At 69.3% G+C, this 115,343-nt stretch carries 94 protein-coding genes and 1 riboswitch (1 of these 95 running past the window's edge); of the genes, 43 read left to right on the top strand and 51 right to left on the bottom strand.

Translation table 11 applies throughout. The features are described 5' to 3' along the window. Window positions 1-1,106: the 3' portion of a sensor histidine kinase gene (locus BJ988_RS00470; RefSeq protein WP_179656173.1), read on the top strand. The gene continues 61 nt to the left of window position 1, outside the view; the window shows 1,106 of its 1,167 coding nt (coding positions 62-1,167); the start codon falls outside the window, past its left edge; its stop codon occupies window positions 1,104-1,106. Beyond that, window positions 1,106-1,771, top strand: coding sequence for a response regulator transcription factor (locus BJ988_RS00465; protein WP_179656172.1), 666 nt, complete (start codon window positions 1,106-1,108; stop codon window positions 1,769-1,771). Before BJ988_RS00470 ends, BJ988_RS00465 begins: the two co-directional genes overlap by 1 nt. A 68-nt stretch (window positions 1,772-1,839) precedes the next feature. Here the strand turns inward: BJ988_RS00465 and BJ988_RS00460 are convergent, their stop codons facing one another. Continuing rightward, window positions 1,840-2,709 carry a hypothetical protein gene (locus BJ988_RS00460; protein WP_179656171.1) on the bottom strand — a complete coding sequence of 290 codons (870 nt, stop codon included), beginning with the start codon at window positions 2,707-2,709 and terminating at the stop codon, window positions 1,840-1,842. Between the two features lie 136 nt (window positions 2,710-2,845). On the opposite strand from BJ988_RS00460, the gene BJ988_RS00455 reads away from it, so the two are divergent. Then, window positions 2,846-6,223 carry a pyruvate carboxylase gene (locus BJ988_RS00455; RefSeq protein ID WP_179656170.1) on the top strand — a complete coding sequence of 1,126 codons (3,378 nt, stop codon included), beginning with the start codon at window positions 2,846-2,848 and terminating at the stop codon, window positions 6,221-6,223. Between the two features lie 118 nt (window positions 6,224-6,341). On the opposite strand, the gene erm is transcribed toward BJ988_RS00455, so the two are convergent. From erm to BJ988_RS00440, 3 genes are all read right to left on the bottom strand, one after another. Next, entirely contained in the window at window positions 6,342-7,103 is a 762-nt protein-coding gene (gene erm, locus BJ988_RS00450; protein WP_179656169.1) for a 23S ribosomal RNA methyltransferase Erm, read from the bottom strand. A gap of 258 nt (window positions 7,104-7,361) precedes the next feature. Beyond that, a complete protein-coding gene (locus BJ988_RS00445) occupies window positions 7,362-8,762 on the bottom strand; it encodes an NAD(P)H-quinone dehydrogenase (RefSeq protein WP_218860478.1) in 1,401 nt (466 codons plus the stop codon). Between the two features lie 36 nt (window positions 8,763-8,798). Next, window positions 8,799-9,344 carry a DinB family protein gene (locus tag BJ988_RS00440; protein WP_179656167.1) on the bottom strand — a complete coding sequence of 182 codons (546 nt, stop codon included), beginning with the start codon at window positions 9,342-9,344 and terminating at the stop codon, window positions 8,799-8,801. Between the two features lie 120 nt (window positions 9,345-9,464). On the opposite strand from BJ988_RS00440, the gene BJ988_RS00435 reads away from it, so the two are divergent. Then, window positions 9,465-9,998, top strand: a complete 534-nt coding sequence (locus BJ988_RS00435) for a TetR/AcrR family transcriptional regulator (protein WP_179656166.1) — start codon at window positions 9,465-9,467, stop codon at window positions 9,996-9,998. An 82-nt stretch (window positions 9,999-10,080) separates the two neighbouring features. Here BJ988_RS00435 and lpdA read toward each other — a convergent pair whose 3' ends face one another. Next, window positions 10,081-11,481 carry a dihydrolipoyl dehydrogenase gene (gene lpdA, locus BJ988_RS00430; protein ID WP_179656165.1) on the bottom strand — a complete coding sequence of 467 codons (1,401 nt, stop codon included), beginning with the start codon at window positions 11,479-11,481 and terminating at the stop codon, window positions 10,081-10,083. A gap of 73 nt (window positions 11,482-11,554) precedes the next feature. Here lpdA and BJ988_RS00425 point away from each other — a divergent pair, with 73 nt between their 5' ends. The 3 genes from BJ988_RS00425 to BJ988_RS00415 are packed head-to-tail and all read left to right on the top strand — an operon-like array spanning window position 11,555 to window position 14,540. Next, complete coding sequence (locus BJ988_RS00425; RefSeq protein WP_179656164.1) at window positions 11,555-12,007, top strand: gamma-glutamylcyclotransferase; 453 nt, start codon at window positions 11,555-11,557, stop codon at window positions 12,005-12,007. Between the two features lie 48 nt (window positions 12,008-12,055). Next, complete coding sequence (locus tag BJ988_RS00420; RefSeq protein ID WP_179656163.1) at window positions 12,056-12,853, top strand: purine-nucleoside phosphorylase; 798 nt, start codon at window positions 12,056-12,058, stop codon at window positions 12,851-12,853. A gap of 34 nt (window positions 12,854-12,887) precedes the next feature. Continuing rightward, window positions 12,888-14,540, top strand: a complete 1,653-nt coding sequence (locus BJ988_RS00415) for a phospho-sugar mutase (RefSeq protein ID WP_179656162.1) — start codon at window positions 12,888-12,890, stop codon at window positions 14,538-14,540. A gap of 109 nt (window positions 14,541-14,649) precedes the next feature. Here BJ988_RS00415 and BJ988_RS00410 read toward each other — a convergent pair whose 3' ends face one another. Continuing rightward, entirely contained in the window at window positions 14,650-15,216 is a 567-nt protein-coding gene (locus BJ988_RS00410; RefSeq protein WP_179656161.1) for a hypothetical protein, read from the bottom strand. Between the two features lie 32 nt (window positions 15,217-15,248). On the opposite strand from BJ988_RS00410, the gene deoC reads away from it, so the two are divergent. Together deoC and BJ988_RS00400 are read left to right on the top strand one after the other, a co-directional pair. Further along, on the top strand, window positions 15,249-15,920 hold the full coding sequence (deoC, locus tag BJ988_RS00405) for a deoxyribose-phosphate aldolase (RefSeq protein WP_179656160.1): 672 nt from the start codon (window positions 15,249-15,251) through the stop codon (window positions 15,918-15,920). Between the two features lie 30 nt (window positions 15,921-15,950). Then, a complete protein-coding gene (locus BJ988_RS00400) occupies window positions 15,951-16,562 on the top strand; it encodes an ATP-binding protein (protein ID WP_179656159.1) in 612 nt (203 codons plus the stop codon). Here BJ988_RS00400 and BJ988_RS00395 read toward each other — a convergent pair. Further along, window positions 16,537-17,616: an adenosine deaminase gene (locus BJ988_RS00395; RefSeq protein ID WP_179656158.1), complete on the bottom strand. Its 1,080-nt coding sequence runs from the start codon at window positions 17,614-17,616 to the stop codon at window positions 16,537-16,539. The two genes, BJ988_RS00400 and BJ988_RS00395, sit on opposite strands and share 26 nt — an antisense overlap. A 36-nt stretch (window positions 17,617-17,652) precedes the next feature. On the opposite strand from BJ988_RS00395, the gene BJ988_RS00390 reads away from it, so the two are divergent. Next, window positions 17,653-18,108, top strand: a complete 456-nt coding sequence (locus tag BJ988_RS00390; protein ID WP_179656157.1) for a MaoC/PaaZ C-terminal domain-containing protein — start codon at window positions 17,653-17,655, stop codon at window positions 18,106-18,108. A 149-nt stretch (window positions 18,109-18,257) separates the two neighbouring features. Here BJ988_RS00390 and BJ988_RS00385 read toward each other — a convergent pair whose 3' ends face one another. The 5 genes from BJ988_RS00385 to BJ988_RS00365 form a co-directional block, all read right to left on the bottom strand. Continuing rightward, on the bottom strand, window positions 18,258-19,301 hold the full coding sequence (locus tag BJ988_RS00385; protein ID WP_179656156.1) for a S66 family peptidase: 1,044 nt from the start codon (window positions 19,299-19,301) through the stop codon (window positions 18,258-18,260). Window positions 19,302-19,780: 479 nt separating this feature from the next. Next, window positions 19,781-21,064 carry a thymidine phosphorylase gene (locus BJ988_RS00380; protein WP_179656155.1) on the bottom strand — a complete coding sequence of 428 codons (1,284 nt, stop codon included), beginning with the start codon at window positions 21,062-21,064 and terminating at the stop codon, window positions 19,781-19,783. A 139-nt stretch (window positions 21,065-21,203) separates the two neighbouring features. Continuing rightward, complete coding sequence (locus BJ988_RS00375) at window positions 21,204-21,821, bottom strand: hypothetical protein (RefSeq protein ID WP_179656154.1); 618 nt, start codon at window positions 21,819-21,821, stop codon at window positions 21,204-21,206. Between the two features lie 17 nt (window positions 21,822-21,838). Next, on the bottom strand, window positions 21,839-22,474 hold the full coding sequence (locus BJ988_RS00370; RefSeq protein ID WP_179656153.1) for a hypothetical protein: 636 nt from the start codon (window positions 22,472-22,474) through the stop codon (window positions 21,839-21,841). Window positions 22,475-22,537: 63 nt separating this feature from the next. After that, window positions 22,538-22,951 (bottom strand): cytidine deaminase, encoded by a 414-nt coding sequence (locus BJ988_RS00365; RefSeq protein ID WP_179656152.1) that lies wholly within the window; start codon window positions 22,949-22,951, stop codon window positions 22,538-22,540. 180 nt (window positions 22,952-23,131) lie between these two features. On the opposite strand from BJ988_RS00365, the gene BJ988_RS00360 reads away from it, so the two are divergent. The 4 genes from BJ988_RS00360 to BJ988_RS00345 all read left to right on the top strand — a co-directional run bounded on the left by BJ988_RS00360 (window position 23,132) and on the right by BJ988_RS00345 (window position 28,517). Then, window positions 23,132-24,220, top strand: a complete 1,089-nt coding sequence (locus BJ988_RS00360; RefSeq protein WP_179656151.1) for a BMP family ABC transporter substrate-binding protein — start codon at window positions 23,132-23,134, stop codon at window positions 24,218-24,220. A 130-nt stretch (window positions 24,221-24,350) separates the two neighbouring features. Beyond that, complete coding sequence (locus BJ988_RS00355; protein WP_179656150.1) at window positions 24,351-25,865, top strand: ABC transporter ATP-binding protein; 1,515 nt, start codon at window positions 24,351-24,353, stop codon at window positions 25,863-25,865. Between the two features lie 76 nt (window positions 25,866-25,941). Then, complete coding sequence (locus BJ988_RS00350; protein WP_179656149.1) at window positions 25,942-27,228, top strand: ABC transporter permease; 1,287 nt, start codon at window positions 25,942-25,944, stop codon at window positions 27,226-27,228. Between the two features lie 5 nt (window positions 27,229-27,233). After that, entirely contained in the window at window positions 27,234-28,517 is a 1,284-nt protein-coding gene (locus BJ988_RS00345) for an ABC transporter permease subunit (protein ID WP_179656148.1), read from the top strand. A 76-nt stretch (window positions 28,518-28,593) separates the two neighbouring features. Here BJ988_RS00345 and BJ988_RS00340 read toward each other — a convergent pair whose 3' ends face one another. The 5 genes from BJ988_RS00340 to BJ988_RS00320 form a co-directional block, all read right to left on the bottom strand. Then, window positions 28,594-29,790 (bottom strand): amidohydrolase, encoded by a 1,197-nt coding sequence (locus tag BJ988_RS00340; protein ID WP_179656147.1) that lies wholly within the window; start codon window positions 29,788-29,790, stop codon window positions 28,594-28,596. A gap of 12 nt (window positions 29,791-29,802) precedes the next feature. Beyond that, window positions 29,803-30,801 carry a methylmalonyl Co-A mutase-associated GTPase MeaB gene (meaB, locus tag BJ988_RS00335; protein ID WP_425490773.1) on the bottom strand — a complete coding sequence of 333 codons (999 nt, stop codon included), beginning with the start codon at window positions 30,799-30,801 and terminating at the stop codon, window positions 29,803-29,805. Between the two features lie 4 nt (window positions 30,802-30,805). Beyond that, window positions 30,806-32,503, bottom strand: coding sequence for a protein kinase domain-containing protein (locus tag BJ988_RS00330; protein ID WP_179656145.1), 1,698 nt, complete (start codon window positions 32,501-32,503; stop codon window positions 30,806-30,808). Window positions 32,504-32,645: 142 nt separating this feature from the next. Then, entirely contained in the window at window positions 32,646-34,832 is a 2,187-nt protein-coding gene (gene scpA, locus BJ988_RS00325) for a methylmalonyl-CoA mutase (RefSeq protein ID WP_179656144.1), read from the bottom strand. Beyond that, window positions 34,829-36,628, bottom strand: a complete 1,800-nt coding sequence (locus tag BJ988_RS00320; RefSeq protein WP_179656143.1) for a methylmalonyl-CoA mutase family protein — start codon at window positions 36,626-36,628, stop codon at window positions 34,829-34,831. Before BJ988_RS00320 ends, scpA begins: the two co-directional genes overlap by 4 nt. 89 nt (window positions 36,629-36,717) lie before the next feature. Here BJ988_RS00320 and BJ988_RS00315 point away from each other — a divergent pair, with 89 nt between their 5' ends. Next, window positions 36,718-37,146 (top strand): hypothetical protein, encoded by a 429-nt coding sequence (locus tag BJ988_RS00315; protein ID WP_179656142.1) that lies wholly within the window; start codon window positions 36,718-36,720, stop codon window positions 37,144-37,146. Here BJ988_RS00315 and BJ988_RS00310 read toward each other — a convergent pair. From BJ988_RS00310 to BJ988_RS00285, 6 genes are all read right to left on the bottom strand, one after another. Then, window positions 37,143-37,478 (bottom strand): DUF1707 SHOCT-like domain-containing protein, encoded by a 336-nt coding sequence (locus tag BJ988_RS00310; RefSeq protein WP_179656141.1) that lies wholly within the window; start codon window positions 37,476-37,478, stop codon window positions 37,143-37,145. The genes BJ988_RS00315 and BJ988_RS00310 overlap by 4 nt on opposite strands. Further along, window positions 37,478-39,022, bottom strand: coding sequence for a sulfatase-like hydrolase/transferase (locus BJ988_RS00305; protein WP_179656140.1), 1,545 nt, complete (start codon window positions 39,020-39,022; stop codon window positions 37,478-37,480). The genes BJ988_RS00310 and BJ988_RS00305 overlap by 1 nt, the downstream gene beginning before the upstream one ends. A gap of 40 nt (window positions 39,023-39,062) precedes the next feature. Continuing rightward, the gene (locus tag BJ988_RS00300; RefSeq protein ID WP_179656139.1) at window positions 39,063-39,821 is read right to left on the bottom strand and encodes a GntR family transcriptional regulator; all 759 of its coding nucleotides are present in this window, start codon (window positions 39,819-39,821) and stop codon (window positions 39,063-39,065) included. Between the two features lie 4 nt (window positions 39,822-39,825). Then, window positions 39,826-41,148 carry a HupE/UreJ family protein gene (locus tag BJ988_RS00295; protein WP_179656138.1) on the bottom strand — a complete coding sequence of 441 codons (1,323 nt, stop codon included), beginning with the start codon at window positions 41,146-41,148 and terminating at the stop codon, window positions 39,826-39,828. 67 nt (window positions 41,149-41,215) lie between these two features. Then, window positions 41,216-43,615: a hypothetical protein gene (locus BJ988_RS00290; protein WP_179656137.1), complete on the bottom strand. Its 2,400-nt coding sequence runs from the start codon at window positions 43,613-43,615 to the stop codon at window positions 41,216-41,218. Window positions 43,616-43,813: 198 nt separating this feature from the next. Beyond that, window positions 43,814-45,403, bottom strand: coding sequence for a sulfatase-like hydrolase/transferase (locus BJ988_RS00285; protein ID WP_343051368.1), 1,590 nt, complete (start codon window positions 45,401-45,403; stop codon window positions 43,814-43,816). A gap of 135 nt (window positions 45,404-45,538) precedes the next feature. Here BJ988_RS00285 and BJ988_RS00280 point away from each other — a divergent pair, with 135 nt between their 5' ends. The 4 genes from BJ988_RS00280 to BJ988_RS00265 all read left to right on the top strand — a co-directional run bounded on the left by BJ988_RS00280 (window position 45,539) and on the right by BJ988_RS00265 (window position 50,278). Then, window positions 45,539-46,642 (top strand): glycosyltransferase, encoded by a 1,104-nt coding sequence (locus tag BJ988_RS00280; RefSeq protein ID WP_179656136.1) that lies wholly within the window; start codon window positions 45,539-45,541, stop codon window positions 46,640-46,642. 108 nt (window positions 46,643-46,750) lie between these two features. Then, entirely contained in the window at window positions 46,751-47,470 is a 720-nt protein-coding gene (locus BJ988_RS00275; RefSeq protein WP_179656135.1) for a succinate dehydrogenase/fumarate reductase transmembrane subunit, read from the top strand. Window positions 47,471-47,483: 13 nt separating this feature from the next. Further along, window positions 47,484-49,538 (top strand): fumarate reductase/succinate dehydrogenase flavoprotein subunit, encoded by a 2,055-nt coding sequence (locus tag BJ988_RS00270; RefSeq protein WP_179656134.1) that lies wholly within the window; start codon window positions 47,484-47,486, stop codon window positions 49,536-49,538. Next, window positions 49,538-50,278: a succinate dehydrogenase/fumarate reductase iron-sulfur subunit gene (locus BJ988_RS00265; RefSeq protein ID WP_179656133.1), complete on the top strand. Its 741-nt coding sequence runs from the start codon at window positions 49,538-49,540 to the stop codon at window positions 50,276-50,278. The genes BJ988_RS00270 and BJ988_RS00265 overlap by 1 nt, the downstream gene beginning before the upstream one ends. A gap of 139 nt (window positions 50,279-50,417) precedes the next feature. Here BJ988_RS00265 and BJ988_RS00260 read toward each other — a convergent pair whose 3' ends face one another. Further along, window positions 50,418-50,846: an organic hydroperoxide resistance protein gene (locus tag BJ988_RS00260; protein ID WP_218860476.1), complete on the bottom strand. Its 429-nt coding sequence runs from the start codon at window positions 50,844-50,846 to the stop codon at window positions 50,418-50,420. A 36-nt stretch (window positions 50,847-50,882) separates the two neighbouring features. Between BJ988_RS00260 and BJ988_RS00255 the strand changes: the two genes are divergently transcribed. Beyond that, a complete protein-coding gene (locus tag BJ988_RS00255) occupies window positions 50,883-51,344 on the top strand; it encodes a MarR family winged helix-turn-helix transcriptional regulator (protein WP_179656131.1) in 462 nt (153 codons plus the stop codon). A gap of 8 nt (window positions 51,345-51,352) precedes the next feature. Here BJ988_RS00255 and BJ988_RS00250 read toward each other — a convergent pair whose 3' ends face one another. From BJ988_RS00250 to trpS, 4 genes are read right to left on the bottom strand one after another with little or no spacing between them, the layout of a single operon-like run. Continuing rightward, on the bottom strand, window positions 51,353-51,577 hold the full coding sequence (locus BJ988_RS00250; protein WP_141791899.1) for an SCO4848 family membrane protein: 225 nt from the start codon (window positions 51,575-51,577) through the stop codon (window positions 51,353-51,355). Then, window positions 51,558-52,460: a YihY/virulence factor BrkB family protein gene (locus BJ988_RS00245; protein WP_179656130.1), complete on the bottom strand. Its 903-nt coding sequence runs from the start codon at window positions 52,458-52,460 to the stop codon at window positions 51,558-51,560. Before BJ988_RS00245 ends, BJ988_RS00250 begins: the two co-directional genes overlap by 20 nt. 51 nt (window positions 52,461-52,511) lie before the next feature. Further along, entirely contained in the window at window positions 52,512-53,036 is a 525-nt protein-coding gene (locus tag BJ988_RS00240; RefSeq protein ID WP_179656129.1) for a 2'-5' RNA ligase family protein, read from the bottom strand. A gap of 12 nt (window positions 53,037-53,048) precedes the next feature. Continuing rightward, a complete protein-coding gene (gene trpS, locus BJ988_RS00235) occupies window positions 53,049-54,086 on the bottom strand; it encodes a tryptophan--tRNA ligase (RefSeq protein ID WP_179656128.1) in 1,038 nt (345 codons plus the stop codon). Window positions 54,087-54,551: 465 nt separating this feature from the next. On the opposite strand from trpS, the gene ggpS reads away from it, so the two are divergent. After that, complete coding sequence (ggpS, locus tag BJ988_RS00230) at window positions 54,552-56,807, top strand: glucosylglycerol-phosphate synthase (RefSeq protein ID WP_179656127.1); 2,256 nt, start codon at window positions 54,552-54,554, stop codon at window positions 56,805-56,807. A gap of 3 nt (window positions 56,808-56,810) precedes the next feature. Here the strand turns inward: ggpS and BJ988_RS00225 are convergent, their stop codons facing one another. Further along, window positions 56,811-58,013 (bottom strand): MFS transporter, encoded by a 1,203-nt coding sequence (locus BJ988_RS00225; RefSeq protein WP_179656126.1) that lies wholly within the window; start codon window positions 58,011-58,013, stop codon window positions 56,811-56,813. A 130-nt stretch (window positions 58,014-58,143) separates the two neighbouring features. Between BJ988_RS00225 and BJ988_RS00220 the strand changes: the two genes are divergently transcribed. After that, window positions 58,144-58,356, top strand: coding sequence for a helix-turn-helix domain-containing protein (locus BJ988_RS00220; protein WP_179656125.1), 213 nt, complete (start codon window positions 58,144-58,146; stop codon window positions 58,354-58,356). Next, on the top strand, window positions 58,356-58,895 hold the full coding sequence (locus BJ988_RS31210; protein ID WP_179656124.1) for a Clp protease N-terminal domain-containing protein: 540 nt from the start codon (window positions 58,356-58,358) through the stop codon (window positions 58,893-58,895). The genes BJ988_RS00220 and BJ988_RS31210 overlap by 1 nt, the downstream gene beginning before the upstream one ends. A gap of 97 nt (window positions 58,896-58,992) precedes the next feature. Here BJ988_RS31210 and BJ988_RS00210 read toward each other — a convergent pair whose 3' ends face one another. Further along, window positions 58,993-62,553, bottom strand: coding sequence for an ATP-binding cassette domain-containing protein (locus BJ988_RS00210; RefSeq protein ID WP_179656123.1), 3,561 nt, complete (start codon window positions 62,551-62,553; stop codon window positions 58,993-58,995). A gap of 195 nt (window positions 62,554-62,748) precedes the next feature. Further along, entirely contained in the window at window positions 62,749-64,941 is a 2,193-nt protein-coding gene (locus BJ988_RS00205; RefSeq protein WP_179656122.1) for an NADP-dependent isocitrate dehydrogenase, read from the bottom strand. A 291-nt stretch (window positions 64,942-65,232) separates the two neighbouring features. Here BJ988_RS00205 and BJ988_RS00200 point away from each other — a divergent pair, with 291 nt between their 5' ends. After that, the gene (locus BJ988_RS00200) at window positions 65,233-66,330 is read left to right on the top strand and encodes an MIP/aquaporin family protein (protein ID WP_218860474.1); all 1,098 of its coding nucleotides are present in this window, start codon (window positions 65,233-65,235) and stop codon (window positions 66,328-66,330) included. A 63-nt stretch (window positions 66,331-66,393) separates the two neighbouring features. On the opposite strand, the gene BJ988_RS00195 is transcribed toward BJ988_RS00200, so the two are convergent. From BJ988_RS00195 to BJ988_RS00175, 5 genes are all read right to left on the bottom strand, one after another. Next, the gene (locus BJ988_RS00195; protein WP_343051366.1) at window positions 66,394-66,765 is read right to left on the bottom strand and encodes a DUF3017 domain-containing protein; all 372 of its coding nucleotides are present in this window, start codon (window positions 66,763-66,765) and stop codon (window positions 66,394-66,396) included. Window positions 66,766-66,767: 2 nt separating this feature from the next. Next, window positions 66,768-67,619: a bifunctional methylenetetrahydrofolate dehydrogenase/methenyltetrahydrofolate cyclohydrolase gene (locus tag BJ988_RS00190; protein WP_179656121.1), complete on the bottom strand. Its 852-nt coding sequence runs from the start codon at window positions 67,617-67,619 to the stop codon at window positions 66,768-66,770. A gap of 180 nt (window positions 67,620-67,799) precedes the next feature. Further along, the gene (gene purH / locus BJ988_RS00185) at window positions 67,800-69,392 is read right to left on the bottom strand and encodes a bifunctional phosphoribosylaminoimidazolecarboxamide formyltransferase/IMP cyclohydrolase (RefSeq protein ID WP_179656120.1); all 1,593 of its coding nucleotides are present in this window, start codon (window positions 69,390-69,392) and stop codon (window positions 67,800-67,802) included. 17 nt (window positions 69,393-69,409) lie between these two features. After that, window positions 69,410-69,487, bottom strand: a riboswitch (ZMP/ZTP riboswitch). Between the two features lie 10 nt (window positions 69,488-69,497). Beyond that, window positions 69,498-70,109, bottom strand: a complete 612-nt coding sequence (gene purN / locus BJ988_RS00180) for a phosphoribosylglycinamide formyltransferase (protein WP_179656119.1) — start codon at window positions 70,107-70,109, stop codon at window positions 69,498-69,500. Between the two features lie 10 nt (window positions 70,110-70,119). After that, window positions 70,120-71,382 (bottom strand): cell division protein PerM, encoded by a 1,263-nt coding sequence (locus tag BJ988_RS00175; RefSeq protein WP_179656118.1) that lies wholly within the window; start codon window positions 71,380-71,382, stop codon window positions 70,120-70,122. Between the two features lie 156 nt (window positions 71,383-71,538). Here BJ988_RS00175 and BJ988_RS00170 point away from each other — a divergent pair, with 156 nt between their 5' ends. From BJ988_RS00170 to BJ988_RS00145, 6 genes are all read left to right on the top strand, one after another. Next, the gene (locus tag BJ988_RS00170; protein WP_179656117.1) at window positions 71,539-73,371 is read left to right on the top strand and encodes a SigE family RNA polymerase sigma factor; all 1,833 of its coding nucleotides are present in this window, start codon (window positions 71,539-71,541) and stop codon (window positions 73,369-73,371) included. 125 nt (window positions 73,372-73,496) lie between these two features. After that, window positions 73,497-74,000, top strand: a complete 504-nt coding sequence (locus BJ988_RS00165) for a SigE family RNA polymerase sigma factor (RefSeq protein ID WP_179656116.1) — start codon at window positions 73,497-73,499, stop codon at window positions 73,998-74,000. A gap of 1 nt (window position 74,001) precedes the next feature. Beyond that, window positions 74,002-75,543: a hypothetical protein gene (locus tag BJ988_RS00160; RefSeq protein ID WP_179656115.1), complete on the top strand. Its 1,542-nt coding sequence runs from the start codon at window positions 74,002-74,004 to the stop codon at window positions 75,541-75,543. A gap of 98 nt (window positions 75,544-75,641) precedes the next feature. After that, window positions 75,642-76,145 carry a SigE family RNA polymerase sigma factor gene (locus BJ988_RS00155; protein WP_179656114.1) on the top strand — a complete coding sequence of 168 codons (504 nt, stop codon included), beginning with the start codon at window positions 75,642-75,644 and terminating at the stop codon, window positions 76,143-76,145. A 1-nt stretch (window position 76,146) separates the two neighbouring features. Further along, the gene (locus BJ988_RS00150; RefSeq protein ID WP_179656113.1) at window positions 76,147-77,643 is read left to right on the top strand and encodes a hypothetical protein; all 1,497 of its coding nucleotides are present in this window, start codon (window positions 76,147-76,149) and stop codon (window positions 77,641-77,643) included. 113 nt (window positions 77,644-77,756) lie between these two features. Beyond that, the gene (locus BJ988_RS00145; protein ID WP_179656112.1) at window positions 77,757-79,133 is read left to right on the top strand and encodes a cation:dicarboxylate symporter family transporter; all 1,377 of its coding nucleotides are present in this window, start codon (window positions 77,757-77,759) and stop codon (window positions 79,131-79,133) included. A 63-nt stretch (window positions 79,134-79,196) separates the two neighbouring features. On the opposite strand, the gene BJ988_RS00140 is transcribed toward BJ988_RS00145, so the two are convergent. Then, the gene (locus BJ988_RS00140; RefSeq protein ID WP_179656111.1) at window positions 79,197-79,793 is read right to left on the bottom strand and encodes an NADPH-dependent FMN reductase; all 597 of its coding nucleotides are present in this window, start codon (window positions 79,791-79,793) and stop codon (window positions 79,197-79,199) included. A gap of 103 nt (window positions 79,794-79,896) precedes the next feature. Between BJ988_RS00140 and BJ988_RS00135 the strand changes: the two genes are divergently transcribed. Then, window positions 79,897-80,733, top strand: coding sequence for a helix-turn-helix transcriptional regulator (locus tag BJ988_RS00135; protein ID WP_179656110.1), 837 nt, complete (start codon window positions 79,897-79,899; stop codon window positions 80,731-80,733). A 25-nt stretch (window positions 80,734-80,758) separates the two neighbouring features. On the opposite strand, the gene BJ988_RS00130 is transcribed toward BJ988_RS00135, so the two are convergent. The 3 genes from BJ988_RS00130 to sucC form a co-directional block, all read right to left on the bottom strand. Then, on the bottom strand, window positions 80,759-81,541 hold the full coding sequence (locus BJ988_RS00130) for a LysM peptidoglycan-binding domain-containing protein (RefSeq protein ID WP_179656109.1): 783 nt from the start codon (window positions 81,539-81,541) through the stop codon (window positions 80,759-80,761). A 116-nt stretch (window positions 81,542-81,657) separates the two neighbouring features. Continuing rightward, a complete protein-coding gene (gene sucD / locus BJ988_RS00125; RefSeq protein ID WP_179656108.1) occupies window positions 81,658-82,554 on the bottom strand; it encodes a succinate--CoA ligase subunit alpha in 897 nt (298 codons plus the stop codon). Window positions 82,555-82,571: 17 nt separating this feature from the next. Continuing rightward, window positions 82,572-83,735, bottom strand: coding sequence for an ADP-forming succinate--CoA ligase subunit beta (gene sucC, locus BJ988_RS00120; protein ID WP_179656107.1), 1,164 nt, complete (start codon window positions 83,733-83,735; stop codon window positions 82,572-82,574). Window positions 83,736-84,246: 511 nt separating this feature from the next. On the opposite strand from sucC, the gene BJ988_RS30060 reads away from it, so the two are divergent. Continuing rightward, window positions 84,247-86,298: a M23 family metallopeptidase gene (locus BJ988_RS30060; RefSeq protein ID WP_218860470.1), complete on the top strand. Its 2,052-nt coding sequence runs from the start codon at window positions 84,247-84,249 to the stop codon at window positions 86,296-86,298. 62 nt (window positions 86,299-86,360) lie between these two features. Here BJ988_RS30060 and pcrA read toward each other — a convergent pair whose 3' ends face one another. Together pcrA and BJ988_RS00105 are read right to left on the bottom strand one after the other, a co-directional pair. Beyond that, window positions 86,361-88,820, bottom strand: coding sequence for a DNA helicase PcrA (gene pcrA / locus BJ988_RS00110; protein ID WP_179656106.1), 2,460 nt, complete (start codon window positions 88,818-88,820; stop codon window positions 86,361-86,363). Window positions 88,821-88,881: 61 nt separating this feature from the next. Next, window positions 88,882-89,244 (bottom strand): hypothetical protein, encoded by a 363-nt coding sequence (locus tag BJ988_RS00105; RefSeq protein ID WP_179656105.1) that lies wholly within the window; start codon window positions 89,242-89,244, stop codon window positions 88,882-88,884. Between the two features lie 171 nt (window positions 89,245-89,415). On the opposite strand from BJ988_RS00105, the gene BJ988_RS00100 reads away from it, so the two are divergent. After that, window positions 89,416-91,686, top strand: coding sequence for a SulP family inorganic anion transporter (locus BJ988_RS00100; protein WP_179656104.1), 2,271 nt, complete (start codon window positions 89,416-89,418; stop codon window positions 91,684-91,686). Between the two features lie 4 nt (window positions 91,687-91,690). Here BJ988_RS00100 and BJ988_RS00095 read toward each other — a convergent pair whose 3' ends face one another. Further along, window positions 91,691-92,338 (bottom strand): LuxR C-terminal-related transcriptional regulator, encoded by a 648-nt coding sequence (locus BJ988_RS00095; protein WP_179656103.1) that lies wholly within the window; start codon window positions 92,336-92,338, stop codon window positions 91,691-91,693. Then, a complete protein-coding gene (locus BJ988_RS00090; RefSeq protein ID WP_218860468.1) occupies window positions 92,331-93,653 on the bottom strand; it encodes an ATP-binding protein in 1,323 nt (440 codons plus the stop codon). The genes BJ988_RS00095 and BJ988_RS00090 overlap by 8 nt, the downstream gene beginning before the upstream one ends. Window positions 93,654-93,776: 123 nt before the next feature. Between BJ988_RS00090 and BJ988_RS00085 the strand changes: the two genes are divergently transcribed. Together BJ988_RS00085 and BJ988_RS00080 are read left to right on the top strand one after the other, a co-directional pair. Further along, entirely contained in the window at window positions 93,777-95,102 is a 1,326-nt protein-coding gene (locus BJ988_RS00085) for a PspC domain-containing protein (RefSeq protein WP_179656101.1), read from the top strand. Further along, window positions 95,099-95,353 carry a hypothetical protein gene (locus BJ988_RS00080; protein ID WP_179656100.1) on the top strand — a complete coding sequence of 85 codons (255 nt, stop codon included), beginning with the start codon at window positions 95,099-95,101 and terminating at the stop codon, window positions 95,351-95,353. The genes BJ988_RS00085 and BJ988_RS00080 overlap by 4 nt, the downstream gene beginning before the upstream one ends. Here the strand turns inward: BJ988_RS00080 and BJ988_RS00075 are convergent. The 4 genes from BJ988_RS00075 to BJ988_RS00060 all read right to left on the bottom strand — a co-directional run bounded on the left by BJ988_RS00075 (window position 95,342) and on the right by BJ988_RS00060 (window position 99,829). Beyond that, entirely contained in the window at window positions 95,342-95,959 is a 618-nt protein-coding gene (locus BJ988_RS00075) for a TetR/AcrR family transcriptional regulator (protein ID WP_179656099.1), read from the bottom strand. The genes BJ988_RS00080 and BJ988_RS00075 overlap by 12 nt on opposite strands. A gap of 28 nt (window positions 95,960-95,987) precedes the next feature. Then, entirely contained in the window at window positions 95,988-96,866 is an 879-nt protein-coding gene (locus tag BJ988_RS00070; RefSeq protein ID WP_179656098.1) for a glycerophosphodiester phosphodiesterase family protein, read from the bottom strand. Window positions 96,867-97,289: 423 nt separating this feature from the next. Next, window positions 97,290-98,648 carry an HNH endonuclease signature motif containing protein gene (locus BJ988_RS00065; protein WP_179656097.1) on the bottom strand — a complete coding sequence of 453 codons (1,359 nt, stop codon included), beginning with the start codon at window positions 98,646-98,648 and terminating at the stop codon, window positions 97,290-97,292. A 455-nt stretch (window positions 98,649-99,103) separates the two neighbouring features. Continuing rightward, entirely contained in the window at window positions 99,104-99,829 is a 726-nt protein-coding gene (locus BJ988_RS00060; RefSeq protein ID WP_246321375.1) for an acyltransferase, read from the bottom strand. A gap of 80 nt (window positions 99,830-99,909) precedes the next feature. Between BJ988_RS00060 and BJ988_RS00055 the strand changes: the two genes are divergently transcribed. Together BJ988_RS00055 and BJ988_RS00050 are read left to right on the top strand one after the other, a co-directional pair. Beyond that, the gene (locus BJ988_RS00055; RefSeq protein WP_343051363.1) at window positions 99,910-101,649 is read left to right on the top strand and encodes an ABC transporter ATP-binding protein; all 1,740 of its coding nucleotides are present in this window, start codon (window positions 99,910-99,912) and stop codon (window positions 101,647-101,649) included. Next, window positions 101,646-103,382, top strand: coding sequence for an ABC transporter transmembrane domain-containing protein (locus BJ988_RS00050; protein ID WP_179656094.1), 1,737 nt, complete (start codon window positions 101,646-101,648; stop codon window positions 103,380-103,382). Before BJ988_RS00055 ends, BJ988_RS00050 begins: the two co-directional genes overlap by 4 nt. Before the next feature lie 15 nt (window positions 103,383-103,397). On the opposite strand, the gene BJ988_RS00045 is transcribed toward BJ988_RS00050, so the two are convergent. The 3 genes from BJ988_RS00045 to fgd form a co-directional block, all read right to left on the bottom strand. Continuing rightward, window positions 103,398-104,180, bottom strand: a complete 783-nt coding sequence (locus BJ988_RS00045; protein WP_179656093.1) for an SDR family oxidoreductase — start codon at window positions 104,178-104,180, stop codon at window positions 103,398-103,400. 108 nt (window positions 104,181-104,288) lie between these two features. Next, entirely contained in the window at window positions 104,289-105,263 is a 975-nt protein-coding gene (locus tag BJ988_RS00040; RefSeq protein WP_179656092.1) for an RNA polymerase subunit sigma-70, read from the bottom strand. Window positions 105,264-105,436: 173 nt separating this feature from the next. After that, window positions 105,437-106,441, bottom strand: a complete 1,005-nt coding sequence (gene fgd, locus BJ988_RS00035; protein ID WP_179656091.1) for a glucose-6-phosphate dehydrogenase (coenzyme-F420) — start codon at window positions 106,439-106,441, stop codon at window positions 105,437-105,439. Window positions 106,442-106,464: 23 nt separating this feature from the next. Here fgd and BJ988_RS00030 point away from each other — a divergent pair, with 23 nt between their 5' ends. The 6 genes from BJ988_RS00030 to BJ988_RS00005 form a co-directional block, all read left to right on the top strand. Next, window positions 106,465-107,505, top strand: coding sequence for an LLM class F420-dependent oxidoreductase (locus BJ988_RS00030; protein ID WP_179656090.1), 1,041 nt, complete (start codon window positions 106,465-106,467; stop codon window positions 107,503-107,505). Window positions 107,506-108,076: 571 nt separating this feature from the next. Continuing rightward, on the top strand, window positions 108,077-109,252 hold the full coding sequence (locus BJ988_RS00025) for a hypothetical protein (protein ID WP_179656089.1): 1,176 nt from the start codon (window positions 108,077-108,079) through the stop codon (window positions 109,250-109,252). Window positions 109,253-109,378: 126 nt separating this feature from the next. Continuing rightward, a complete protein-coding gene (locus BJ988_RS00020; RefSeq protein WP_179656088.1) occupies window positions 109,379-111,643 on the top strand; it encodes a serine/threonine protein kinase in 2,265 nt (754 codons plus the stop codon). 36 nt (window positions 111,644-111,679) lie between these two features. Further along, window positions 111,680-114,328: a bifunctional FO biosynthesis protein CofGH gene (locus tag BJ988_RS00015; RefSeq protein ID WP_179656087.1), complete on the top strand. Its 2,649-nt coding sequence runs from the start codon at window positions 111,680-111,682 to the stop codon at window positions 114,326-114,328. Between the two features lie 41 nt (window positions 114,329-114,369). Beyond that, window positions 114,370-114,909 carry a DUF1697 domain-containing protein gene (locus BJ988_RS00010; RefSeq protein WP_179656086.1) on the top strand — a complete coding sequence of 180 codons (540 nt, stop codon included), beginning with the start codon at window positions 114,370-114,372 and terminating at the stop codon, window positions 114,907-114,909. 95 nt (window positions 114,910-115,004) lie between these two features. Further along, on the top strand, window positions 115,005-115,343 hold a 339-nt coding region (locus BJ988_RS00005; protein ID WP_179656085.1), incomplete at its 3' end, for a hypothetical protein.

Genomic DNA, 115,343 nt, shown 5'->3' with positions numbered 1-115,343 from the left:
GACTGGCGACCCTCGCACAGATGGCGCCGTCCCTGCTGGCGGCGATGCCCGCGCTGTCCCAGGTGGACCGCCCCTGGCTGACCGGGGTGACCTGGATTTTCGCGACCGTCATGCTCGTCGTCATAGCCGCGGTGACGGTGGTGACGCAGCGGCCGCCGGGAGTGGCGTACGCCGTGCTGGACGTCGCGGTGGCCGTGACGCTGCTGGTCGTCGGCCTGTGGACGGTCCCGGTGGAGCTGCGTACGGGCACCTGGGTGGGGTTCCAGCTGGGCTACGCGCTGTGCGTGTCCTGCTCGCTGCCGGCCGTACGCTCGCGGTGGCTGTGGATGTTCCTGCTCGTCTCGCTGGCGGCCGCCGAGGCGGTCTACATCGCGCCGACCGTGGACGATCTGGCCGACCTCACCGGCGCGGTGAGCACGTGCCTGACCCTGCTCGTCCTCGGCCCGCTGGCCTGGTTCGGCTGCCAGACGATCGTGCGGATCGGGACCGAGGCCGATGAGGCGCGGCGCTTCGCCGCTGCAGCGGCCAAGGCCGAGGAGGAGCGCCGTGCCCGGCTCGCGATCCACAACGGCACCGCGATGATGCGACTGCTGGTGGAGACCGACGCCGCCGACGGCCACGGCGCGCTGCGCTCACAGGCCGAGGTCGAGCTCAACCGGATGCGTGCCTATCTGAGCGGCCAGACCCCGCCGCCGGCGAGCGAGGCGACCAACCTCGCCGCGGTGGTCACCGCCCTCGGCGCGGAGTTCGACGACCTCCCGATCACGGTCGTCGCCGACCTCGCCCAAGACGTCGCTCTCCCGCGAACCCTCGCCGACGACCTTGCGGCCGCACTGCGCAGCCTGCTCCTCAACGTACGTCAGCACGCTCGGGCGAACCGGGTCGTCCTGCACGCCGCCGAGGACGAAGCCGGCGCCGGCTGGGAGGTCACCCTCCACGACGACGGGATCGGCTTCGACCCCTCGGTGACGGCGTACGGGGTCGGCCTTCGGGAGGTGGTCGTCGCACAGCTCGCGCGCTCAGGCGTCGACGTCGAGATCAGCAGCATCCCCGACCTGGGCACGACCGTCACCCTCGCCCAGGCTGCCGCCATGGAGGTGTCGTGATGACCGCCGTGACCTCCGGGCCACGCTTCAGCCATGTGGACGACGCGACCGCGATGCGAGCCTCGCTGAGCCTGCTCCTGCCCGAGCTGAGGTTCGTGTCCAGCCACGAGAGCGTCGAGGACCTGCTGACCGCGCGGCCGGAGGCCGACGTGGTGATCCTCGATCTCCACCTCGCCAACACCGGCCAGCCCGACGCCTCCCAGGGCACCACCGCGATCCGGCGGATCGTCGAGGCCGGCTACCGGGTCTGCATCTACTCCCAGGAGGAGCGCCGCTTCGTGCTCGCCGCCTGTCTGGCCGCTGGGGCGACCGGAGTCGTCTCGAAGGCGGCCTCGCTGGCCGAGGCGGAGGCGGCGTTCCGCGCCGTCGCCGCCGGAGAGCCGGTGATCCCCCCGGGCATCACCGGTCTCATCGAGGTCCTCGTACGCCGCCGCAGCATCACCGTCCTCACCCCGCGGCAACGCGAGGTGCTCGCCCATCGCGCCCGCGGCCTGACGTACGCCGAGATGAGCCGGTCGATGTATCTGTCCGAGTCGACCTTGCGCGGCTACTGGATGGAGCTGGCGCAGCTGGTCTCGGAGTATCTGCGCGAGACCTCGCCGGGTGACATCGAGCATGCCCTCGGGCTGCGCCCGGGGGACCTGCTCGACCTCTGGCCAGGGTGAGACCTGGTGGCGTCCTGACTAGCTGCTGATCCCGCTCCACTTCCAGCTGCCGTCGGTGCCGACGCGGGTCACGGACGAGAAGGTGGTACTGTGCCCGACGCCGTTGCTCTGGCGCATGCGCACCGCCTTTCGGTGGTCGGGTTGACCAGCACGATGTCCTTGGCCGCGACCATGCCGTCGGCGTCGAAGCAGTTGTGCACCGACATGTAGCGCCAGCCCGCCCCGAGGCTGCGGACGACGTACTTCTTCGCGCCCGCCGGACGGTCCGAGGGCACGACGATCTGCTCGAGCTTGCTGGTGCTCGGGTTGATCGAGTAGAGCAGGTCGTACTTCACACCGTTGTGGGTCGTCCAGACGCCCGCGACGGTCGTCGTGCTCGGCAACGTGACCGGCAGGTTCGTGACCGTGCCGAGGCGAGTGCCCGCGGTGGTGAAGGACAGCTTGGTCTGCTGCACGACACCGGAGGTCGTGACGCTGTAGACCTCTCTCGTCGGGCCGCTGACGACCTTCTTGGGGCTCCAGCCGGTCACCGTGGTGCCGTTGGTGCGGTAGAGCGGCGCGGCCTTCGTCTCGCTCAGCACGGACTGCCCGTTGGTCCCGCCGATGGTCACGGTGCGGCCGGTGCCGTCGGTGCTGGGCACGATGTAGCTGGTCCTCCAGCTGGTCTGATCGCCCGACCCGCCGATCTCGATCCACGCCCGTGGCGACCAGGCGACGGTGGCGGCGCTGCGGTAGTTGCTGGTCACCGTGCTGTTCTTGATGCCGCGCTTGCGGATGTAGCCGCCGGCCTTGCCGTTGATCGAGCCGGTGCAGTTCACGGTCCCGGCCGCGGCGGCCGGCGAGCCCGCCGCCCCGATCGCGGTGAGCGATCCGGCCAGCAGGGCCGTGCCTGCGATGGCGACCAGGGCTGAACGACGCTGTCGAGTCATGAGCTTCATGCCACTGAGGGTATGGTCCGCGAGCCGTCGGCGGTCCCAACGAATCCGCACAGTTCTCGGCACTCAGGCGTCCATCAACTGGGCGGTAACGTCCCATAACCTGGACGACCCTCCTCGGATGGGTAGCGTGGCCGCCATGTTCACGAAGGTGTTGGTTGCCAACCGCGGCGAGATCGCGATCCGAGCTTTCCGCGCAGGCTATGAGCTCGGGGCCAAGACGGTCGCCGTCTTTCCCTACGAGGACCGGGGCTCAGAGCACCGGCTGAAGGCCGACGAGGCCTACCAGATCGGAGAGCTCGGTCATCCGATCCGGGCCTATCTCGATCCCGACGCGATCGTCGAGGTCGCCAAGCAGAGCGGCGCGGACGCCATCTACCCGGGCTACGGGTTCCTCTCCGAGAACCCGGCGTTGGCCGAGGCCTGCGCCCGGGCGGGGATCACCTTCGTCGGGCCGTCGGCGGAGGTCCTCACGCTCACCGGCAACAAGGCCACCGCCATCGCGGCGGCGAAGGCTGCCGGCGTACCGACTCTGCAGTCGGTCGAGCCGTCCACCGACGTAGACGCACTCGTCTCCGCCGCTTCCGCCCTGCCCTACCCGCTCTTCGTCAAGGCGGTCGCCGGCGGCGGCGGTCGCGGCATGCGGCGGGTCGACTCGCCCGACAAGCTCCGCGAGGCGGTCGAGACCTGTATGCGTGAGGGCGAGGCCGCCTTCGGCGACCCCACCGTCTTCATCGAGCAGGCCGTGGTCGAGCCACGGCACATCGAGGTGCAGATCCTCGCCGACGGCGAGGGCAACGTGATCCACCTCTTCGAACGCGACTGCTCGGTGCAGCGCCGCCACCAGAAGGTCGTCGAGATCGCTCCTGCGCCGAATCTCGACCCTGAGCTGCGCGAACGCATGTGCGCGGACGCCGTGCGCTTCGCCAAGGAGATCGGCTACTCCTGCGCCGGCACCGTGGAGTTCCTGCTCGACCAGCACGGCAACTACGTGTTCATCGAGATGAACCCGCGTATCCAGGTCGAGCACACCGTGACCGAGGAGGTCACCGACGTCGACCTGGTCCGCTCCCAGATGCGGATCGCCGCCGGCGAGACCCTGGCCGACCTGGGGCTCACCCAGGACGCCGTGCAGCTGCGCGGCGCGGCGATGCAGTGCCGGATCACCACCGAGGACCCCGCCAACAACTTCCGCCCCGACACGGGCATGATCACCACCTACCGCTCCCCCGGCGGCGCCGGCATCCGCGTCGACGGTGGCACGATCTATGCCGGGGCCGAGGTCTCGCCCCACTTCGACTCGATGCTCGCCAAGCTGACCTGCCGTGGGCGTACGTTCGAGGACGCCGTGACCCGGGCGCGCCGGGCGGTGGCGGAGTTCCGGATCCGCGGGGTCGCGACCAACATCCCGTTCCTGCAGGCGCTGCTCGACGACCAGGACTTCATCGCCGGGTCGATCACGACCTCGTTCATCGAGACCCATCCGCAGCTGCTGACCGCGCGGGCCTCCGGCGACCGAGGCACCAAGCTGCTCACCTATCTCGCCGACGTCACCGTCAACCAGCCGCACGGCGCCGCGCCGGTCTCGCTCCACCCGGTCGAGAAGCTGCCGAAGCTGGACCTCTCCGAGGCTCCGCCGACCGGATCTCGCGACCTTCTGCGCGAGCTCGGGCCCGAGGGCTTCGCCGCCGCACTGCGAGCCCAGGAGCCGGTCGCGGTCACCGACACCACCTTCCGCGACGCCCACCAGTCGCTGCTGGCAACCCGGGTCCGCACCACCGACCTGCTCGGTGTCGCCGGCCATGTCGCCCGGCTGACGCCGCAGCTGTGGTCGCTGGAGGCATGGGGTGGGGCGACGTACGACGTGGCTCTCCGTTTCCTCTCCGAGGACCCGTGGGAGCGGCTCGCGCAGCTGCGTGAGGCGATCCCGAACGTCAACCTGCAGATGCTGCTGCGCGGTCGCAACACGGTGGGCTACACGCCCTACCCGACCGAGGTCACCGACGCGTTCGTCTCCGAGGCCGCCGAGACCGGGATCGACGTCTTCCGGATCTTCGACGCGCTCAACGACGTCTCCCAGATGCGACCGGCGATCGACGCGGTGCGCGCGACCGGGACGTCCATCGCGGAGGTGGCGCTCTGCTACACCGGCGACCTCTCCTCGCCCGACGAGAAGCTCTACACGCTCGACTACTACCTGCGGCTGGCCGAGGAGATCGTCTCAGCCGGGGCACACGTGCTCGCGATCAAGGACATGGCCGGGCTGCTGCGGGCGCCCGCCGCTCGCACCCTGGTGACCGCGCTCCGCTCGCGGTTCGACGTGCCGGTGCACCTGCACACCCACGACACCGCCGGTGGGCAGCTGGCCACGCTGACGGCCGCGATCGAGGCCGGGGTCGACGCCGTCGACGCGGCCTGTGCGTCCATGGCCGGGACCACCTCGCAGCCCCCGCTCTCCTCCTTGGTGGCGGCGACCGACCACACGCCGCGCGCCACGGGTCTGTCGCTGGCGGCGGTCAACTCGCTGGAGCCCTACTGGGAGGCCGTACGCCGCGTCTACGCGCCCTTCGAGTCCGGGCTGCCCGCGCCGACCGGCCGGGTCTACCGCCACGAGATCCCGGGCGGCCAGCTCTCCAACCTGCGCCAGCAGGCGATCGCGCTCGGGCTGGGCGAGAAGTTCGAGCAGATCGAGGACATGTACGCCGCGGCCAACCAGATCCTCGGCCGCGTCCCCAAGGTCACCCCGTCCTCGAAGGTCATCGGCGACCTGGCGCTCTCGCTCGTGGCGGCCGGGGCGGATCCGGCCGCGTTCGAGGCCGACCCGGCGTCGTACGACATCCCGGCCTCGGTCATCGGCTTCCTCAACGGGGAGCTCGGCGACCCGCCGGGAGGCTGGCCCGAGCCGTTCCGGGGCAAGGCGATCGCGGGACGCACATGGAAGGAGTCGTCGCCGACCCTGTCGGCCGAGGACGCCGCCGGGCTGGCCTCCGACCGGCGCGGGACGCTCAACCGGCTGCTCTTCCCGGGACCGACGAAGGAGTTCACCGAGGCCCGCTCGAAGTGGGGCGACGTGTCGGTGATCTCGACCCTCGACTACCTCTACGGCATGCGCGAGGGCGAGGAGCACATCGTCGAGCTCTCCGAGGGCAAGACGGTGATCTTCGGGCTCACCGCCGTCTCCGAGCCCGACGAGCGCGGCATCCGCACCGTCATGGCGACGATCAACGGCCACCTGCGCCCGATCGAGGTCCGTGACCGCTCGGTCGCCGCCGAGGTCGCCGCCGCGGAGAAGGCCGACCCGGCTGTTCCCGGCCAGGTCGCGGCACCGTTCCAAGGCGTCGTCACCATCGCGGTCGAGACCGGCGAGTCGGTCAAGGCCGGCGACACTGTCGCCACCATCGAGGCGATGAAGATGGAGGCCGCCATCACCGCACCTGTCGACGGCACCGTCTCCCGCCTCGCCTTCTCCGGCACCCAGTCCGTCGACGGCGGCGACCTGGTCCTCGTGCTCGACTGAGCCGAGACGTCAGCCCCGTCGGCCGAGACGTCACTTCGGTCGGCCGAGATGGCAGCGATATGCCGTCTCGGCCGACGCGAGTGACGTCTCGACCTGCGTATGTGACGTCTCGGCGAGGCTAGGCCCGGGCCGCGTACGCCTCGACCCAGTCCTCCGCACGCAGGTCTCGCGGCAGCACCGGGGCCTGGGTGCGTCGGCGCCGCCGCGCGATCTCGCCGGCAAGCGCAACGGGGACGCCGTTGCGGCGCAGGATCTCGGCGACTCCGCGGCCCCGGCTGCTGAAGACCGTGGCCACCCACGACTGGAAGTCGCGGAGGTCCGAGTCGGGCAGCAACGGCTCCCGGCGACGGTCGATGAGCAGCAGTCCGCCGTCGACGTTGGGCCGCGGGCGGAACGCGGTCGACGGGACCTGGCGGTCGAGGGTGAAGGTGAACCACGGCCACCACTGCGCGGTGAGCTGGGTGGTGCCGCCGACGCCCGCGCGCTTGCGGGCGACCTCCCACTGGGTGAGGAGCACGGCGTGGCGCCAGGTCGCCGACGCGAGCAGGTGACGCAGGATCGGCGTGGTCAGGTGGAACGGGACGTTGGAGACGACGACGGCGTCCTGCGGTGGCGCATGGCGCAGGATGTCGCCTTCGGAGATGCACACGTGCGTCCCGATCCGGCGGCGCAGGTCGGCCGCTCGACGGGAGTCGATCTCGACCCCCACCAGCGGCCGTCCCAGGTCCGCCAGAGCCAGTGTGACCGCACCGTTGCCGGTGCCCCACTCCACCAGCGGACCCTGCCGCTGCGAGACGAGATAAACGATCCGGTCGAGTACCGACCGGTCGGTGAGAAAGTTCTGGCCGAGCTCGTGCCGGCCAGGGCGTACGTCGGACATGGATGCTCCTCGTGACAGAAGGAGCCGGGCGGCATGCGGGTAGCACTCGGAGCCGCCCGGCAGGGTTGCCAGGTGGCGGCGCGAATGCGACGAGTGCTTCGGTGGGATCCGCGCCGTCAGCGGCGGCGGATCCGAACGATCATCGTCATGCAGCAGTTACCCATGGCGCTCACGCTAGCGAAGCCGCTGCGCTGCTCGCACGCCGTTTTCGAGTGCCATCTCGGCCGACGTGAGTGACGTCTCGGCCGACGTACGTGACTACTCGACGTGGTGGAGGCGGCGGGCGACCTCGGCGGTGGAGCCGGAGATCGACGGGTAGACGGTAAAGGTGTTGGCGATCTGGTCAACGGTCAGCCCGGTCGAGACGGCGAGCGCGATCGGGTGGATGAGCTCGGAGGCGCGGGGGCCGACGACGACTCCGCCGATGACGACGCCGGTGCCGGGGCGGGAGATGAGCTTGACGAAACCGTCGGAGATGCCCTGCATCTTGGCCCGCGGGTTGCCCTTGAGGTCGAGGCGCAGGGTCTCGGCGACGACCTCGCCGGAGTCGACCTGGGCCTGCGAATACCCGACCGTGGCGATCTCGGGCGAGGTGAAGACGTTGGCCGCGACCTCCTTGAGGTCCATCGGAATGACGGCGTCACCGAGGAAGTGGCGCATCGCGATCCGGCCGGCCATGGCGGCCGTCGAGGCGAGCATGAAGCCGCCGGTGCAGTCACCGGCGGCGTACACGCCGTAGGCGGAGGTGCGCGACACCTTGTCGGTGCGGATGAAGCCGCCCTCGTCGAGCTCGATGCCGGCCTCCTCCAGGCCGAGGCCCTCGGTGTTGGGGATCGAGCCGAGCGCGAGGATGCAGTGGCTGCCGGTGACCTCGCGACCGTCGGTCAGCTTCACGGTGACGACGTCGCCGGAGCGGGTCACCGACTCCATCCGCGACTTGCTGAGGATGTTCATGCCCTGACGCTCGAGTACGTCCTGGAGGACGGTCGCCGCATCCGCGTCCTCGCCTGGGAGGACCCGATCGCGCGAGGAGACCAGGGTGACCTGCGAGCCGAGGTTGAGGTAGGCGCCGGCGAACTCGACACCCGTGACACCCGAGCCCACGACGATCATGTGGGAGGGCAGATCGTCGAGATCGTAGACCTGCTCCCAGGTCAGGATCCGCTCGCCGTCGGGCTGCGCGGTGGGCAGCACCCGCGGCCGGGCGCCGGTGGCGATCAGGACCGCGTCGTTCTCGATGGCCTCCTCGCCGCCGTCCTCGACCCGGGTCGCGACCACCTGCCGCTTGTCGGCGTCGATGCGCCCGGTGCCCTTGACGATCCGGATCCCACGACGGCTCAGCCGGCTCTCGATGTCGCTCGACTGCGCGAGCGCGAGGGCCTTGACGCGCTTGTTGACCAGCTCGAGGTCGGCGTAGAGCTCGGTGGCCGGGTCGCCCTGGTGATCGCGGAAGTGGATGCCCAGGTCGCGGGCGAGCGTCATGTCCGACATCAGCTCGGCGGTGGCGATCAGGGTCTTGCTGGGCACGCAGTCGGTGAGCACCGAACTGCCGCCGAGGCCGTCACGGTCGACGACCGTCACCTCCGCGCCGAGCTGCTGCGCGACCAGCGCCGCCTCGTATCCGCCTGGACCCCCACCAATGATCGTCACCCGCGCCATGGGCCGCATTCTTCCACGCCCCCTGGAGCGGCAGAGTCAGCCCATCGTCTTCTGACCGTCGATGGTCTCCCGGATGATGTCGGCGTGGCCGGCGTGCTGGGTGGTCTCGGCCAGGATGTGGGTGAGGGCGCGACGGTTGGACCAGCGCTCGCCGGCCTCGAACCACGGGGCCTCGGGAAGCGGGTGGTCCGCGTCCAGGTCGGCGGTCCGCACCAGCTCGTCGGTGGCAGCAGCGATCTCCTCGTACGCATCGAGGACACCCGCCAGCGTCTCGTCCTCGGCGAGCACGAAGTCGGCGGCGAACTCCGCGTACTTCTCGGGGGTGATCTCCTGCGCAACCGTCCCACGCACGATGAAGTCGGCCCAGCCTCGCTCGACGGCAGCGACATGCTTGATCAGCCCGCCGAGGGTGAGCACGGACGCGGTCGGGGCGAGCCGGGCCTGCTCGTCGGTGAGGTCGCGGACGGTGTAGCGCAGGAAGCGACGGTGGTTGGCCAGCGTCTCGAGCAGGTCGGCCCGCTCCCGGCTCAGCGTGGCGGTCTCGGTGACGGTCTCGGTGGCGGTCGCGGCGGTTGCGGTCATGATTCGGACTCCTTGGTGGTGTTTCTCGCTGACACCAGCAACGCTATGCGGCATTCAGGTCAGAAACTGTCCTCATTGGCCAGGATCCGGCAGAAGATCCCCAGCGATTAACCTGCACGCATGACGAGCCCCGCCAACCCGACCCGAAGCGACGCGGTCCGCAACCGGGACCTCCTGGTCGCCGCTGCGCGCGAGATCCTCGCCGAGCAGGGTCTCGACGCTCCGATGTCTGCCGTCGCCAAGCGCGCCGGCGTCGGCCAGGGCACCCTCTACCGCCACTTCCCCGACCGGCTCACCCTGGCGACGGCCGTGCTGGAGGAGAACGTGCGCGACATCGAGCAGGTCGCGACCCGCCCCGACGCGACGCTGGCCGACGTGCTCGGTGTCGTCACCTGGCAGATGATCCACTCGACCGCCTTCGTCGGCATCGTGCGCCTCAGCGGCGAGGAGATCTCGCAGGGCCTGGCCGACCGGGTACGCACCGTCATCGACGGGCTCCCGAACGGGAGCCGCACCACCGACGACATCATGCTCGCCCTCGCGATGGTCTCCGGCGGGGTGCACGGGCCCACCCCGGAGGCCCGCGAGGCCGCCGCCCGCCGGGCCTGGGCCCTGCTCGGGATCGAGATCGGCCCGGTCACGCCCGGTCGCTAGCTGATCGACACTGACTGCCCCGGACATGCGAAGAGGCCCGGAGCCACGCGACGTACGCGGGCTCCGGGCCTCTTGCCTGAGGTCACAGGTTGATCATGTGTCCCGCGATGCCCTCGATGGCTTCCTTCATCGCCTCCGAGAGCGTCGGGTGGGCGAAGACGTTGCGCGCGACCTCGTCGGCGGTGAGGTCCCACTGCTGGGCGAGCGTCAGCGCGGGCAGCAGCTCGGTGACCTCGGGGCCGATCATGTGGGCGCCGAGGATCTCGTTGTGCTCGGCGTCGGCGACGATCTTCACGAAGCCGACACCCTCAGCCATGCCGCGGGCCTTGCCGTTGGCGGAGAACGGGAAGGAGGAGGTCTTGACGTCGTAGCCCTTCTCCTTGGCCTGCGCCTCGGAGTAGCCGAACGACGCGATCTGCGGCTGGCAGAACGTCGCGCGCGGGATCATGTCGAAGTTGATCTCCATGGTCTCGGCGTCCGCGATGGTCTCCGCGGCCACGACACCCATCGCCTCGGCGGTGTGGGCGAGCATCAGCTTGCCGGTGCAGTCACCGATGGCGTAGATGCCCTCGACGTTGGTGCGGCCACGGGCGTCGACCGCGATCGCGCCCCGGTCTGTGAGCTCGACGCCGGCCTTGTCGAGGCCGAAGCCCTCGACCCGCGGCGCGAACCCGAAGGCCGCCAGGAACTTGTCGGCCTCGAGCACCTGCTCCTCGCCACCGGCGGCCGGAGCCACCTTGACCTTCACACCCGAGCCGGTGTCCTCGGCGCTCTTGACCGCGGTCGAGAGCATCACGTTGACGCCGAGCTTCTTGTACTGGCGCAGCAGCTCCTTGGACACGTCGGCGTCCTCGGTCGGCACCATCCGGTCGAGGAACTCGACGATCGTGACGTCCACGCCGAAGTTCTTCAGCACGTAGGCGAACTCGACGCCGATCGCGCCCGAGCCGCCGATGATGATCGAGCTCGGCAGCTCCTCGGTGAGGATCTGCTCCTCGTAGGTCACGATGTTCTGCCCGTTGGGCACGACACCCGGGACCGAGCGGACGGTCGCGCCGGTGCCGATGATGAGGTTGTCGAAGGTGTAGTCGGTCGAGGCGCCGTCCTTGCCCTTGACGGCGATCGCCTTCGGCCCGGTGAGGGTGCCCCAGCCGTCGATCTCGGTGATCTTGTTCTTCTTCATCAGGTAGTGCACGCCCTTGGCGCTCGCGTCGGCGACGCCGCGGCTGCGCTTCCAGGTCGCACCGAAGTCCATGGTCGCGTCACCCGAGATCCCGAAGGTCTTCTTCTCGTGGGTGATGATGTGCGCGATCTCGGCGTTGCGCAGCAGCGCCTTGGACGGGATGCACCCGACGTTGAGGCAGACGCCGCCCCAGTACTTGTCTTCGACGACGGCGACGGACTTGCCGAGCTGAGCGGCACGGATGGCGGCGACGTAGCCACCGGGGCCAGCGCCGAGGACGAGAACATCAAAGTGGGTCACGCATCCAAGGGTAGACCGCGGATAACACACAGATCCCAGTCGGGCCAGCGACTGAGCGGTAACCTCGTGTTCCGTGACTCTCTATGCGGCCTATGGCGTCAACCTCGACCCTGCGCTGATGAGCGAGCGCTGCCCCCATTCACCGCTGCGGACCACCGGCTGGCTCAGCGGATGGCGGCTCACCTTCGGCGGCGAGGACAACGCCATGGGCGAGGGGCCGATGGTCACCATCGTCCAGGATCCGTTCGAGCAGGTCTTCGTCGCCGTCTACGACGTCGTGGACCAGGACATGGAGGCGCTGGAGAAGTGGGAGCTGGCCGACATCGGCCTCTACTTCAAGGCCAAGGTGCGGATCTCCGCCCTCGCCGAGGACCTGCTCTGCGAGGCCTATGTGCTCGACACGTACGAGGGTGGGATCCCGGATGCCCGCTACCTGGGCGCGCTGGCCGATGCCGCCGAGGCGGCCGGGGCGCCGGACGACTACGTGCACGCGCTGCGTACGAGGCCCTGCCGGTCCAACGACTGAGGCTCCTCCGGCGGTCGAGCTCGTCGGGACCAGGTCTAAACTCAGCGAGTGACCACCCCTTACGAACTCGCCAAGGAAGCCGCCGCCGCGCTCGCTGAGAAGACCGGCGTCGAGAAGCACGACATCGCGCTGGTGCTGGGCTCGGGCTGGCTGCCCGCCGCCGACGCGCTCGGGGAGGACTACACCGAGATCTCGACCACCGACCTGCCCGGCTTCAGCGCCGCCGCGGTCGCCGGTCACAGCGGCAAGATCCGCTCCATCCGGGCGGCCAACGGCCGCAACCTGCTCCTCTTCCTCAGCCGCACCCACTTCTACGAGGGCAAGGGTGTCGCCGCGGTCGTGCACCCGGTCCGCACCGCCGCGGCAGCGGGCTGCTCGACCATGGTGCTCACCAACGGCTGCGGCGGCCTCAACCCGTCCTGGTCCCCCGGCACTCCGGTCCTGATCAAGGACCACATCAACCTCACCGCGTCCTCGCCGCTGGTGGGCGCGAACTTCGTCGACCTCACCGACCTCTACTCGGCGCGTCTGCGTGACTTGGCCAAGCAGGTCGACTCCTCCCTGGACGAGGGCGTGTACGTCCAGTTCACCGGCCCCCACTACGAGACCCCCGCCGAGGTGAAGATGGCCGGAATCCTCGGCGGCGACCTGGTCGGCATGTCGACCACGCTCGAGGCGATCGCGGCTCGCGAGGCCGGGATGGAGATCCTCGGGATCTCGCTGGTCACCAACCTGGCCGCCGGCATCTCCGACCAGCCGCTGAACCACGCCGAGGTCCTCGAGGCCGGCCGCAACGCCGCCACCCGGATGGGCGCGCTTCTCAGCGACCTGGTGCCCAAGATCTGAGCCTCCGGGCGGATGATGACCTAGGGTCGGATCCATGATCCCCACCGACCAGTCCGCGCTCGTGGTCAAGGCACGGGAATGGCTCGCCGGCGACCCCGACGAGCAGACCCGAGCCGAGCTCGAGAGCCTGCTGACCTCCACCGACCCGGGTGCTGTCGCCGAGCTGGCCGACAGGTTCTCGGGCACGCTCCAGTTCGGCACCGCCGGACTTCGAGGAGCGCTCGGGGCCGGGCCCAACCGGATGAACCGGGTGGTCGTCATCAAGGCCGCCGCGGGACTGGCCCGTTACCTGCTCGCCACCGGCGCGCAGGGGCCGGTGGTGATCGGCTACGACGCCCGGCACAACTCCGACGTCTTCGCCCTCGACACCGCCGAGGTGATGACCGGAGCGGGTCTCCACGCGCTGGTGATGCCGCGTTCGCTGCCGACGCCGGTCCTGGCGTACGCCGTCAAGGCCCTCGACGCGAGCGCCGGGGTGATGGTGACGGCCAGCCACAACCCGCCGCAGGACAACGGCTACAAGGTCTACCTCGGCGACGGCGCGCAGATCGTGCCGCCGGCAGATGCCGAGATCGCCAAGCGGATCGCGGCCGTCGACAAGGTCACCTCGGTCACCCGAGGCGCCCCTGGGCGCACGATCAGCGAGGACCTGGTCGACAGCTATCTCGACACGGTCGTCGGGCTGCTCGACGAAGGCGGTGCTCGCGACCTCACGACCGTCTACACGCCGCTGCACGGTGTCGGCGGCGACCTGGTGCAGCTGGCGATGAAGTTCGCCGGCTTCCCCACGCCCCACGTCGTCAAGGAGCAGGAGCGGCCCGACCCCGAGTTCCCGACCGTCGCCTTCCCCAACCCCGAGGAGCCCGGCGCGATGGACCGGGCGATCGCGCTGGCGAGCAAGAAGGGCGTCGACCTGGTCATCGCCAACGACCCGGACGCCGACCGCTGCGCAGCCGCGATCCCGGTGGCCGGCAAGAAGTGGCGGATGCTGACCGGTGACGAGGTCGGCGCGCTGCTGGCGACCCATCTGATCCGCAAGGGCGTCACCGGGACGTACGCCGCCTCGATCGTCTCCTCGTCCCTGCTCGGGAAGATCGCTGCGGCCGCCGGGCAGCCGTACGCCGAGACGCTCACCGGCTTCAAGTGGATCTCGCGCGCGCCCGGCCTCGCCTTCGGCTACGAGGAGGCGTTGGGCTACTGCGTCGATCCCGAGCATGTCCGCGACAAGGACGGCATCTCGGCGCTGCTGCTCCTGTGCGAGCTGGCGGCGTCGCTGAAGGCGGAGGGGCGCGACCTGGCCGACCTGCTCGACGAGCTCTCGGTCACGCACGGCCTGCACGCGACCTCACAGCTCTCCATCCGGCTCGAGGACCCGGCTCAGATCGTCGCCGGGATGCAGCGACTCCGCGACCGCCCCGTCACCGCGCTCGCCGGGTCCGCAGTACTGCAGATCGACGATCTTGCTCTCGGCGAGGGCGGGCTGCCGCCGACCGACGGGATCCGCTACCAGCTGGCCGGTGGGTCACGTGTGATCGTGCGACCCAGCGGCACCGAGCCCAAGATCAAGTGCTACCTCGAGGTCGTGCAGCCGGTCGTCGATGCCTCCGCGCTGGGACAGGCGCGGGCCGGCGCCGAGATCGCGCTCGGAGCGCTCAAGGTCGACATCCGCGCCGCCCTCGGTCTCTAGCACCCTGCCTACTCGCAACGGGCCGGGCGGTCTGGCCGGGTAGTCCAGGGAGTTTCCGTCGGTTACTCCTGAGTAGACCGACGGAAACTCCCTGGACTACCCCGATCGCTCAAAGCACGAGCAGGACCACGAAGGTGACGGCCACCGCGGCGGTGGCCGCGATCAGTGGCCAGTCCCAGCTGCGGCGTACGTCCTCGGCGAGGGCGAACTGCTCGTCGGAGTCCTTCTTGATCCGGCGCCGGTCGCGCGCGTCCTGGGCCAGCGAGTTGAGCCGCTCCTCGATGAAGTCGGCGTGGTTGCTCAGCGGCTTGTGGTCCCGCTTCTTCTTGACCGCCTCGCGCAGCGGACGGCCGACCGCACCACTGACGTAGGTGCGGCCGCCCGCGTAGGCGCCGAGGGTGCGGCCGACCGAGACGCTCTCCAGCGCGGCCATCGGGAAACGCACGGTCGAGAAGAGGTGGTGCAGGACGAAGTCGCCCTTGCTCACCCCGACCCTCGTGCGGATGAACGCGGCGTACGCCACCAGCGCGAAGAGCAGCCCGGCAGCCGTCGTCTCGGGGTGCCAGCCGGTGACCGCGTCGATCACGATCACCGCGAGCGCGGCCCCCATCGAGAGGAGACCCCATACGGTGCTGCTGGAGTTGCGGAACCACTCCTCGGGCTGATCGTCATTCACGGCGCACACCTTAGCCCTCGTATGCTGAACCAGTGCCTAACGCCTCTGACATCGCGAAGCTGATCGACCACACCCTCCTCAAGCCCGAGGCGACCCGCGCCGACGTCGAGGCGCTGATCCTGGAGGCCGCCGAGCTCGGCACCTACTCGGTGTGCGTCTCGCCGTCGATGCTTCCGGTCAACGCGCCGGCCGAGCTCAAGGTCGCCGTCGTGTGCGGCTTCCCCAGCGGCAAGCACATCTCCTCGGTCAAGGCCGCCGAGGCCGCTGCCGCGGTCGAGGCCGGCGCCGACGAGGTCGACATGGTCATCGATGTCGGGGCTGCGAAGGAGAAGCGCTACACCGATGTCGAGGCCGACATCGCCGCGGTCCGCGCGGCCGTCCCCGCCCCCACCGTGCTCAAGGTGATCATCGAATCCGCGGCGCTCGAGGACGACGAGATCGCGGGCGTGTGCCAGGCCGCCGTGCGCGCCGAGGCCGACTTCGTGAAGACGTCCACCGGCTTCCACCCCGCCGGCGGTGCCAGCGTCCACGCCGTCGAGCTGATGCGCAAGACCGTCGGTCCCGACGTCGGGGTCAAGGCCTCGGGCGGCGTACGCACCATGGAGCAGGCCGAGCAGATGATCGCCGCCGGAGCGTCCAGGCTCGGGGTCTCGGGCTCGCGCGCGCTGCTCGCCGGGGCGCCGGGGTCGGCCGCCGGCTACTGACTTCGGCCCGGGACAGTGGAGAATGCCCCGGTGCGTGCTCAGGTCATCGTCCTCGCCGGCCCCTCGGGCGCCGGGAAGTCCCGCCTAGCCGAGCGGCTGGGCCTGCCGGTCCTCCGGTTGGACGACTTCTACAAGGACGGCTCCGACCCCTCGCTCCCGCGGATCACCGAGGGCCCCAACGCGGGCCTGGTCGACTGGGACCACCCCGACTCCTGGCTTCCAGATGACGCGGTGAAGACGCTCGCCGAGCTCTGCGAGACCGGCACCGCGGACGTGCCGGTCTACGACATCGCCCACGACGGCCGCACCGGCTGGCAGACCCTGACCCTCGGCGACGAACCGTTCTTCGTCGCCGAGGGCATCTTCGCCCAGGACATCGTGGCCGACTGCCGCACCGCGGGGCTGCTGGCCGCCGCGTACTGCGTCACCCAGTCGCCGACGGTGACCTTCTGGCGCCGCCTCACCCGCGATCTCCGCGAACACCGCAAACCCCCGTTCGTGCTGGTCAAGCGGGGCCTGGCGCTGATGCGCGCGCAGCCGCAGGTGGTCGCGGACGCGGTCGCCAAGGGCTGCACCGCGGTCTATCCGAAGCACGGCTACGTCGCGATCCGGCGGCTCACAGCGCTGCGTACGCGTCCTTGATCTCGTGGATCAGGTCGACCCGCTCGTCGTAGGGGATGAACGCGGACTTCATCGCGTTGGTCGTCAGCCGCTGGAGCTCGGGAAGGCCCCAGTCGAAGGCCTCGACGATGCCGGTCATCTCCGATGTCATCGAGGTGCGTGACATCAGCCGGTTGTCGGTGTTGATGGTGACCCGGAACCCGAGGTCGTAGAGCAGGCCGATCGGGTGCTCGGCGATCGACTTCGCAGCCCCGGTCTGCACGTTGGAGCGCGGGCAGAGCTCGAGCGGGATCCGCCGGTCCCGAACGTACGCAGCGAGCCTGCCGAGCCTCGGCGCCTCGCCCTCCTCGACGGTGATGTCATCGACGATGCGTACGCCGTGACCGAGCCGGTCGCACCCGCACGGGTGCACGGCCTCCCAGATCGACGGCAGCCCGAAGCCTTCGCCGGCGTGGATGGTGAAGCGCATGTTGTCGGCGGCGAGCTGCTCGAACGCTGCCAGGAACCGGCTCGGCGGGAAGCCCTTCTCCGGCCCGGCGATGTCGAACCCGGCCACCCCGCGGTCGCGCCAGGTCACTGCGAGCTCGGCGATCTCGGCGGCGCGAGCGGCCTGGCGCATGGCGGTGAGGAGCTGGCGTACGACGATCTTCCGGCCCGTGGTCGCGACCGCCGCCATACCCTCGTCGAACCCGGCCTGGACGGCCGAGACGACCTCGTCCAGCTCGTGGCCGTTGGCCACGTGGAGCTCCGGCGCCCAGCGGACCTCGGCATAGACGACCCCGTCCTCGGCCAGGTCCTCGACACACTCGCGGGCCACCCGGGTCAGTGCGGGCAGCGTCTGCAGCACCGCCAGCGTGTGCGCGAAGGTGTCGAGGTAGCGCTCCAGCGACCCGGAGTCGGCGCTGGTGACGAACCATTCTTCCAGCGCGACCGGGTCGTCCTGAGTGCCCTCCGGGAGCTGGTGACCCACCTCGGCGGCGAGCTCGACGATCGTGGAGGGGCGTAGACCGCCGTCGAGGTGGTCGTGGAGCAGCACCTTCGGGGCGGCCTTGATCTGCATGTCGGACGGTTTCATGGGCCCATTGTTCCGCATCAGGCTAGATTCCGGGCTGTGCGCACATTCACCTCTCTCGAAGAAGTCTCCGCCGCCGCCGGTTCCGAGATCGGCACCGGAGAATGGCTCCAGGTCGACCAGGACCGCGTCAACGCGTTCGCCGACGCCACCGGTGACCACCAGTGGATCCACGTGGACGAGTCACGGGCCAAGGAGGGTCCGTTCGGGGGCACCATCGCCCACGGCTACCTCACGCTGTCCCTGCTCCCCTACCTCGGTGTGAGCGTCTACTCGCTGGAGACGCCCGGCGCGAAGCTCAACTACGGCCTCAACAAGGTCCGGTTCCCCACCCCGGTCCTGGTCGGCTCCCGCGTCCGCGCGGCCGTCGCCTTCGGTGAGGTCACCGAGCTCCCCACCGGTCTCCAGCTCGTCGTCAAGACCACCGTCGAGATCGAGGGCGCCGAGAAGCCCGCGTGCGTCGCGGAGTCCGTCGTCCTCCTCCTCGAGTCCTAACGCTGGTCGAAGGCCACTTCGTTCAGACCTCGGAGCCACTAGGCGGAGGCGTGTCGAGACCAACACAGTCGTATTCGAGCGCCGCTGGCACCGTGTTGGTCTCGACACGCTCGGCCGCAGGCGGCCTCCCGGCTCGACCAACGGCCGGCTCAGGAGTAGTCGGCCCACAGTCGCTGGGTCGTGCCGTCGACGGTCATCTCGCCGCCGTACGGCACGATCCACTGCGGCCGGGTGTGCCCGAACGGCGGGCCCACGACGACCATCGCGTCGGGGTTGTAGCGGGCGACGGTCTCGATCGCCGCGTCGCGCTGCTCGGCCCGCTTCGCGGCGCGCTCCTCCGCGCTGGGACGGCGTTCGAAGTCAGAGGTCGGCGGGCGCCCGACGACGACCGCGTCGACCGCCTCGAGCAGCCCGCGCTCACCTAGCGCGCGTGCGATCCACCCGAACTCGTGAGCCGGAATGAGCTCCTCGGAGGTCTCCAAGAGGAGTACGCCGCCCGCCAGCACCTCCGGGTCGGTCGGGAAGCGTCCGGCGGTCAGCACCCACTGGAGGATCTCGATGCAGCCGCCCCAGGTGCGGCCGGTGATCTTCCGTTCGGGGCCCGCCCAGGTCCAGGGCTCGGTCGCCTCACGCTCACCGTATTCGGTCAGCGCACGCGGGTCCTGCCAGTCGTGCCCGATGTCCTCGGACTCGCCCGGCTCGGTGATCTCCAGGCTGCCGCCGGTGAGGAGGGCGGCCTTGAGCGAGGCCTCGTGGATCGGGTCGAGCCCCGGCCCCGGTCCGAGGTGGACCTGGGTCGAGCCGCCGTGGAACGCGGCGACGCCGTTGGTCCACAGCCAGTTGAGCAGGTTGGTGTTGTCGCTGTAGCCGAGGAAGGGCTTCGGGTCGGCTCTCAGGAGGTCGGCGTCGAGATGCGAGATCACGGTGATCTGGTCCTCGCCCCCGATGGTCGCCAGCACCGCCCGGATCTCCGGGTCGGCGAACGCCGCGTTCACGTCCGCCGCGCGCTCCTGCGCCGTCGCGCCCAGCTTTCGGGTCGTCGGATACTCCACGGGCACCAACCCGGTCACCTCGGCCAGCCGCGCCATCGCCTGCTCGTGGATCGCCGGCGCCACCCCGGGCGCAGCGAACGAGGGTGACAGCACGGCGACCTTGTCGCCCGCGACGGCCTTGGGTGGCTTGACGATCTTCATGGCCGAAGTCTGGCTGCGCGCGGGCCTGCGATGCGAATGGTTATCCACCCGCTGCTGGGGCGGGCAGCACTTTCCTACCTAGGTGGGGAAGTGCGGCCGCGTCTGCGCGACTCGCGGAGCACTTTCCCACCTAGGTGGGGGAGGTGTCGCCGCGTTCCGGCAGGACGCGGAGCAGTTGCCTGCCCAAGCGGAGAGGTGCTACCGACACCACCCGGCGGAACAGTTTCCCGCCGCGGCGCGAAACTGCAGCCACCCCGACTCACGCTGCCGAGCACTTCCCCACCCGAGTGGGAAAGTGCTCGGTCGCTCCGGCATAACCGGCAGAGCACTCCCCCGCCCAGGCGGAAAGGTGCCACCGTTCCAGCAGCACCCACAGAGCAACTCCCCGCCCAAGCGGGAAGTGTCACCGCCTACACCCCGCAGAACACTTCCCCGCCACGGCGGGGAAGTGCCACCTCCCCGACAGCAAGAAAGCTCCGTCAGCCGATCCGGTCGAGGATCAGCGGCGTCGCCTCGTACGCCGCCCCGTCCCCGATCTCGTAGCCACCCTCGAGCGCCGCGAGCGCCCGGTCGAACCGCTCCGGCGTGTCGGTGTGGAGCGTGAACAGTGGCGCGCCTGCGGTCACCTCGTCGCCAGGGCGAGCGTGCCAGGTGACCCCGGCCCCGGCCTGGACCCGGTCCTCCTTGCGCGCCCGCCCCGCGCCGAGCCGCCACGCTGCGAGCCCGACGGCCATCGCGTCGAGCCGGGTCAGCACACCGGCGGTCGGTGCGGTGACCACGTGGGTTTCTCGCGCGACCGGCAGCGGTGCCGACGGGTCGCCGCCCTGGGCGGAGATCATCGCCCGCCAGGCGTCCATGGCCTTGCCGGAGGCGAGCAGGTCGGCCGGGTCCGGGCCGGAGACACCGGCTGCGGCGAGCATCTCCCGGGCCAGCGCGACGGTGAGCTCGACGATGTCGGCAGGGCCGCCGCCGGCGAGGACCTCGACGGACTCCGCGACCTCGATCGCGTTGCCCGCGGTCAGGCCGAGCGGCGTGGCCATGTCGGTCACGAGCGCGACCGTGTTGACGCCTGCATCGGTGCCGAGGTCGACCATGGTGCGCGCCAGCTCCTGCGCGGACGGCAGCGTCTTCATGAACGCCCCGGCCCCGACCTTGACGTCGAGCACCAGCGCACCGGTGCCCTCGGCGATCTTCTTGGACATGATCGAGGAGGCGATCAGCGGGATCGCCTCGACGGTGCCGGTGACGTCGCGCAGCGCGTAGAGCTTGCGGTCGGCCGGAGCGAGCCCTTCACCGGCCGCGCAGATCACCGCGCCGACCGACCCGAGCTGGGCCATCATCTCCTCGTTGGACAGCGAGGCCCGCCAACCGGGGATCGACTCGAGCTTGTCGAGCGTGCCACCGGTGTGGCCGAGCCCGCGACCGGACAGCTGCGGGACCGCGACGCCGCACGCGGCGACCAGCGGCGCGAGCGGCAGCGTGATCTTGTCGCCCACGCCGCCGGTGGAGTGCTTGTCGGCGGTCGGCCGGTCCAGGGAGGAGAACGACATCCGCTCCCCCGAGGCGATCATCGCGGCCGTCCACCGCGCGATCTCGCGCCGCGACATCCCGTTGAGCAGGATGGCCATGTTGAGGGCCGACATCTGCTCCTCGGCCACGTCGCCGGCCGTGTAGGCCTTGATCATCCAGTCGATCTGCGAGTCGCTCAGCTCGCCACCGTCGCGCTTGGCGAGGATCACCTCGACCGCATCATGTTCCGCCATGCGGACAGCGTAAGGCGAGGGACCCGCAGGTTCCCACCGGACGACCCCCCTGGCCCAAGACCGGCCGGAGAAGTGGTCATTCCGGGGCCGTCACCACCACTCCCGACGGCCCGAAGTGACCACTTCGATCATCGGCGGTTCACGGTCGCAACGCGTCGACGACCTCGACCCCGAGCTCCTCGAGCCCGTCGACATCGACACCGGCTCGGAGGATCGTCACCTGCAGGTACGCGCTGCCCCCGACGTGCTCCACCCGGTTGTGAACCGTGCCCGCACCCGCCGCAGCTTCGACGCTGTCGTCCTCACCGCTGCGAACCTCGGTGGCGGCACACCACTTGTCAGGAACCTCGTCGTAGCTTCCCTCAGGGATGCCAGGGGCCTGCGGAACCGTGGTGAACATCTTGAGCCCACCGCAACGCATTGAGACGAAGCGCTCCGGGTCCTCCTCCATCCGTTCGGCAGGCCCGGTTCCACCGATCGTGATGAGACTGATGAGGACCGAGGTCTCCCCGGTCGAGGTGGTGCCTCGGAACGAGCACATCGAAGTGCTGTCCGCCGAGTCCGTACGTCGAACGTCACCGACCTGGCTGAGCTCCGGCGGAATCACGCCGGACACGTTCGAGCAGATGTCGGCGGGAACGGCTCCCGCGTCGTTCTCGTCCGTCCCGAGCAGCGCGATCGCGCCACCGACCACCCCCGCGACCACAGCCAGTGCGACCGCGGTCCCGCCGAGCAACGGAAGCACCACCCGTGACATTGCCGAACCCCTGGATGTCATGACAGCTCGCTCTCCGCCGCGTCGAGGATCTCGACCAGGCGTACGTCGAGACGGGGATGCTCGCTCCGGTCGGGATCCACCGTGATGCTGAGCGAGTCCGCGAGCATCCGCCCGGCCCAAGCGGTGCCGCTCCCGGGCTTCACCGAGACGCAGGTGCGCTCGTCCATGACGCCACCACCCGGTAGCTGCTCGCCCGGCAGCGTCACCACGCCACCCGCCCGCTGACCGTCATGGCAGTCCCGTACCCAGTCGATGAGGGGATTGAGGTTGCGCAGCTCGATCTCGAAGCTCGCCTCACGGCTGTGTCCGTACTCGTCGGAGTCGGGGTTCGCCTCGGTGAGGGTGCAGCTGCCCCCGTAGTCCAGACCGAAGGTGTCCCCGGAGAGATCGTCACCGACGTAGTCCATGCCGAGCCTCTCGGCGATCCGGTAGCAGTAGTTCTCGCCGGCCAGCGCCGCGACGTTCGGCCGCTCGTCGTCACTGCCGGCCGCGCCCACGATCACGAAGATCCCGGCCCCGATCACGCCGAGGACCAGGCCGCCGGTGATCCCGACCGCGAACCAGGCCCACCGCCCCGGTCCGGACGACCGCTGCGGCGCAGGCGGCGGAGGGGCGGGCGCTGCGTACGTCATCGTGATCTCCGATGTGTGGCTGCCCGAACCTGGGCCGCACGGTTTGGTGACGCTAGGGGTTGATTAGGCGAGGTCCTCGGGACCGAAGGCGTCGGGGAGGACCTCGGACATCGGCTTCACACCCGAGACGGTCATCAGCAGCAGCTCCGGTCCGCCGTTCTCCCACAGCAGCTGGCGGCAGCGGCCGCACGGCATGATGACCTCGCCGGACCCGTTGACGCAGACGACGTGGGTGAGCGAGCCGCCTCCGGTCATGTGCAAAGAGGAGACCAGTCCACACTCCGCACACAGCGTCACGCCGTAGCCCGCGTTCTCCACGTTGCACCCTTGCAGCAGACGCCCGTCGTCTGCATAGCCGGCGACTCCGACGGGATAGTTGGAGTAGGGCGCGTACGCATGTTTTGCGGCGTCGACGGCGTGCGCACGCAGTCCTTCCCAGTCAAAGCCGTCTGCGGCGTACGTCTGTTTCTCGGTCATGGTCCGACCTTAGAGGCTGTCCAGATAACCGAATGCAACGTAGGAGGCTTAGGCTTCGCCGAGATCAAAAGTTGGTAACCGTTCACGTAATCCCTGGAATTGCTCGGTCATAGGGGAGAGCGTTCGGACCATGAACGTCCTTTGCGCCGCATTTCGCGGAGCAACGACCTGGAGGCACCAGTGAAGAACAACATCAAGAAGGCCGCCGCCGGCGGTTTCGTCGCGGTCCTGACCACAGCCGCGCTCGCCGCGTGTGGAGAGGCGCCGGCCGAGCGCGCCGGGGAGGGGAAGAGCGACTACCTTCCCTGCATCGTCTCCGACGAGGGCGGCTTCGACGACAAGTCGTTCAACCAGCTCAGCTACGAGGGCATCAAGGCGGCGGCCGACGAGCTGGGCACGAAGCCGAAGCCTGTCGAGTCCAACAGCCCCAACGACTACACCTCCAACCTGGAGAGCCTGGTCGGGCAGGGCTGCGACACCATCGTGACCGTCGGTTTCGCGCTGTCCGCCGCGACCATCGAGTCCGCCAAGGCCAACCCCGAGACCGAGTACGTCCTGATCGACGACGCGGCCGACGCCGACTTCGACGGCAAGACCGACGCCGAGAACATCAAGCCGATCCTCTACGACACCGCGCAGGCCGCGTTCCTGGCCGGCTACGTCGCCGCCGACTACACCAAGACCGGCGTCGTTGGCACCTACGGCGGCCAGCCCTTCCCGACCGTGACGATCTTCATGGACGGCTTCAAGCAGGGCGTGGAGTACTACGCGAAGACGAAGAAGAAGGACGTCAAGGTCGTCGGCTACGAGGGTGGCGAGAAGGGTTCGTTCACCGGTGAGTTCGTCGCCAACGAGAAGGCCACCAACACCGCCCGCCAGATCATTCAGCAGGACGCCGACGTGATCCTGCCGGTCGGCGGCCCGATCTACCAGGGCGCGCTCACCGCGATCGAGGACTCCGGCAAGGAGGTCGCCCTGATCGGTGTCGACGCCGACTTCTACGAGACCGACCCGAAGACCCAGGACGTCGTGCTCACCTCGATCCTGAAGAACATGAAGACCTCCACCACGGACGTCGTCAAGGCCGCCGGTGAGGACGAGTTCGACGCGACGCCGTACGTCGGCACCCTCGAGAACGACGGGGTCGGCCTGGCGCCGTTCCACAACTTCGAGTCGAAGGTCTCCGACACCCTTCCGGCCGAGATCGAGGAAGTCACCGCCGGGATCAAGGACGGCTCGATCAAGGTCAACTCCTACCTGGCGAAGTAACCCCCTCCGGGGTCTGAAACGAAGTGGCCCCCGCTCGTCGGGGTCCACCACGGCGAGGGGGCCGGCGAACCCGGCCCCCTCACCACGTACCTCTGGAATCTCTCCATCCCTGCAAGGAATGATCCGTGCCATGAGACTCGCGCTTCGCGACATCACCAAGCGCTTCGGCTCCCTGGTCGCCAACGACCACATCTCTCTGACCGTCGAGCCAGGTGAGATCCACTGCCTCCTCGGCGAGAACGGCGCGGGCAAGTCCACGCTGATGAACGTGCTCTACGGCCTCTACCAGGCCGACGAGGGCGAGATCCTCATCGACGACGAGCCGCAGCGTTTCAAGGGCCCCGGCGACGCGATGGCCGCCGGCATCGGCATGGTGCACCAGCACTTCATGCTCATCCCGGTCTTCACCGTCGCCGAGAACGTCATGCTCGGCCACGAGGCGACCGGTTTCGCCGGCAAGCTCGACCTCGACGCCGCCCGCAAGCTGGTCCGGGACATCTCCGAGCGCTTCGGGTTCGAGGTGGACCCCGACGCGCTCGTCGAGGACCTCCCCGTGGGCGTGCAGCAGCGCGTCGAGATCATCAAGGCCCTCTCCCGCGACGCCGAGGTGCTCGTCTTCGACGAGCCGACCGCCGTGCTGACGCCGCAGGAGACCGACGAGCTGATGGCGATCATGCGCCAGCTCAAGGAGTCCGGCACCGGCATCGTGTTCATCACCCACAAGCTCCGCGAGGTGCGGGAGGTGGCCGACCGGATCACGGTCATCCGGCGTGGCACGGTGGTCGGCGAGGCCTCCCCCGAGGCCTCCAACGCCGAGCTCGCGGCCCTGATGGTCGGCCGCCCGGTCGAGCTCAAGGTGCACAAGGAGCCGGCCGAGCCGGGCGAGCGCGCGCTGGTCGTCTCCGACCTCGTGGTCGCCGACGAGGACGGCCACGTCCACGTCGACGGCATCAGCTTCCACATCGACGCCGGCGAGATCCTTGCGGTGGCCGGCGTCCAGGGCAACGGCCAGACCGAGCTCACCGAGGCGATCGTCGGCCTGGCTCCTCACGTCGAGGGCTCGATCAACCTCGACGGCCGTGAGATCGTGGGCCGCTCGGTGCGCAAGGCCCTCGAGGCGGGCATCGGGTTCATCCCCGAGGACCGCCAGGTCGACGGCCTGGTCAGCAACTTCACCATCGCCGAGAACCTCATGCTCAACCGCAGCTATGACAAGCCCTTCGTCTCCCGCGGCTCGCTGAACCTCAAGAAGCTCGACACCTTCGCCAAGGAGAAGCTGGCGGAGTACGACGTACGCGCCCCCGGGGTCTCGACCCTGGCCGGGCAGCTCTCCGGTGGCAACCAGCAGAAGGTAGTCGTCGCTCGGGAGCTCTCCCGGGACCTGCGGCTTCTCGTCGCCTCCCAGCCGACTCGCGGCGTCGACGTCGGGTCGATCGAGTTCATCCACAAGCAGATCGTGGCGGCACGGGACTCGGGTGTCCCCGTGCTCGTCGTCTCCTCCGAGCTCGACGAGATCTCCGCTCTCGCCGACCGGATCATGGTCCTCTACCGCGGGCGGATCGTCGGCATCGTCCCCGCCGACACCTCCCGCGACAACCTTGGCCTGATGATGGCCGGCGAGACTCCTGAAGGGATTGAGTCATGAGCGAGCGCCAGCGAGCGACAACAAGCGTCAGGCCGTCGCTTCCGTATTCTTCGATCTGCCCAACGGAGGCGGCGGCATGAGTGAAAAGGGGCCGGAGCACCAGCCGGCCGACGAGCCTGCTGAGTCGACGCATGTGTCCACCGACGATCGCGTCGGTGAGGGCACCCAGGACTCGGCCTCCGACGCCGACCGGGTGCCCGAGGCGAGCCGTTGGCACCTGGCGCTGCGAGAGATCACCACCGGCAACGCGCTCGTCGCGGTGCTCTCGGTGCTGCTGGCGATGTTCTTCGGGTCGCTGATGATCCTCTTCACCGACGAGGACGTCCGCTACGGTCTCTCCTACTTCTTCGCCCGCCCCTCCGACACGTTCTTCTACGCGTGGGAGGCCATCTCCGGGGCGTACGTCTCGCTGTGGCGGGGTGCGGTCTTCAACGACCTGGGCGGCACGTTCGTCCAGCAGATCAAGCCGATCACCGAGACGCTGAAGTTCGCTGCGCCGCTGACCCTGGCCGGGCTCGGCATCGGCCTGACCTTCCGCGCCGGGCTCTTCAACATCGGTGGCCGCGGACAGATGCTGCTCGGCGGCGCCGCGGCTGCGTTCGTGGCGGTCAAGCTCGACCTGCCGATGATCGTGCACCTGCCGCTGGCGATCCTCGTCGGTGCGCTGGTCGCCGCTCTGTGGGGCGGTATCGCCGGCATCCTGAAGGCTCTCACCGGGGCCCACGAGGTGATCGTCACGATCATGCTCAACTACGTCGGCTACTACCTGGTCTTCTATGCGCTGACCCGCGAGTCGCTGCTTCAGGCGCCTGGCTCGGCCAACCCGAAGTCCGCACCGATGCCGGAGTCGGCGGTCCTGCCGGACCTGCTCGGGCCCCAGTTCAACCTGCACGCAGGGTTCCTGCTCGCGGTCCTGGCGACGTTCCTGGTCTGGTGGATCCTCAACCGTTCCTCGCTCGGATACCGGTTCCGCGCCGTGGGTGAGAACCCCGCGGCGGCGAAGGCGGCCGGCATCAACGTCGGCGTCGCCTACGCCAGCGCTTTCATGATCTCGGGCGCTCTGGTCGGCCTGGCCGGTGTCAACCAGGTGCTCGGCTCGGTGACCGACGGAGCGACCAGCGGCCTCGACGCCGCGATCGGCTTCGACGCGATCACCGTCGCGCTGCTGGGACGGTCTCGTCCGTTCGGCATCCTGGCCGCCGGAGTCCTCTTCGGCGCGTTCAAGTCGGGCGGCTTCTTCATGCAGGCCTCCGAAGGCATCCCGGTCGACATCGTCTTGGTGGTGCAGTCGCTGATCGTGCTGTTCCTCGCCGCGCCACCACTGGTGAAGGCGATCTTCCGACTCCCCACGAAGGAGGCCTGAGCACTGTGTCTGCTGTCGATCTTCCGGTCCAGGCCGACGCCAAGGGCGTCGCCGAACGCATCCCCGGCCTGTGGAAGCCGCCGATCGTCATGAGCGTGTTCACGATCCTGGTGGCGCTCCTCGTCCTGGTGAGCCCTCGCGAGGGTGACTCCACCTTCCGGTGGAGCCGCGAAGGCGACTGGTTCGCCATCCCGGACGTCTCGCTCCCCGCCAACGGCATCGTCTGGGCCGCTGTGCTGTTGTGCCTGCTCTGCACGGCGTTCGCCGCCTGGCGGTCCTACTCCAGGCTCAAGACTCCCCTGGTCGTGATCGCTGCCTTCGCGGTGTTCGCGGTGAGCGGCTTCCTGGCCTGGGCGGTCGCGGGCAAGACCCTTCCCGTGGTCGGTCTGCTCGCCGGCGCGCTCGCGCTGGCGGTGCCTCTGGTGTTCGGTGCGCTGGGCGGCGTAGTCGGTGAGCGCGCGGGCGTGGTCAACATCGCCATCGACGGGCAGCTGCTCTTCGGCGCCTTCGGCGCGGCGATCACCGCCTCGATCACCGGGTCGCCGTGGGCGGGACTGGTCGCGGCGATGGTCGCCGGCATGCTCGTCGCGCTGCTGCTCGGTCTCTTCGCGATCACCTACTGGGTGGAGCAGGTCATCGTGGGCGTCGTCCTCAACGTGCTGGTGATCGGGTTCACCAGCTTCATGTTCTCCCAGGTCCTCTCCGGGAACGCCGGCGCGCTCAACAACCCTCCGCACTTCCCGCGCCTGGAGATCCCGCTGCTGTCCGGCATCCCGGTCCTCGGCCCGATCTTCTTCCGCCAGACCGTGCTGGTCTACGTGATGTACGCCGCGGTCTTCCTGGTCGCCTGGGCGCTCTACCGCTCCAAGTGGGGCCTGCGCGTCCGTGCGGTCGGCGAGCACCCGAAGGCCGCCGACACCGTCGGCATCGACGTGATCGCCACTCGCTATCGGACGGTGCTGCTGGCCGGCGCGATCGTGGGCATCGGCGGGGCGACGTACACGCTCGTCTCGGTGCCGTCCTTCGGTCGCGAGATGACCGGCGGTGCGGGCTATATCGCCTTGGCTGCGGTCATCTTCGGCAAGTGGGACCCGATCAAGGCCACCCTGGCGGCGCTGCTCTTCGGCTTCGCGTCCAACGTCGAGTCGGTGCTCTCGGTCATCGGCTCGCCGGTGCCGTCGCAGTTCATGCTGATGCTGCCGTACGTGGTGACGATCTTCGCCGTCGCCGGCCTGGTCGGGCACTCACGTGCACCTGCCGCCGACGGCGTGCCATATCGAAAAGGCTGACCCGCCGAATACTGCACGTGTGGGCGACGAAAACTCCCGTTTCGTCGCCCACAGGTGATTTCTCGGCTCGCCGTTCCTACCGATTCGGCGGGGCGAGGGCGCGATGGGCGGCGGCGGCCAGGACCTTGGCGCCGACACCGACCGCGCGCTCGTCGATCCGCAGGTCGCCCTGGTGGAGGTCGTAGGTGGGGCCGCCGGGAGTGCGTACGCCGAGGCGGAACATCGACCCCGGGACCTGCTCCTGATACCAGCCGAAGTCCTCGCCACCGAGGCTCTGCGCGGAGACGACCGCGCCCCGCTCGCCGAGGAGGTCGCTGACCGTGTCGACGAGGATCTGGTGGGACTCCTCGTCGTTGCTCACCGGCGGGACGCCTCGTGTGTAGTCGACCGCAGCCGTCACGCCGTAGGGGGCGATGATCTCCGCGACGACCTCGCGCACCACGTGCTCGACCTCGCTCCAGGCGTCGCTGTCGAGGATCCGCACCGTTCCTCCGACAGAGCCGTGGGCGGGGATCACGTTGTGGGCCAGGCCGGCCGAGACCTTGCCCCACACCACGCTGATGCCGGCTCGGGGGTCCATCCGCCGGCTCAGGATCACAGGTAGCTCGGTGGTCACCTTGGCGAGCGCGAAGACCAGGTCACCGGTCAGGTGCGGACGCGAGGTGTGACCGCCGGTGCCGCTGAGATGCACATCGATCACGTCGGACGCGCTGGTCAGCGACCCGGAACGGAGCCCGACGCGCCCGACGTCCACGGTCGGGTCGCAGTGCAGCGCGAAGATCCGCTCCACGTCGTCGAGCGCACCCAGGCTCATCAGGTGAAGCGCACCGCCGGGCATGACCTCCTCGGCGGGCTGGAACAGCAGGCGTACGCCCCCGGGCAACGGTGACTCCCGGTGCAGGTCGGCCAGCGCCAGACCGGCGCCGAGCAGGGCTGTGGTGTGCACGTCGTGGCCGCAGGCGTGGGCGACCCCGGGGACGGTGCTCGTCCAGACGTCGGTGGTGACGTCGTCGACGGGCAGGGCGTCCATGTCGCCGCGCAGCGCGACGACCTTCGAGTCCGTCCCGTCCCCGCCCAGGTCGGCGATCAGCCCGGTCGTGGACGGCCGGTCGACCTGCCAACCGGCCTTCTCCAGCCGCTCGACGATCAGCTCGGTGGTGCGATGCTCCTGCCAGGAGAGCTCCGGGTGCGCGTGGATGTCGCGGCGCAGGTCGATCAGCTCGGCGTCGTAGGCATCGACTCGCTCGGCGAGGAAGGCAGCAGGCTCCAGCATGGTCCTGTCAGACTAATCCCTGTCGTAGGCGGCGAGGATCCGGTCCGCGGCGACGGTCGCCGGAAGCTCCCCGGAGAGCACCTCGGCACGCACCTGGTCGCGGATCGCCTTGACGCCTTCGGAGTGCTTGAGCCGCTGGTCGAGCTCGTCGCGGACGAGCGCCCAGGTGAAGTCGAGCTGCTGCTCGGCGCGCTTGGTGTGCAGGCCGTCCTCGCCGAGGTGCTCGCGATGGGCCATCACCTGCTCCCAGACCGAGTCGACCCCCGCGTCGTGCAGCGCCGAGGCGGTGACCACCGGAGGCGCCCACTCCTCGCGCGAGCGCACCAGCCGGAGCGCGCCGGCGAGCTCGCGCGCGGCCGCACGCGCCTCCTGGGCACGGTTGGGGTCATCGGGGTCCGCCTTGTTGACCGCGATCACGTCGGCGATCTCCAGGATGCCCTTCTTGATGCCCTGCAGCTGGTCGCCGGTGCGCGCGATGGTGAGGAACAGGAACGTGTCCACCATCCCCGCGACCGTCACCTCGGACTGACCGACGCCGACCGTCTCGACCAGCACCACGTCGTACCCGGCAGCCTCCAGCACCGCCATCGCCTGCACGGTCGCCCGGGCGACGCCGCCGAGCGTCCCGGCGGACGGCGAGGGCCGGATGAAGGCGTTGGGGTCCACCGAGAGTCGCTGCATACGCGTCTTGTCGCCCAGGACGGAGCCGCCGGTGCGTACCGAGGACGGGTCGACCGCCAGCACCCCGACCTTGAGGCCGTTGGCGGTCAGCCGGCTGCCGAGCGCCTCGATGAAGGTCGACTTGCCGACCCCCGGCACCCCCGAGATCCCGACCCGCACGGTGTCGCCCGCCGGGAGCTTGGTGAGCAGCTCGCGGGCGATGTCGCGGTGCTGCGGCTTGGTCGACTCCACCAAGGTGATCGCTCGTGACACCGCCGCCCGCTTGCCGTCGCTGATGCCGTCGAGAAGGTCTTGTACGTCGGGCCCTGGCATGGCCAGCACCCTAGCCAATCGGTCAGCGAGCGTCTCGCAGGACGTCGCGGACGGCACCGGGCAGCTGGTCCGCCCGCCCGTCGTCGAGGGGCATCCACGAGACGCCCACCTGCAGCGCGAACCAGGCGGCGGCCGCGGCGAGGATCGCCAGGGCGATGACGGCGACGATCCAACGCTGGGGTGGCGAGGACGCGACGCGGACGATCGGGCCGACGGTGTCACGGACCCGTTGCGAGGCGAGCCAGGCCGCGGACATGAAGGTCATCGCGGCGGCGTAGAGCGCGGCCGTCGGCGGCAGCCCGAGGACGTAGCAGCCCAACCCGACGGCAGCCGCGATCACCCCCGTCAACGCAGTCAGCACCACGGTTCCCGGGATGGCACGCACCAGGTCCCACGGTGAGCGGACGAGGGCCCACATCCCGTCGTACCACTTGCGCCCACGCGCCTCGCGGCGCTTCGACAGCTGGTCGGCGGCCAGCGACACGGCTCGCACCAGCCAGACCCCGGCGCAGAGCAGGGCCACACCCAAGAACGGGTACGCAGCCACGACCCCGGCGAGGATCGCGGCGAGCGCGACGAGGACCAGGAAGTGCCTCGGACCCGGCCAGCGTCTGAGGTTCTTGTGCTTGCTGGGCGGGCTCCACCCCGACTCGGGCTGCGGCGCCGGTGGCGGCGACTGCGGATCGAACCGGCGCACGACGACGGGCTCGGCCGGCGCATCCGTGGCGGTCACCGCGGTCGGCGGCACCTCCTCCACCTCGGTCAGGGCATCACCGGCGGCGGCCGGGTCGACCAGCGTCGCCTTCGGCTGCACGGCGTCCACCGGCGCGGCGGCCAGCGGCATCGTCACCGGCAGGACCTTGGTGACCGCCGCGGCGTCGCCACCTCCGGACCACGCCACCTCAGGCTCCATCAGCCACTCGCGCAGCTCCTCGAGGCCGGGTCGGTCCGCGGGATCGGTCGCCAGCGCCGCCGCCAGGACCTCGCGCATCGACCCCTCGACTCCGTCGAGATCGTGCTGGCCGCGGCGTACGCGATCCAGGACCGCCATCGAGGGACCGGTGCCGAACGGGGGTCTGCCTAGCAGCGCATAGGCCGTGGTGGCCGCCCACGAGTGCACATCGCTGGCAGCCGTCGCCGGCACCCCTTCCAGGATCTCCGGCGCCAGATATCCCGGCGTGCCGACCAGCCAGCCGGTCAGCGTGATCTTGGGATCGTCGGCGACCCGGGCCAGCCCGAAGTCGATGAGCACCGGCGTACGCCCCTCCATCACGACGTTGGAAGGCTTTACGTCACGGTGCAGCACGTCGGCGTCGTGGCAGGCCGCGACCCCGGCGGCCAGGCAGCGCGCCAGCCAGAACCGGTCCTCACCGCGGATCGGACCGTCGTCCTTGATCCGGTCGTGGAGGGTCGGCCCCGGCACGTAGCGGGTGGCGACGTAGGGATGGTCCCCATAGGGGTCGGCGTCGAGGATCTCCGCGACCCAGGGGCTGTGCACCTGCCCCAGCGACCGGACCTCGCGCTCCAGCCGGGCGCGAGTCTCCTCGTCTCCGACGACATGCGTACGCAGCACCTTCAGCGCCACCCGCTCGCCGGTCTCCTCGTGGCGAGCCAGATGGACGACGCCCATGCCGCCCTCACCGAGCTTGCTGAGGATCTCGTAGGCCCCGACCCTCATCAGCCCGTCCCCGTATGCCCACCCGGGGCGTAGGTCCGTCACACCTTTGAGGCTAGACGAGCCCGACGCCCCTGGCGTGGACATATTCGGGTACCCGCTGGTCGAGCCGCGAGCGTCAGCGAGCGTGTCGAGACCAACACAGCCCGCTGTCGCGCTCGATGGGACCGTGTTGGTCTCGAGGCCGTCAGTGATCGAGCTGCTCGCGCAGGCGTCCGAGCAGGTCGATGGCGGAGTCGGCGATCACCGTGCCCGGGAGGAAGACCGCGGCCGCGCCCATCTGCTCGAGCGTGGCCACGTCGTCGGGCGGGATGACCCCGCCGATGACGATCATGATGTCCGGGCGACCCTGCTCCTCCAGCGCCGCCTTCAGCGCAGGGAGCAGCGCGAGGTGACCGGCAGCCAGCGACGAGACCCCGACGATGTGTACGTCGGCGTCGACCGCCTGCTGCGCGACCTCCTCGGGCGTGGAGAACAGCGGGCCCACATCGACGTCGAAGCCGAGGTCGGCAAAGGCCGTGACCACGACCTTCTGGCCACGGTCGTGGCCGTCCTGGCCCATCTTCGCGACCAGGATCCGCGGACGGCGACCCTCGGCCTCCTCGAAGTCCTTGGTCGCCTCCAGCACCTCGGTGACCTTCGAGTCACCCGACGTCGTCGCCTCGTCCCGATACACACCGGAGATGGTACGGATGACGGCTTGGTGCCGTCCCCACGCCTTCTCCATCGCGTCGGAGATCTCGCCGACGGTCGCCTTGGCCCGAGCCGCGTCGACGGCCAGCTTGAGCAGGTTGCCGTCCAGGTTGCCGGTGCCGCTGGGCTCGCTCGTCGCACCGGCCGCGTTCGTGATGGCCTCCAGGCTGCGGCGTACGTCCTCGTCGTTGCGCTCCGCACGGAGACGCTCGAGCTTGGCGAGCTGCTGCTTGTAGACCTGGTCGTTGTCGACCTTGAGCACGTCGAGCCGGTCCTCGGAGGCGAGCCGGAAGGTGTTGACGCCGATCAGCTTCTGGGCACCGGAGTCGAGACGCGCCTGGGTGCGAGCCGCGGCCTCCTCGATGCGCATCTTCGGGATGCCCTGCTCGATCGCCTTGGCCATCCCACCGGCCGCCTCGGCCTCCTGGATGTGGGCCCAGGCCCGCTCGGCGAGGTCGTGGGTGAGCTTCTCGACGTAGTAGGAGCCGCCCCACGGGTCGATGATCTCGGTGGTGCCGGACTCCTGCTGCAGCAGCAGCTGGGTGTTGCGGGCGATGCGGGCGGAGAAGTCGGTCGGCAGCGCGATCGCCTCGTCCAGCGCGTTCGTGTGCAGCGACTGGGTGTGCCCCTGGGTCGCGGCCATCGCCTCGATCGCGGTGCGGCCGACGTTGTTGAAGACGTCCTGGGCGGTCAGCGACCATCCGGAGGTCTGCGAGTGGGTCCGCAGCGATAGCGACTTCGGGTTGGACGGGTCGAACTGCGAGACCAGACGGGACCACAGCGCGCGGGCCGCGCGCATCTTGGCGACCTCCATGAAGAAGTTCATCCCGATCGCCCAGAAGAAGCTCAGCCGAGGCGCGAAGGCGTCGACGTCGAGCCCGGCGGCGAGACCGGTCCGCAGGTATTCGACCCCGTCGGCCAGCGTGTAGGCGAGCTCGAGGTCGGCCGTCGCACCGGCCTCCTGCATGTGGTAGCCGGAGATCGAGATCGAGTTGAACCGGGGCATCTTGGCGGCGGTGTAGGAGAAGATGTCGCCGATGATCCGCATCGACGCCGCCGGCGGGTAGATGTAGGTGTTGCGGACCATGAACTCCTTGAGGATGTCGTTCTGGATGGTCCCGGCCAGCTGCTCCGGCTTCACCCCCTGCTCCTCGGCGGCGGCGATGTAGAGCGCCAGCACCGGCAGCACCGCACCGTTCATCGTCATCGAGACGGACATCTCGTCGAGCGGGATGCCGTCGAAGAGCGTGCGCGTGTCGTAGATCGAGTCGATCGCCACGCCCGCCATGCCGACGTCGCCGCGCACCCGCGGGTGGTCGGAGTCGTAGCCGCGGTGGGTGGCGAGGTCGAAGGCGACCGAGAGGCCCTTCTGGCCGGCGGCCAGGTTGCGGCGGTAGAACGCGTTGGACTCCTCAGCGGTCGAGAACCCGGCGTATTGCCGGATCGTCCACGGCTGCGTCGTGTACATCGTCGGATAGGGCCCGCGCAGGAACGGGCTCAGCCCCGGGAAGGTGTCGAGCGCGTCGAGCCCGTCGAGATCCGCAGGTCCGTACGCCGGCTGGATCTCGATGCCCTCGGGGCTCAGCCACGGCGTCCCACCGGAGGTCGAGCCTGTCGAGACCTCCTCGGGCGCGGAGTCGCCCAGAAGGGGGATGCCCTTGAAGGAGCTGGGAATCGTCATGAGAGCTTCTCCCTCGTAGCGGTCAGGAAGGCGAGCGCGTCGACGCCCATCGAGGCGGCGTCGTCCACCTCGGCGTCGACGGCGTCGGGCTTCCCGGCGATGATCACGTGCGTGGCACCCGCCTCACGGAGGGCTGCGATCGCGTCTGCACCCCATGCGGCGTACGTCTTGTCCGACCCGGCCAGGCAGACGACCGGCGGTGCGCCGGCCGAGCGGTACTTCCCGGTGAGCTCCTCGGCGTCGCTGGTCGCGCCGGCGACCTCGACGCCGATGCCGCCGGCGGCGAGCAGGTTGGTCGCGAAGGTCGCCCGGGCGGTGTGCTGGGCGACCGTGCCGATGGTGGCGAGGAAGACCTTGCCGGTGGCCGGGGCGTCGCGCAGAGCCTCGAAGGAGGCGCCGTAGCGCACGGCCCGGTCGTTCAGCGGGTCAGCGGGCCGCTCGGGGAGCGTCTCGGCGAGGTTGGGGAACTCCGTGAGCCCGGTGATCGGCCGCTTGCGCCGCGCGATCGCCTTCTCCCGCTCGGCCGCGACCGCGGCGACACGGTCGCGGAAGGGCGAGAAGTCGTGGCCGCCGACGGCGTTGGCCCCGGTCCACTCCTCCTCGAGCTGGATGAACGCCTCCCAGCCCGCGGCGGCCATGTCGGCGGTCAGCTTCTCGACGGCGAAGGAGCCACCGGCCGGGTCCGCGACGGCCGCGACGTGGGACTCGTCGATCAGCAGGTGGGACACGTTGCGGGCGATCCGGCGCCCGAACCCGTCCGGTACGCCGTTGGCGGAGTCGAAGGGCAGCACGGTCACCGCGTCGGCCCCGCCGACACCGGCGGCGAAGGCGGCGACGGTGCCGCGCAGCATGTTCACGTAGGGGTCGTACTTCGACAGCATCGGCCGCGAGCTCACCGCGTGGACACGCATCTCCACGCCCTCGCACCCGGAGAGCTCGAGCACGCGGGACCAGAGCTGGCGGGCGGCTCGAAGCTTGGCGATCGTGGGGAACTGCTCGTCGGTCGCGGCGTAGCGGAACTCGATCAGCGCAGCCGCCACGGCGGGCGAGAATCCCGCCTCGGTCAGCGCGCGCAGATACGCGACGCCCACCGCGATCGACCAGCCGAGCTCCTGGACGTCGGAGGCGCCGATGTCATGGGCGGCGGTGGCGTCGACCACGATCGCGCGCACCCCGATCCCCTGGGCCAGCCGAGCGAGGTCGACCAGCTCGGCAAAGGCCTCGTCGGGCGCCAGCGGCAGGTCGCGCAGCAGCGCACCCATCGGGTCAGCACCCAGGTTGGTCGCGGCGTGCAGGCCGGTGCCACGCTCGGCGATCAGGGCGAGCAGGCCCTGTGCGACCTTGACCGCGCCGATCGGCGCGTCGAGCACGATCGGCGCCAGGTCGAGGAGCACCTTGTCGAGGAGCACGGCGAGGTCGGTGGTCTCGTCGGCGGCGACCCACAGTGAGGAGACCCCACCGTCCAGGTCGACCAGGGCGGCCTCGTTGGCCGACTTCGCGTCGACCCCGGAGAGCCCAGAGAGCCCGGAGACGAGGGAGCGGATGTCCCAGGGGCCGGAGCGTGCGGGACGGGCCACGTCGGCGAAGGACGTGTCCGGCAGCCCGAGCGGGGCGATCCGGAGTCCGTCGAGCGAGGTGCGGGTCAGCTTGTCCCAGACGAGGGAGTCGGCGTCGTCGGACGTCAGCCGACCGCTCTTGCGGAGGACAGCAGCGGTCGCCGCCTCCCACTCTTCCTGGGAATGGGCGTCTGCCGGCTGGGCGAGGCGCAACGAGTCGTCGCGAACGGCGTCGTTCATGGATCGAACCTTAGGCCGACGGAGTGGCGGTGACCACAAAGTGTGAGGTTTACAACCGCTAACTGAGACGCGGCACTAGTTTGACCGCCGTGAAGGTACGCACTCCTGGCGGACAGGTCTACCGAGTCACCCGACGCTGGGTCCCATGGCAGCGGAAGTCACGCCAACTGAGTCTCGACGGATTCGACGTCCCCAGCCCGCCCTCAGGCGACGATCCGATCAGCGCGATCCTCATGGTGCTCTGGCTCGTCATCGCGCTGCCGCTCCTCGTCGTTGCCGTCATTGTAATGCTCCTGACCGGCATCGAGCTCCTCCTCCTGCTCGCCGTCCTCCCCTTCGCCATCGGCGCCCGGGTGGTCTTCGGCCGCCACTGGACCATCGAGGTGCGCCGCGGCTTCACCCCGATCCACGAGGAGAGCGCCGGCAGCTGGACCGCCAGCGGCGTACGCATCAAGGAGCTGGCGCGGGAGATCGAGTCGGGCAGCGTCCCCGCGGACACTCTCGCCAGGCAGTCCTAGTCCCGCCAGGGGCGCAGCAGCGGCAGACCCGTGTAGACCAACACCCACAGGGGCCAGAAGAACCCTCGGCCGGTGAGGTGCCAGACCACGACGGCGATCGCGCCGCTGACCAGAAACACCAGCAGATCGCGTACGGCGCGGAGCGCCTCCCGACCAGGCGGAGCCGGACCCTCGCCCAGATCGTCCACCACCGCGGCGAGCTCACCGGCCCGGACCGCACCCCACACCGCCGCAGCCCGCGACTCCAGCTCGGGCGCATCGAGCCGCCCGGCGGCGTACGCCTCCACGAGCCGCACCCGGGCGGCCTCCCGCTCCAGATCACCGACCCGCATCACAGCCGCTCCAGGTCGAGCGCCCGCCCGGCGGCGTACAGGTCCTTCGGGCAGGTCGACCCGGCGCAGGCCTGGTAGCGGTCGGCCAGCTTCGCGAGGGCCTTCACGGTCGCCCCGGATGCCGGGTCCGAGGCGAGGTTGTGCTGCTCATAGGGGTCCGAGGAGCGGTCGTAGACCTCGACCTGACCGGTGTGCAGGCGGGCGTAGGTCCAGGAGCCGACCCGGATCCCGGACCAGAGCCTGCGGCTGCCGTCGGTCACCCGCCAGCCGCCGACCGGGACCGCGCGCACCTGCTCGGGCGCGCGCAGCCACGGCATGATGTCGATCCCATCCGGCGCCCGAGGCGGCCGAGCCCCGGCCGCCGCCAGCAGGGTCGCGGCGAGATCCGGATTGGTGACCGGGGTCCGCACCGTCCGGCCGCGAGGCACCCCGGGGCCGCTCATCAGCACCGGGATCCGCAGCGACTCGTCGTAGTGCCAGAGCTTGCCGTTGAGGTTGTGGTAGCCGTTGGAGAAGCCGTTGTCGGAGGTGAAGACGACCAGCGTTCGCTTCAGCTCGCCGCTCTTCCGGAGCGATCCGATCAGCGAGGCGATGTTGCGGTCCAGGCTGCGGATGGCCTCGAGGCGTCGCTGGTAGGCGATCCGGAGCGCGTCCTTCTTCTGCTGGTCGAACCGCCCGCGCGCCGGCGAGCCCTTCGCATATCCGGAGGTGTCGTCGGGAAACAGGTTGGGCCGCGACGGGATCGGCACGTTGTCGTAGACACCACGATCCTGCTGGTCGGGCACAGTCACAGAGAGCGCGGCATCGGTGCCGGGGTAGACCTGCTTCGGATCGTCGGGACCGCTGGGTGCCCCATGGTGCGGCGCGACGTAGTTCACCCACGCGAACCAGGGCTTTCGGCTCGCGCGCCCGGCCGCGATCCCGGCTTTCGCGTGCTCGGTGATGACGGTCGAGGAGTAGCCCTTCGATTTGATGATCTCGCCGTTGACGTTGAACTTCGGCGAGCGGAAGTTGTAGGTCGACGGGTCCACGGTCGCGCGCCACTGGTCCCATCCGGGCGGTAGGTCGCCGCGGGTCTCACCCTCGCCGTAGCCGTTGAGGTACTTCCCCGCCAGGATCGTCGAGTAGCCCGCCTCCTGCAGCGAGGTGGCCACCGTCCGGGAGTCGTCGAAGGCTCGATATCCCCCGTGCGGCCCCTCGATCGTGCGCGCACCGTGGTTGTGGGCGTACTGCCCGGTCAGCAGCGACGCCCGCGCCGGCACGCAGATCGGCGTCGGCGCGATCCCCTCGGAGAAGGAGACTCCGGTCCGCTCGACCAGCTTCCGCACCTGCGGCAGGTGGTCCATGTCCAGATAGGAGAGGTCGTCGACCGTGACCATCAGCAGGTTCGGCTTCTCCACGGGCCGCTCGAGACCAGGCGTACGCGTCGGGGCGGCCGCCACGGCGGCCGGCTCGTGCACCAGGCCGGTCACCGCGAGGGCGCTCATCGCGGCCGTCGCCACAGCGGCCCGCCTGCGGCGGGTGAACAGGTTGCCGACCGGCATGACCAAACACTCCAAAGTAATATGAGTTATTTAGTCTACTTTAACCCGAGGACGTCACCAGCGACAGGGACACGACATCGGGAAGGTAACGATCGTCGCTGTACTCGAAGGAGCGACCGTCGGCGAATCGCGCGGTGCGGACGACTCGCAGCAGCGGACTCCCCCGCGATACGCCGAGCAGCCGACCGTCCATGGCCGTTGCCGCGAAGGCCTCGATCCGGTGCTCGGCGTGCCCGAGACAGACACCGAGCCGACCCTCGACGACATCGGCGATCGAGGGAGCATCGGCGGACAAGGACTCGATGGTCGCGGTGAGCCACCCTGGAAACACGGTGTGCTCGACCATGGCGGGCGACCCGTCGAGGGAACGCACACGTACGACCCGCAGCACCGGGCTGCCCGGCCGTTCGCCGAGCTCACGCGCCTCCAAGGACGTGGCACGACCCCGTGCCACGTCTACGAATCGGCCTCCCGGTCTCAGCCCGGACGCCACGGCCCACTGGGCGAACGAACGCACTCCGAGGCTCTGCAGACGCGTGACCGCGTGCGCATGCCAGCGCTGGCCATGGTGTGAGACCAGATGGCTGTCGCTCTCCAGGCGCGTGAGCGCGCGTTCCACGGTGCCGCGCGCGACCCCGAACTCCCGTGCCAGGCAGGACACCGTCGGAAGCGGCTTGCCGGGCGGGTATTCACCGGCGCGGATTCGCTCCTCCAGCGTGGCGGCGACCGCGTGGTAGCGACACGAAGGGCCCACCACCGCGCTGGCGGACCGCTGTCGTACCAGGCCCGTCTCGCCCATCAGGTCACCCGAATCCGAGGAGTCGTTGGACGAACCAGAACAGACCGACGAGGGCGACACCTGCGGCGGCGACGATGCCGAGCCACCGTCCGACCGCCGGCTGCCGATGCCGCAGGACCAGGAGCACCGGGAAGACCAGCGCGATGATCACGAGCTGCACGACCTCGATGCCGAGGTTGAAGACGAGCAGCGAGCCCAACAGCCCCCACGAGAACGGCTCGTCGATCCCGAAGGCGCCAGCGAAGCCCAAGCCGTGGATCAGGCCGAAACCGAAGACCACGGCGAGCCTGACCCTCTCCCCCGAGTCCAACGATCTCAGCAGACCAGGCGACCTCGGCTCGACCTCCGTCGAGAGCCGCGTGGGCGCCACCACGGTCGTGGCACCCCCGACCGGGCCGGTCGAGACGACGGGCACGTCGCCGTTGTCCGCGGGTCGGTCGCGAGACCCGGCGACGTCATCGCCGTTGTCGCGCCACGAGCGCCACACATGCCAGGCCGCCACCGCCGCGATCGACAGCGCGATCACGGGTTCGACGATCGAGGCCGGGATCGTCACCAGGCTGAGGCTCGCCAGGATGAAGGTCACCGAGTGAGCCGCCGTGAAGGCGGTTGCGGTCAGCAGGATGTCGCGCGGACGGCGGGAGCCGACGATCAGCGCGACGAGGAACAGGATGTGGTCGATGCCGAAGAGCAGGTGCTCGGCACCGAGGACGAAGAAGTCGAGCAGCCGGGTCGGCGTCGCCTCGTCGGTGGAGAAGCTCGGGTCCTCGACGGTGAGGACCGTGTTGCCTGCGGCCTCCGGCAGCGAGTAGTCGAGGATCGTCTCAGTGCTCCCCACGAAGCCTTCCGACTCCGGGAACAGCTCGCTGGCGATCTCGTACACCGCGTCGCTCGACACCTGGGGGCACGCGTGGTCGAGCGTGACGACGATGTGGGGCACACCGTCGCGCTCGGTGGCCCGGAGCTCGTCACCCACGGTCGGCGTGCAGGCCTGACCGTCGACAGAGATGCGGAAGCGGTCGCCAAGGTATCCCAGGACGGCGTCCCGGTGCTCCCCGATCAGCCCGATGTCAGCTCCGGAGGTCGGGAAGGCGGCCTTGGCCTGGCTCTCCAGCTCCGGGTCGCCCTCCGCCTTCGCCACCGACCTGACGAGGAGGACGTACTCCATCTCGAGCTCGGTGCTGAGAACGCCATCGGTGGGCTGGGTCAGCTCGGCGTAGACCGTCGAGGTGAAGCCGTGCGCGGAAGCCGGGAGCACGAGCAGGAACGGCGCGAGCGTCGCGAGCACGGCCGCGGCGAGAAGACGTACGCAGGGAGGAGCAATCATGAGGATCCTCGATCACGAGCGGGGGAAGGAGGCTCACCCGGCGAGCGCCGGGCGAGCCTCCCGCGGGTCAGTTGAGGATCGGCTCGGTGTCGAGTCGAACGTGGTCGATGGCCCAGTACCAGTCGTTCATGGCGTTGAAGAGCCGGAAGTCGACCTTCATCGAGGTCGCTCCGGCCGGCACGTCGACGGGCAGGTTGACGGTCTTGTTCCCCTGACTGAGATCGGGCGTGTTGGCCGCCGTCCAGTGGACCAGCCGCACCCTCTGACCGGTGTCGAACTCGACGGTGACCTCGGCCTCCTGCGGCTCCTCCTCGCGGTAGTGGTTGTCCCAGGCGAGGTAGACGCGCGAGGTCCCGGCCGGGATCGGCGCGCTGGGCGTGGTGAGCGTCGAGTCGAAGCGGCCACGGCTCTCCGGGTCGTTCACGTCGTCCCACTCGTCGGGGTCGGCCACCGCCACGACGTTGCGGCCCAGGGTGAAGCCGCTGCGGTCCTGGTCGTCACCGTTCTGCCAGAACGCCTTGGTCATCAGCGACCAGCCGTTCATCTCCCTGGTGCCGGTCGGCATGTCCGGGGAGTTGGTGATCGTCCAGCCCGCGGGCGTGGTCTTGGTCCAACCGAGGACGTTCGCGTTAGCCGGCATGTTGTGCTCGACGCCCGGCTGCAGCTGCGAGGCCACCGACTCGAAGTCCTGGTAGACGAGGTAGTCGGCAGGGTCGACCGGAGGCGGCGGCGGAGCTGTCTTGAAGGTGCTCGAGATCGCCGCCCCCGGCTTGCCCCAGGTGTTGTACGGGGTGACGCGCACCTCGTACTCCGTGTTGCCCTTCAGGTCCCGGACGGCGTGGCCGCGGGTTGCCGGCAGCGGGAGGATGTAGAAGCCGGACCACTGCTTGAAGTCGGCGACGGTCGCGCCGGTGGCCTTCTCGGTCACCTGATAGCGGTAGAGATGGACGATGTCCTGTACGTCGTTGGCCGCCGGCTTCGCCTGCGGGAAGGACACCTGGGCGGTGTCCTCCTTGACGTCGGAGACGGTCACGGCAGCGCCCGCGGGCCACTTCGGGCCGGCGGTCTCAGCGGCGCGGCGGTCGGTGTAGGGGAAGTTGCGCTGCGGGTTCTTGATCGCTTCCTCGACGTCCCACTTCCAGGTCTGGTCGATCCATCGGCCGGCCTGCAGGTCGTAGTTCTTGACGGTGACGACGCTTCCGGCGACCTCGACGACCGAGGTCTGCGCGTTGTTGCCCGCGTCGTTCGGCGTGGTGTCGTTGTCGACGCCGCTCTCCATCTCGAAGTAGGCCAACGGTGGCGCGTTCACCGTCGTGAAGCCCCCGTCCTGCCAGATCGAGGTGGAGATGTTGTTGGGCGTGTGGATGTGTCCGCCCCAGACGACGGCCTGGGGGAAGTCGTCGAAGACCGACTCGAAGGTGTCGCCGCAGCCCTCCGACAGCCCCGCTCCGTACCACTCGTTCGAGACGTAGTGCGTGCACTTGAGGGGGTGGTGCACGAGCACGAACACCGGACGGTCGGGGTGCTCGGCGGTGTTGGCGGCCAGACGGGTGTGCAGCCAGTCGCGTGCGTAGGCATAGTCGCCGGTGCTGCGCTGGGTCGGCCGTCCGGTCTCCTCGTCGAGCTCGCCGGAGCCGGGTGAGACCGTGATGAAGTGGTAGCCGTTGATCACGTAGTCGGCGTTGGGCCGCTGACCACCGGTCGCCTGGGTGAACAGGTCGTAGCCAGTCATACCCGAGCCGATGTCGTGGTTGCCCAGCGCCGCCACGAGGGAGATGTCGTCCTTGCCGTCACCGTTCTCGTCGAGACGGCGGTCCAGCACCTCCTTCAGACCGGCGTACTCACCCGCGGTGGCGTTGTTCGTCAGGTCGCCGACGAACAGCGACGCGTCGAGGTCCTGCTCGTGGTAGAGGTCGAAGGCCTTGTCCAGGTCGCGCCACTCGTTGTGGATGTCGCCGAGGGAGCCGAAGGTCACCTGCGGCTGGTTGTCGTTGGCGGCGCGTCGCGCAGCGGCGGCGCGGGCCTTCTCGACCTCGGCGTCGTCGCCGGCCACGACCTCGAACTCCTCGAAGTCGACGGTGCCGTCGTCACCGACGGCCGAGTAGTTGATCTTGTAGTCGCCGGCGATCTGAGGAGTGAACTCGTAGACCGGTGCGCTCTTGCTGCCGGTCGGAGAGATCTCGGCAGTCACGCCGTCCGGCGAGGCTACCGACACGGCGTAGTCACCGGTACGGAACGAGCTGCTCTCCTGGGTCGGCACCGGCTCGGGGATGCGGAAGCTCTCGCCGACCGCCGCCTTGGGTCTCACGGCGTCCTGCAACCGCACCTGTTCGGCGAGCAGCGTGAAGGCCGGACCGTCTGCCTCGGCTCGTTCCTGGGCGACGACGGTGCTGCCACCCGCGATCGCAACAGTCGCGAGGGCGCCGGCGACAAGCCGCGCACCCCACGATCGTCTGATGGGAATCATCGTTCTCCTCGTCTCGGACTGAGCCCCGGTCGGGCACCGGGCACTTGTCTGGACAAGTCCATCGGAGCGAGGTGGCGTACGGCTGTCCGACTGGAGCCTGAATCTGCGGCCGGCAGGTGAAATATCCGTGACGCGATGCGGCAAACCGCCATGGTTGCCACATCGGAGGCCTTCGGACGCGGCTCGGGGGCGCGGCGCCTACAGACCGGCGAGATCGAGCGGGCGGTCGGCCGCGTACATCTTCTTGGGGCAGCCGTCCCCGGAGCAGTCGCGATACTTGTCGGCCAGGCCCGCGAGGCGCGAGAGTGTCTTGGCGTGGGCCGGATCATCGGCGAGGTTGTTCATCTCATAGGGGTCGGCCACCCGGTCATAGAGCTCGATGCCGCCGCTGTTGAGCTCGACGTAGGTCCACCGGCCCACGCGCACGCCGGACCAGAGCCGCGAGGTCCCGTCGGAGGTCGGCCATGCCTCGATCGGGATGACGCGGGTCTGCTCGGGCGCACTCAGCCACGGGAGGATGTCGATGCCGTCGGGCTCGTGCGGGTCGTCGGCACCGGCCGCCGCGAGCAGCGTCGTGGCGATGTCGGGATTCGTGAGCGGCGTCCCCACCTCACGCCCCTTGGGCACCCCCGGCCCCCTCATCAGCACCGGGATCCCGAGGGTCTCCTGGTAGTACCAGAGCTTGCCGTTGAAGTTGTGGTAGCCGCTCGAGAACCCGTTGTCGGAGGTGAAGACGACCAGCGTCCGCGCCAGCTCATCGCTCGTCTTCAAACCCTCGAGGAGAGAGGCGATGTTGCGGTCCAGGCTGCGCGCCGCCTCGATCCGCCGCTGATAGGAGATCCGGTAGGCGTCCTTCTCGATCTGGGTCGGTCGCTTCCGCGACGGCGAGCCCTTGGGGAACTCCCGACGGTCCTCCGGAAACAGGTTGGGCTGCGGCGGGATCGGCTTGTCGGCGTACACGTCTCGGTCCTGCTCGTCCGGGACGGGAACACCGACCGAGCCCTTGGTGCCCGGGAAGCGCTGCTTGGGGTCGCCCTTCTCCGTCGGACCACCGATGTGCGGCGCGACATAGTTGACCCACTGGAACCACGGCTTCACCTGGCCCTCCGGGTCGACCCCTGCTCGGGCATCTCTCTTCTTGGCGTCCTTCAGCGCGGCTTGAGCCTGCTGGGTGATGACGGTGGTCGAGTAACCCTTCGGCTTGACCAGGCGTCCGTTGACGTTGAACTTCGTGCCCAGGTAGTTGTAGGTCGACGGGTCGACGGTCGCACGCCACTCGTCCCACCCCGGGGGTACGTCGCGCCGGGTCCCGTCCTGGCCGTACTCGTTGAGGTACTTCCCGGTGAACAGCGTGGTGTAGCCCGCATCCTGCAGCGAGGTGGCCAGGGTCTCGGAGTCGTCGAAGGACGGGTAGCCGCCGTCGGGACCGTGGATGGTGTGGGCGCCGTGGTTGTGGGCGTACTGCCCCGAGAGCAGCGAGGCTCGGGCCGGCACGCAGATGGGCGTCGGCGCGACCGCGTCGGTGAAGGTCACCCCGCTCTCGCCGACCAGCCGCTGCACGCTCGGCAGGTAGTCCATGTCGATGGAGGAGAGGTCGTCGACCGTGATCATCAGCAGGTTGGGCTTCTCGACCGGCATCTCGAAGGCCGGGGTCTTGGTCGAGGCCTGCCCAGCGACACGCTCGGCGGACGGCTTCTGCGTCGGCGCCTCACCGCAGCCCGTGATCCCCACGAGCCCGGCAACCGCGAGCGCAGCCGAGAATGTCCGGATCCGTCTGGATACCGCCACTGATAGTCCTCATCACCCTGGTCGTCGTCGCTGGGCCCGACCGGCCACCCGTAAAGCCTGCCACTATGCCGATGGTTCATCCCAGATCAACGCACGTGTCGCGCTCTCGCCACCCCGGAGCAGGACGCTGGTGGCATGAAGATGGCACTGGTCACCGAGAGCTTCTTTCCCACCATCGATGGTGTCACGACCACGGTGAAGGCCATCGCCGACCACATGATCGAGTCGGGCCACGAGGTGCGATTCATCGCGCCCGGCCCAGGCCTGCCGGTCTACCGCAACAGCCGTGTCGTCCGGGTCTCGCCGATCGCCAAGACGGGCCGTCAGGTACGCGACGCACTGGAGTCCTTCGAGCCGGACGTCGTGGTCAGCTTCGATCCGGGGCGCCTGGGCCGCAAGGCACTCTCGTCCCCGAGCGCGGCCGCTGCGACCACGCTGGTCGTCCAGCAGTCCCCCGTCTCCCCCAAGGCGGCGCTCACCTGGAACACCTCCATCGCCGCGTACGCCGACGAGATCTTTGTCACAAGCGAGTGGCTGCGCCGCGTGCTCGCCGCGATCGACGTCCGTGCCGAGATCTGGGAGCCCGGGGTCGACACGGCCGCCTTCTCCCCCAGCCTGCGCGACGACTGGCTGCACCGCCGGTGGTCCAAGGCGAAGTCCCGCCCCACCCCGCTGGTCGTGGTCGGCTACGCCGGCAACCTGGCCAGGAGCCACGGCGTACGCCGCCTCGCCGAGCTGACCACCGTGCCCGGAATCCGCCTGGTGATCATCGGGGACGGACCGCAGCGCGGATGGCTCAAGCAGCGCATCCCGCAGGCGAAGCTGACCGGACCTCTGGGCACCGGTGACATGGCCGTCGCGCTCGCCTCGCTCGACGTACTCGTCCACCCGGGCGAGGAGGAGGGTTGCGGTCACATCCTGCGAGAGGCCGCGGCTAGCGCCATCCCGGTGATCGCTCCGCGCGCCGGCGCGGCCGCCGAGATCGTCCAGCACATGGAGACCGGAGTGCTCTACGACCCGGCGCGCAGCCGCGAGCTCGCCGACGCGGTCGCCTCGGTGGTCTCCGACCCGCGTCGACGTCTGCTCGGCGACCGTGGTCGCGAGCTGGTCGCGACGCGCCCCTGGAGCGACGCCGTCGACGAGTTGCGGACCCGGCTTGTCTCGCTCGATGCGGCCCGCTCCTCACGACCTCACGCCACAGCGGCGAAGAATGCCCGGCCGCCTGTTAGGCTTGCCTAACTCAGCACGGCGATACTCGCCAGTAACCTCCCCCGCCCCGGCAGAGACTGAAATGTCACATACTCCCTGCGTACAAGTTCGGGTAGCGGGAGTAGTAGCGTGCGTGCCGTGGCAACCACGACTCTGATCAAAGGCGCGCGGTCGACGCGCTCGACGATCGCCCTGAAGCTCCTTATGGCGGCCAGCGGCATCGTCTTCATCCTGTTTGTGCTCCTACACATGTACGGCAACCTCAAAGCCTTCAGTGGCGAGCTGGCCTACAACGAGTATGCCGAGCACCTGCGTACGTTCGGGGAGCCGATGCTGCCTTACGGCGGCCTCCTCTGGATCCTGCGAGTGGTGCTGCTGGCGTCGCTGGTGGCTCACGTCGGTGCGGCGGTAGCGCTCTCGATGCGTGCCCACGCGCAGCGGCCGGTGAAGTACGCGGTGAAGAAGAACAAGGCTTCGTCGCTCTCCTCGCGCACCATGCGCTGGGGCGGCGTGGCCCTGCTCCTCTTCGTCGTCTGGCACCTGCTCCAGTTCACCATCGTGAAGATCAACGTGGGCGAGGGCGGACAGGCTGCGGACGTCACGGAGAACCCGTACCGACTGCTGACCGCGGCGTTCCAGCCCGAGCAGTGGTGGATGGTCCTCATCTACATGTTCGCGATGCTCGCGCTCGCCTTCCACCTGCACCACGGCACCTTCAGCGCCATCCAGACGCTCGGGTTCACCAACACCGCTGAGTCGCGTGCCAGGGCCCGCGTCGCCGGCTGGGTCGTCGCGATCGTGGTCGCCGGCGGCTTCTCGCTGGTCCCCCTGTTCACCGTCTTCGGCGTCATCTCGTAAGGACATCTGACACATGGCTGCTGGAACCCACTACCTGCCCGGCCTCACCCCGACCAACGAGGCACCGGTCCAGAAATCCGACGACGCCGCGGGCTACTACGTGCTCGGCGAGAAGCTCGTCGACCCGAAGACGCCCACCGGGCCGATCGCGGACCGTTGGACGACCCGCAAGTTCGAGAACCGGCTCGTCAACCCGGCCAACCGGCGCAAGCTCGACGTCATCATCGTCGGCACCGGACTCGCGGGCGGCGCCGCTGCCGCCACGCTCGGCGAAGCCGGCTACAACGTGAAGTCCTTCTGCTACCAAGACTCCCCGCGTCGTGCTCACTCGATCGCCGCGCAGGGCGGTATCAACGCCTCGAAGAACTACAAGTCCGACGGCGACTCCGACTACCGGCTCTTCTACGACACGGTCAAGGGCGGCGACTACCGCTCGCGCGAGTCGAACGTCTACCGCCTCGCCGAGGTCTCGACCAACATCATCGACCAGTGCGTGGCGCAGGGCGTCCCCTTCGCCCGCGAGTACGGCGGCCTGCTGGACAACCGCTCCTTCGGTGGCGTCCAGGTCTCGCGTACCTTCTATGCACGCGGTCAGACCGGCCAGCAGCTGCTGCTCGGCGCCTACCAGGCCATGGAGCGCCAGGTCGCTGCCGGCACCGTCGAGCAGTTCACCCGCCACGAGATGCTCGACGTGATCATCGTCGACGACCGTGCCCGCGGCATCGTGGCCCGCAACATGGTCACCGGCGAGATCGAGACCCACCTGGCCGACGCGGTCGTGCTGGCCACCGGCGGCTACGGCAACGTCTTCTACCTCTCGACCAACGCGATGGGGTCGAACGTCATGGCCGCATGGCGTGCGCACCGCAAGGGCGCCTACATGGCCAACCCCTGCTACACGCAGATCCACCCGACCTGCATCCCGGTCACCGGCGCGCACCAGTCGAAGCTGACCCTGATGTCGGAGTCGCTGCGTAACGACGGCCGCATCTGGGTCCCGAAGAACGCCGAGGACTGCACCAAGGACCCGCGCAACATCCCCGAGGCCGACCGCGACTACTTCCTGGAGCGGATCTACCCGGCGTTCGGCAACCTGGTCCCCCGCGACATCGCCTCGCGTGCCGCGAAGTACATGTGCGACGAGGGCCGCGGCGTCGGCCCGGAGGTCGAGGAGACCCAGCCCGACGGCTCCGTGAAGAAGTTCCGCCGCGGCGTCTACCTCGATCTCGGTGCCGCGATCGAGCGCCTCGGCAAGGACAAGATCGAGGAGAAGTACGACAACCTCCTCGACATGTACGAGCGGATCACCGGCGAGAACCCCTACGAGGTGCCGATGCGGATCTACCCCGCCGTGCACTACGTCATGGGTGGCCTCTGGGTCGACTACGAGCTCCAGACCAGCGTCACCGGCCTGTTCTGCACCGGCGAGGCGAACTTCTCCGACCACGGCGCGAACCGCCTCGGTGCCTCGGCGCTGATGCAGGGTCTCGCCGACGGCTACTTCGTGCTGCCGAACACCATCACCGACTACCTCGCCGACGGGCCGTTCGACAAGATCGACGAGTCCCACCCGGCTGTGGTGGAGGCTCTCGACGGGGTCACGTCCCGGGTCGAGAAGCTGATGAGCATCAACGGTGAGCGCTCCGTGGAGTCCATCCACAAGGAGCTCGGTCAGATCATGTGGGAATACTGCGGGATGGACCGCCGCGAGGAGGGCCTGAAGACGGCCATCGGCCTGATCCGAGAGCTCAAGAAGGAGTTCTGGACCAACGTCAAGGTCCTCGGCTCCGCCGAGTCGCTCAACCAGGACCTCGAGAAGGCCAACCGCGTCGCGGACTTCATCGAGCTCGGTGAGCTCATGTGCATCGACGCGCTCAACCGCCGCGAGTCCTGCGGCGGCCACTTCCGCGGCGAGTCCCAGACGGACGAGGGCGAGGCCATGCGTCACGACGACGAGTTCGCCTACGTCGCGGCCTGGGAGTTCGGTGGCGAGGACGGCGCCCCGATCCTCCACAAGGAAGACCTGATCTACACCGCCATCGAGATGAAGCAGAGGTCGTACAAGTAATGAAGCTGACGCTCAAGATCTGGCGGCAGGCCAACGCGTCCGACAAGGGTGCGATCAAGACGTACGAGCTGGACGGCGTCTCGCAGGACATGTCCTTCCTCGAGATGCTCGACCTGCTCAACGAGCAGCTCCTGCACAACGACGAGGAGCCGGTCGCGTTCGACTCCGACTGTCGCGAGGGCATCTGCGGCACGTGCTCGCTGATGATCAACGGCGAGGCGCACGGCCCGGAGGTCACCACGACCTGCCAGCTGCACATGCGCTCGTTCAAGGACGGCGACACGATCACCATCGAGCCGTGGCGCGCCTCGTCGTTCCCGATCGTCAGGGACCTGATCGTCGACCGCTCCGCGTTCGACCGGATCATCCAGAACGGCGGCTACATCTCGGCCAACACCGGCTCGGCCCCCGAGGCCAACTCGGTGCCGGCACCGCGCGACAAGGCCATGCGGGCGTTCAACACGGCCACCTGCATCGGCTGCGGCGCGTGCGTCGCCGCCTGCCCCAACGGCTCCGCCTCGCTGTTCCTCGGCGCGAAGATCACCCACCTCGGTGAGCTGCCGCAGGGCCAGCCGGAGCGCTACTCCCGCGTGCAGACCATGCTGGCCCAGCACGACGCCGAGGGCTTCGGTGGCTGCACCAACATCGGTGAGTGCGCCTCCGCCTGCCCCAAGGAGATCCCGCTCGACGTGATCTCGCAGCTCAACAAGGATCTGCGCAACTCGATGATCCTCGGCTGACCGTCTGGTCCCCAGATAGCGGAAGGGCCGCTCTCCCACGGGAGAGCGGCCCTTCTGCCATGCCGAGACGTCACGCCCGTCGGCCGAGACGTCACAGCCGTGCCATCTCGGCCGACGTAAGTGACGCCTCGGCAGGACTTCAGGCGACGGTGAGCTCGACCTCGATGTTGCCGCGGGTGGCGTTGGAGTAGGGGCAGACCTGGTGGGCCTGCTCGGCGAGCTGCTGAGCGGTCTCGGCATCGGTGCCGGGGATGGTCACCTCGAGCTGGACAGCGAGGCCGAAGCCGCCCTGGCCGTTGTCGCCGATGCTCACGTCGGCGACGACCTCGGAGTCGGTCATGTCGACCTTGGCCTTGCCGGCGACCAGCTTGAGGGCGGAGTGGAAGCAGGCGGCGTACCCAGCGGCGAAGAGCTGCTCGGGGTTGGTGGCGCCGCCGGCGCCACCCATCTCCTTGGGGATGCGGACGTCGGCGTCGATGAGGCCGTCGGTGGACTGGACATGGCCGTTGCGGGCGTCGCCGGTGCTGACTGCGGAAGCGGTGTAGATCGGTGTCATGTGCACAACCATATTGTGCACAACTTAATAGCGCAAGGGGGTAGACTCATGAATGTGTCCGGACGTACCTATCCGCAGCTCGCACTCGACCTGCAGCTCTGCTTTCCCCTGTACGCAGCGACCCGAGCCGTCACGAAGCGCTACGCGACGCTGCTCGAGGGGACGGGGCTCACCTATCCGCAGTATCTGGTGATGCTGGTGCTCTGGGATGGCGAGGAGCCGCTCTCGGTCACCTCCCTCGGCCAGCGCCTGCGGCTCGACTCCGGCACCCTGACGCCGCTGCTCAAGCGCCTCGAGGCCGCCGGTCAGGTGCGACGCGAACGCGACCCCGGCGACGAGCGTCGTGTGCTGGTCAGCCTGACCGAGGACGGCCGGGCTCTGGAGGAGCAGGTCTCCGGCGTCCCTCAGCAGCTCGGCGCATCGATGGGGATCACCCGTGACGAGGCGCTCGCGCTGCGCGACCAGCTCACCGAGCTGGTCGACCACCTCGACACGGCCGAGTCCGCCTGAGGATAGATCTATCCCCTGGTCAGCAGCCGCTGCACGCCCAGCTTGATCAGCAGGCCACCGAGGAGGACGTCGACCACCACGAGCACCGCGTGGGCGATGTAGTAGGGCTTGGGACGGGTCTGCTCCGGGTCCTTGGCGGTCTTGACGAGGTTGCGGCCGAAGTTGGTCCAGATCGCGATCGTCCAGATCCCGATCACCAGGAGGAGCGCGCCGTCAGTCTTCTCGAGCTTCATGATCCGACTCTCTCACGTCGGCGGGAGTCGCCCCGACATGGGCGAAGCAGGCGGCGTAGAGGATCACCATCGAGGTGTAGTGGATCCAGACCACGAGGATGAGGGCGATGCCGAAGGCCTGGAAGGCCGGCTGCCCCTGGGTCGCGTTCAGCAGGAGGGTCGAGGCCTGCTTGAGGATCTCGAAGCCGATCGCGCCGAGCAGCGCACCTGCCCACAGGGCTCGCTTCGGGGTGTCCTTCTGGGGCGCGAGGTGGAACATCGAGAAGAAGAGCAGGGTGTTGGCGGCCAGGCCGAGCACCAGGGTGAGCAGCACGATCAGCCAGCCGAAGCCTTCGTCGAGGCCGATCCACTCCAAGACGTTGACCGAGAAGGTCCGGATGAGGCCGGTGGCCGCGACCGCGACCAGCAGGATCAGGCCGAGCACGACCAGCGCGACCAGGTCACGTGCCTTCGCCGCCAGGAAGCCCGGCTGCTCCTCGTCCGGCACCATGAAGACCGCCTCCAGCGCTTTGCGGAGGCCGTCGACGAAGCCGAGCCCGGCGTAGAGCAGACCGAAGACACCGATGATCCCGACGGTGCCGGCGGCGCTCTCGATGTCGGCGATCTTCAGCTGCCCGGCACCGTCGCCGACGAGCCCAGGCAGGACTTGGTCGATCGCCTCGACCAGATCGCTCTCGGCACCGGCGTACACCTTGGCGATCTGTCCCACGGCGAAGAACGCGAGCGCCAGGATCGGGAAGGTCGACAAGAAGCCGAAGTAGGTCATGGCCCCGGCCTGCTGGGCCGCTCCGACCTCACCGTAGTGCTCCTGCGTACGCAGCACCCGGTCCAGTGCCGGAAAGCGCTCGCGTAGCTCGGCGATCTTCGCCTTGATCTTCTCCATGAGTACCCCCGAGGTCCCATCCGTTGATCGTGGGCGGGAAGCGAGCCCGCCTCAGCCGGTAAGTGCTGCTCTCAGTGCGAACTCCCGAGTCGGGCGCCAGCCGTCCGCGTCGTCGTGCACGTAGAGGTGGAACTCCTCGACCGTCCACTCGCACTCGAAGTCGGCCAGCTCACCGAAAGCCTTGTCGAGGCTAGCGTCGGGAAGGTCGTGAGCGATCGTGACATGCGGGTGATAGGGAAACGTGAGCTTCTGATCGAGCGGCCCCTGCCGGACGGTGTTGGCCAGCTGCTCACAGCCCGAGATGCCCTGCACCACGGCGACGAACACCACCGGCGAGACCGGCCGGAAGGTGCCGGTGCCGCGCAGGTGCACGCCGAACGGCGCGACTCTCGCAGCGGCGGACTCGAGGTGGCTCTCGACGTCCAGCAGGAGATCGTCGTGGATCTCCGTCGGCGGCACAAGCGTGATGTGCGTCGGGATCATGGTTGCCGTCGCGTCCCCGAGAGACGTCCGGTAGTCCTGGAGCTGGCTTGCCCATGGCTCCGGGATAGCGATGGCAACACCGATGGTGCGCATGCGCCGACCTTACTAGCCGAGCGGCGTCGCGGGGGCCACAAGACCAACCCGCTCGTAGACGTCGGCCAGAGTCCTGCGGGCGACCACGCCTGCCTTCTCCGCACCCTGCGCCAGGATGCCGTCGAGATAGGCCCGGTCCTCGAGGATCTGATGCGTCTTCTCCCGGAACGGCGTGACGTAGTCGACGACGACCTCGGCGAGATCCTTCTTCAGGTCGCCGTAGCCCTTGCCGGCGTACTTGCCGACCAGGGTCTCGATGTCGGTCCCGGTCAGCGCGGAGTAGATCCGAAGCAGGTTGGAGACGCCCGGCTTGGACTCCTCGTCGAAGCGGATCTCCATCTCCGAGTCGGTGACCGCGGAGCGGATCTTCTTCGCCGAGGCCTTCGGGTCGTCGAGCATGTCGATCAGTCCGCTCGGGCTCGACGCCGACTTGGACATCTTGATCGCCGGGTCCTGGAGGTCGTAGATCTTCGCGACCTCCTTGAGGATGTAGGGCTCGGGCAGCCGGAATGTCTTCTTGTAGCGGCTGTTGAACCGCTGCGCGAGGTCCCGGGTCAGCTCGAGGTGCTGCCGCTGGTCCTCGCCCACAGGGACGTACGCCGGGCGGTAGAGCAGGATGTCGGCGGCCATCAGCATGGGGTAGGAGAAGAGGCCGACGGAAGCGGCACCTTCACCACCCTTGGCGGACTTGTCCTTGAACTGAGTCATCCTCCGGGCCTCGCCGAAGGAGGTGATGCACTGCATCACCCAGCCGAGCTGGGCGTGCTCAGGAATGTGGGACTGGACGAAGATGGCGGACCGCTCCGGGTCGACACCGGCGGCCAGGAGCTGGGCGGCAGCCCGCCGCGTACGCTCCCGGAGCACCTTCGGGTCCTGCTCGACGGTGATCGCGTGCAGGTCTGCGATGAAGAAGAACGGCTCGTGCTCCTCCTGCAGCGTCACCCACTGCCGGACCGCACCGAGATAGTTGCCGAGGTGGTAGGAGTCCGCGGTCGGCTGGATGCCGGAGAGGACCCTGGGCCTGGTCGTAGGAGCGGTGCTGCCGGTCATGTGCGCATTCTGTCAGCCACCCGCCGAAAGGCTCGAAATGGTGGGAGGAAGTGTATCGAGGACCGATCTGTACGAACTGTGGATCCTGCCCGCGGCACCGATCTGCGTGCCGGCCATGGGCCTCGGCGCCCCCCGTGATCAACGTCGAGGACCATGGTCGCCCGCAGTCTTGAAGGCCGCGGGCAGGATCCGCATGACTCATCAACGACAGATCCTCGATGGGGTTATCGAACAGATCCAGCCAATTATTACGAGTTTGTGGACCTCTTGAGGGCCTCTACTCAGCCGGATTCGATGGCCCGTCAATTCCCCGTTCCCGCCGTGACACCATCCCCTGTTAACGTGTTGGGTCGACCCGCGGATCCTCCAAGGGGTCCGCAGCCTCGGGCCAGCTGCCGAATCGGCCTCGAGGCCAGGCGACCCTCGAGGAGACTTGTGAACCCCACGTCCGCTGCCAATGCACGCATGCTGCTTGCGACCGACCTGGATGGAACCTTCCTAGCCGGCGACCCCGAGGCGAAGGTCAAGCTGTATCAAACGTTGAGCCGCCGCGAGGACGTACTTCTGTCTTTCGTCACCGGTCGAGGACTCGAGTCGGTGCTGCCGTTGCTGGCCGACCCGACCATCCCGACGCCCGACTTCATCATCTGCGATGTCGGGGCCACCATCGTGACCGGACACGACCTGCTCGCCGTCGAGCCCATCCAGCAGGAGATCGCCGCCAAGTGGCCCGGTGAGCTCACCGTGCTCGAGAAGATCGGCGACCGCCCCGGACTGGTGCGCCAGAACGTGCCCCAGGACCGCCGGGTCTCCTACTTCTGCGACCCCGAGGCGGTCACCGACGACCTCGCGCCGCTGGTCGCACAGATCGGCTGCGACCTGCTCTACTCCGCCAGCCACTATCTCGACGTGCTCCCCGGTGGGATCAACAAGGGACACACCGTCACGAAGCTCGTCGAGCACCTCGGCATCTCCAAGGACCGCGTCCTGGTCGCGGGCGACACCCTCAACGACCTGGCGATGTACGACATCGGGTTCCCGGGGGTCTGCGTCGGCGAGGCCGAGGACCTGCTCCTGGAGGCCACCCGCGGCAAGGAGCGTACGTTCCACGCCACTGCCCCCGGCACCGGCGGGATCCTGCAGGCGATCAGCCATTTCAACCTGCTCGACGACGAGCACATCTTCGACCCGGAGAACGACGCCGACGACCCGGGCAAGTCCGACCTCGTCATGGTCTACCACCGCCTCCCCTATGACGAGGTCATCGAGGACGGGGAGGTCAAGCGCCGGCGGCCGAAGTCGCCCAACGGCATCATCCCGACGCTGTTGTCCTTCTTCACCGAACGGACCGGATCCTGGGTCGCCTGGTCGATCGACGACCCCAAGCGCGAGAAGTTCGCCACCCACACCGTGGTCGACCCCAAGCTCTATCCGGGCCTGGTGGCCTCCCGCCTGCCGCTGTCGAAGAAGGACGTCGACGTCTTCTACAAGCGCTTCTCCAAAGAGGCGTTCTGGCCGCTGCTGCACACCTTCTGGGAGCGCGCGAAGTTCAAGGAGGAGGACTGGCAGGTCTACTGCCGGGTGAACCGGGCCTTCGCCGAGCAGGCGGCGGCCGAGGCGGCGTACGGGGGCATCGTCTGGATCCACGACTACAACCTGTGGATGGTCCCGGCCTACCTGCGCGAGATGCGGCCGGACGTGAAGATCGCCTTCCTGCACCACACCCACTTCCCCGGCGCGGACGTGTTCAACGTGGTGCCGTGGCGCCGCGAGATCATCGGCTCGCTGCTGCAGTGCGACTACATCTCGTTCCACATCCCCCGCCAGGTCGAGAACTTCGTCGACGTGGCCCGCGGTGTAGCGCCGGTCGAAGTGATCGAGACGGAGGACTGTGCTCCCCGCTTCCGGACGTACGGCTTCGCGCTGGGTCTCGACGTCATGCCGTCGGTCATCGACGTCGGTGGACGGCGGGTGCACCTGGGTGCCAACCCGGTCAGCGTCGACACCAAGCGGATCGAGGACACCCTGGCCTCCTCGGCAGTGCAGACCTCGATCGCTCGGGTGAAGGACGAGTTCGAGGGGCAGCGGATCGCGCTGGCCGTCTCGCGGCTCGACTACACCAAGGGCGTGCTCCAGCAGCTCGAGGCCTTCGAACGGGCGCTGGTCGAGGACCCGTCGTTGCTGGGCGAGCTGTCCCTTGTGCTGGTCTGCGTGCCTGCGGCCGGCGAGATGACCGTCTACAAGACGCTGCAGAATCAGATCGAGCAGGCCGTCGGGCGGATCAACGGCCAGTTCTCGCGGATGGGCTGGATGCCGGTCCACTTCTACTTCCGGCCGATCCCGTTCGAGGAGCTGCTGGCCTACTACGCCAACGCCGACGTCATGTGGATCACCCCGCTGCGCGACGGTCTCAACCTGGTCGCGAAGGAGTACGTCTCCGTCCAAGGCCTCCTCGGCACGAGCGGCACCCTGGTGCTCTCCGAGTTCGCCGGGGCGGCCGCCGAGCTGCGCGGCGCGGTGCTGACCAACCCCCACGACGTCTCCGACATGGTCCGGGTCTTCCTGCAGGCGGTCGACATGGACGAGGCCGAGGCCAAGGACCGGATGCGCGGGCTGTGGGACACCGTGCGCCACCACGACTCCAAGGCCTGGGCAGACGGGTTCCTCGCAGCGGTCGAGAAGGCCACCGCCACCGATCCTGGTGACGAGGTCGAGCTCTAGCCTCTAGGCCCGGCGCCGGTGGATGCTGGTGCTCCACAGCAGCACCAGCATCCCGGCCACGGCCAGGCCGGCGCCGACCAGCGGAGCCTCGCGGGCGCTCCAGACGTCGAGCGCCACGCCGCCGGCGAAGGCGCCGAGCGCGTTGGCGATGTTGAGGCTCGCGTGGTTCATCGCGGCGCCGAGGGTCACCGCGTCGTCGGCGACGTCCATCAGGCGCACCTGCAGGTTGATCACCAGCACCGAGGCGATCGCCGTCGTCAGGAAGGCGACCGGCGCGAGCCACCACCCGGCCGGAGCGACCGCCCAGAAGAGCGTCAGCACCGCCACCATGCCGAGGCTGCTGGCGAGCAGCGAGCCCATCACCGACCATCGCGCCAGCTCGCCCGCGACCCAGGTGCCGACGACCATCCCAAGGCCGAAGGCGAAGACGAACCACGGCACCGCCCCCGCCGCGAGCCCGGCCGTGCCGGTGACGATCGGGGCGATGTAGGAGTAGGCCGCGAACATGCCGCCGAACCCGATCGCGCCGGCGAGCATCGTCAGCCAGACCTGCTTGTTCATGAAGAACCGGGTCGCCTCGCTGCGACCGGTCGCGTTCGGGTCACCCGGGAAGTGCGGCACCGAGAGCTGCACCAGGACCACGGTCAGCAGCGCGAGGCCTGCTGCGGCTGCGTACGGTGCCCGCCAGCCGGCGGTCTGTCCGAGCCAGGTCGCGAACGGAACACCGATCACGTTGGCGACCGAGAGACCCAGCATCACCAGGGCGACCGCCCGGCCGCGGTGCTTCGGTGCGGCCATGGACGTCGCGACGATGGTGGCGACGCCGAAGTAGGCACCGTGCGGCAGGCCGTCCAGGAACCTCGCGACCAGAAGCATCTGATAGTCGACGGCTACGGCGCTGAGCACGTTGAACAGCGCGTACGCCGCCATCAGCGACAGCAGCAGCCCCTTGCGCGGAAGGTGAGCGACGAAGAACGAGAGGATCGGTACGCCGACCACCACCCCGACCGCGTAGGCGCTGATCAGGTGGCCGGCCGTGGAGGTGCCGACGCCGACGCCCTCGGCGATCTCGGGCAGCACGCCCATGGTGACGAACTCGGTCGTGCCGATCGCGAACCCGCCCATCGCGAGAGCGAGCATGGCGACCACAAACCGGACCGGGGTCACAGGTCTCACGGCGGTCTCGGGGCTGGCGGTGTCGGTCACTACTGCTTAACCTTCGGCGATTTGAGGGCTATTCCACGAATCGGTGTGACGCGGGCCCCGTCGCCGCCGGTCACGGCGGACTTCGTCAACTCCAGTTGACACGCTCTGACTGTCAACCTATATTGACAACATGACGGATGCCAAAGATCTTGCCGAGTCGGCCGCGAGCGCCGACCCGAGCACAGGCCTACGTGCCGCGCTCGCACTACGCCGCCTCGCCGACTCGCTGGAGCGGCTACAGGTGGTGAACGCCCGCCGACAGGGGTGGGCCTGGCAGGAGATCGCCGATGCGCTGGAGGTCAGCCGGCAGGCGGTCCACAAGAAGTACGCGAAGGAGATGTGATGTTCGAGAGGTTCACCAGACCAGCCCGCGACGCGGTGACTGCAGCACAGACCTACGCCGCCGAGCTCGGTCATGAGCGCATCGGCGACGACCACCTGCTGCTGGCGATCGGCGCCGGCGCCGGGTCGACGTCCGCCCGCGCGCTCGTAGACTGCGGGGTCGACCCAGCTGCATTGCGGGCGGAGGTCGAGCGGGCCCACGGGCGTCTCGGGAACGACGACGCCGACGCGTTGTCCACGCTCGGGATCGACCTGAACGAGGTGCGCTCCAAGGTGGAGGAGGTCTTCGGCGCCGGCGCCCTGGACAGCGGGAAGCCACGCCGCCGCCTCGGTGGCCACATCCCCTTCACCAAGGAGGCGAAGAAGGTCCTCGAGCTCTCGCTGCGCGAGGCGATCAGGCTCGAGGACCGCACGATCGGCACCGAGCACATCCTGCTCGGCATCCTCCGGGCGGAGGGAGAAGGGCATGCTGCACTACGGGCGCTCGGCGTGGATGCTGCTGCGCTGCGCCGCACGCTCGAGCGCGACGAGGCCGCCTGAAGCCGAGGCGTCACCCCCGCGAACCGAGGCGTCACGTACGTCGTTCGAGTGGGCACCGAAGTGCCCACTCGAACGACGGGGGTGACGCTTCGGCAGGTCAGCCGGCCAGGTGGGACCACGCCGGGGACAGCTCGGCCCACGGACCCACGGCAGCGACCTCGCCGTTCACCATGACGACGACGCGGTCGGCCTGAGCTAGAGCCGCCCGCTTCGAGGTGGCTCCAATGACCGTGGTGTGCCGGTCGCGGAGCGCCCGCCAGAGCTCGATCTCGGTGGCCGCGTCGAGCGCGCTGGAGACGTCGTCGGCCAGGAGCAGCTCGGTCTCGGCGGCCAGCGCCCGTGCCAGGGCGAGGCGCTGGACCTGTCCCCCGGAGAGGCGTACGCCGCGGTGACCGACGATCGCGTGGGCGCCGCCCGCCTCCTTGACGTCGAGCTCGAGCCGCGCGTCGGCGACCGGGTTGTCGAACGGCCGGTCGTGGCCCAGGCGGATGTTGTCGGAGAAGGTGCCGGAGAGCACCCGCGGCACCTGAGCGACGTACGCGACCTGGCCAGGCCTCAGGAAGGACTGGGGGTCCTCGACCAGCTCGTCGTTCCACCGGATCGTGCCGGTGTGCTCGATGAGACCGGCCATCGACGCCAGCAGGGACGACTTGCCGGAGCCGACCTGTCCCACGAGCAGCACCAGCTCGCCGCGCGAGATGGTGAGCGAGACGTCCGAGACACCGATGGTGCCATCGTCGTGGACCGCCGACAGGGCCGAGAGCTCCACAGACTGGAGCGGAACCCGCTCGACCGGCTTCGGGGTCGGAGCCTCACCGGAGACCAGGTCGACGCCCGGGGGCAGCTCCATCAGGTCACGGCCGCCGGAGAAGCGGCTCGTCTCCTTCTGCCACGCCCGGGTGCCGGGAGCCTCGGTGACGACCATGCCGGCCACCCGGCCGAACCAGTCGAAGCCCGAGACCGCGTTGGCCACCAGCAGCGCAGTGGCCAGACCCCAGCCGCCGCCGAAGTAGATCGCCCAGGCAGCCACGACGCCGCACTGCACCATGAGCGCAGGCACGCCGTCGAGGAACGCCTGCACCCGGTGCTCCTTCACCGCCGCCTCGACCCTCCCTGCGTCCACGTGCTGCAGGTGAGCGTGGACCTGCGGGGTGGCCGCGGCCAGCTTCACGGTGCGCACGGACTCCAGCGCGGAGACCACTGCGCGGCCGAACCGGGCGCGAGCAGCGGAGGAGGCCGAGGCCGAGCGGCCCGCGATCGGTCGACCGACCGCGGAGGCCAGCGCGGAGGCGATCATGACGACCAGGAGCACGGCGCCGGCCAGCGCGGTGCCGGCGAGCAAAGCGGTGATCGTCGCGATCACGAGGCCGTTGACGAAGTCGACCCAGCGGTCGGCGTAGCGGGCGTACCGGTCCGCGTCCATCGACCGCGCGACGACCTCACCCGGCGGGGTGCGCGTCAGACGGTGCTGGCTGGTCTGGCCGTAGAGGACGGCCATCCGCGCCCGCAGCATGACCTCGATCCACCAGCGTGGGTAGCGGTAGAAGGCGTCGGCGAGCATCAGCGGTGCGGCCAGCAGGCTGACCACCAGCAGCCCCGACATCACTGTCGGAGTGCCGCCGTCCTGCAGCGACTCGACGATCAGGCCCCACAGAAGCCCGGTGAAGGCACCCTGCGCGCCGGTCATCGAGGCGAACAGGAAGAGCAGCGCACCCGCGACACCCCACTCGGGGCGGATGAACAGTGCGTGCAGGATCCCTCGGGCGAGCGACGGCCCGTTGCCGACGTCGGCGATCTCCGGCGGCGCGCCTGAGCGGCGCTTGCCGCCCACGTTTCCCTGCGCGACGTGGTCGAGGGTCGAGTGGTCGACCGGCTTGGTTTCAGGAGAGGGCGAGTCGTGGTGATCGGTGCGGCTGGCTTCGAGCAGGTCGTGGAACGGACCCGGCGCGGTCGCCAACGAGGCCCGCAGCCCGTGCTGGATCACCCGGCCGTGGTCGAGCACGGCGACGTGAGGCGCCCGCTCGATCGTGGAGAGCCGGTGGGCGATCAGGATGCCCGTACGCCCCGTCAGCAACCGGTCTGCGGCCGCGACGACCCGACGCTCGGTGAGCGGGTCCATCCGTGCGGTCGCCTCGTCGAGGACGACGACGCGCACGTCGCGCACCAGCAGCCGGGCGAAGGCGACCAGCTGCTCCTCCCCCGCCGACAGCGACGTGCCACCGGGGCCGAGCAGGGTGTCGAGGCCGTCCGGAAGACCCGCGACCCACTCGGAGAGCCCGAGCCGGGCGACCGCCCGCTCGATGTCCTCGCGCGGACGCAGGTCGTCGAAGAGAGAGATGTTCTCGGCGAGCGTGCCGGCCAGGATCTCCGTACGCTGCGTCACGACGCCCACGGAGGCCCGCAGCTGCTGCAGATCGAGATCGCGCACGTCCACGCCGCCCAGGAAGACCGAGCCGCGCGGCGGCTCGACTGCTCGGGAGAGCAGCGAGGCGAGCGTCGACTTGCCGGAGCCGGTGCGGCCGACCAGGGCGATGGTGTCGCCCGCGGGCACCGTGAGCGAGATGCCCTGGAGAGCGAAGGTGCCCTCGGCGTAGGAGAAGGTCAGGTCGCGCAGGTCGACCTCCAGCGCTCCCCCGTCGGGCACCGGCGCCCCGCCTTCGGGCTCCGGCTCGGAGGCCATCATCTGGCGCAGCCGGATGACCGCACCCAGACCTGCCTGGATGTCGGGGAGGTGGTTGGCGAGCATCGCGATCTGGCCGACGAAGGTGCTCGTGACCAGGAACAACGTCACCAGCGCGCTGATCCCGAGCCGGTCGTTCGCAGCGAGCGCCACCCCGGCGAGACCGATCCCGGCCAGCAGGGAGTGCAGCAGGATGCCGGCGCGCCGGCCGACCTTCGCCTCGACCGTGACCACGGCACGGAACTTCTCGTGGACGATGGCCGAGAGCCTCGCGACCCGGCCGACCACGTGCTCCTGGCCCAGGCTCGTACGCAGGTCGTCCCGCCCGGCGATGCCCTCCTCGAGCGCGGCGGCATGATCGGTCCAGGAAGCCTCCTCGATGACCTTGAGCCGGGAGATCTCGCCCAGCAGGCGGCGGATGACGAACCAGGTCACCGCCGCGAGCAACGGGAACAGGAACGCCGCCGGCCACCAGGTGAAGCTGGCCACGATCCACATCGGCAGCGCCGCGAAGATCGAGCGGAACAGCATCCAGAACTGCCAGCGCAGCAGGTTGCCGACTTCGTGGGAGTCGTCGTCGACGCGGTCGAGGATCTCCCCGACAGCCTGCTCGCTCAGCTCGGAGAGCGGCTGTCGCATGGCAGCCTGGAGAACGTCCTCACGCAGCTTGCCCTCGACCCGGTCGGCGACCCCGACCCAGCCGATCTTCGCCGTCGAGTCGATCAGCGAGGCGCCGATCACGCACAGCGCCAGCCACCCGACCAGGCTGGCGGTCGGGTTCTCGGCCAGCCGGCCGGCCACGACGGTGCCGATCGACTGGGCGACCATTGCGACCGCGAGGGCGATCAGCGCTGCAAGCGTCACCGGCCCTTTGAGGCGTCGCCAGTCGACCTGCCGGCTCGGGTCGGCAGGGCTGGCGGGGACTCCGAGAGCCGTGCCCGAGGTGGGCGCGGGCGGAGTCGAGAGCGTCGCAGTCATCAGAGGATCACGGTATTCGTGACCACCGACACTTACCTAAAGGTTTTCCGCCGTTCACCGACGATGAACACACCGCTGACCTGCATCTATAGGAATCAGAAGAATGTTTTGGAGAGCAAGGTCACCCCTGCCGGGAAGGTGTCCGGACGCACGTCGGCCCAGCACGGAGTCCGTGCCGGGCCGACGTCTGATCGATCAGAGCGAGTCGATCGCCTCGTTGAGCGTCGCGGAAGGACGCATCACGGCGGTGACCTTCTCGGCATCGGGCAGGTAGTAGCCGCCGATGTCGGCCGGCTTGCCCTGGACCGCGAGGAGCTCCTCGACGATCTTGGACTCGTTGGCGGCGAGGGTCTCGGCGAGAGGCTTGAAGGCCGCGGCGAGCTCGGCGTCCTCGGTCTGCGCCGCCAGCTCCTGGGCCCAGTAGAGGCCGAGGTAGAAGTGCGAGCCGCGGTTGTCGGTGGTGCCGAGCTTGCGGCCCGGGGAGCGGTCGTTCTCGAGGAACGTCGCGGTCGCCCGGTCCAGAGCAGCCGCGAGCACCGTCGCCGCCGGGGCGGAGGCCTGCTCGGCGTACTTCTCGAAGGCGGGCACCAGCGCGAAGAACTCACCCAGCGAGTCCCAGCGGAGGTAGTCCTGCTCGACCAGCTGCTGCACGTGCTTCGGCGCCGAGCCGCCCGCGCCGGTCTCGAACAGACCGCCGCCGGCGATCAGCGGGACAATGGAGAGCATCTTCGCCGACGTACCGACCTCGAGGATCGGGAAGAGGTCGGTGTTGTAGTCACGCAGCACGTTGCCGGTGACGGAGATCGTGTCCTCGCCGTTGCGCAGGCGCTCGAGGGAGTACGCCGTGGCCAGCTGGGGCGAGAGGATCTTGATCTCGAGCCCCTCTGTGTCGTGCTCGGTCAGGTAGGTGGTGACCTTCTTGATGAGCTCAGCGTCGTGGGCGCGCGACTCGTCCAGCCAGAAGATGGCCGGGGTCTTGGAGTCACGGGCACGGCTGACGGCGAGCTTGACCCAGTCGCGGACCGGGATGTCCTTGGTCTGGCAGGCGCGCCAGATGTCGCCGGCCTCGACGTCGTGCTCGATCAGCACGTCGCCGGCCTTGTTCAGCACGCGCAGGGTGCCGGCGGCCTCGAGCTGGAAGGTCTTGTCGTGGGAGCCGTACTCCTCGGCCTTCTGCGCCATCAGACCGACGTTGGGGACGGTGCCGATCGTGGCCGGGTCGAGCGGGCCGTTCTTCTTCATGTCGTCGATGACGGTCTGGTAGACGCCGGCGTAGGAGGAGTCCGGGATCACCGCGAGGGTGTCGTCCTCGCTGCCGTCGGCACCCCAGAGCTTGCCGCCGTTGCGGACCAGGGCCGGAATGGAGGCGTCGATGATGACGTCGGAGGGGACGTGCAGGTTGGTGATGCCCTTGTCGGAGTTGACGTAGGACAGGCGGGGACCTTCCGCGATCGCAGTCTCGATCGCCTTCTGAATCTCGGCGCCCTTCTCCAGCCCGGAGAGACCCGACAGGATCCCGCCGAGGCCGTCGTTGGCGGACAGGCCGGCGGCCTCGAGGTCGGCGCCGTACTTCTCGAAGACGTCCTTGAAGTAGGCCCTCACGACGTGACCGAAGATGATCGGGTCGGAGACCTTCATCATCGTGGCCTTCAGGTGCAGCGAGAAGAGCACGTCGTCGGCCTTGGCCTTGGCGAGCGCGTTCTCGAGGAAGGCGTGCAGGTTGGCCACGGACATGTACGTCGCGTCGACGATCTCGCCCTCGAGCACCGGCAGCTCGGCGAGCAGCGTCACCGTCTCGCCGTCGGTCTTCTCGAGCACGATGGAGAGCGTGTCGTCGGCGGCGAGCGTCACCGACTTCTCGTTGGCCTTGAAGTCGTGCGAGCCCATCGTCGCGACGTCGGTCTTGGAGTCGTCGGCGAACGGCTTGTTGGTGTGCGGGTGAGCCTTGGCGTACGCCTTGACCGAGCCCGGCGCGCGACGGTCGGAGTTGCCCTCACGCAGGACCGGGTTGACCGCGGAGCCCTTGACCTTGTCGTACTTGGCCCGGTTCTCCTCTTCCTCGGGCGTGCTGGGCGCCTCGGGGTAGTCAGGGATCTCGTAGCCCTTCTCCTGCAGCTCCTTGATCGCGGCCTTGAGCTGCGGGATGGAGGCGGAGATGTTGGGCAGCTTGACGATGTTGGCTTCCGGCGTCTTCGCCAGGTCACCGAGCTCGCCGAGCGCGTCGTCGGCGAGGCCGAACTGCGCCAGGATGCGCGAGGCCACGGAGATGTCACGCGTCTCGACCTCGACGCCCGCCTTGGCCGCATAGGCCGCGACGATCGGAAGGAAGGAGTACGTCGCGAGCAGCGGCGCCTCGTCGGTGTGGGTGTAGATGATTCGTGCGGCCATTGTCGTGGCTACTCCTGACAAGTTGCGGTCTGCGGTGCTGCTGACTGAGGTCGGGGACCCGGGCATAAGGGAAAGTGCCTTGACGTCAAGATACCTGATACCCGATGCGACACCGCCCCGCCCTACCTAAGCACCACGATGTGCCGTCGCAAAAGAGTTACTGTGTGTCAACACCTCCATGTTGTTCAGGTGACTGCTGATGCCTGAGAGGTTCGCCCGCCGGTCGGACCAGCTTCTCCGGGATCGAAGGCTCTGACCGACGTCAACCGACATTGAAGGGCTTAAGGGGACATGACCGAGGAATCTCTGTCGGCAGCTGAGCCGACCTTCATCCAGAAACTCGCAGCCGAGGTCATCGGGACATTCATCCTCGTGTTCCTCGGCTGTGGTTCAGTCGTCGCGGTCTTCGCCGGCGTCTCCCACGCCGGGTTGCGCAACTCGCCCTGGCGCCTCGAGGTCGCGGCCGTCGGCCTGGCCTTCGGTATCGCCGTCGTGATCGGTGCCTACACCTTCGGTCGCATCTCCGGCGGCCACTTCAACCCGGCCGTGACCCTCGGTGTGGCCTCGGCCGGCCGGATCGGCTGGAAGGACGCGGGCGCCTACATCGGCGCTCAGTTCGTCGGCGCCACCATCGGCGCGATCGTGCTGTTCCTCATCGCGCTCTCGTCCGGCTACAACTCGTGGAACGACGGCGGTCTCGGCGCCAACGGCTTCGGTGACGGAGCCGGCACCGGACTCATCGGCGCGATCCTCGTCGAGCTCGTGCTCACCTTCATCTTCGTCTTCGTCATCCTCGGTGTCACCGACCAGCGCGCGGGGACCAACGCCACCGCAGCACCGCTGGCCATCGGTCTCGCGCTGGCCGCGATCCACTTCGTCGGCATCCCGCTGACCGGCACCTCGGTCAACCCCGCCCGTTCGTTCGGGCCCGCCCTCTTCTCGGGCACCGACGCGCTGATCGCCCTCCCGGTCTTCCTGATCGTCCCCGCGATCGGCGGCGCCGTCGCCGGGTTCGCCTACCCGCTGCTCTTCAACAAGGACGGCTCCGAGATCGCCGGAGCGGGTCTCGCCTTCGGCGGCGACAGCATGGCGCCTGCCCACAGCTTCCAGTGGGACCAGTCTGCAGCCCCGGCGGCACCCGCCGCGGCGGCCACCCCGGCTGCTACGCCCGCAGCACCCGCTACCCCGGCCGCAGACCCGACGGCCCCGGCTGCTCCCGAGACTAGCGACCGAACCATCGTCTCCGGCGGAGCAGGCGGCGCCGGCACCGGCGGTCAGCAGGCATGGCAGCAGCCGACCCAGACCACCGAGGGCGACCTGCCGGTCTACGAGCAGGACGGCTGGCGCTGGGACTACGCCAAGCAGGAGTGGGTCCCGATCGAGCAGTGATCCCAGAAAACCCAGGAAGGCCGTCCCTCTCGGGGCGGCCTTCCTGGTTCTGTGCGAAACGTCCTAGTCCCCCGGGACGGACACCGCGAGGATCCACAGCGCGCCCGCGGCCAGCGCCAGCAGGACCACGTCGAACCAGCGGCTGCGCACCGCCAGCATCCCGGCATCCTTCGTACGCAGCACCGCACGCGCCAACGACGCTGCCCCCACCCCGGCGGCAAGGACGATGATGCCCACCCGCCAATGGCCGAAGCCGACGAGACCGAGGCCCGCGAGCGCCGCCGTCAGCACCCCGAGATAGACGAACCCGCCGATGGTCGAGGGGAAGCTGCGTACGTCTTCGGGGTCCGCCTTCTCGTGCTCAGCGGCTGCTGCCACCGGGGCGGGAGCCTCCGGCGTAGCCGGTGTCGTGCTGAGCGGGGGGTGGACGGACACGGTCAGAGCCTTTCGAGAGCCTTCTCGGCGCTGAGGACGATATTGGAGAGCAGCATGGCGCGTGTCATCGGACCCACCCCACCCGGGTTCGGCGACACCCAACCAGCCACGTCCCACACGTCCTCGGCCAGGTCTCCTGCGATCTTACCGTCGACTCGGGAGACGCCGACGTCCAAGAGCGCCGCGCCGGGCTTGACCATGTCCTTCGTGATGATGCCGGGCACTCCCGCGGCGGCGACGACGATGTCGGCGTTGCGGGTGTGCGCGGCGAGGTCGCGGGTGCCGGTGTGGCACAGGGTGACCGTGGCGTTCTCGCTACGGCGGGTCAGCAGCAGGCCCAGCGGGCGGCCGACGGTCAGCCCACGACCGACCACGACCACCTCGGCGCCGTTGAGCTCCACGCCGTGGCGGCGGAGCAGCTCGATGCAGCCCACCGGGGTGCAGGGCAGCGGACCGTCCTCGCCGAGGACCAGCTTGCCGAGGTTGTACGGGTGCAGCCCGTCGACGTCCTTCTCCGGGGCGACGCGGGAGAGCAGCGCGAACTCGTCCAGGCCGGTCGGCTGCTGCACCAGGAAGCCCGTGCAGGCCGGGTCGGCGTTGAGGCGGTCGATCTCCGCCTCGACCTCGGCCTGGGTCGAGGTCCCCGGCAGGTCCACACGGATCGACTCGATGCCGATCTCGGCGCAGTCCTTGTGCTTGGCGTTGACGTACCACCGGCTCCCCGGGTCGTCACCCACCAGCACGGTGCCGAGGCCCGGCGTCACGCCGGCGGCCTTCAGCTTCGCCACCCGGTCGGCCAGCTCGGCCTTGATCGTCTTCAGGGTGGCGGTGCCATCCAGCTTCTGTGCTGTCACGATGTCAATCCTGTCACTCGAGTCCGTCTATTTCTTGGTACGCGACGCCGACCCGGCTCATCTTGACCAGATCCGAGGCCGAGTCGGCTCGTCCTGACATGTTTGCCCGTCGAGTCGGCGCGTCATGACGAGCCGACTCGGCGAACTCTGGTGAAGATGCGCCGACTCGGCGGGGTTCTGTCAGTGCGCGAAGTGCCTGGTGCCGGTGAAGTACATCGTCACCCCGGCCGCCTCGCAGGCCTTGATGGTGAGCTCGTCGCGGATCGAGCCGCCGGGCTGCACGATCGCCTTGACGCCGGCATCGATCAGGATCTGCGGGCCGTCCTCGAAGGGGAAGAAGGCGTCGGAGGCGGCGACGGCACCGCGGGCACGCTCGGTTCCCTCGGCGAGGGTGTTGGCCCGCTCCACCGCGAGCTTGCAGGAGTCGACACGGTTGACCTGGCCCATCCCGATGCCGACCGAGGCACCGTCGGAGGCGAGCAGGATGGCGTTGGACTTCGCCGAGCGGCAGGCCTTCCAGGCGAAGGCCAGGTCGGCCAGGGTGGCCTCGTCGGCGGCCTCACCCGTGGCCAACGTCCACGAAGCCGGGTCGTCGCCCTCGGCGTCGACGTGGTCGACCTGCTGCATCAGCAGGCCACCGGAGATCGGCCGGGTCTCGACCGCAGCGCTCTCGTCGGCGGCCGCGACCAGGATGCGGATGTTCTTCTTGGCCTGCAGGATCTCGACGGCACCGTCCTCATACCCCGGAGCCACGATGACCTCGGTGAAGACGTCGGCGACCTGCTTGGCCATCTCGACCGAGACCCGCCGGTTGGCGGCGATCACGCCACCGAAGGCGGAGACCGGGTCGCAGGCGTGCGCCCGACGGTGTGCCTCGGCGATGTCGGCGCCGACGGCCAGGCCGCACGGGTTGGCGTGCTTGATGATCGCGACGGCCGGCTCGGCGAAGTCGTTGGCGGCCCGACGGGCGGCGTCGGTGTCGGTGTAGTTGTTGTAGGACATCTCCTTGCCGTGGAGCTGCTCGGCACTGGCCAGCCCGGCCGGGCCGTGGCCGTTCAGGTAGAGGGCAGCCTTCTGGTGCGGGTTCTCGCCGTAGCGAAGGACGGTCGACTTCTCGTACGTCCCGCCGACCCACGCCGGGAAGCCGGTGCCCTCGGAGGTGTCGGTGAGCACGGAGCCCATCCAGGAGGCCACGGCCACGTCGTACGTCGCGGTGTGCACGAACGCGGCCGCGGCGAGCGCCTTGCGCTGGTCATAGGTGAACCCACCCGCGGCGGCAGCAGCGAGGGTGTCGGCGTACTGCTCGGGCGAGGTCACGATCGCGACGGAGGGGTGGTTCTTGGCGGCGGCGCGGACCATCGAGGGCCCGCCGATGTCGATCTGCTCGACGACCTCGTCCGGGCCGGCGCCGGAGGCGACGGTCTGCACGAACGGGTAGAGGTTGGAGACGACCAGGTCGAAGGGCTCGACCTCCAGCTCCTTGAGCTGCTCGACGTGGGACTCGAGGCGGCGGTCGGCGAGGATGCCGGCGTGCACGCGCGGGTGCAGCGTCTTCACCCGGCCGTCGAGGCACTCGGGGAAGCCGGTCAGGTCCTCGACCTTGGTCACCGGCAGGCCGAGGTCAGCGATCAGCTTGGCCGAGCCACCGGTCGAGACGAGCTCGACGCCGGCCTCGTGGAGGCCTTTGACCAGGTCCTCGAGACCGGTCTTGTCGTAGACGGACACGAGCGCCCGCTTGATCGTGATCTGGTCCTGCACAGCCAAACTCCCCATCGGTCGATGAATTCGATGAGGGGCACCCAGGCGGTCGATGCCGTCTCTTCACACTCCCCGGTGGTCCCCCACCTGCGCCAGTCGTGTGCTCGTCACTCTAACCGCTCAGGCGGACCCGAATCGAACTCGCCGGTCCTCGACGGTGTAGCCCTCGCGGGCGATCCGTCCGACCGTCTCGACCAGCATCGAACGCTCGACGACCTTGATCCGCTCGTGCAGCGTCTCCTCGGTGTCGTCGTCCTCCACCGGCACCGTCACCTGGGCCATGATCATCCCGGTGTCGACCCCGGCGTCGACGATGAACAGCGTCGCCCCGGTGACCTTCACGCCGTAGTCCAGCGCGTCCCGCGCACCGTGCATCCCCGGGAACGACGGCAGCAGTGCCGGATGGGTGTTGAGCGTCTTCCCCCCGAACCGGTCGAGGAAAGCAGCGCCGACCAGCTTCATGAACCCCGCGGAGACCACCAGATCAGGCTCGTACGCAGCGACCGACTCGGCCAGCGCCGCGTCCCATTCCTCGCGCGACCCGAAGTCCTTGACCCGGTGCACGAAGGTCGGGATCCCGGCGTCGGTCGCCCGGGTCAACCCCTGGATCCCGTCGCGGTCAGCACCGACCGCCACCACCTCTGCCCCGTACTCCGGCGACGCGCAGGCATCCAGCAGGGCCTGGAGGTTGGTGCCCGAGCCGGACACGAGGACGACAAGACGAAGAGCCACGCTGCGAACTCTAGGCCGATGCGTCGGCGGGAAGAGAACGCCGGTGCCACCAGGTCATGGTGAGCCCGGCGAGCAGACCGGCGAGACCGAAGAAGGCGATGGCGTTCACGAGCACCTGCCCGGCGTACGGCCCGACGTCGAGCATCCGACCGGGGCCGACGGCGCCGCCCGCGATGCCGGACAGGACAGCGAGGAGAAGGCCGGCGACGACGCCGGCGCTGACGCCGCGGAGCGCGCCCTCGGACCAGCGCAGGGTCGGCCGGTGGCGCTGCGCGCGGCAGACCGCGACGAAGGCGGTCAGCGGGCCGAGTGCCATCACGGCGGCGACCCAGGCGGGCGGGGCTCCGTTGTCGGGCAGTGCGGCGAGCATCGGGAACATCGGCAGCGGGCCGAGGGTCACGGCGGTCGGGGTGACGGTCGTTCCAACACCGACCGAGAACCCCGGCCCGAGGGCGTACGAGCTGGAGAAGAGCACGGCGTTGGGGAGCACCAGGACGGCGAGCAGGGAGTAGAGGATGATCCCGCCGACGTCGAGGTGGAGCTGGGAGACGACGTTGATCGAGGTGGTGAAGTCGGCGAAGAGGGCCGCGAAGAAGAGCAGAGTGCTGACCGCGAACCACCAGACCAGGATCGACCTGACCATCACCAGCACGTCGACGGCCGCGCGCGGCAGCAGGGTGATCCACAACGCCGCGCGGCCGGAGCCGACCGAGATCGCGGGCAGGGCCACGACGAGGCAGAGCCCGACCGACCACGTGAACACGCCGAGGATGCTCGGCGCGGTCTCCGGCGTGCCGGCGACGATCGCGGTCGTCACCGCGGTGGCCGTGTAGCCGAGCGTGAAGAGTCCGGCCACGACGGGGACGGTCAGGTCGCGTTCACCGTCGGCGAGAGCATTGGCGTCGGGACCGTGCAGCGATACCGAGTCGCCGACCCGGATCGCGGCCTGCCACATCGTCCAGGCGAGGACGAGGGTCAGCCCGAGCGGGACGAGGGTGACCGCGACCCCGGAGACGAGGACACCCGAACCGTGGCCGAGCAGCCACCCGAGCGCGGCGACACGCAGAGCATCCGACGGCTCTCCGTGGGCCCCCATGTCGCTGATGAACCAGCCGAGGATGCCGATCGCCAAGCAGACCACCAGCGTGGCGGTGGCCGTGCCGATGCCGCCCAGCAGGGCGACCGCGACCAGCGGACGGCGGTGGCGGAGATCATGGAGATCGTCCGCGACTCGCCCGCGGTCAGGGGTGCGTGGAGGCAGCAGAGACGACATCGTCCATCATCCTCCCAACCCACGCCGCCTCGATCTCGGCGACGCGCCGCCAGAATCGGTCCCCGGGTTGGTCACAGCCGTTGATACCCGCCTGTGCATCTGCGGGTATTCCCGTTCATTCGACCGAATCACCTAGAGTTGACCGCTGACATGGGCATGACCACGGCAGACCACGAGACCTTCGAGGCGTTCTATCAGGACGTCCGTGGACGCCTCCTGCTCCAAACCTGGTCGCTGACCGGGGACCTGGAGGCTGCCAAGGCCGCTGTGCGGGGCGCGATGGTCATCACCTGGCACCACTGGCGCAAGGTGAAGCCGATGGACGACTTCGAGCGCGAGGACTGGGTCCGGCCGATCGCGTGGTCCAAGGCGATCCGCAACCACTCGGTGCCCCTGCTCCACCGCGACCAGACGATTGCGCCGGAGGCCCGCAGCACCCTCTCCGCGCTGCGCAGCCTGCCGCTCCACGACCGCAAGGTCTTTCTGCTGGGCCATCTCACCAGCGTCGACCTCGCCCAGCTGGCCCGCGAGGTCAGCACCCCGATCAGCCGCACCGAGACCGATCTGCAGGGCGCCAACGCCGCCATCTGCGACCAGCTCGGGATCGCCCCTGAGCATCTGCAGTCCATCTTCGACCCGCTCGTCGACGTGCTCACCGAGCAGCCCTGGCCGAAGACCTCGGCGATCACCACCGCCGGAGCAGTGCGCCGCCGGGTGCACACCGCCATCGGCGCCGCCGCGGCCATCGCCGCCCTGGTCGGCACCGGCTTCTTCGTCACCCAGGACGCCGAGACCGCGCCCCGGCTCAACACCCTCTCGATGAAGTCGGCCGTCGAGGAGTTCGAGGTCGAACCGAGCGAGATCCCCGGCAAGAAGCTGACCGCCAAAGACCTGATGACCGAGGAGAACGTGGCGAAGATCTACGGCGGCTCCTGGGCCGTCGACATCTCCTCCGACAACCTCGAGGGCACCGGCCTCACCATCCCCTGCCAGGCCGAGCCCTCGGCCGACAAGCGGCCCGTGGCGAGCCTGGCGCGCACCTTCGCCGCCAAGGCGAAGGCGACCACGGCCGGCACCACGATCGAGTCATCCGTCGACGCGAAGGCTGCGGCTGCGGCGTACAAGAAGATGCAGGGGTGGTACGCAGCGTGTGCCGAGCCCCGCTACCAGCTGATGTTCACCGAGTCGGTCAAGGGCATCGGCGATGAGGCGACCCTCTTCACCTACCGCGACTGGGAGAACAACCGGGCCGTGACCTACGGGGTCGCCCGCACCGGTAGGCACACCGCCGCGGTCACCGTGAAGGTCGACGGCAAGTCCAGCGCGACCGCAACCAAGACCTCGACCATGCTCGGCACCGCCGTCCACAACCTCTGCTCGATGCCGGACGCAGGTGCGTGCGTGGAGACCAAACGACCGCGGGAGACCCTGGTCCCGCTCGCCACCGGCACGGCGCCCGGGCTGATCAACGAGACCGACCTTCCCCCGGTCAGCACCATCGGCGACCCGTGGCAGGGCACCGAGGCGAAGCCGGCCAAGACCAACCCGGCTCAGACCCGCTGCGACAACACCGAGTTCAACGTCAAGGGCATGTCCGGGGCGCAGACCCGCGACTTCGTGATCCCAGAGACCAAGAAGAAGCTCGCCGCGACCTTCGGGCTCACCGAGACCGTCGGCAAGTTCGGCTCCGCCAAGGAGGCGCAGGCGTTCAACGTCGCGATCAAGACCCGGCTGAGCAAGTGCAGCGACAAGCAGCTCGGCAGCCACGTCACCCAGCTCGCGACCGAGCCGATCAAGGACGGCGCGATCACGGTCTGGGACATCCGGGTCGAGCTCGAGAACTCCTCGGTCTTCTACCGGATGGCCGCGATCCGGCGGGGCGCCAACGTCGCCCAGATGAGCTTCGTGCCCGACGGCGCCGCTGACATCAGCAAGTCCGACTTCGTCTCGCTCGCCAAGCGCGCCGCCTACCGGCTCGACTACCTCTGACCTCGGATACAGCGGTCTCGGCTGAGACTTTTCCCTCCGGATGCAACCGGACCTGCCCTTCACGCATCTGACCCAGTGGGACTGGCGTAGAGCCAGATCAGGCACGGCCAGTCTGGGAGGCAGCGATGGACGAGAACGAGTTCGACGCGTTCTACAACGCGTCCTACCGCCGCGTGTGCGCCCAGGTCTACGCCATGATCGGCGACTTCGACGAAGCCGCCGAGTGCGTCCAAGAGGCCTTCGCCCGCGCCTGGGCGCACCGACGCAAGATGTCCTCGGTCGACTACCCCGAAGCCTGGATCCGCACCACCGCCTACCGACTCGCGGTCGGCCGCTGGCGCCGCAAGAAGTACGCCAGCCGGGCCACCGACAGAGCAGTCGGCGCTCGCACCGAGATGCCTGCCGTCGACGAGACCCATGTCGCCCTGGTCGAAGCGCTCAAGAAGCTCCCCGAAGTCCAGCGCCAAGCCATCGTCCTGCATCACATCGCCGATCTACCGGTCCACCAGGTGGCCACCGAGGTCGGCGCCCCCACCGGCACCATCAAAGCCCGCCTGGCCCGAGGACGAGCCACGCTGGCCGAGCTGCTCGCCGAAGAGACACCCGGCGCCGTCTGGAAGGAGGCCTGAGATGAGTGACCCGATCTCGCGCCTGGACCAGTTCCGCGCCGACACCCCTGGAGCACCGATGAAGTCCGCAGCCGAGGTACGCCAACGGGGGGATCAGATCCGACGCCGCCGTCGCGCGGTCGTCGTCGCCGGTGCCGCGGCCTTGGCCGCCATCGTCGCCGGACCGATCATCTTCCTCTCCGCCGGAGTCGGCGAACGCGCCTTGGACCCGGCACCGCCTCCGAGCGAGACACCGAGCACCATCACGCCCGGTCCGTCCGGATCCGCAGGCCCGTCCACCATCACCCGTGCGAACCTCCCGGTCGCCGAGGACCTGATCGCCCCTCTCGAGGCTTCCTGGGGTGAGACCCAGACCTATGACGGGGAGGGCAGCGATGCCTACAACCCGTGTCTCACCAAGACGTTGGGCGAGTCAGCTGCCGATGCGACCTTCCGCCGCGACTTCGCGATCGGTCCGTCGCTGAACGCCGGGGTGGACGACTACGGGATGATGAGCGCGGTGGTCGCCGAGTTCCGGTCTCCCGAGGCCGCCGAGGACGTCCGCGCCGACCTCTCGGCGACGGCCGCCTCCTGTCCCCCGCTCGACGCGACTCCGGCCGGTTCACTACCGGTCGCGGGCGGCGTCGTCTCGCGCGGCGACATCAACGTCGTCACCTACGTCTCCAACGCTCCCGGAGCGAACGCTCGCCCCGAGATCGCGACGGCTGTGGTCGTCACCGAAGACCGGGTGCTGGTGCTGACGCGTCAGCGTGGCGCGAAGGAGCAGGTCTCGTCCGAGTTCCTTCAGACCTCCCTGCAGACCTCCGCGGTCAACGCCGCCCACCGGATGGTCGGCGCCGAGCCGCCTGCCCCGCCTGACTCCCCTGCGTCATCTGCGTCGGGCGCGGCATCCTCGCCGGCATCCTCGTCCGCGCCCGCGGCGACCCTCAGCGACGCCCATCTCGTCGTGGCCGAGTCGCTGCCGGGGCTGCCGATGGAGGGTGAGTCGTCGGCGGCGTGGCAGCAGATCGCTCCGCAGTCGACCCCGACGCTCTACTGCCAGGGCGCGTGGCTCTCCTCGTTGAAGGCTGCGGAGTCGGTCAGTCGGGAGTTCCGGCTCGAGAACCCGAGCGAGATCGGAAAGGTCAACGTGACTGTGCTGGAGTTCGCTACCAAGTCTGCCGCTGACGGGGCGTACGACATGGTCTACGGCTGGCTCGACAACTGCCCGGCATCGATGCACGACGCGAAGCTCTTCAGGGCCGGGACGGTCGAGTCCGTCGAGATCGACACGGCCCCCGCGGTCGACCGCGCCGCGCAAGCGCTCGCCGAGTACGCCGGTGACTGCGGCGGCGAGGCCTGCGACTCCACCTGGTACGACCACCAGACCGTCGCCCAGATCGGGACCCGACTGGTGCTGGTCACTCACGCCGAGGCCGGTGGCCCCTGTCCGCCGACCACGGTCTGCCCTCCGGAGGAGGCCTCGGACTACGCCGAGTGGGACAGCCGGGTCGCGCAGACCGTCGAGGCCACCGTCGACCGAGTCGTCCGGGACCTGCCCTGATGGCGAGTCAGGTGCAATTGAACTTTACGCTCATCCATGTCACCGCGGACACTGACGCTCGGGCAGGTGTCGGTGAAAGCCAGTCGGGGAGGCGAACGATGGACGAGGACGAGTTCGACGCGCTGTACAACGCGTCGTACCGCCGCTTGTGTGCTCAGCTGTACGCCATGATCGGCGACTTCGACGAAGCCGCCGAGTGCGTCCAAGAGGCCTTCGCCCGCGCCTGGGCGCACCGACGCAAGATGTCCTCGGTCGACTACCCCGAAGCCTGGATCCGCACCACCGCCTACCGACTCGCGGTCGGCCGCTGGCGCCGCAAGAAGTACGCCAGCCGGGCCACCGACAGAGCAGTCGGCGCTCGCACCGAGATGCCCGCGGTCGACGAGTCCCACGTGGCCCTCGTCGCGGCCTTGAAGAAGCTCCCGGAGGCCCAGCGCCAGGCCATCGTCCTGCATCACATCGCCGACCTGCCGGTCCACCAGGTGGCCGCCGAGGTCGGCGCCCCCACCGGCACCATCAAAGCCCGCCTGGCTCGAGGGCGAGCCGCCCTCGCGGAGCTGCTCGCCGAGGACGATTCCGGCGCCGTCTGGAAGAAGGCCTGAGATGAGTGACCCGATCTCGCGCCTGGACCAGTTCCGCGCCGACGCTCCCGGAGCGCCGATGAGCTCCGCAGCCGAGGCACGGAGGCGGGGTGATCAGATCCGTCGGCGGAAACGCGCCGTGGTCACCGCAGGCGCGGCGGCCGTGGCTGCCGTCGTCGCCGGGCCGATCATCTTCCTCTCCACCGGAGTCGGCGACAAGGGCATCGATCCCGCACCCGCGCCGAGCGACAGCGCGGCCGCACCCAGTGCGTCTGCCTCTACCTCCGACCTCAGCCGGGACAACCTGCCGACCGAGGGCGACCTCGTCGCCGACGACCCCTATCCGGCGTGGGTCCAGGAACAGACCTACGACGGCGAGGGCACCGACACCTACAACGACTGCCTCACCGAGTCGCTGAGCGACTCCGGCGCGGAGGCGACGTTCCGCCGTGACTTCGTCGCGAAGCCCGGGGAGGAGATGGCCGACGCAGCAGGCACGCTGAACGCCGTCGTCGCCGAGTTCGGCTCTGCCGACGAGGCCGAGAAGGTACGCACCGAGCTGGCCGACGCCGCCGCCTCGTGCCCCGCCGTGGACGGAGCGGAGAAGGCCGGCTACCTCCCGGTCGAGGGCGGCGTCATCTCGGACGGGAGCGTCGACGTCGTCACCTACCTGCCTGACGACCCCGCGATGAACGCTCGCTGGGAGGTGGCGACGGCTGTCGTGTCCGCCGAGGACCGGGTGCTGGTGATGTCGCGGAAGCGCGGCGTGCAGGACTACGTGTCGCCGACCACCCTGCAGACCTCGGCCGTCAACGCCGCCTATCGGATGGTCGGTGCCAGGCCGCCGGCCGATCCGTCCGCCGACCCGACGGAGACAGGATCGCCCGCGACGGACGGTCTCAGCGCCGTCAACCTGATCGACGGCAGCACCCTCCCCGCACTCGACCGCTTCGAAAGCCCTCTCGGCTGGAACCAGTACACGCCGGCTTCCGACGTGCCGACCCTCGCCTGCCAGAAGGAGTGGCTCTCCTCGCTCGGCGCCTCGGCGAAGGTGACCTCCGACTACCGCTGGGACACCGACAGCGCCATGGTCGGCCAGGTCCACATGGCGGTGATGGAGTTCCCCGACGAGAACGCCGCCGCGGCTGCATACAACGAGGTCATGGAGTGGCAGGAGGTCTGCCCGGCCAACAAGCTCGGGGTCGACCCGGAGGTCACCTCGCTGCCCATCGATGTCAGTGCCGACCTCGATGCCGGGCCGAAGCGCGCGGCACGATCTCAGGCGACGTATCCCGGGCCGGACGGCAACGACAGCATCTGGTTCGAGACCGAGCTGGTCGCCGAGTACGAGACCCGGCTGGTCCTGGTCGGCTACGCCGAGCTCGCCGGGCCGTGCCCGCCGAGCACCGGCGACAAGAACGACCCGTGCTACCAGCCCGACCAGCCTGACTCGTGGCCCGACCGGATCCTCGCGATCGAGAAGGCGGCGGTGACAGCCGGCATCAGCGACCTCCGCTGACAGGGGTGAGGGGTGACTCCGGTCACACCGCACGGCCCCGGGGAAGACACGTACTCGTCAGGGCGTTCGAGCCCAACAGAGCCCCGAACCGCGTCAACCCTGGAGAAGCCCTCGTGTCCACCACCCCCACCGCCCGACGGCGACTGCCGCTCCCGTCCTTCTCGGTCCAGATCATCCTGGGCCTCGTCCTCGGCGTCGCGCTCGGCGCGGTCGCGCGAGCGATCGGCCCGGGAGCCGGCGACGAGGCCAACTGGCTGACGACGACCCTGTCCACGATCGGCGACTCGTTCGTCTCGCTGTTGAAGGCCGTCGTCGTACCGCTGATCTTCACCGCCATCATCGCCTCGATCGCCAACCTGCGTACGGTCAGCAACGCGGCCCGGCTCGCGGGCCAGACGCTGCTGTGGTTTGCGATCACGGCGGGGATCTCGGTCGTGATCGGCATCGGGCTGGGGCTGCTCTTCCGGCCCGGAACCAACACCGCGGTCAGCGCCTCTGACGCGGCCGAGACCGGGGCGTCCGCGTCGTGGCTCGACTTCCTCCAGGGTCTGATCCCCGGCAACTTCCTCGGACTCGACGCGTCGACCAGCATCGAGCAGGTCGGTGGGAGCCCGATCGCGGAGACGGCGCTGAGCTTCAACGTCCTCCAGGTGCTCGTGGTGGCCCTCGCGATCGGGATCGCGGCGCTCAAGACCGGCGAGAAGGCCGAGCCGTTCCTCGCCTTCAACCGCTCCTTCCTCGCCATCGTGCAGAAGGTGCTGTGGTGGATCATCCGGCTGGCCCCGATCGGCACTCTCGGCCTGATCGGCAACGCGGTCGCCTCCTACGGCTGGGACTCGCTGAGCTCGCTGGCCTGGTTCGCGGTGGCCGTCTACGTCGGTCTGGCACTGGTCCTGTTCGTCGTCTACCCCGTGCTGCTGCGGGTCAACGGCCTGAACCCGCTGGCGTACTTCCGCGGCGCCTGGCCGGCGATCCAGCTCGCCTTCGTCTCGCGCTCCTCGGTGGGCACCATGCCGGTGACCGAGCAGGTGACCGTCAAGAACCTCGGTGTCCCGCAGGAGTACGCCTCCTTCGCGGTCCCGCTGGGCTCGACCACGAAGATGGACGGCTGCGCGTCGATCTACCCGGCGATCTCGGCGATCTTCGTCGCCCAGATCTTCGGGATCGACCTGGGCCTCACCGACTACCTGCTGATCGCCTTCGTCTCGGTCGTCGGCTCGGCCGCGACCGCCGGTCTCACCGGTGCCGTCGTGATGCTGACCCTCACCCTCTCGACCCTCGGTCTGCCGCTGGCCGGTGTCGGCCTGCTGCTCGCGATCGACCCGATCCTCGACATGGGCCGCACCGCGGTCAACGTCGCCGGCCAGGCGCTGGTGCCGACGATCGTGGCCAAGCGCGAGGGCATCCTCGACGTCGACCGCTACCGCTCCGCGTCGGCGGCCGGGCTGCTGGCCGACGACGAGCCCGCCAAGGAGACGGCCGTCGCCTGAGGTCTCCCGGACGTACTCGGACGAGCGCCCCTGACAGCCGTCGGCTGCCGGGGGCGCTCCGTCTCATCCGGGGTAGGGCGTCTCGCCGCGCGCAGCCTTCAGCACCTCGCCCCACCAGCTGAGCTGGGCGAGCATCGCCTTGGCGTAGACGGCAGACTCCGGGTCGTTCGGCCGGCCGTCCTCGTCGAGACGCTCCCAGTACCTCGGGAAGGCGAGGCGAGCCTGGACGGGGTGGGCGTGCAGCTCGGTGAGCACGTTCTCCAGGTGCAGCGCGGCGTGGCGGCCACCGCTGTCGCCGCCGTAGGAGACCAAGGCGACCGGTTTGGCCTGCCACTGGGTGAAGTGCCAGTCCAGCGCCGACTTCAACGAGGCCGGATAGCTGTGGTTGTACTCAGGCGTGACGATGACGAAGCCGTCTGCGGCCTCGAGCGCCACGGTGAGGTCGCTCTGGCCCTCAGGCCTCGGGTAGTCGGCGCCAGCCGCCTTCGGTGACTCGGCGGGCAGGGACAACGGGATCTCGTGGTCGACCAGGTCGACCAGGTCGACCTCGAGACCGCCGTACGCCTCGGCCTGCTCCGCCATCCACGAGCCGAAGATCGGACCCCCTCGGCCTTCCCGGACGCTGGCGGTGATGACTGCGATGCGTAGTGGTGTGTTCATGCCATTCAGGTTTGCCCGGATCAGCGGCAGGCGGGAGGCCGAGCCGAGGCTGGCCCCAGCAGGGCCACCATCACCCGCCCGGCCGCGCCGTAGGCTTGGCAGCATGCCAGCCAACGCGGGAGCCCTCGGCTCGTTCATCCGGGACCGCCGCGACCAGACCACGCCGGAGAGCGTCGGCCTCCCGGAAGGCGTACGTCGCCGGGCCCCCGGTCTACGGCGGTCCGAGCTGGCCACGCTGGCCGGGATCAGCGTCGAATACCTGGTCCGGATCGAGCAGGGCCGCGACCGTCACCCCTCGCCCCAGGTCCTACGGGCCATCGGTGACGCGCTCGGCTTCGACGCCGCCGCCCACGAGCACCTGCGCACCCTCGCGATGGCGTCCGGCGGCCAGTGCGTCGGGCCCTTCTCCTCCGGGCGCGACGTACGCCCCGGGGCGCGTGCCCTGGTGGAGCAGTTCGAGCCCGGTCTTGCCGTGCTCACCAACCGGCTCGGCGACCTGCTCGCCCACACCTCCACGTTCGACATGCTCGTCCGGCCCCTCGGGATGCTGGGCCACGCGGAGCCCAACCTCACCGCGTACGCCTTCCTCGACCCGCGCGCCCGTGAGGCGTTCCCCGACTGGGAGCGGGTGGCCGACGACCTGGTCTCGAACCTCTACCGAGGGCCCAACCCCGTCGCCGCGCGGATGATGATCGAGGCGATGTCGGAGCAGGTGGGGCCGGAGTTCACCGACCGGCTGAACCGCCACGACCCACCGCACGGTGGCGTGTGGCGCTGGCTCCATCCCGACGCCGGCGAGCTGCGCTTCGATGTCGAGGAGCTCGAACTGCCGGCCGCCGACAACCAGCAGATCCTGGTGCTGATGCCGGCCGACGAGGCGACCGCCGATTCGCTCGACGCGATGCGGCGCCGCCGCTCGGGTGCCCTACGGGCCGTCTGACCGCATCCCGGCTTCGCGAGCGCGGTCAGCTCGATGGGATGTACAGCCTGTACCCAGGAGGCAGCTTGTCGGGTGACCTGGTGCCGTTGTAGCTCCGCAGCGCCTCCTCGGTGATGCGGAACCTCTTGGCAACACTTGCATAGGTGTCCCCGGCAACGGTCGTGTAGACCGTCTCGCCCGTGCCGGGCTGGGGTTTCGGCTTGGGCTTGGGCTTGTCCGCCTTGGCCGGGATCTCGATCGTCGTGCCGGCGAGCAGCTTGGTGGGGTCCTCATATCCGTTGTGCGCCATCAGCTTGTCCGCGGCGACGCCGAACTTCTCACCGATGCTGAAGAACGTGTCACCGGCGACGACCTTGTACTTCTTCGGCTTCGGCTTTGCGGCAGGGATCTTGATCTCGCTCCCCGCCAACAGCTTGGTGGGATCCTCATAGCCGTTGTAGGCCATCAGCTCGCCCACCTCGACGCCGAACTTCTTGGCGATTCCGGAGAAGGTGTCACCGGGCGCCACGGTGTACGTCTTCCCGGCCGGCTTCGCAGGTGGGCTCACCACGAGCTTGGCCCCCGCTCGGATCTCGGCCGGATCGGCGATCTGGTTCCAGGTCGCGAGGTCACCGGCTTTGACGCCGTACTTCCTGGCGATCCCGGAGAGCGTCTCCCCCGGCTGGACAGTGTGGGTCTTCCGGGCGGGCTCCGCCTGAGCCGTCGATGACGCCGCCACCGGCGTCAAACCGACACCCAACGAAGCGAGCGAGATCGAAATCCCGATACCGACCACACCCGAGATCAAACGTGCCATTCGCTTGGCCACGGTTGTCACATTAATCCGTGCGGACGCTCGAGAGTGCGCATTTTTGAGCAACGCCCTCAGAGACGACGACCGCCCCGCGACCATGACGGTCGCGGGGCGGTCGGATCTGACGTAGGTCAGAGGGACTGCAGGATCTCGCGAGCGAGAGCAGCGGTCTCCGACGGGGTCTTGCCGACCTTGACGCCGGCAGCCTCGAGGGCCTCCTTCTTCGCCTGCGCGGTGCCGGCGGAGCCGGACACGATCGCACCTGCGTGACCCATGGTCTTGCCCTCCGGAGCCGTGAAGCCGGCGACGTAGCCGACGACAGGCTTGGAGATGTTCTCCTTGATGTACGCCGCGGCCCGCTCCTCGGCGTCGCCACCGATCTCACCGATCATGACGATGACCTTGGTCTCGTCATCCTTCTCGAACGCCTCGAGGGCGTCGATGTGGGTGGTGCCGACGATGGGGTCACCGCCGATGCCGATGGCGGTGGAGAAGCCGAAGTCCTTCAGCTCGTACATCATCTGGTAGGTCAGCGTGCCCGACTTGGAGACGAGACCGACCGGGCCCTTGCCCGTGATGGTGTGCGGGGTGATGCCGGCCAGCGACTCGCCCGGCGTGATGATGCCGGGGCAGTTCGGGCCGATCATGCGGGTGGCCTTGCCCTGCAGGTAGGACCACACCTCGGCGGTGTCCTGGACCGGGACGCCCTCGGTGATGACCACGATCAGCGGCATCTCGGCGTCGATGGCCTCGATCGCGGCGGCCTTGGTGAAGGCCGGCGGCACGAAGAGCACCGACACGTCCGCGCCGGTCTCCTTCATCGCCTCCTCGACGGTGCCGAAGACCGGGAGAGTGACGTCGTTACCCTCGTGGTCCTTGTGGGTGACCGTGGTGCCGGCCTTGCGCGCGTTGACGCCACCGACGATCTGGGCGCCCGAGTCGAGCATCAGGGCGGTGTGCTTTGCACCCATGCCGCCGGTGATGCCCTGGACGATGACCTTGCTGTCCTTGTTGAGGTAGATGCTCATGTTTCTCTCTCCTGACCTCAGGCGTTGGCCAGCTCGGCGGCCTTGTCGGCGCCGCCGTCCATGGTGTCGACGATGGTGACCAGCGGGTGGTTGGCCTCACTGAGGATCTGGCGGCCCAGCTCCACGTTGTTGCCGTCCAGACGCACGACGAGCGGCTTGGTCGCCTCGTTGCCGAGGATGTCCAGCGCGCCGACGATGCCCTTGGCGACCTCGTCACAGGCGGTGATGCCGCCGAAGACGTTCACGAACACGGACTTGACCTGCTCGTCGTTCAAGATGACGTCGAGACCGTCGGCCATGACCTGCGCGTTGGCGCCGCCACCGATGTCGAGGAAGTTGGCGGGCTTCACGCCGCCGTGTGCCTCACCGGCGTAGGCGACGACGTCGAGGGTCGACATGACCAGACCCGCGCCGTTGCCGATGATGCCGACCTGGCCGTCGAGCTTGACGTAGTTGAGGCCCTTGTCCTTGGCCTTGGCCTCGAGCGGGTCCTCCTCGTCACGGATGACGAACTGCTCGTGGTCCTCGTGACGAACCTCGGAGGCGTTCTCGTCCAGCGAGACCTTGCCGTCGAGGGCCTCCAGCTTGTCGCCCTCCAGGCGAGCCAGCGGGTTGACCTCGACGAGCGTCGCGTCCTCCTCGGTGAAAACCGTGTAGAGGCTCTGGATCATCGAGACAGCCTGCTCGAAGACGGGCTCCGGGAAGCCACACTCGGTCGCGATCTCGCGCGCCTTGGCCTCGTCGACACCCTCGCCGGGGTCGATGCCGATCTTCTTCACGGCGTCGGGGTTGGTCTTGGCGACCTCCTCGATCTCCACACCACCCTCGACGGACGCGATGCAGAGGTACTGCCGGTTCGACCGGTCCAGCAGGAAGGAGAAGTAGTACTCCTCCACCGGCGGGGTCGCCGGAGTGATCAGCACCCGGTTGACCTTCAGGCCCTTGATCTCCATGCCGAGGATGTTCGAGGCGTGCTCGAACGCCTCATCCGCGGTCTTGGCCAGCTTCACGCCGCCGGCCTTGCCTCGGCCGCCGGCCTTGACCTGCGCCTTGACGACGCAGAAGCCGATCTCCTCGGCGGCCTTCCGGGCTTCCTCGGCCGTCTCGACGACGACACCTTCGGTCACGGCAACGCCGTGCTTGGCGAAGAGCTTCTTCGCCTGGTACTCCATGAGATCCACTGATCCACCTGGTCTGTGTGTTGCGGTACGGGGCGGCATTCCGCAGGGATTCAGCGGTGACGCCCTCGTCTTCAGATGTGTCCGTCAAGCACCTTAGACCCCGCTGACGTCGGGTTACGAGCCCAGGGGGCACGACGTGACGTACGCCACTAGCGGTCGGCCAAGCGGACACACCGGACATATACCAACAGATCAGCAACGTTGAGTAACAGCCCGTAGCGCCACCTAGCGGGGCGCGTTTGCCCACGTACGGAGCGGTTCTCTGCCCGCGGGCCGGCCGATTTCGACACCGCATGGAGGCCCAAATGGGCCGATGACACGCGTTTCGCGACACACGAGGAATCCGCAATCCGGTTCCCGATCTGGCGGATTCACGCAGATCAGCGACGGAATCCGTGGTTGCCGAAGGTGAAATCAGCGACACGAGCGCCCCACATTTCTTGACCGCGCCCTCCGGTCCGTTACAGTCATGGCTCGCCGTCTGAACCCCGAACAGCGGAGATATGAACTGATGGGCAACCACCGAGCCGACGTCACAAGTGACAGTCCGCGTTCGGTCACCCCTTCCCCCGGAGCAAGCACGAGCAGCAGCGGCTACGTTGGGAAGCGGCGCGCAGCGCCGGCGACCGACAGCCCTGCCCCCAGGCCTGCCCCGCGAGCGACCGGATCGACCTCCTACGTCGGGAAGCGACGCGCCGCGCCGTCTCCCGCCGTCGGGACCGCGAAACCATCCCCCGCCCCTGACACTCCTGAAGAGCCGGTCGCCAAGGCCCGGCCCAACCGAGTGGTCCTCGAGCAGACCGGCACGCTGCCGGTCGTCGGGTCACCCCGCGCCGAGGCCCCCTTTGACGACGAAGGCGACGACGGTCGCATCTCGACAGGAGAGCTGCGTGCTCTCGTCGAGGGCGACGGCGGACCTTCGTTCCCGAGCTCGTTCCCGACGCGGCCTCCCGCGAAGGTCGCTCCTCGGCAGATCGTGCCGCCGCAGCGCCGTGCCGTCCAGATCGACCCGGTCCTGTCCGACCTGCTCTCCTCGATGGGCATCGACCCGGACAAGGTGACCCCCGAGGTGCTCGAAGACCTCGGCGTCGGTGGCATGACGACCTCCGAGCTCACCTTGTTCCTGACCCAGCCGACCAGGCCGGCGCCGGTGAGGACCGCGTCGAGCGCGGCGGTCTCGACCAAGACCCCGCCGCGCGGCATCCCGGCAGCTCCGGCGCCGGTGCTTCCCGAGCCAGTGATCCCGGTGACCCCTGTTGCGCCGGTGGCCCCTGTTGCACCCGTCGCTCCCGAGCCGACCTTCGAGGCGCCCGAGCCGACGCACACCCCGAAGCCGCTGCGGATGGCCAACACGTTCGCGCCGTTGACCGGCAAGGTCCGCGCCGTGCGTCAGGCCCGGCAGATCCCGGCTCCGCCGGTGGCCTCGCCGGCCTACGAGCCGGAGGTCCCGGAGGCCAAGGAGCCCCGCGGGTTCCAGGAGGCGTTCGACGCGCCGCCGACCTCCTTCAAGATCGACACGACCACGTTCCCGGCCCCGCCGGTGTCACTGCCTGAGCAGATCGACTTCGACTCGATGGCGATCGAGCTCCCGGCCGAGACCTACACCGTCGACGCGCCCTACTACGAAGAACCGCAGGCCGACGAGGCGTTCTACCAGGACGACTACTCCTACGACCACGACTCGCACCAGGCCGAGGCCTACTTCCGCGCTGACACCGGCAGTATCGATCTGCCGAGCATCAGCGAGATCGCGACCTACCGGCCCGAGCTGCACGACCTTCCGGCGGTCGAGACCACCGGCACCATGGTCGGCATCGGCGGCCCCACCCGTCCGCGCACCCGCCGCGCCACCGCCGCTGCGGCCGCCGGTGGTCGTCCGACGGTCCCGCTGACAGCTGGTGCTGCCGCCCTCGCCGCCGCCATCGGTGGCATCGCGCTGACCGGCGGCCCGACGATGGTCGCCGCAGACGACGTACGACTCGTCGGAGCCACCGCGCTCGGTGGTGACAGCGAGATGGTCGTCGTCGGCGACCGCTCCGCGACCGTGACCCGTAACGACGAGCGCTCCGAGGCCGACACCGCGGCGAGCGACCGGGAGAAGGCGCTCCAGGGCGTCGACGTCCAGGCCGACAAGCAGGACAAGTTCCTCAAGTCCAACATGTGGGAGCTGCCGATCGCGGCCGGCACCTACCGGATCACCGGGACGTTCGGTTCCTCCGGCGCCAACTGGTCCAGCACCCACACGGGTCTCGACTTCGCGACCTCCTACGGCACTCCGATCCACTCCGTCGCCCGCGGCACGGTCACCGAGACCGGCTGGGGCGGAGCGTACGGAGAGCGGACGATCGTCACCCTCGACGACGGCACCGAGATCTGGTACTGCCACCAGAGCGACTACGGCGTCGAGGTCGGTCAGACCGTCTCCCCCGGCGAGGTCATCGGCTACGTCGGCTCCACCGGTAACTCCACCGGCAACCACCTCCACCTGGAGGTCCGCCCCGGTGGTGGTGACGCCGTCGACCCCGACAGCGCACTCAACGAGCACGGCGTCGACCCGAGTTGATCAGGTCCTGAACTAGGACCAAGCAAGCGCCGCCCGGCCATGGCCGGGCGGCGCTGCTGATCTCAGAGCTTTTCTACGGGGGCGTACCGCAGCAGCAGCCGCTTGACGCCGATGTCGCCGAAGTCGATGCTGGCGACCTGCTTGTCGGCGGTGCCTTCGACGGTCACCACGGTGCCGAGGCCGAAGGAGTCGTGGGTGACGCGGTCACCCGGGTCCAGCGATGGGATCTCCCGGGCCGGCTTCGACTTCGACGCGGCGTCGGCACGCAGCGCGGCCGAGGAGAAGTTGCGGCGTCCGGCGGCGGTCGGCTGCCCGAGTCGCTGGCCGCCGCCCCAGGTGTCGTTGGCGAGGCTCGGCCGGCCCCAGGAGGTCATCTCCTTCTCCGTACGCCGCCAGTCGACCAGGTCGACGGGGAGCTCGTCGAGGAAACGGCTGCCGGGATTGTGCGAGGGCGCACCCCAGGCGGAGCGGACAACGGCACGCGAGATGAAGAGCCGCTTCTCGGCCCGGGTGATGCCGACGTAGGCCAGCCGGCGCTCCTCCTCGAGCTCGGTCCCGTCGCCGAGGGCCCGGGAGTGCGGGAAGACGCCGTCCTCCATGCCGGTGAGGAAGACCGCGGGGAACTCCAGGCCCTTCGCGGTGTGGAGGGTCATCAGGGTGACCACGCCGTCCTCGTCGTCGGGGATCTGGTCGGTGTCGGCGACCAGGGCGACCCGCTCCAGGAAGTCGGGCAGGCCGGGTACGACGGTGCCTGCATCGACATCGACCGGGTCAGCGCTGGGCGCCGCGATCGGGTCGTCTGAGAACTCACGCGCGACCGCGACGAGCTCGGCGAGGTTCTCCACGCGGGTCTCGTCCTGCGGGTCGTCGGACTGCTCCAACGAGGCGAGATAGCCCGATCGGTCGAGCACGGTCTCCAAGATGACGTCGGCACGTTCGCCGGCGTCGACCATCTGAAGCAGCTCCTCGAGCATCGCCACGAAGGCCTTGATGTTGGTCAGGCTGCGGGTGGCCATGCCGGGGGCGTCCTCGGCCTTCTGCAGCGCTTCCCAGAAGGTCAGGCCGTCGCGGTCGGCGAGCGCGTTGACGCAGGCCACGGCGCGGTCGCCGATGCCTCGCTTGGGGGTGTTGAGGATCCTTCGGAGCGAGACCTGGTCGTCGGGGTTGGCCAGGGTGCGCAGGTAGGCCAGGGCATCGCGCACCTCCTTGCGCTCGTAGAAGCGCACCCCACCGACGACCTTGTAGGGCTGGCCGGTGCGGATGAACACCTCCTCGAAGACGCGCGACTGGGCGTTGGTGCGGTAGAAGACGGCCACGTCGGCGGCCTTGAGCCCGCCGTCGACGAGCTTGTCGATCTCGTCGGAGACGAACCGGGCCTCGTCGCGCTCGTCGTCGGCGACGTACCCGACGATCCGCTCACCGTTGCCGGCGTCGCTCCACAGCGCCTTCTCCTTGCGGCCCTTGTTGTGCTTGATGACCGCGTTGGCGGCGGTGAGGATCGTCTGGGTGGAGCGGTAGTTCTGCTCCAGCAGGATCGTGCTCGCGTTGGGAAAGTCCTGCTCGAAGTCGAGGATGTTTCGGATGTTGGCGCCGCGGAAGGCATAGATCGACTGGTCGGCGTCACCGACCACCATCAGCTCGGCGGGGTCGCTGCGAGGGGCCTCGTCGGCGTAGGAGTCGGTCAGCGCGGTGTCGTCCATGCGATCGGCACACAGCTCGTGGACCAGGGCGTACTGGGCGTGGTTGGTGTCCTGGTACTCGTCGACCAGCACATGACGGAACCGGCGCCGGTAGACCTCGCGCACCTCCGGGTAGGCGCGGAAGAGCTCGACGGTGGACATGATCAGGTCGTCGAAGTCGAGGGCGTTCGCCTGCCGCAGCCGCTTCTGATACTCCTTGTACGCCGCCACATAGGTCTGCTCGAGGTGGTTGCGCGCATCCTTCTCGGCCGCCTCGACGTCGCGCAGCTCGTTCTTCTGGTCGCTGACCCAGTTGAGCACCTGGCCGGGCTGGTAGTGGCGCGGATCCAGGTCGAGATCGCTGAGCACCAGCTGCATCAGCCGCTTCTGGTCCTGGGCGTCGTAGATCGAGAAGTTGGACTTCAGCCCGACTTTGTCGATCTCCTTGCGGAGGATCCGCACGCAGGCGCTGTGGAAGGTGGAGACCCACATGATCCGGGCGCGCTTGCCGATCAGGGCCTCGACACGCTCCTTCATCTCGGCCGCGGCCTTGTTGGTGAAGGTGATCGCCAGGATGCTGCCGGGGTGGGCACCTCGCTGGGAGATCAGCCACGCGATCCGCCGGGTCAGCACCCGAGTCTTGCCCGACCCCGCACCGGCGACGACCAGCAGCGGCGCGCCGTGATGCTGCACGGCCGCCTTCTGAGGCTCGTTGAGCCCGTCGAGGAGCTCCTCGACGCTCGGGCCGCGTGGTTTCGTACGCGGCTCGTCGGCCGGCTGCGCCGAGGCGAAGGCCTCGAGGCCCGGGATGGTGGCAACAGGGGTCTGGTCAGGCGTACTCATGCTGGCTCCAGCCTAGGGCCCAGCACCGACAATTGACGGGTTGGCGATCCCGAGGTGAGGGTTACGCCGCGACGTGCGCGGAGGACCAGAAGACGGCGACGCAGACGTTGATGATCGTCAGGCCGAAGATGGTCCAGTAGAGCCCGTCGGCGATCTTGGGCTTGCGCAGCTGGGACATCACCAGGCCGAGGATGACCAGCCCGATCACGAGCTTCACACCGACCTTGGCGTGGTCGACCGGACCGTCGCCCATCTCGAGGACGCCGACGAGCAGCAGACCGGCCAGGAAAGCGGTGCCCGAGCCGTCCCGCATGAGGCCGTTGGCGACCTTGTCCGGGGCCTTGATCTGCACCAGCAGGCCGCCGAAGAGCGCGGCGAAGCCGAGCAGGTGAATGACGAGCAGAATGTGCCGCACGATCTCCATGCGCTCAGCCTAGATCCCCGCTCTGAGCGGCCTCCAAGCGGTACCGCCCGGGGCACCTATTCGAACGATCTCGCGATTTTGGTCACATCCGTCTTGGGGAATTCCCCGACATCTGCCTAGTCTCACCGTGACCGCCACTGTCGCTCTCGGCTCCGTATGGAGGATTCTGACGTGTCATCACCCAACCCACCCCTGCCCACCGGCAGGTCCCGACCGCTCGACCAGCTTCGCCACACCATTCGCTTCGACGTACCTGCCTCTCTGGTCGTCTTCCTCGTCGCCGTGCCGCTCTCGCTCGGCATCGCCGTCGCCTCCGGTGCGCCTGTCGCCGCGGGCCTGATCGCTGCCGTCGTGGGCGGCATCGTCGTCGGCCTCCTCGGCGGCTCCCCGCTGCAGGTCAGCGGCCCGGCCGCCGGCCTCACCGTCGTCGTGGCCGAGACGGTCGCCGAGTTCGGGTGGGAGGCGACCTGCGCGATCACCCTGATGGCCGGTCTCCTCCAGGTCGTGCTCGGGGCCACCCGGCTCGGGCGCTACGCCCTGGCGATCTCCCCGACTGTCGTCTGCGCGATGCTCGCCGCCATCGGGATCTCGATCGTCCTCGGCCAGCTCAACGTCGCCCTCGGCGGCCGCTCGCAGTCCAGTGCGATCGAGAACGTCAAGCACATCTTCGCCAACGCGCAGGAGCCCAACATCCACGCCGCCCTGGCGGGACTCGGGGTGATCGGCATCCTGCTCGCCTGGCCGCGGCTGCCGCAGCGGGTCCGGGCGGTGCCGGGCCAGCTCGTGGCCATCGTCGCGCTCACCCTGCTCGCGGCCGCCTGGCTCCCGGGCGCCGAGCGGGTCGAGCTCGGCGGCGACCTGCTCGACGAGATCGGCTCGGTCGCGCTGCCGGAGGGCACTCCGCTCGCCGTCGCCGGAGCGGTCCTGACCCTCGCCCTGATCGCGAGCGTCGAAAGCCTGCTCTCGGCGGTCGCGGTGGACAAGCTGCACGGCGGCCCGCGCAGCAACCTGGACCGCGAGCTCGTCGGCCAGGGGATCGCCAACACCGCCTCCGGGGCGCTCGGCGGACTCCCCATCACCGGTGTCATCGTGCGCAGCTCGACCAACGTCGCGGCCGGAGCACGCACTCGCGCGTCCGCGATCCTGCACGGCGTCTGGGTGCTCCTCTTCGCCCTCGTCCTGGTCGGACTCGTGGAGCAGATCCCGCTCGCTGCCCTTGCCGGGCTGCTGATCATGATGGGGACCGGCCTGGTCAGGCCCGCCGACATCACCCAGGCCCATGCCCGCGGCGAGCTGTGGATCTACGGCCTGACCATCATCGGCGTGCTCACGCTCAACCTCATCGAGGGTGTCCTGATCGGCCTGGTCGCGGCTCTCGTCCTGGTGCTGTGGCGGCTCGTCCACGTGCGGATCGACGTACGCTCCCCCGGCCAGGCAGCCGACGGCCGGGAGAAGTGGCTGGTCGAGGTGCACGGCAGCCTCTCGTTCCTGGCGACGCCGAAGCTGGTGAGCCGGCTCGACGAGATCCCGGAGGGGCAGGTCGTCGAGCTCGACCTTCTCGTCGACTACTTCGACCCCGCCGGACGCGACCAGCTCGACCACTGGCGTGCTCGCTACGAGGCCGCCGGAGGCACCGTGCTCGTGGAGCACTCCGGTCCGCACGGCACCAAGGCGCCGCGTCAGGAACGCGCGCTGAAGGCGCCTCCGATCAGCCCGCGGGCGCTGCTGCCGTGGAGCGCCTGGCAGGACGTACGCCCCGACCGCATCGATCCGCACCACCCGCTGGCCCTCGGCGTCCGCGAGTACCACCGCCGGCACGCGGAGCCGCTGCGCCCGGTCTACGAGGGCCTCGCCGAGGGCCAGGAGCCGCACGCGGTCTTCCTGACCTGTGTCGACTCCCGGGTCGTTCCCAACCTGATCACCGCCAGCGGCCCCGGCGACCTGCTCACGGTCCGCACGATGGGCAACCTCGTACCCGAGCCCGGCAGCCCGGACAGTTCGGTCGCGGCGCCGATGCTGTTCGGCGTGGACGACCTCGGCATCGACACGGTCGTCGTCTGCGGTCACTCGCGCTGCGGCGCGATCACCTCTGCGCTGGAGAACACCCGTGCCGGTGAGGTGCCCGCGGGCCCGGTCGGCGACTGGCTGCGCCATGCCGCGCCCGCGCTCCAGGAGTGGCAGGCCGGGCACCCGGTCGGCCTCGCCGCGGCAGCGGCCGGTCGGAGCGAGGTCGACCAGGTGTCCCAGGTCAACGTCGCGGTGATGATCGACCGGCTCGGACAGATCCTGGCCGGCCGGCACGTACGCCTCGTGGGTCTGTTCCTGGACATCTCCGACGGCACGCTGCAGATCCTGCGCGCCGACGGGTTCGCGACGTTGACCGACGCCGAGACCGACGAGCTCGCCCACCTCATGGAGGCACGCCCGCCCGAGCCGGCCTAGGAATCTAGAGCAGTCGCCGGTCGTTGGCCCAGCGGGTGAGCTCGTGACGGCTCGACAGCTGCAGCTTGCGCAGCACGTTGGACATGTGGGTCTCGACCGTCTTGATCGAGATGAACAGCTCGGCGGCGACCTCCTTGTAGGAGTAGCCGCGAGCGATGAGGCGCATCACCTCGCGCTCTCGTTCGGTCAGGCGGTCGAGATCCTCGTCGATGTCGGCGATCGCGATGGTGCCGGCGAAGGCGTCGAGGACGAAGCCCGCCAGGCGCGGCGAGAAGACGGCGTCTCCCCCGGAGACCCGCTGGATCGCGGCGACCAGCTCGGAGCCGGTGATGGTCTTGGTGACATAGCCGCGCGCGCCGCCGCGGATGGTGCCGATGACGTCCTCGGCGGCGTCGGAGACCGACAGCGCGAGGTAGCGCGGCGAGCCGTCGACGGCTGGAGCCTTGCGCATCACCTCGACCCCGCCGCCACCGGGAAGATGGACGTCGAGCAGCACCACGTCGGGCTTGCCCTCGGCGATCGCCTTGACCGCGGTGCCGACGTCCTCGGCCTCTCCGACGATCCGGATCACCGGCGAGCGGCTCAGCTCGGCGCGTACGCCGGTGCGGAACATCGCGTGGTCGTCGACGATGACGACCTTGACCTCACTCATCATTGGCCTTCTCTCCAAAGTAGGTTCCGCCGGTCTCAGCGGTGCGCGGCTGCTTCAGCCGCACCTCGGTGCCCTCGCCCGGAGACGATCTCACCACAGCGCTGCCGCCGTGGCGCGACATCCGGTCGATGATGCTGTCGCGGACGCCATGTCGGTCGGCGGAGACCTCGTCCACGACGAAGCCCGCACCACGGTCGCGGACGAAGACCTCGAAGGCCTCCTCGGTGGCCTCGGCATAGACGTCGACGCGTCCGGTGCCGGCGTGCTTGGCCGCGTTGGTGACCGCCTCGCGGCTGGCGGCGACGATCACGCGGACCGAGTCGTCGTAGGGGCCGTCGCCGACGACCACCACGTCGACGGTGACTCCGTGGGAGTCCTCGACCTCGGCGGTAGCGGCCTTGAGGGCAGCCGCGAAGGTCTCGTCGGGGGCGACCGGGTCGGAGAAGAGCCACTCGCGCAGGTCGCGCTCCTGGGCGCGGGCGAGCTTCTGCACCATCGCCGGGTCGTCCGAGTTGCGCTGGATCAGAGCCAGGGTCTGGAGGACCGAGTCGTGCAGGTGGGCCGCCATGTCGGCGCGCTCCTGCGTCCGGATCCGCTCCTCGCGCTCGCTGCCCAGGTCGCTGGCCAGCTGGTGCATCCACGGCCCGGCGACGAGGAACCCGGCACCGAGAACCAGCACACCGGCGATGATCACGCCCGAGGCGTTGCCGAAGTCGAGCTGGCCACCTGCCAGGACGACGGCGACGAGCAGCAGGCCGAGACCGGCACCGACCCGGAGGTACGCCGGCCAGCCGCCCTTGCCGAAGATCATCCGCACCAGGTCGAGCCGTCCGGTGCTGTTGATCCAGCGCTCACGCTGGGCCTCGTCGGCCTGGCGCCACAGCAGCGCCACCCCGGCGACGCCGAGCATCAGCGGCCAGACCAGGGCCCCGGGGCCGAGCAGCGTGTCGAAGAGGACGATCCCGCCGACGCCGAGCGCCAGCAGGGCGATCGCCGGACCCATGTCGACACCGCCACGCCGGGCACCGGGACGGCGGCCGCCGCGGGTCGCGCTCTCGGCGCCCGGGGTGGACTTCTCCAGGTGCGGTGCGGCGGGGATGAAGATCCACAGCGCTGCGTACAGCAGGACGCCGATGCCGTTGAAGATCGCGGTGACCACGAAGAACGCGCGTACGGCCAGCACCGGCAGGCCGAGGTGCTCGGCGAGGCCGGCTGCGACGCCACCGATCACGGAGGCGTCGGTGTCGCGGTAGGCGCGGCGTACCGGTGGCCGTGCTTCGGTCGGCCCGGGAGCCGGAGGGACAGATGTCGTCATGGTGACTCCATCGTCACACCTCGTACGGGCAGGCACCATGAGGATTCCCCCTGATCCTTGCCGAGCCGGATCTCAGGGCCGTCCCTGATGGGCTAAGGGCACCGGATGAGTCAGAGTTGAGGCGTGACGATCCCGCCCGAGGCGCCCGAGCCTCCCACGACCGAGTCGGCTCCTGCTGGCTCCGATCCCAGTCCCCGCCCGTCGCGCGACCAGCTGCGCAACCTGGGCGCGCTGCGTCGTACCTCCAGCACGGCCCCCGAGGGACGGCACATCGCCGGTGTCGCGGGTGGGATCGCACGCCATCTCGACGTCGACCCGCTGCTGGTACGGATCCTGCTCGTGGTGTCGGTGTTCTTCGGCGGCGCCGGGGCGATCGTCTACGTCGCCGCCTGGCTGCTCGCACCCGAGGACGGCCACGAGGACGGCTTCATGCCCGTCGGGCCGCCGACGCGGAACCTGCTGCTCTGGGTCGCGACCGGCATCGCGACGCTCTCCCTGCTCGGCGACGCCCTCGGCGACACGAACATCCCGTGGTTCTGGCTGCTGGTGCTCGGCATCGTGGCGGTGTGGTGGATCAACCGTGACAAGAAGAAGACCGGTACGCCGCCGAACGCCCCGCACTACCCGAACGACCCCGGCGACCCGGGCACCGCGGCCGACCCGGGCAACCCGAACACGGCCGTCCTGCCGGTTCAGCCGAGCCCGATGCCCGCCCCGTGGACCTCCGTGCCACCCCAGATCCATCTGCCCCGTCGGCCCAAGTCGCCGCTGCTGTTCGGTCCGGCGATCGCGACGGCGGCGCTGGTGGCCGGCCTGCTCGGCCTGGCCGACGTCGCCAACTGGTTCCCCGTCTCCGGCAGCGCCTACCCGGCCGCTGTCACGGCGGTCTTCGGCGCCTTCCTCGTCCTCGGTGCCTTCTGGGGTCGCGCCGGTGGTCTGATCGCGCTCGGCCTGGCGTCCCTCCTCGTGCTGGCCGGGACCACGGCCTTCTCGATGGTCGACCGCACCGGCCTGCAGTTCACGAGACCCCTCGACGCGCAGCCGCAGACCGTGGCCGAGCTCGAGGAGACGTACTCCTTCAGCGTCGGTGCGGCGCGGATCGACCTCGGTGAGCTCGACGCGGACACCCTCGACGGTGAGCGCGTCGAGATCCGCGGCGAGGTCGGCGAGATCACCGTGATCGTCCCCTACGACGCCTCCGTCGCGGTCGACGCCCGGATCACCGGCCCCGGCGAGGCGAAGGTCTTCGAGACCACCGCCGGCGACATCGACGGTGCTCACCTCGAGCGCACCCTCGAGGCCAACGCCAACACCAGCTCGAAGGGCGAGGACCCCGAGGCCGACCTCCACATCACCGCATTCACCGAGGTCGGCGCCATCAATATCTTCCGGGAGAGCGACCCCAAGGCCGAGGACGTACGCGACGCGATCGAACGGAGCATCCGATGAGCTACGACTACGCCCGGCCCTTCCCGGAGAACGACCCGGCGTCGGCGAAGCGCTCCGGCCGCCACCCGGTCAACATCGGTCACCTCGTGATGGGTCTGGTGTTCCTGACCTTCGTCGGCGTCTGGGCCGTGATCGAGACCGACACCTTCGTCGTGAACACCGTGGAGGACCTGCGCTGGCTGCTGCCGCTGCCGTGGATCATCGGCGGCGGGGCCGGACTGGTCGCGACCCTGCTCCGCTCACGCAGATGAGGGATCTCCGGTCCAACGCCCGATGAGCTCGCCCTCGTGCGGAGGCGGGCCGGGAAGGCGGCGGCTGGCCGCCTCGGCGCGCAGGCCGTCGCAGACGAGGGCCAGATAGCGGCGGCGCAGGCCGGCGCTGCGTACGTCGTCTCCTACGTCGAGGCGAGCGATCTGCTCGAGGAGCACGGTGATGTCGGCGCGGGTGACGTCGGCGCGGAGGATGCCACTGCCGCGGGCAGCGCGCAGGAGCCGGTTGGTGGTGTGGACCGCCAGCCTGTCCAGGTCGTGCAGACCCTGGTCGAGCACCACTTCGCCACGCAGCGCGAGAGTGAGCCTCGGGAGCCCGTCGTCGAGGACCTGGCTCAGGAAGCCGGTGAACGCGTGCCACGGGTCGTCGGTGTCGCTCAGCGCCGCCTCCGCGAAGGCGATGAAGCGGCGGTAGTTGTCGGCGGCGACCGCGCGCAGCAGCGCCTGCTTGTTGGCGTAGCGACGGTAGAGGCCAGCGACCCCCATCCCGGCCTCCTCGGCGACCGCGGCCATGGTCGCGCGAGGGTCCTTGAGCAGCACCTCACGGGCTGCGATCAGGACCGCGCGGTCCGCGTTCAGGGGCGGCATGCGCCAACCCTACGTGGAGGCGCCAGGCTCAGGCGGTCTGTGCCTGTGTGATGTCCGCCAAGGCCGCGATCGGCCGGTTCGGGTAGTCGGCGAACACTCCGTCGACCCCCGCCTCGAAGAGGCGATCTGCCTGGTCACGACCGGCTTTCAGAGTCCAGACGAAGACCTTCAGACCGTGCCGGTGGGCCTCGTCGGCCAAGCCGGTCGGCGGCTGCCCCTTCTTGCGGACCATCGACTTCTTGGGGCCGATGGCCTGGGCGTACGTCGCGATCTCCGCACAGTCGACCGCACCCCACTTCTTGTCGATCAGCTGCACCAGCGGCAGGTCCGTACGGGTGCTCATCTCCCGCACCCAGGCCTCGTCGAAGCTCTGCAGCCACACCCGTTGGGTGGGCAGGCCGGGGAGGCTGTTCCAGGCGTCGACGCCGTGGTCGGCCAGGGTCTGCAGGAGGACCTCGGTGATGGGCAGGCCGATGGACGCGAAGTACGTCGGGTGCTTGACCTCCACGTGCAGCCCCACCCGCCGTCCGCGGCGCTGCGACTCGTCCGCGACGAGCAGCAGCAGCGTATCCAGCGTGATGATCGGCTGGCTCTCCGTCGGCGCCCCGAGGCTGAGCAGCTCGGGGAAGGTGAAGTCCTCGGTGAACCAGCCCGTCCACTTCTTGCCGCTGACGACCTTGGTCGTACGCCGCTGCGCGAACTCCGGACGCGAAGCCACGTCCGTGGTGCGAGTGAGCTCGTTCTCGTGCCTGAGCACCATCACGCCGTCCTTCGTCATCACGACGTCGGTCTCGAGCGCGTCCACCCCCTGGCGCAGCGCCAGACGGTAGGACTCCAGGGAGTGCTCCGGCAGATAGCCGGGTGCTCCGCGATGGCCGATCACAAGAGGGCGGTGGGCCGATGCCATGACATCAAGCGTGCGTGCCGGCAGCGACGCCGCGGCGGGCGGAATGTGAATAGGACGTTACGAGCGGCAGGCCGTTCGGGACGCGGTGGTCGAGCTTGTCGAGACCCCCGGTGGTCGAGCTTGTCGAGACCTCCTGCGTCACGGTCGACCCTGAGAGGCTTCTCTCGTCCGGGGTCGGACTTATCGAGATTTCCGCGTTGCGGTCGGCTGAGCGGCTTGGGTGCCTGTCCGGGGGCCGTAGGGCGGGTGGGGCCTAGTGCCTGACCGGGTTGGGAGATTAAAGACCAGGGTGTCCGGCCGGGGTGCCATTTGACTGTCTTGCGGACTTCCAGCCCTGTCCTGGGGTGGCGTCGGGATACCTGTCCCTGACTGGGTTTTGAGAGGTGAAGGCGTGTGCCGGTTGGGTGATGTTGTTGGGGGTCGTCAAGCCGCTTCGTCTTGGGCGACGTCGTTCACCATGGGTGGTGCTGTAGTGGGGCCGAGGTCGGTGGTGCCCTCGGGGCTGGTGAGGAACTCGTAGCCGTGGGGGGATCGCCATCGGTAGTGGCCGGGGGCGAGGCGTTGGTAGGTCCAGCCGAGGTGGGTTTTGGCGCGGTGGTGGTGTCGGCACAGGCAGGTCAGGTTGGAGGTGGTGGTCTTCCCGCCCTGGTCGAATGGGATGCGGTGGTCGAGGTCGCAGTTTTCGGCTTTGACGTTGCAGTTGGGGAAGGCGCAGGTCTGGTCGATGAGCTGGATCTGGGTGCGTAGCTGTCTCGTGGGGGTGTAGGCGTCGGTGGTGATCTCTTCGTTGAGGTCGATGACCGTCATGGGTTTGATGGTCACGCCGGGCATGGTGGCCCATCGGTCGAGCTGTTCGATGGTGGCCAGGCCGCGGGTGTTTCCGATCCGGATCAGGCCGGTGGTGGCCAGGTCGCGGGTGTCGGTGTGGATCTTGAGGTCGATGACCCGACCCTTCCCCGGTGGGACGCCCGCACGCTCGGTGTCCAGGGTGCCGGTGTTGTAGGCCCGGGCCAGGACCCCCAGGGCAGCGGCGCGGCGGGCATCGAGGGGCAAGTCGGTGGCGTCGTGGTCGAGGAGCCCGTGGGCGATCGCGGAGACCGCGGCTTCGAGGTCGAGGGCGTCGGCGGCGTCGAGGGTGGCGGTGACCTGAGCGGTTGCGCCGGCGGCTTGGCCTTGTTCGGCACCGACCGGGGGCAGGAACAGGCTGGGGTCGGTGTCGATGTCGCAGCGGCGGTGGTCGACGGCCTCTTCGGCGATCGCGGCGGCCAGGTCGGGCTCGAACAGGGCGGCTGCTTCTTTCGCGGTGCGTTCCAGTTGGGTGAGACCGATCTTGTGGGCATGCGCGGCCACGTGCGTGTCGACCCAGGCGGCGACCTCGGGGTCGAGGTGGCGGGTGACGTCGGCGACCCGCCGGGCCCGCCACGTGGTCAGCGACCCGTCGAGGATCCTGGCCCAGGTGCGGGGCAGCCGCCAGGCCAGCTCGACCGCGTCAGCGAGGTACTTGCGGCCGGTGTAGGTCGAATACCCCAGCACCGCAGCGAACTCGATCACCGCGGCCTCGGAGATCAACGGGGCACCTGCCCCGGTCAACAAGACCGCCCGATCCCCGTAGGTCTCGACCTCAAGGATTGCTGCCTCCCCGACCGTCTCCACGACGTTGGCGGCCGCGTACTTCGCCGCTGCGATCAGGGTGTCGCGGGCGGCTTGGTCCTCGACCGCACGCGAGGCCCGCACCGTGGCCAGCAGGCCGGGCGAGGTCTCGGGATCGAAGGAGATGTTCATGCCCATATGCTACCAAATTTGCATGTTATGCACAGCCTTTTTGGGGAATGTTTTCGCAGATCAGACGGCCTTTTGGTGTCACCGGCCACATCGGGACAGGTGGTCGTAAACCCGGACAGGGACAGGTATCCCGACGCACCCCCCCGGACAGGGCTGGAAGTCCGCAAGACAGGCAAATGGCACCCAGCCCGGACACCCTGGTTCTAAATCTCCCAACCCGGACAGGCACTTGGCCCCACCCGCCCTACGGCCCCCGGTCAGGCACCCAAGCCGCTCAGCAGACCGCTGCACAGAAATCTCAATGAGCCCGACCCCGGATGACACAGGCCTCTCAGGTCGACCGCTACGCGTGGGGAGGTCTCGACAAGCTCGACCACCGGAGGTGGGCGAGGCCTCTCAGTCGACCGCTACGCGTGGGGTGGTGTCGACAGGCTCGACCTCCGAGATCCGAAGCGTCAGGGGGTGTCTTCGCCAGACCAGACGACGTTCTCGCGGATGAGGCGAGCGGGGACGCCGGCGACGGCGGTACGCGGCTCGACCTTCTGGTTGCGGACCATGCTGCGCATGCCGACGACGGCACCGTCGCCGACCTCGGCGTGGCCGGTGACGATGGCGTCGCGGCCGAGCCAGACGTGCTCGCCGAAGCGGATGTGGGCGCCGTATGGGTTGATGCGCCGGCCGGTGTCGCCGTCTTCGAGTCGGTGCATGTCGTCGGTGGCGACGTAGACGTTGGCGGCCCAGAGCTGGTCGGGGGCGGCGAAGATCGAGCCGCCGTTACGGGCGTCGATCTGCGCGCGCGAGGTGGCGACGAGGCCACCGGAGAGGACCACCGAGGAGCCGCCGCCGCAGTAGATCTCGCCCCAGACCATGCTCGTGTCCGGGCCGATGAAGATGGTCGGCGAGTCGCCACCGACCAGGAGCGCCTGCATCGAGGTGATGTCGGTGGCCACCACGATCAGCGCGTCGGAGAACGGGTAGAAGCCGAGCAGGTCGATCAGCCGCACGTCGAGCGGGTATCCGTCGCGCAGGTAGAGCGCGTTGCCGCCCTCGTGCCACCACTCCGGCAGCGGCCCGGTGATCTCGCTCAGCTCGAGCCCGACGAGCACCTCCGGCTCGAGCCCCGCCGCGATGAGCCGCTCCCGATGCGCGTCGGTGAGCCGCTCACCCCTGGTCCATGACATGCCGCGAACCATAACCCGCACGGCTCGGCCGTAAGGAAAACAGTTCGCGGTGGCGCCCCGGAATGCTGATAATCGGCCAAGTGCGCAGACTCCCTCTAGACGATCCCGGGGTCGCGGACCATCGGTCCCCCGACCGCTTCCTGTGGTGGATGGCGAGGAGGCAGTGGCAGACACTGCTCGGCGGGATGTTCTTCGGGGTCATCTGGATGAGCGCCCAGGCGGTGATGCCGCTGGTGATCGGACGGGCGATCGACGAGGGCGTCGCGACCAAGGACGTACCCACGCTCGCCGTCTACGCGGCCATACTGCTCGGCGTCGGTCTCGTGCAGGCGGTCGCGGGAATCGTGCGTCACCGGTTCGCGGTGACCAACTGGCTGACCGCCGCCTACCGGGTCGTACAGCTGGTGACCCGGCAGTCCGTACGCCTGGGCTCATCGCTCCCCCGCAAGGTCTCGACGGGCGAGGTCGCCGCGATCGGCACGTCCGACCTGTCCCACATCGGTCAGGTCATGGACGTCTCGGCCCGGTTCGCCGGCGCGGTGGTCTCCTTCTTCGTCGTCGCCGTCGTCCTCCTGCAGACCTCGGTCACGCTCGGGCTGGTGGTGCTGATCGGCGTACCTCTTGTCGTGCTTCTCGTCGGTCCTCTGCTCTCGCCGCTGCAGAAGGTCTCCGCCGACCAGCGACACCTGATGGGCGAGCTGTCCAACACCGCGTCCGACATCGTGGGCGGCCTGCGGGTGCTGCGTGGGATCGGCGGCGAAGACGTCTTCAGCGCGCGTTACCGGCGCCAGTCGCAGGACGTACGCCACGCCGGGGTCCGCGTCGCCCGACTGCAGTCGGTGCTCGACGCGATGCAGATCCTCCTGCCCGGAATGTTCGTGGTCGCCGTGGTGTGGCTCGGCGCGCGGATGGCGGTCGCGGGCGAGATCACCGCAGGGCAGCTGGTCGCGTTCTACGGCTACGCCGCGTTCCTGATGCTTCCGCTGCGGACGGTGGTGGAGTTCGCCAACAAGCTCATCCGTGCCCGGGTCTCGGCCAAGCGGATCATCAAGGTCCTCGCGCTGGACCCCGACAACGCCTCGCTCGACTCGCCGCTGCCGATGCCACCGGCGGGGTCCGAGCTCCGCGACGACGTCTCGGGACTGCGCATCGAGACGGGGCGGTTGACCGCGCTGGTCTCCGAGCAGCCCGACGACACCTCCCACCTCGCCGACAAGCTCGGTCGGATGACACCCGACGACCCGACAGACCGGTCGGTCACCCTCGGTGGCGTCCCTCTCCTCGATCTCCCCCTGGAAGACGTACGCCGCAGGATCATCGTCTCCGACACCGGCTCCCAGCTCTTCTCGGGCGCGTTGGGCGAGGTCCTCGACGTCACCGGCCGGGCGGGCCGCGAAGGGGCCGAGGCAGCCGTGCACACAGCGTCGGCCGAAGACATCCTGGAGGCGCTCCCCGAAGGCTACGGCGCCCAGGTGACCGAACGCGGCCGCAGCCTCTCCGGCGGCCAGCGCCAGCGCCTGACGCTGGCCCGGGTGCTCACCGTCGACCCCGAGATCCTGATCCTCGTCGAGCCGACCTCCGCGGTCGACGCACACACCGAGGCCCGGATCGCCTCGCGGCTGCGGGCCCGCCGCGCCGGGCGTACGACGGTGGTCACCACCACCAGCCCGCTGCTGCTCGACACCGCCGACGTGGTCGTCTTCCTCGAGGAGGGGAAAGTCGCCGCCACCGGCACGCACCACGAGCTGCTGGGCAGCTGCCCCGGCTATCGCCGCGTGGTCGTGCGAGAAGTTCAAGACGTACAGGAGGTCACGGCGTGACGACCGCGCTCCCGGTGGCGACGGACAAGGACGTACGCGCCTATGTCGGCACCCTGGCCCGCCGCCATCCGCGGATGCTCTGGGGTGCGCTGAGCCTGCACCTGCTCGCCGCCGGCGCCGCGCTGGCGCCGCCGCGGCTGATCGGTGACCTGGTCGAGTCCGTCGAGACGGGCACGACGACCGGACACGTCGACCTCCTGCTGGCCCTGCTGGCCGGGTTCCTCGTGGTCCAGGTGCTGCTCACCCGCTATGCCCGGTTCCTCTCCCAGGTCCTCGGCGAGCAGGTGCTGGCCGAGCTGCGCGAGGAGTTCGTCGACAACACTTTGGCGCTCCCTCTGGGCACCGTCGAGGACGCAGGCTCGGGCGACCTGCTGACCCGCACCGGCCGCGACGTCGACCAGCTCAACTGGTCGATCCGCTACGCGCTGCCGGAGTGGACGATCGCCTGCCTGACCGCGATCGCGACGCTCATCGCCGCGCTCACCATCGGCTGGTGGGTCGCGTTGCCGTGCCTGCTCGGCGTGCCGGCGCTCGTGATCGGCCTGCGCTGGTACCTCCGCCGGGCCAAGGGCGGCTACCTGCGCGAGTCGGCGACCTACTCCCAGATCAACTCGACGCTCACCGAGACGGCCGAAGGCTCGCGTACGGTCGAGGCGCTCGGTCTCCAGCGCGGCAGGATCGAGGCCGCCGACGCCGACATCGCGACCTCGTTCCGTGCCGAGCGCTACACGCTGTTCCTGCGTACGGTCTTCTTCCCGGCGATGGAGCTCTCCTACCTCGTCCCCACGGTCGCCACGCTGATGTTCGGCGGCTGGCTCTACACCCAAGGGGTCTGCTCGCTCGGCGACGTGACCGCGGCGACGCTGTACGTCCAGATGCTGATCGACCCCGTCAACCGGATCGTCTCGATCCTCGACGAGCTGCAGATGGGCAACACGTCCCTGGCTCGCCTTCTCGGTGTCGCGCACGTCCCCGACGACCGCGTGGCCACCGGCGCCGAGCCCGCTGACGAGAAGATCGCGGCCTCCGACGTGAGGTTCTCGTACGTCGAGGGCCGCGATGTCCTCCACGACATCTCGATGGACGTCGGTGTCGGCGAGCGGGTGGCCATGGTCGGCCCCTCCGGCGCCGGCAAGTCGACGCTCGGGCGGCTGCTCGCGGGCATCCATCCGCCGCGCTCGGGAGCCGTGACGGTCGGCGATGTGCCGCTGGTCGACCTTCCGCTCGACGATCTGCGCGGCCACGTCGCGCTGGTCACCCAGGAGCACCACGTCTTCGCGGGGTCCGTGCGCGACAACCTCGTCCTGGCGCGTCCCGGGGCCTCCGACACCGAGGTGCTCGATGCCCTGGCGGCGGTGGACGCCCGCGAATGGGTGGAGACGTTCCCCGAGGGGCTGGACACCGAGGTCGGCTCGGGAGGCCGTGCCCTGACCGCACCTCAGGCCCAGCAGATCGCCCTCGCCCGGCTCGTCCTCGCCGATCCGCACACCCTCGTGCTCGACGAGGCGACCTCGCTGATCGACCCGCGCGCCGCCCGGCATCTGGAGCGGTCGCTGGCCGCGGTGCTGGAGGGACGTACGGTCATCGCGATCGCCCACCGGCTCTTCTCCGCCCACGACGCCGACCGCGTCGCCGTGGTCGAGGGCGGCCGGATCACCGAGTTCGGGCCCCATGACGAGCTCGTCGCCGCTCGCGGCTCTTACGCGAGGCTCTGGGACTCCTGGCGCACCTGACCTGCGGGATCCAGCTCAGCTGGGGTACATCCCGCTGCTCACGTTGAGCCAGGTGCCGGTGATCGCGCCGGCACCGTCGGAGGCGAGGAAGGTCGCGGTATCGGCGACCTCCTTCAGCCGCGGCGACCGCTTGGTCATCCGCATTTCGTCGAGGTTGGCCCGGATCCCGTCGAGGGACTCCTCCGGGAGCCGGGTCCCGATGACCCGCTCGAACTTCTCCGCGGTGAAGGTCTCGGTGATCCCGGCGGTCCAGATCCCGACCACACGTACGCCGGAAGGCCCGACCTCCGCGGCCAGGTCGCGCACCAGCGCGTCGAGCGCCCCGTCTGCGGCGCTCGTCCCGCCCATGCCGGGCGCGGAACCGCGCGCGGAGCCGGAGTCGAGGGCGAGCACCACGCCGCGGCCCTGCGCCACCATCTGCCGGGCGGCCGCACGGGAGGTGTGGAAGGAGCCGGTGATGCCGCGTACGACGGGCTGGGTGTAGTCGGCGGTCGAGATCTCCAGCAGCGTCTGCCCCTGGATGTCGCCGCGGTCGGCGACGTTGAACGAGATGTCGAGCGAGCCGGTCTCGGCGACGACCCGCTCCACGAAGGCGACCACGGCGTCCTCGTCGAGGACGTCGACCACGCCGAAGCCGGCGGCGCCGACCTCCTCGGCCTTGGCGGCGAGCGCGACCTCGGTGCGGCCGGCGAGATAGACCTTGGCGCCGGCCTCGGCGAAGGTCTTGGCGGTCGTCGAGCCGATGCTGCCCGCGCCGCCCCAGACGATGGCGGTGCGGTCCTGAAGCTGTGCGTTCACGATGTCTCCTGAGCTGTCCTCACGCACCTGGTGTGCGTGATCTGCCCTTAGGACGTACGCAGGCAGAGCTACTCATCGGGTAGCCGCGAAGTATTTTCAGGAATCGTCTCAGGAGAGCGCCTGCGGGAGCCCGAAGGCAGGGAAGAGATGCGGCTCGAAGGTGGTGATCTGGGCGATCCTGCCGTCGACGACCCGGAGCACGTCGAGCACCTGCGGCCGGTAGATCGTCGTGCCCGGGCGGCGTACGTAGCCAGCGACCGCCGGCATCCGGTTGGCGGCGGCCGGGATGAAGCACCACTCGCCGAGGTAGGTCGGGGACGACGGGTCGAGGTTGGGCAGCACGAAGTCCAGCACTGCCTGGCGGGTGGAGAACCAGAACGGGTTCGGCGGCATCGTCAGCACGGCGTCGCTCGTCAGCAGGTCGGCGATGCCCTCACGCCAGTTGCTCTCCCCGGCCGCGATGTAGGCGTCGATGACCTTGCTCTCCTCCTCGGTCGGCCCCTCGGTGCGCCAGGTCGACCGGTCCTCGGGCAGGTGCCGGCGCAGCGCCGGCTTGGCCCGCTGCAGCAGCGAGTTCACGGTGGCGTCCGTGACGTCGAGCGCCGCCGCGGTGTCCGCGGCCGACCAGCCGAGCACCTCCCGGAAGACGAACACCGCCCGCTGCTGCGGGGTCAGATGCTGGATCGCGGTCAGGAAGACCAGCTCGATGGTCTCCCGCGCCACCGCCTCGTCCTCCGGCCGCTCCGGCTCCAGCAGGGCGTCGGGGAACGGCTGCAGCCACTCCAGCAGCTCGGGGGGCTCACCGGTGCCGTGGTCGAAGCCCGGCAGCGCGGCGTACGTCTTCGGGCGCCGCTCGTTGCGACGCAGGAAGTCGAGACAGGTGTTGGTCGCGATCCGGTAGAGCCACGCCCGGACGGCCTCCGGGTCGGTCAGCTGGTCGCGTCGCTCCCACGCCTTGACCATGGTCTCCTGCACCAGGTCCTCGGCCTCGTCGAAGCTCGCCACCATCCGGTAGCAGTGCACCCTCAGCTCGCGTCGGTGCTTCTCGGCAGCGTCCACGAACGGGTCGACCATCAAACTCATGAGAGGTGAGCGTAGGGCCTAGAGCCCCTCGCGCCCGTCACGCACACCGGAGACGAAATCGGCAACCGGTCTCAAACAGGTGCAACACAACTCGTCTACGCGGCGTATGGCGTATGTGGGGCGGTCCTCCCAGGGCCCCGGCCTGAGTCTGCCGGCCGGGGCCCTGGTTCTGCTCAGACGAGAGCGCGGAGCTTCGGCAGGATCTCCTCGCCGTAGAGCTTCAGGAACTTCGCCTGGTCCGGGCCCGGGGCGTGGAAGACCAGGTGGGTGAAGCCCATGTCGAGGTATTCCTTGATCCGGGCGACGTGCTCGTCGGGGTCGGTGGACACGATGAACCGCTTGGCGGTCGCCGAGGTCGGCAGCGCGTCGGCGAGACGCTGCATCTCGACCGGATCCTCGACCGAGTGCTTCTGCTCCGGCGTCAGCCCGAGGGCACCCCAGAAGCGGGTGGCCTCCATGGCCTGCTCCAGGTCGTGGTCGAAGGAGACCTTGACCTCGATCATCATGTCGACGTCCTCCGGCTTGCGCTCGGAGAGCTCGATGCCGGTCCGCACGGCCGGGAGCAGGGTGTCGGTGTAGAGCTCGGCACCCTTGCCGGACGTGGTGATGTAGCCGTCACCGGCACGGCCTGCGTACTTCGTCGCGGCCGGACCGCTCCCGGCCAGGTAGATCGGGACCGGCGTGGCCGGCTTGTCGTAGATGGTCGCCCGGTCGAGCTGGTAGTAGTCGCCCTCGAAGGTGACCCGGTCCTCCGACCAGAGCTTCTTGATGACGCGCACGGCCTCACGGAACCGCGCGAAACGCACCTTGCCCTCGGGCCACTCCACACCCAGCGGCGCCTCGTTCATCGCCTCACCGGTGCCCATCCCGAGCACGACGCGGTCGGGGAAGAGCGAGCCGAGGGTCGCGAACGACTGCGCCACGATCGCGGGGTGGTAGCGGAACGTCGGGGTGAGCACCGACGTCCCCATGGTGATCCGCTCCGTGCGTGCGCCGAGCGCACCCAGCCAGGTCATGGCGAACGGCGCATGCCCGCCGTCGTGCCGCCAGGGCTGGAGATGGTCGGAGATGAAGACCGAGTCGAAACCCTGCTCCTCCGCCATCACGCCGTAGTTCAGCAGCTCCGTGGGTGCGAACTGCTCATTGGACGCCTTGTATCCGAACCTGATCTCCGTCACACGATCACGGTAGCCTCATCGGCATGAAGCTTGCGATGCCCCTGACCTACTTCGGCAACCCGCGGGACACCGCAGACCAGGTCGTCGGCCTGGAGAAGGCGGGCCTCGACCAGCTGTGGGTCGCCGAGCCGTACGGCTTCGACGCGGTCTCGCTGCTGGGCTACCTGGCCGCGAAGACCGAGACCGTCGAGCTCGGGGCAGGCATCCTCAACATCTACAGCCGTACGCCGGGAGCGCTGCTCCAGACCGCGGCCGGTCTCGACAACGTCTCCGGCGGGCGGGCGATCCTCGGCCTCGGCGCGAGCGGGCCCCAGGTAATCGAGGGCTTCCACGGGGTGGCGTACGACAAGCCGTTGACCCGCACCCGCGAGATCATCGCGCTGCTGCGCGCCGGGCTGCGTGGTGAGCGACTGCAGAGCGACGGGCTCTACAAGCTCCCGCTCCCCGCCGACCAGGGCACCGGCCTCGGCAAGCCGCTCAAGCTGCTCAACAAGCCCGAGCGTCCCGACACTCCGCTGTGGGTGGCCGCGCTGGGCGACAAGAACGTCGCGATGACCGCCGAGGTGGCCGACGGCTGGCTGCCGTTCCAGTTCCTGCCCGACAAGGCCCGCGACGTCTGGGGCGACGCCATCGACAAGGGTCTGGCCAAGCGCTCCTCCGACCTGAAGCCCCTGGAGATCTCCGCCGGCGGACTGCTCGCGATCACCGACGACCCCGACGAGGCCAAGCGTCACCGCGACACGATGCGCGGCCTGCTCGCGCTGTACGTCGGCGGCATGGGCGCGCGCGGCAAGAACTTCTACAACGACATGGCCGTCAAGTACGGCTTCGAGGCCGAGGCCAAGAAGATCCAGGACCTCTATCTCGACGGGCACAAGCGCGACGCCGAGGCCGAGGTGCCCGAGGCGTGGCTCGAGGCCGGGAACCTGGTCGGTCCGGAGTCGTTCGTCAAGGAGCGGATCGCGGCGTTCAAGGAGGCCGGCGTGACCAGCCTGCAGGTGACTCCGGCCTTCGGGACGGACGCCCCGGCGGCGATCAGCCAGGTCAAGGAATGGCTGGCCTGACGGTCTGCGGACAGCCGCTGGGAAGCGTTCCCAGATTGGTACCGATGTCTCGGCTGCGAATTCGGCGAAGTGTCTTTACGATGTGCTTAGAGATCGCGTGGGTAGGGGCGCCGTCGCGAGCGTCGCGAGACGGGTGTGCTGGCAAGGCGGAGCCTCGAAGGCGGTCTGGTTGCACCGTCGAGAGGCGACAACGCAGCCAGCGCGCCCGTATCGCGACGCGGAGCAGGTGCCCCTGCCCGCGCGGTCTCTAACGACTCGGGTCGCTCGGCCCGGTCGCTCCACTTCACTGACATGCAGGACGTGCGACATGGGGCCAGACGACCAGGACAAGACGAGACCCGGTACGCCGCGGCCCACGCCACCTCCGGCGTCTGAGCCGGCGAACCCGGTCGACCCTGACGCGACCCGGATCCCCGGCTCCAGCCCCGCCCCGCCTCCTCCGCCGCCTCCCCCGACGACACCTGCAGCGACCCCGCCCCCGCCGCCGTCCGGACCGCCGACCCAGCCGCCGCCGTCCCGTCCGCCGGGCCAGGCTCCGGCGGCACCGCCCCCGCCGCCACCGACGATGGCGATGCCCGTGGCACCGGCCGGCGGCTACGGTCCGCCTCCAGGACAGCCGCCGACCGCGTACGCCTCGGGTTATGGGCTCCCGCCGCACCACCAGCCGAAGAAGAGCAACAAGGGACTGCTGATCGGGCTGGGCGCCGCCGGCGCGCTGGTGCTCGTCGCGCTGCTCGGGACCGGCGCTTGGGCGTTCTTCACCGGACGCCTCGGGTTCGGGCCGCTGAGCGCCGAGGACAAGAAGGCGGTGGTCGCGATCTCCGCGGACGCCCCGAAGCCGGCCTGGGCGTCGGCGGGCGACGCCAAGTGCGCCGCCGAGCAGCTGGTCAAGGACGAGCGCAGCGACGCCCTGAGCAAGGCCGGGCTGATCAAGGTCACCGGTGAGACCGTGACCTACACCGGCGCGTGGCGAGGACCGCAGGCGACTGCGTACTCCGAGGGTCTGCTCTCCTGTTCGGGCGACTGGAGCAAGACGATCGGCAAGGAGTGGGCCCTGGCCGACACCGACTGCCTCGGTGACGTCGACGAGGCGGCGATGGCCGGTCTGATCGCCACGCAGACCATGGAGATCGAGGACGCCGGCGTCACCAAGCAGGCCGACAAGGCCGTCTCGGCGCTGGACGAGTGCTACGTGAGCGACGAGCTCACCGCACCGACCGCGACCGCGACTCCCGCCGTGCTCGGCGTCGAGTTCGCGGTCAAGGCGCCGGCCGTCGCGGGCAGCGAGGTGGTCGTGCGGGCGAAGTCCGCCGACTCTCCGGAGTGGAAGCCGGTGACCGGCGGAAAGGTCAACATCCCCGTCCGTGAAGGCGGCCAGGAGGGCTGCGCCACCTTCGAGGCCTCGATCAGCTATCCGTGGGGCACCACCAAGACCAGCGAGGACGAGGCCTGCGGCAAGGCGAAGGACCGTCGGCTGTGGTGGACCAAGGACAAGTCGTGCGCCCAGCCGAGGTACGCCCCGTGTAATTCCTGGACGCTCCGCTACGAGGGCTACGAGCTCCTGTCCAGCGTCACGATCAAGCTGAAGCTCAACGGCGGCGACTGCCGATCGGCCTCCGGATCGTGCTCGGACAGGGCCTTCGTCACCAAGCCGAGCGGCACCTGGACCAACTGGACCGCACCCAAGGGCTGGAAGGACCGCTTCACCGCCGAGGTCGACGGGCTGACCGCCAGATTGCCCAACTAGCACCCCAGGGAATTGATCAGCACAATCGGTCTCGACCGTGGCGTTGCCGCACGACGTTCGTTGACGGGACGCTAGGGTTTCGGCAGAGGTCGAATCGGGTAAAAAAATCAGGGCGAGGTTCTAACGATGGTTGCGTTCCCCCAGGAAGGCGAAAAGTTCGGTCGCTACGTGATCGAACGGGTCCTGGGTCAAGGTGGCATGGGTGTCGTCTACCAGGCGAAGGACCCGGCGCTGCGCCGAAAGGTGGCGCTCAAGCTGGTGCTGCCCTCGCTCACCGTCGACAAGGACTTCATCACCCGCTTCGAGCGGGAAGCCAACATCCTGGCCAAGCTGCGCTCGCGCAACATCGTGCAGATCATCGAGTACGGCGAGGTCGAAGGCACGGTCTACCTCGTCACCGAGTACGTCCCCGACGGCGACCTGCACGGCTGGCTGAAGACCAAGGGGCCGCTGGAGACCGTCCATGCGCTGCGCCTGGTGAGCGACGTCAGCGACGCGCTCTTCGACGCCCACCGCGTCGGTGTCGTCCACCGCGACGTGAAGCCGTCCAACGTGCTCCTGTGGGAGCGCCAGGAGGGCGAGCTCGTCCCCTACCTGACCGACTTCGGCATCGCGACCGAGGGCGACTCCAACGTGACCCGGGCCGGTTCGGTGGTGGGCTCGCTGCCCTACATGTCCCCCGAGCGTCACATGGGTGAGCAGGCGACCGCGTCGGGCGACATCTACGCCGCTGGCTGTCTGCTGTGGGCCTGCCTGACCGGCAAGGCGCCCTACACCGGCAGCGACTTCGAGCTGATGAGCGCCCACATCAACAACCCGGTGCCGCGGCTGCCCGCCTCGACACCGGGCGCCGACCTGCTCAACCCGATCATCCAGCGGGCGCTGGCGAAGAAGCCGGAGAACCGCTACCGCACCGCCGCCGAGCTCGCCAAGGCGCTCGACAAGGCCGCCGACCGGCTCGAGGAGTCCGGTCTCGGTGGTGGTGTCGTCGGCGGTGCCGCCGCAGCGGCCGCGGCCGACCTCGGCTCCCGCCCCGGGGTCACCTGGGACACCACCGCTGACGGCACCTCCGGAGCCGGCAACAAGGCTCCCGAGGCCGAGGCACAGCCGACGATCGTCAAGCGCCCGGGCGAGGGCACCCCGACTCCCGCCCCGCTCGCCAACGAGACCGACTCCACGGTCGTGCACAGCGGCAAGGGCCTGCCCAAGACCGCTGCCGCGACGAACGCCGGCGCCGCCGCCGGAGGCGGCCAGCCCGAGTGGCTCCCGTCGCACCACTCCAGCGCCGGCCAGGGCGGCGACGACGGCGACAAGAAGAAGCGCTACGCCATCATCGGCGGCGGCGTCGCCGCGGTTCTGCTCCTCGGTGCCGGCATCTTCACCCAGGGCTTCGGCATCTTCGGCCTCCACGGCGACGATGCCAGGGCTGCCGAGGCGATCGCCAGCGGCGTACCCAAGCCGGGGTGGGCTACCGAGGACCAGATGACCTGTGCGTCCGAGTCTCTGGTCGAGAAGGTTCCCGCCGCCGAGCTGCGCTCCCACGGCGTCGTGGACGCGGGCGACGACTGGACCTACACCGGCGAATGGCCCGCGGACGACGCGATGAACTTCGCCCAGGGCCTGCTCGACTGCACCGAGTCCTGGTCGACCGAGATCGGCGACAACTGGAAGGTCGGCGACACCCGCTGCATGGAGAAGGAGGTCGACAAGACCTCCATGGCCGGCCTGATCGCGGTCACGGACCTCCTCAAGGACGGCGACCCCGGCGCCGCCGGCCCGGCCAAGGAGAAGGCCGTCGAGGCCCTCGACGCGTGCTACGTCAAGGCCGACGCGCTCGGCGCCAAGGTCACTCCCAAGCCTGCCTACATGCAGGTCGACTTCGACGTGCAGGAGCCCACTGCTCCCGGCGGGGAGTCGGTGATCGGGATCGCCAAGAAGGGCAGCAGCAGCTACGAGGAGCTCAAGGGCTCCACCTACGAGCTCCCCGTCACCGAGGGCGGTGTCGAGGGCTGCGTTGCGGTCAAGACCACCGTCGCCTTCGCCTGGGGCACCGAGAAGGCCACCGACGCCGACGTCTGCGGCAAGGCGGCGCCGAAGAAGCTCGAGTGGGTCAAGCAGGACAAGTGCACCGACCCGACCTATACGAGGCAGAAGGTCGAGTGCAACACCTGGCGGCTCACCTTCGAGGGTTTCCAGTCCGGCAAGCAGTTCAACGTGAAGCTCACCCTCAACGGCGGCAAGTGCTCGGAGGCGAAGAACGCCAAGTGCGTCTGGCCGGGCACCCCTGACGGCCAGGGCAAGGGCGCCGTCGTCGACTGGTCGGGTCCCAAGGTCTGGAACGACAGGTTCGTCGCCAGCGCTCCCGGCGCGAGCGCCCAGATCGACAACTAGTTCGACAATTGGACGGCGCCTACTAGGCTGCTCGTGATGAGCGAGCAGCCGACACCCCAGCAGATCCGCCGGGCGCTGGCCCGGGCCGAGCGTGGCGCAGCCTTGGACGTGGCGGAGGCTTCGGCTCTCCTGGCGGCCCGGGGCGACGACCTCGACCGGCTGACCACCGCCGCAGCGAAGGTACGCGACGCCGGGCTGGTCGCCGCGGGGCGACCGGAGACGGTGACGTACTCCCCGAAGGTCTTCATCCCGATCACCAAGCTGTGCCGGGACCGGTGCCACTACTGCACGTTCGTGGAGACGCCGGGACAGGCGGAGCGAGAGGGACGCGAGCCCTACCTGAGCCCCGACGAGATCCTCGAGATCGCCGCCGAGGGCGCGAAGCTGGGTTGCCTGGAGGCGCTGTTCACCCTCGGCGACCGGCCCGAGGACCGGTGGCCGGAGGCGCAGGAGTGGCTGGAGAGCCGCGGCTACCAGTCGACTCTCGACTACGTGCGGGCGATGGCGGTCCGCGTGCTCGAGGAGACCGGGCTCCTCCCCCATCTCAACCCTGGCGTGATGTCGTGGGAGGAGATGAACCGGCTCAAGCCGGTCTCCCCGTCGATGGGGATGATGCTCGAGACCACCAGCCGCAGGCTGTTCGAGACGAAGGGCGAGGCCCACTTCGGCTCACCCGACAAGGACCCGGCGGTACGGCTGCGGGTGCTCGAGGATGCCGGTCGCCTTTCGATCCCGTTCACCTCCGGACTCCTCGTCGGCATCGGCGAGACGCTCACCGAGCGCGCCGAGACGATCTTCGCGCTGCGCAAGGTCCACAAGGCGTACGGAGGGCTGCAGGAGGTCATCGTCCAGAACTTCCGGGCGAAGCCGTCGACCGCGATGCGCCATGTCGACGACCTGGGGCTCGACGAGTATCTGGCCGCGATCGCCGTCTCCCGGATCGTCCTCGGGCCGAAGGCCCGCGTCCAGGCGCCGCCCAACCTCGTCGACCTCGACGAGTGCCGGGCGCTGCTCGGCGCGGGGATCGACGACTGGGGCGGGGTCTCGCCGCTGACACCCGATCACGTCAACCCCGAACGGCCCTGGCCCTCGCTGGACGCGCTGCGCCAGGTGAGCGCCGAGGCCGGCTTCACGCTGCGACCGCGGCTGACCGTCCACCCGGAGTACGTCACGGCCACCCTGCGCGACGGTCAGTCCTGGATCGACCCGCGCGTCCTGTCCCATGTCGAGGCGCTCGCCGACGAGGACGGGCTGGCCACTGACGGCGTCCGGCCCGAGGGCCGCCCGTGGCAGGAGCCCGACGGCGGTTTCTCCGCCTCCGGGCGAGTCGATCTGCACGCCTCCGTCGACACCACCGGCCGCACCAACGACCGCCGTGACGACTTCGAGACGGTCTACGGCGACTGGGACGAGGTCCGGGAGGCGGCCAAGACCACCTCCGCTCCCGCTGGTCGAGCCGCGAGCGCCAGCGAGCGTGTCGAGACCAACACAGTCCCATCGAGCGCGGCAGGGGACCGTGTTGGTCTCGACACGCCTCCGCCTAGCGGCTCCGGCGGCTCGACCAGCGGGGGACGCTCGACCAGCGAAGGTCTGGCGGCGCTTCGGGCGGCCGAGAAGGACCCCGGCAACCTCTCCGACGAGCACGCGCTGACCCTGATGACCGCCGAGGGCGACCTGCTCCGACAGGTCACCGCGCTCGCCGACGACCTGCGCAGAGAGGTCAACGGCGACACCGTGACGTACGTCGTCAACCGCAACATCAACTTCACCAACGTCTGCTACGTCGGCTGCCGGTTCTGCGCCTTCGCCCAGCGGAGGACGGACGCGGATGCGTACTCCCTCGATCTGGACCAGGTCGCCGACCGCGCCGAGGAGGCGTGGAACCTGGGCGCCACCGAGGTGTGCATGCAGGGCGGCATCGATCCCGAGCTCCCCAGCACCGCCTACTTCGACCTCGCCCAGGCGGTGAAGCAGCGGGTGCCGGAGATGCACGTGCACGCGTTCAGCCCGATGGAGATCGTCAACGGCACCGCTCGCACCGGTCTCTCGATCGAGGACTTCCTGATCAAGGTCCGCGAGGCCGGGCTCGGCAGCCTGCCCGGCACCGCCGCGGAGATCCTCGACGACGAGGTCCGCTGGGTGCTGACCAAGGGCAAGCTGCCCGCGAAGACGTGGATCGAGATCATCTCCACCGCGCATCGCGTCGGCATCCCGACGACGTCGACGATGATGTACGGCCACGTGGACAACCCACGCCACTGGGTGGGCCACCTCCGTGTCCTCGCCGGCATCCAGGACAGGGCCCGCGAGCACGGAAACGCGGAGCTCACCGAGTTCGTGCCGCTCCCGTTCGTACACACCAGTGCGCCCATCTACCTCGCCGGGGCGGCCCGTCCGGGCCCGACCATGCGCGACAACCTCGCCGTCCATGCCCTCGCCCGGATCATGCTCCACGGCCGCATCGACAACATCCAGACGAGCTGGGTCAAGCTCGGCGTCGACGGCACCAGGGCGATGCTCCAGGCCGGAGCCAACGACCTCGGCGGCACCCTGATGGAGGAGACCATCTCGCGGATGGCCGGCTCCGAGCACGGATCGGCGAAGACGGTCGCCGAGCTCGAGGAGATCGGGGCCGGCATAGGCCGGGACGTACGCGAACGGACGACGTTGTACGAAGGTCGATGACACACCGTGAACCGTCCCCTGGCGAAGCCCCGGAGATCGTGATGCACGTTGTGTTCTACAGGAACCTCAATCTCGGTCACACCGGGTCGCCGAACCGGGAGCAGCTGGAGGGTGCGCTCGATCGGGGCGGCGCGTCGCGCGTGAAGTCGTTCCAGACGAACGGGACGGTGTTGTTGGAGGCCGAGAACCCCGAGCGAGTTGTGGCTCAGGCAGCCAGCGAGCTGGTGGCCGCGGCGGGGTACGACGACGCAGCCATCGTGAGGCCGCTGACAGATCTGGAACGCGTGCTTGCGCTGGGGGTGTTCGAGAAGCACCAGTCCCCCCATACGTACCGCGAGACCGTGACGATCTTCCAGGGCGGCAAGGAGCCGAGTTGGTCATTGCCGTGGACCAACTCCAAAGACGACGTCGACGTGCTGCACATCGGAGACGGGATCGCCCTGTGCCTGATCCGCAAACCCCGCAACTCCGCGGGGAGCCCCACCTTCGAGATGGAACGGGCCACCGGTGGCGTGGCGACGACGAGGACCCGCGGCTCCATCGACCGGCTGTTGAATACCGCGGCGAGGTGGAAGCAGTAGTCCGCGTCGTCGAGACCCCTGGAGGGAGTGGCAGGGCTATTCGGCAAAGGGCCACCCTCTACGATCCTCGCTGACCCTTCTCGAGGAAGAGTGAGATGTCCGACCCCACCGGAAACACCGCTCAGCAACGCCCGAAACCGACCGAGCTCGCCAACGCGGCGGCCGAGGACGCCCGCCGGCGACGGCTCGGGCTGCCGCCAATGCCGCGGCGGCGGCGCGACCGCGGCCGGGCCGTACGTCTGGCGCTGCGCTGGTTCGTGGTCGTCGGCACGCTCATGGCGGTCGCCTTCCTCGCCACGACGGCTTGGGCCTATCTCACCGGCGTCATCGGCCCGCTGCGCGGTGACGACAAGGAGGTGGCGCGTGTCCTCAGCCTCGCGGGTGACACTCCCGCCTGGGCCGACCCCGAGCAGATCCGGTGCGCTGCGCGGGCC

Origin of the sequence: Nocardioides panzhihuensis (assembly GCF_013408335.1) — a bacterium.
Lineage (GTDB): Bacteria > Actinomycetota > Actinomycetes > Propionibacteriales > Nocardioidaceae > Nocardioides > Nocardioides panzhihuensis.
This window is presented reverse-complemented; position numbering and strand designations above follow the sequence as displayed.

Coding starts and splice junctions, on each gene's coding strand:
- BJ988_RS00295 (WP_179656138.1), bottom strand. CDS start 41,148: ATGATTGCTCCTCCCTGCGTACGTCTTCTCGCCGCGGCCGTGCTCGCG.
- BJ988_RS00160 (WP_179656115.1), top strand. CDS start 74,002: ATGAGTGACCCGATCTCGCGCCTGGACCAGTTCCGCGCCGACACCCCT.
- BJ988_RS00460 (WP_179656171.1), bottom strand. CDS start 2,709: ATGAAGCTCATGACTCGACAGCGTCGTTCAGCCCTGGTCGCCATCGCA.
- BJ988_RS00200 (WP_218860474.1), top strand. CDS start 65,233: ATGACCGAGGAATCTCTGTCGGCAGCTGAGCCGACCTTCATCCAGAAA.
- BJ988_RS00170 (WP_179656117.1), top strand. CDS start 71,539: ATGACCACGGCAGACCACGAGACCTTCGAGGCGTTCTATCAGGACGTC.
- BJ988_RS00030 (WP_179656090.1), top strand. CDS start 106,465: ATGAAGCTTGCGATGCCCCTGACCTACTTCGGCAACCCGCGGGACACC.
- BJ988_RS00250 (WP_141791899.1), bottom strand. CDS start 51,577: ATGAAGCTCGAGAAGACTGACGGCGCGCTCCTCCTGGTGATCGGGATC.
- BJ988_RS00290 (WP_179656137.1), bottom strand. CDS start 43,615: ATGATTCCCATCAGACGATCGTGGGGTGCGCGGCTTGTCGCCGGCGCC.
- BJ988_RS00245 (WP_179656130.1), bottom strand. CDS start 52,460: ATGGAGAAGATCAAGGCGAAGATCGCCGAGCTACGCGAGCGCTTTCCG.
- BJ988_RS00065 (WP_179656097.1), bottom strand. CDS start 98,648: ATGAACATCTCCTTCGATCCCGAGACCTCGCCCGGCCTGCTGGCCACG.
- BJ988_RS00445 (WP_218860478.1), bottom strand. CDS start 8,762: ATGGCGCGGGTGACGATCATTGGTGGGGGTCCAGGCGGATACGAGGCG.
- BJ988_RS00300 (WP_179656139.1), bottom strand. CDS start 39,821: ATGGGCGAGACGGGCCTGGTACGACAGCGGTCCGCCAGCGCGGTGGTG.
- BJ988_RS00060 (WP_246321375.1), bottom strand. CDS start 99,829: ATGTCATGGACCAGGGGTGAGCGGCTCACCGACGCGCATCGGGAGCGG.
- BJ988_RS00280 (WP_179656136.1), top strand. CDS start 45,539: ATGAAGATGGCACTGGTCACCGAGAGCTTCTTTCCCACCATCGATGGT.
- pcrA (WP_179656106.1), bottom strand. CDS start 88,820: ATGAGTACGCCTGACCAGACCCCTGTTGCCACCATCCCGGGCCTCGAG.
- BJ988_RS00155 (WP_179656114.1), top strand. CDS start 75,642: ATGGACGAGGACGAGTTCGACGCGCTGTACAACGCGTCGTACCGCCGC.
- sucD (WP_179656108.1), bottom strand. CDS start 82,554: ATGAGCATCTACCTCAACAAGGACAGCAAGGTCATCGTCCAGGGCATC.
- BJ988_RS00135 (WP_179656110.1), top strand. CDS start 79,897: ATGCCAGCCAACGCGGGAGCCCTCGGCTCGTTCATCCGGGACCGCCGC.
- BJ988_RS00350 (WP_179656149.1), top strand. CDS start 25,942: ATGAGTGAAAAGGGGCCGGAGCACCAGCCGGCCGACGAGCCTGCTGAG.
- BJ988_RS00150 (WP_179656113.1), top strand. CDS start 76,147: ATGAGTGACCCGATCTCGCGCCTGGACCAGTTCCGCGCCGACGCTCCC.
- BJ988_RS00365 (WP_179656152.1), bottom strand. CDS start 22,951: ATGACCGAGAAACAGACGTACGCCGCAGACGGCTTTGACTGGGAAGGA.
- BJ988_RS00015 (WP_179656087.1), top strand. CDS start 111,680: ATGAGCGAGCAGCCGACACCCCAGCAGATCCGCCGGGCGCTGGCCCGG.
- BJ988_RS00465 (WP_179656172.1), top strand. CDS start 1,106: ATGACCGCCGTGACCTCCGGGCCACGCTTCAGCCATGTGGACGACGCG.
- BJ988_RS00370 (WP_179656153.1), bottom strand. CDS start 22,474: ATGACGTACGCAGCGCCCGCCCCTCCGCCGCCTGCGCCGCAGCGGTCG.
- erm (WP_179656169.1), bottom strand. CDS start 7,103: ATGTCCGACGTACGCCCTGGCCGGCACGAGCTCGGCCAGAACTTTCTC.
- BJ988_RS00040 (WP_179656092.1), bottom strand. CDS start 105,263: ATGAGTTTGATGGTCGACCCGTTCGTGGACGCTGCCGAGAAGCACCGA.
- BJ988_RS00220 (WP_179656125.1), top strand. CDS start 58,144: ATGACGGATGCCAAAGATCTTGCCGAGTCGGCCGCGAGCGCCGACCCG.
- BJ988_RS00140 (WP_179656111.1), bottom strand. CDS start 79,793: ATGAACACACCACTACGCATCGCAGTCATCACCGCCAGCGTCCGGGAA.
- BJ988_RS00255 (WP_179656131.1), top strand. CDS start 50,883: ATGAATGTGTCCGGACGTACCTATCCGCAGCTCGCACTCGACCTGCAG.
- BJ988_RS00305 (WP_179656140.1), bottom strand. CDS start 39,022: ATGCCGGTCGGCAACCTGTTCACCCGCCGCAGGCGGGCCGCTGTGGCG.
- BJ988_RS00320 (WP_179656143.1), bottom strand. CDS start 36,628: ATGAACGACGCCGTTCGCGACGACTCGTTGCGCCTCGCCCAGCCGGCA.
- purH (WP_179656120.1), bottom strand. CDS start 69,392: ATGGGGAGTTTGGCTGTGCAGGACCAGATCACGATCAAGCGGGCGCTC.
- BJ988_RS00375 (WP_179656154.1), bottom strand. CDS start 21,821: ATGTCACGGGTGGTGCTTCCGTTGCTCGGCGGGACCGCGGTCGCACTG.
- BJ988_RS31210 (WP_179656124.1), top strand. CDS start 58,356: ATGTTCGAGAGGTTCACCAGACCAGCCCGCGACGCGGTGACTGCAGCA.
- BJ988_RS00240 (WP_179656129.1), bottom strand. CDS start 53,036: ATGCGCACCATCGGTGTTGCCATCGCTATCCCGGAGCCATGGGCAAGC.
- BJ988_RS30060 (WP_218860470.1), top strand. CDS start 84,247: ATGGGCAACCACCGAGCCGACGTCACAAGTGACAGTCCGCGTTCGGTC.
- BJ988_RS00340 (WP_179656147.1), bottom strand. CDS start 29,790: ATGCTGGAGCCTGCTGCCTTCCTCGCCGAGCGAGTCGATGCCTACGAC.
- BJ988_RS00415 (WP_179656162.1), top strand. CDS start 12,888: ATGATCCCCACCGACCAGTCCGCGCTCGTGGTCAAGGCACGGGAATGG.
- BJ988_RS00440 (WP_179656167.1), bottom strand. CDS start 9,344: ATGACCGCAACCGCCGCGACCGCCACCGAGACCGTCACCGAGACCGCC.
- BJ988_RS00165 (WP_179656116.1), top strand. CDS start 73,497: ATGGACGAGAACGAGTTCGACGCGTTCTACAACGCGTCCTACCGCCGC.
- BJ988_RS00385 (WP_179656156.1), bottom strand. CDS start 19,301: ATGAAGATCGTCAAGCCACCCAAGGCCGTCGCGGGCGACAAGGTCGCC.
- BJ988_RS00210 (WP_179656123.1), bottom strand. CDS start 62,553: ATGACTGCGACGCTCTCGACTCCGCCCGCGCCCACCTCGGGCACGGCT.
- BJ988_RS00075 (WP_179656099.1), bottom strand. CDS start 95,959: ATGCCGCCCCTGAACGCGGACCGCGCGGTCCTGATCGCAGCCCGTGAG.
- trpS (WP_179656128.1), bottom strand. CDS start 54,086: ATGACCGGCAGCACCGCTCCTACGACCAGGCCCAGGGTCCTCTCCGGC.
- BJ988_RS00270 (WP_179656134.1), top strand. CDS start 47,484: ATGGCTGCTGGAACCCACTACCTGCCCGGCCTCACCCCGACCAACGAG.
- BJ988_RS00010 (WP_179656086.1), top strand. CDS start 114,370: ATGCACGTTGTGTTCTACAGGAACCTCAATCTCGGTCACACCGGGTCG.
- BJ988_RS00455 (WP_179656170.1), top strand. CDS start 2,846: ATGTTCACGAAGGTGTTGGTTGCCAACCGCGGCGAGATCGCGATCCGA.
- BJ988_RS00395 (WP_179656158.1), bottom strand. CDS start 17,616: ATGAAACCGTCCGACATGCAGATCAAGGCCGCCCCGAAGGTGCTGCTC.
- BJ988_RS00105 (WP_179656105.1), bottom strand. CDS start 89,244: ATGGAGATCGTGCGGCACATTCTGCTCGTCATTCACCTGCTCGGCTTC.
- BJ988_RS00175 (WP_179656118.1), bottom strand. CDS start 71,382: ATGTCGTCTCTGCTGCCTCCACGCACCCCTGACCGCGGGCGAGTCGCG.
- BJ988_RS00205 (WP_179656122.1), bottom strand. CDS start 64,941: ATGGCCGCACGAATCATCTACACCCACACCGACGAGGCGCCGCTGCTC.
- scpA (WP_179656144.1), bottom strand. CDS start 34,832: ATGACGATTCCCAGCTCCTTCAAGGGCATCCCCCTTCTGGGCGACTCC.
- BJ988_RS00435 (WP_179656166.1), top strand. CDS start 9,465: ATGACGAGCCCCGCCAACCCGACCCGAAGCGACGCGGTCCGCAACCGG.
- BJ988_RS00380 (WP_179656155.1), bottom strand. CDS start 21,064: ATGGCGGAACATGATGCGGTCGAGGTGATCCTCGCCAAGCGCGACGGT.
- BJ988_RS00310 (WP_179656141.1), bottom strand. CDS start 37,478: ATGCGGGTCGGTGATCTGGAGCGGGAGGCCGCCCGGGTGCGGCTCGTG.
- ggpS (WP_179656127.1), top strand. CDS start 54,552: ATGCTGCTTGCGACCGACCTGGATGGAACCTTCCTAGCCGGCGACCCC.
- BJ988_RS00020 (WP_179656088.1), top strand. CDS start 109,379: ATGGTTGCGTTCCCCCAGGAAGGCGAAAAGTTCGGTCGCTACGTGATC.
- BJ988_RS00080 (WP_179656100.1), top strand. CDS start 95,099: ATGAGCTACGACTACGCCCGGCCCTTCCCGGAGAACGACCCGGCGTCG.
- BJ988_RS00095 (WP_179656103.1), bottom strand. CDS start 92,338: ATGAGTGAGGTCAAGGTCGTCATCGTCGACGACCACGCGATGTTCCGC.
- BJ988_RS00355 (WP_179656150.1), top strand. CDS start 24,351: ATGAGACTCGCGCTTCGCGACATCACCAAGCGCTTCGGCTCCCTGGTC.
- BJ988_RS00025 (WP_179656089.1), top strand. CDS start 108,077: ATGCCCGTGGCACCGGCCGGCGGCTACGGTCCGCCTCCAGGACAGCCG.
- BJ988_RS00260 (WP_218860476.1), bottom strand. CDS start 50,846: ATGGTTGTGCACATGACACCGATCTACACCGCTTCCGCAGTCAGCACC.
- BJ988_RS00090 (WP_218860468.1), bottom strand. CDS start 93,653: ATGACGACATCTGTCCCTCCGGCTCCCGGGCCGACCGAAGCACGGCCA.
- BJ988_RS00070 (WP_179656098.1), bottom strand. CDS start 96,866: ATGGCATCGGCCCACCGCCCTCTTGTGATCGGCCATCGCGGAGCACCC.
- BJ988_RS00265 (WP_179656133.1), top strand. CDS start 49,538: ATGAAGCTGACGCTCAAGATCTGGCGGCAGGCCAACGCGTCCGACAAG.